112 protein-coding genes (2 of these 112 running past the window's edge) are annotated in these 111,557 nt (G+C 66.7%); 46 read left to right on the top strand and 66 right to left on the bottom strand.

What is annotated here, in order from left to right; translation table 11 throughout:
• Positions 1–177, bottom strand: partial view of a TetR/AcrR family transcriptional regulator gene (locus tag AC5P53_RS14790; protein ID WP_126412208.1) — the 5' portion only. The gene continues 393 nt to the left of window position 1, outside the view; 177 of the gene's 570 nt are visible here — the first part of the coding sequence; the start codon lies at positions 175–177; the stop codon falls past the left edge of the window.
• 168 nt (positions 178–345) lie between these two features.
• Here AC5P53_RS14790 and AC5P53_RS14785 point away from each other — a divergent pair, with 168 nt between their 5' ends.
• Positions 346–1,299, top strand: a complete 954-nt coding sequence (locus tag AC5P53_RS14785) for an alpha/beta fold hydrolase (RefSeq protein WP_495227432.1) — start codon at positions 346–348, stop codon at positions 1,297–1,299.
• 54 nt (positions 1,300–1,353) lie between these two features.
• Here the strand turns inward: AC5P53_RS14785 and AC5P53_RS14780 are convergent, their stop codons facing one another.
• Both AC5P53_RS14780 and AC5P53_RS14775 read right to left on the bottom strand, forming a co-directional pair.
• Complete coding sequence (locus tag AC5P53_RS14780; protein WP_134808863.1) at positions 1,354–2,550, bottom strand: GAF domain-containing sensor histidine kinase; 1,197 nt, start codon at positions 2,548–2,550, stop codon at positions 1,354–1,356.
• A 54-nt stretch (positions 2,551–2,604) separates the two neighbouring features.
• Positions 2,605–3,504 carry a GlxA family transcriptional regulator gene (locus AC5P53_RS14775; protein WP_229653766.1) on the bottom strand — a complete coding sequence of 300 codons (900 nt, stop codon included), beginning with the start codon at positions 3,502–3,504 and terminating at the stop codon, positions 2,605–2,607.
• Positions 3,505–3,659: 155 nt separating this feature from the next.
• Between AC5P53_RS14775 and AC5P53_RS14770 the strand changes: the two genes are divergently transcribed.
• Positions 3,660–4,463, top strand: coding sequence for an SDR family NAD(P)-dependent oxidoreductase (locus AC5P53_RS14770; protein ID WP_197604594.1), 804 nt, complete (start codon positions 3,660–3,662; stop codon positions 4,461–4,463).
• Positions 4,464–4,522: 59 nt separating this feature from the next.
• On the opposite strand, the gene AC5P53_RS14765 is transcribed toward AC5P53_RS14770, so the two are convergent.
• Entirely contained in the window at positions 4,523–7,168 is a 2,646-nt protein-coding gene (locus tag AC5P53_RS14765) for an excinuclease ABC subunit UvrA (protein ID WP_495227431.1), read from the bottom strand.
• Positions 7,169–7,443: 275 nt separating this feature from the next.
• Here AC5P53_RS14765 and AC5P53_RS14760 point away from each other — a divergent pair, with 275 nt between their 5' ends.
• Entirely contained in the window at positions 7,444–7,698 is a 255-nt protein-coding gene (locus tag AC5P53_RS14760) for a hypothetical protein (RefSeq protein WP_495227430.1), read from the top strand.
• On the top strand, positions 7,695–8,117 hold the full coding sequence (locus tag AC5P53_RS14755; RefSeq protein WP_014647164.1) for a low affinity iron permease family protein: 423 nt from the start codon (positions 7,695–7,697) through the stop codon (positions 8,115–8,117). The genes AC5P53_RS14760 and AC5P53_RS14755 overlap by 4 nt, the downstream gene beginning before the upstream one ends.
• A 21-nt stretch (positions 8,118–8,138) precedes the next feature.
• Here AC5P53_RS14755 and AC5P53_RS14750 read toward each other — a convergent pair whose 3' ends face one another.
• Positions 8,139–9,632: an FAD-dependent oxidoreductase gene (locus AC5P53_RS14750; RefSeq protein ID WP_495227429.1), complete on the bottom strand. Its 1,494-nt coding sequence runs from the start codon at positions 9,630–9,632 to the stop codon at positions 8,139–8,141.
• A gap of 225 nt (positions 9,633–9,857) precedes the next feature.
• Here AC5P53_RS14750 and AC5P53_RS14745 point away from each other — a divergent pair, with 225 nt between their 5' ends.
• Positions 9,858–10,088, top strand: a complete 231-nt coding sequence (locus AC5P53_RS14745; protein WP_241886836.1) for a hypothetical protein — start codon at positions 9,858–9,860, stop codon at positions 10,086–10,088.
• A 9-nt stretch (positions 10,089–10,097) separates the two neighbouring features.
• Here the strand turns inward: AC5P53_RS14745 and AC5P53_RS14740 are convergent, their stop codons facing one another.
• The 3 genes from AC5P53_RS14740 to AC5P53_RS14730 all read right to left on the bottom strand — a co-directional run bounded on the left by AC5P53_RS14740 (position 10,098) and on the right by AC5P53_RS14730 (position 13,425).
• Positions 10,098–10,547: a BLUF domain-containing protein gene (locus AC5P53_RS14740; RefSeq protein WP_126412216.1), complete on the bottom strand. Its 450-nt coding sequence runs from the start codon at positions 10,545–10,547 to the stop codon at positions 10,098–10,100.
• Between the two features lie 138 nt (positions 10,548–10,685).
• Positions 10,686–13,235, bottom strand: a complete 2,550-nt coding sequence (gene ligD / locus AC5P53_RS14735) for a DNA ligase D (RefSeq protein ID WP_241886837.1) — start codon at positions 13,233–13,235, stop codon at positions 10,686–10,688.
• Positions 13,236–13,248: 13 nt separating this feature from the next.
• Positions 13,249–13,425, bottom strand: coding sequence for a DUF3606 domain-containing protein (locus tag AC5P53_RS14730; protein ID WP_014647169.1), 177 nt, complete (start codon positions 13,423–13,425; stop codon positions 13,249–13,251).
• A 247-nt stretch (positions 13,426–13,672) separates the two neighbouring features.
• Between AC5P53_RS14730 and AC5P53_RS14725 the strand changes: the two genes are divergently transcribed.
• Positions 13,673–14,170 (top strand): DUF892 family protein, encoded by a 498-nt coding sequence (locus tag AC5P53_RS14725; protein ID WP_241886838.1) that lies wholly within the window; start codon positions 13,673–13,675, stop codon positions 14,168–14,170.
• Positions 14,171–14,209: 39 nt separating this feature from the next.
• Here the strand turns inward: AC5P53_RS14725 and AC5P53_RS14720 are convergent, their stop codons facing one another.
• From AC5P53_RS14720 to AC5P53_RS14710, 3 genes are read right to left on the bottom strand one after another with little or no spacing between them, the layout of a single operon-like run.
• Positions 14,210–14,944: a DNA-formamidopyrimidine glycosylase family protein gene (locus tag AC5P53_RS14720; RefSeq protein WP_142234732.1), complete on the bottom strand. Its 735-nt coding sequence runs from the start codon at positions 14,942–14,944 to the stop codon at positions 14,210–14,212.
• Complete coding sequence (locus tag AC5P53_RS14715) at positions 14,937–15,704, bottom strand: DUF72 domain-containing protein (RefSeq protein ID WP_241886839.1); 768 nt, start codon at positions 15,702–15,704, stop codon at positions 14,937–14,939. The genes AC5P53_RS14720 and AC5P53_RS14715 overlap by 8 nt, the downstream gene beginning before the upstream one ends.
• Complete coding sequence (locus tag AC5P53_RS14710; protein WP_049439727.1) at positions 15,701–16,168, bottom strand: BLUF domain-containing protein; 468 nt, start codon at positions 16,166–16,168, stop codon at positions 15,701–15,703. Before AC5P53_RS14710 ends, AC5P53_RS14715 begins: the two co-directional genes overlap by 4 nt.
• 303 nt (positions 16,169–16,471) lie before the next feature.
• On the opposite strand from AC5P53_RS14710, the gene AC5P53_RS14705 reads away from it, so the two are divergent.
• A complete protein-coding gene (locus AC5P53_RS14705) occupies positions 16,472–16,795 on the top strand; it encodes a KGG domain-containing protein (RefSeq protein ID WP_241886840.1) in 324 nt (107 codons plus the stop codon).
• Positions 16,796–16,895: 100 nt separating this feature from the next.
• On the opposite strand, the gene AC5P53_RS14700 is transcribed toward AC5P53_RS14705, so the two are convergent.
• From AC5P53_RS14700 to AC5P53_RS14690, 3 genes are all read right to left on the bottom strand, one after another.
• Positions 16,896–17,804, bottom strand: a complete 909-nt coding sequence (locus AC5P53_RS14700; RefSeq protein ID WP_241886841.1) for a manganese catalase family protein — start codon at positions 17,802–17,804, stop codon at positions 16,896–16,898.
• A gap of 36 nt (positions 17,805–17,840) precedes the next feature.
• Complete coding sequence (locus tag AC5P53_RS14695; RefSeq protein ID WP_046430683.1) at positions 17,841–18,362, bottom strand: ferritin-like domain-containing protein; 522 nt, start codon at positions 18,360–18,362, stop codon at positions 17,841–17,843.
• A 159-nt stretch (positions 18,363–18,521) separates the two neighbouring features.
• On the bottom strand, positions 18,522–18,866 hold the full coding sequence (locus AC5P53_RS14690) for a hypothetical protein (RefSeq protein ID WP_100450505.1): 345 nt from the start codon (positions 18,864–18,866) through the stop codon (positions 18,522–18,524).
• 207 nt (positions 18,867–19,073) lie between these two features.
• On the opposite strand from AC5P53_RS14690, the gene AC5P53_RS14685 reads away from it, so the two are divergent.
• Positions 19,074–19,466, top strand: coding sequence for a response regulator (locus AC5P53_RS14685; protein ID WP_241886843.1), 393 nt, complete (start codon positions 19,074–19,076; stop codon positions 19,464–19,466).
• A 16-nt stretch (positions 19,467–19,482) separates the two neighbouring features.
• On the opposite strand, the gene AC5P53_RS14680 is transcribed toward AC5P53_RS14685, so the two are convergent.
• The 8 genes from AC5P53_RS14680 to AC5P53_RS14645 form a co-directional block, all read right to left on the bottom strand.
• The gene (locus AC5P53_RS14680) at positions 19,483–19,881 is read right to left on the bottom strand and encodes a BLUF domain-containing protein (protein ID WP_032955963.1); all 399 of its coding nucleotides are present in this window, start codon (positions 19,879–19,881) and stop codon (positions 19,483–19,485) included.
• A 135-nt stretch (positions 19,882–20,016) separates the two neighbouring features.
• Entirely contained in the window at positions 20,017–20,445 is a 429-nt protein-coding gene (locus AC5P53_RS14675) for a BLUF domain-containing protein (protein WP_126412222.1), read from the bottom strand.
• A gap of 83 nt (positions 20,446–20,528) precedes the next feature.
• On the bottom strand, positions 20,529–21,254 hold the full coding sequence (locus AC5P53_RS14670) for a glycosyltransferase family 2 protein (RefSeq protein ID WP_046430710.1): 726 nt from the start codon (positions 21,252–21,254) through the stop codon (positions 20,529–20,531).
• On the bottom strand, positions 21,251–21,838 hold the full coding sequence (locus AC5P53_RS14665; protein WP_032955967.1) for a class I SAM-dependent DNA methyltransferase: 588 nt from the start codon (positions 21,836–21,838) through the stop codon (positions 21,251–21,253). Before AC5P53_RS14665 ends, AC5P53_RS14670 begins: the two co-directional genes overlap by 4 nt.
• On the bottom strand, positions 21,835–22,593 hold the full coding sequence (locus AC5P53_RS14660; RefSeq protein WP_241886844.1) for a PIG-L family deacetylase: 759 nt from the start codon (positions 22,591–22,593) through the stop codon (positions 21,835–21,837). Before AC5P53_RS14660 ends, AC5P53_RS14665 begins: the two co-directional genes overlap by 4 nt.
• Positions 22,581–23,522, bottom strand: a complete 942-nt coding sequence (locus AC5P53_RS14655; protein WP_241886845.1) for an acyl-CoA dehydrogenase — start codon at positions 23,520–23,522, stop codon at positions 22,581–22,583. The genes AC5P53_RS14660 and AC5P53_RS14655 overlap by 13 nt, the downstream gene beginning before the upstream one ends.
• Positions 23,523–23,624: 102 nt before the next feature.
• Entirely contained in the window at positions 23,625–24,128 is a 504-nt protein-coding gene (locus AC5P53_RS14650) for a hypothetical protein (RefSeq protein WP_014647185.1), read from the bottom strand.
• Positions 24,129–24,138: 10 nt separating this feature from the next.
• Positions 24,139–25,302, bottom strand: coding sequence for a zinc-dependent alcohol dehydrogenase (locus AC5P53_RS14645; RefSeq protein WP_075076914.1), 1,164 nt, complete (start codon positions 25,300–25,302; stop codon positions 24,139–24,141).
• A 148-nt stretch (positions 25,303–25,450) separates the two neighbouring features.
• Between AC5P53_RS14645 and AC5P53_RS14640 the strand changes: the two genes are divergently transcribed.
• From AC5P53_RS14640 to AC5P53_RS14630, 3 genes are all read left to right on the top strand, one after another.
• Positions 25,451–25,639 carry a hypothetical protein gene (locus AC5P53_RS14640; RefSeq protein WP_014647187.1) on the top strand — a complete coding sequence of 63 codons (189 nt, stop codon included), beginning with the start codon at positions 25,451–25,453 and terminating at the stop codon, positions 25,637–25,639.
• A 100-nt stretch (positions 25,640–25,739) separates the two neighbouring features.
• Entirely contained in the window at positions 25,740–26,378 is a 639-nt protein-coding gene (locus AC5P53_RS14635; RefSeq protein ID WP_014647188.1) for a DUF6766 family protein, read from the top strand.
• A 3-nt stretch (positions 26,379–26,381) separates the two neighbouring features.
• Positions 26,382–26,951 (top strand): cysteine hydrolase family protein, encoded by a 570-nt coding sequence (locus AC5P53_RS14630; protein ID WP_241886846.1) that lies wholly within the window; start codon positions 26,382–26,384, stop codon positions 26,949–26,951.
• Between the two features lie 7 nt (positions 26,952–26,958).
• Here AC5P53_RS14630 and AC5P53_RS14625 read toward each other — a convergent pair whose 3' ends face one another.
• The 4 genes from AC5P53_RS14625 to AC5P53_RS14610 all read right to left on the bottom strand — a co-directional run bounded on the left by AC5P53_RS14625 (position 26,959) and on the right by AC5P53_RS14610 (position 29,503).
• The gene (locus AC5P53_RS14625; protein ID WP_142234742.1) at positions 26,959–27,192 is read right to left on the bottom strand and encodes a metallothionein; all 234 of its coding nucleotides are present in this window, start codon (positions 27,190–27,192) and stop codon (positions 26,959–26,961) included.
• A 122-nt stretch (positions 27,193–27,314) separates the two neighbouring features.
• A complete protein-coding gene (locus AC5P53_RS14620; RefSeq protein WP_049439705.1) occupies positions 27,315–27,725 on the bottom strand; it encodes a Rap1a/Tai family immunity protein in 411 nt (136 codons plus the stop codon).
• 81 nt (positions 27,726–27,806) lie between these two features.
• Complete coding sequence (locus AC5P53_RS14615; protein ID WP_227863764.1) at positions 27,807–28,427, bottom strand: hypothetical protein; 621 nt, start codon at positions 28,425–28,427, stop codon at positions 27,807–27,809.
• Between the two features lie 92 nt (positions 28,428–28,519).
• The gene (locus AC5P53_RS14610) at positions 28,520–29,503 is read right to left on the bottom strand and encodes a LacI family DNA-binding transcriptional regulator (RefSeq protein ID WP_014647193.1); all 984 of its coding nucleotides are present in this window, start codon (positions 29,501–29,503) and stop codon (positions 28,520–28,522) included.
• 157 nt (positions 29,504–29,660) lie between these two features.
• Between AC5P53_RS14610 and ptsP the strand changes: the two genes are divergently transcribed.
• The 4 genes from ptsP (at position 29,661) to AC5P53_RS14590 (ending at position 36,184) form a co-directional block, all read left to right on the top strand.
• Entirely contained in the window at positions 29,661–32,171 is a 2,511-nt protein-coding gene (gene ptsP / locus AC5P53_RS14605; RefSeq protein WP_241886847.1) for a phosphoenolpyruvate--protein phosphotransferase, read from the top strand.
• Complete coding sequence (locus tag AC5P53_RS14600; RefSeq protein WP_241886848.1) at positions 32,168–33,124, top strand: 1-phosphofructokinase; 957 nt, start codon at positions 32,168–32,170, stop codon at positions 33,122–33,124. The genes ptsP and AC5P53_RS14600 overlap by 4 nt, the downstream gene beginning before the upstream one ends.
• 86 nt (positions 33,125–33,210) lie before the next feature.
• Positions 33,211–34,917, top strand: coding sequence for a PTS fructose transporter subunit IIC (locus AC5P53_RS14595; RefSeq protein ID WP_241886849.1), 1,707 nt, complete (start codon positions 33,211–33,213; stop codon positions 34,915–34,917).
• A 13-nt stretch (positions 34,918–34,930) separates the two neighbouring features.
• Positions 34,931–36,184: a carbohydrate porin gene (locus tag AC5P53_RS14590; RefSeq protein WP_142234746.1), complete on the top strand. Its 1,254-nt coding sequence runs from the start codon at positions 34,931–34,933 to the stop codon at positions 36,182–36,184.
• Between the two features lie 113 nt (positions 36,185–36,297).
• Here the strand turns inward: AC5P53_RS14590 and AC5P53_RS14585 are convergent, their stop codons facing one another.
• The 7 genes from AC5P53_RS14585 to AC5P53_RS14555 are packed head-to-tail and all read right to left on the bottom strand — an operon-like array spanning position 36,298 to position 48,328.
• Positions 36,298–37,143, bottom strand: coding sequence for an aldose epimerase family protein (locus AC5P53_RS14585; protein WP_041863456.1), 846 nt, complete (start codon positions 37,141–37,143; stop codon positions 36,298–36,300).
• Positions 37,133–38,170 carry a glycoside hydrolase family 43 protein gene (locus tag AC5P53_RS14580; protein WP_241886850.1) on the bottom strand — a complete coding sequence of 346 codons (1,038 nt, stop codon included), beginning with the start codon at positions 38,168–38,170 and terminating at the stop codon, positions 37,133–37,135. The genes AC5P53_RS14585 and AC5P53_RS14580 overlap by 11 nt, the downstream gene beginning before the upstream one ends.
• A 16-nt stretch (positions 38,171–38,186) precedes the next feature.
• Positions 38,187–39,671, bottom strand: coding sequence for an MFS transporter (locus tag AC5P53_RS14575; protein ID WP_049439691.1), 1,485 nt, complete (start codon positions 39,669–39,671; stop codon positions 38,187–38,189).
• Between the two features lie 59 nt (positions 39,672–39,730).
• Positions 39,731–42,424 carry a glycoside hydrolase family 3 protein gene (locus AC5P53_RS14570; RefSeq protein WP_241886851.1) on the bottom strand — a complete coding sequence of 898 codons (2,694 nt, stop codon included), beginning with the start codon at positions 42,422–42,424 and terminating at the stop codon, positions 39,731–39,733.
• Positions 42,421–44,115 carry a glycoside hydrolase family 43 protein gene (locus AC5P53_RS14565; RefSeq protein ID WP_134808878.1) on the bottom strand — a complete coding sequence of 565 codons (1,695 nt, stop codon included), beginning with the start codon at positions 44,113–44,115 and terminating at the stop codon, positions 42,421–42,423. Before AC5P53_RS14565 ends, AC5P53_RS14570 begins: the two co-directional genes overlap by 4 nt.
• Positions 44,116–44,168: 53 nt before the next feature.
• Entirely contained in the window at positions 44,169–46,157 is a 1,989-nt protein-coding gene (locus AC5P53_RS14560) for a sialate O-acetylesterase (RefSeq protein WP_241886852.1), read from the bottom strand.
• The gene (locus AC5P53_RS14555; RefSeq protein WP_111205718.1) at positions 46,154–48,328 is read right to left on the bottom strand and encodes an alpha-glucuronidase family glycosyl hydrolase; all 2,175 of its coding nucleotides are present in this window, start codon (positions 48,326–48,328) and stop codon (positions 46,154–46,156) included. Before AC5P53_RS14555 ends, AC5P53_RS14560 begins: the two co-directional genes overlap by 4 nt.
• A 92-nt stretch (positions 48,329–48,420) precedes the next feature.
• Between AC5P53_RS14555 and AC5P53_RS14550 the strand changes: the two genes are divergently transcribed.
• On the top strand, positions 48,421–49,479 hold the full coding sequence (locus AC5P53_RS14550) for a LacI family DNA-binding transcriptional regulator (RefSeq protein WP_014647205.1): 1,059 nt from the start codon (positions 48,421–48,423) through the stop codon (positions 49,477–49,479).
• 67 nt (positions 49,480–49,546) lie between these two features.
• Here AC5P53_RS14550 and AC5P53_RS14545 read toward each other — a convergent pair whose 3' ends face one another.
• The 10 genes from AC5P53_RS14545 to AC5P53_RS14500 form a co-directional block, all read right to left on the bottom strand.
• On the bottom strand, positions 49,547–52,105 hold the full coding sequence (locus AC5P53_RS14545; RefSeq protein WP_241886853.1) for a glycoside hydrolase family 3 protein: 2,559 nt from the start codon (positions 52,103–52,105) through the stop codon (positions 49,547–49,549).
• A complete protein-coding gene (locus AC5P53_RS14540; protein WP_142234752.1) occupies positions 52,102–53,511 on the bottom strand; it encodes a sugar porter family MFS transporter in 1,410 nt (469 codons plus the stop codon). Before AC5P53_RS14540 ends, AC5P53_RS14545 begins: the two co-directional genes overlap by 4 nt.
• Before the next feature lie 31 nt (positions 53,512–53,542).
• Positions 53,543–54,877, bottom strand: coding sequence for a xylose isomerase (gene xylA / locus AC5P53_RS14535; protein ID WP_241886854.1), 1,335 nt, complete (start codon positions 54,875–54,877; stop codon positions 53,543–53,545).
• Between the two features lie 43 nt (positions 54,878–54,920).
• A complete protein-coding gene (gene xylB / locus AC5P53_RS14530) occupies positions 54,921–56,414 on the bottom strand; it encodes a xylulokinase (protein ID WP_495227428.1) in 1,494 nt (497 codons plus the stop codon).
• A 162-nt stretch (positions 56,415–56,576) separates the two neighbouring features.
• Positions 56,577–58,109, bottom strand: coding sequence for a tryptophan halogenase family protein (locus tag AC5P53_RS14525; protein WP_241886856.1), 1,533 nt, complete (start codon positions 58,107–58,109; stop codon positions 56,577–56,579).
• Positions 58,110–58,120: 11 nt separating this feature from the next.
• Positions 58,121–59,143 carry a cupin-like domain-containing protein gene (locus tag AC5P53_RS14520; protein ID WP_241886857.1) on the bottom strand — a complete coding sequence of 341 codons (1,023 nt, stop codon included), beginning with the start codon at positions 59,141–59,143 and terminating at the stop codon, positions 58,121–58,123.
• A gap of 3 nt (positions 59,144–59,146) precedes the next feature.
• On the bottom strand, positions 59,147–59,905 hold the full coding sequence (locus AC5P53_RS14515) for a SapC family protein (RefSeq protein WP_075076931.1): 759 nt from the start codon (positions 59,903–59,905) through the stop codon (positions 59,147–59,149).
• A gap of 130 nt (positions 59,906–60,035) precedes the next feature.
• Positions 60,036–63,164: a TonB-dependent receptor gene (locus AC5P53_RS14510; protein ID WP_014647213.1), complete on the bottom strand. Its 3,129-nt coding sequence runs from the start codon at positions 63,162–63,164 to the stop codon at positions 60,036–60,038.
• Between the two features lie 574 nt (positions 63,165–63,738).
• Positions 63,739–63,951, bottom strand: a complete 213-nt coding sequence (locus tag AC5P53_RS14505; protein WP_032957243.1) for a hypothetical protein — start codon at positions 63,949–63,951, stop codon at positions 63,739–63,741.
• A 106-nt stretch (positions 63,952–64,057) separates the two neighbouring features.
• The gene (locus AC5P53_RS14500) at positions 64,058–65,239 is read right to left on the bottom strand and encodes a serine hydrolase domain-containing protein (protein WP_241887023.1); all 1,182 of its coding nucleotides are present in this window, start codon (positions 65,237–65,239) and stop codon (positions 64,058–64,060) included.
• A 293-nt stretch (positions 65,240–65,532) separates the two neighbouring features.
• Here AC5P53_RS14500 and AC5P53_RS14495 point away from each other — a divergent pair, with 293 nt between their 5' ends.
• Positions 65,533–66,780, top strand: coding sequence for an arsenic transporter (locus tag AC5P53_RS14495; RefSeq protein WP_164165598.1), 1,248 nt, complete (start codon positions 65,533–65,535; stop codon positions 66,778–66,780).
• Positions 66,781–66,805: 25 nt separating this feature from the next.
• Here the strand turns inward: AC5P53_RS14495 and AC5P53_RS14490 are convergent, their stop codons facing one another.
• The 5 genes from AC5P53_RS14490 to AC5P53_RS14470 all read right to left on the bottom strand — a co-directional run bounded on the left by AC5P53_RS14490 (position 66,806) and on the right by AC5P53_RS14470 (position 72,234).
• Positions 66,806–68,239 (bottom strand): OprO/OprP family phosphate-selective porin, encoded by a 1,434-nt coding sequence (locus tag AC5P53_RS14490; RefSeq protein ID WP_169412699.1) that lies wholly within the window; start codon positions 68,237–68,239, stop codon positions 66,806–66,808.
• Between the two features lie 132 nt (positions 68,240–68,371).
• Positions 68,372–69,148, bottom strand: a complete 777-nt coding sequence (locus AC5P53_RS14485; RefSeq protein WP_005409726.1) for an ABC transporter permease — start codon at positions 69,146–69,148, stop codon at positions 68,372–68,374.
• On the bottom strand, positions 69,132–69,965 hold the full coding sequence (locus tag AC5P53_RS14480; protein WP_014647218.1) for an ABC transporter ATP-binding protein: 834 nt from the start codon (positions 69,963–69,965) through the stop codon (positions 69,132–69,134). The genes AC5P53_RS14485 and AC5P53_RS14480 overlap by 17 nt, the downstream gene beginning before the upstream one ends.
• A gap of 13 nt (positions 69,966–69,978) precedes the next feature.
• Positions 69,979–71,037 carry an ABC transporter substrate-binding protein gene (locus tag AC5P53_RS14475; protein WP_495227427.1) on the bottom strand — a complete coding sequence of 353 codons (1,059 nt, stop codon included), beginning with the start codon at positions 71,035–71,037 and terminating at the stop codon, positions 69,979–69,981.
• Positions 71,038–71,112: 75 nt separating this feature from the next.
• Positions 71,113–72,234: a 4-oxalomesaconate tautomerase gene (locus AC5P53_RS14470; protein WP_111205710.1), complete on the bottom strand. Its 1,122-nt coding sequence runs from the start codon at positions 72,232–72,234 to the stop codon at positions 71,113–71,115.
• Between the two features lie 109 nt (positions 72,235–72,343).
• Here AC5P53_RS14470 and AC5P53_RS14465 point away from each other — a divergent pair, with 109 nt between their 5' ends.
• Positions 72,344–73,246, top strand: coding sequence for a LysR family transcriptional regulator (locus AC5P53_RS14465; RefSeq protein ID WP_010485668.1), 903 nt, complete (start codon positions 72,344–72,346; stop codon positions 73,244–73,246).
• Between the two features lie 13 nt (positions 73,247–73,259).
• Here AC5P53_RS14465 and AC5P53_RS14460 read toward each other — a convergent pair whose 3' ends face one another.
• The 3 genes from AC5P53_RS14460 to AC5P53_RS14450 form a co-directional block, all read right to left on the bottom strand.
• On the bottom strand, positions 73,260–73,826 hold the full coding sequence (locus AC5P53_RS14460) for a hypothetical protein (protein WP_032958916.1): 567 nt from the start codon (positions 73,824–73,826) through the stop codon (positions 73,260–73,262).
• Positions 73,827–73,836: 10 nt separating this feature from the next.
• On the bottom strand, positions 73,837–74,364 hold the full coding sequence (locus tag AC5P53_RS14455) for a hypothetical protein (RefSeq protein ID WP_181160698.1): 528 nt from the start codon (positions 74,362–74,364) through the stop codon (positions 73,837–73,839).
• Positions 74,365–74,493: 129 nt separating this feature from the next.
• Positions 74,494–75,021, bottom strand: a complete 528-nt coding sequence (locus AC5P53_RS14450) for a DUF6622 family protein (protein ID WP_495227426.1) — start codon at positions 75,019–75,021, stop codon at positions 74,494–74,496.
• A gap of 232 nt (positions 75,022–75,253) precedes the next feature.
• Here AC5P53_RS14450 and AC5P53_RS14445 point away from each other — a divergent pair, with 232 nt between their 5' ends.
• Complete coding sequence (locus AC5P53_RS14445; RefSeq protein WP_241886860.1) at positions 75,254–75,532, top strand: hypothetical protein; 279 nt, start codon at positions 75,254–75,256, stop codon at positions 75,530–75,532.
• Between the two features lie 6 nt (positions 75,533–75,538).
• Here the strand turns inward: AC5P53_RS14445 and AC5P53_RS14440 are convergent, their stop codons facing one another.
• Together AC5P53_RS14440 and AC5P53_RS14435 are read right to left on the bottom strand one after the other, a co-directional pair.
• Positions 75,539–76,408 carry a methylenetetrahydrofolate reductase gene (locus tag AC5P53_RS14440; protein WP_241886861.1) on the bottom strand — a complete coding sequence of 290 codons (870 nt, stop codon included), beginning with the start codon at positions 76,406–76,408 and terminating at the stop codon, positions 75,539–75,541.
• Positions 76,408–77,322 carry a LysR family transcriptional regulator gene (locus AC5P53_RS14435; RefSeq protein WP_014647226.1) on the bottom strand — a complete coding sequence of 305 codons (915 nt, stop codon included), beginning with the start codon at positions 77,320–77,322 and terminating at the stop codon, positions 76,408–76,410. Before AC5P53_RS14435 ends, AC5P53_RS14440 begins: the two co-directional genes overlap by 1 nt.
• A 176-nt stretch (positions 77,323–77,498) precedes the next feature.
• Here AC5P53_RS14435 and msuE point away from each other — a divergent pair, with 176 nt between their 5' ends.
• The 3 genes from msuE to AC5P53_RS14420 are packed head-to-tail and all read left to right on the top strand — an operon-like array spanning position 77,499 to position 80,191.
• Positions 77,499–78,083 (top strand): FMN reductase, encoded by a 585-nt coding sequence (gene msuE / locus AC5P53_RS14430; RefSeq protein ID WP_041863466.1) that lies wholly within the window; start codon positions 77,499–77,501, stop codon positions 78,081–78,083.
• 56 nt (positions 78,084–78,139) lie between these two features.
• The gene (locus AC5P53_RS14425) at positions 78,140–79,117 is read left to right on the top strand and encodes a DUF1852 domain-containing protein (protein ID WP_241886862.1); all 978 of its coding nucleotides are present in this window, start codon (positions 78,140–78,142) and stop codon (positions 79,115–79,117) included.
• Between the two features lie 39 nt (positions 79,118–79,156).
• Positions 79,157–80,191, top strand: a complete 1,035-nt coding sequence (locus AC5P53_RS14420; RefSeq protein ID WP_014647229.1) for a methionine synthase — start codon at positions 79,157–79,159, stop codon at positions 80,189–80,191.
• Here the strand turns inward: AC5P53_RS14420 and AC5P53_RS14415 are convergent.
• From AC5P53_RS14415 to AC5P53_RS14405, 3 genes are all read right to left on the bottom strand, one after another.
• Positions 80,148–80,783 carry a hypothetical protein gene (locus tag AC5P53_RS14415; RefSeq protein WP_241886863.1) on the bottom strand — a complete coding sequence of 212 codons (636 nt, stop codon included), beginning with the start codon at positions 80,781–80,783 and terminating at the stop codon, positions 80,148–80,150. The genes AC5P53_RS14420 and AC5P53_RS14415 overlap by 44 nt on opposite strands.
• 65 nt (positions 80,784–80,848) lie before the next feature.
• Positions 80,849–81,664 (bottom strand): S1 family peptidase, encoded by an 816-nt coding sequence (locus AC5P53_RS14410; protein WP_495227425.1) that lies wholly within the window; start codon positions 81,662–81,664, stop codon positions 80,849–80,851.
• Between the two features lie 135 nt (positions 81,665–81,799).
• Complete coding sequence (locus tag AC5P53_RS14405; RefSeq protein ID WP_495227459.1) at positions 81,800–82,111, bottom strand: excalibur calcium-binding domain-containing protein; 312 nt, start codon at positions 82,109–82,111, stop codon at positions 81,800–81,802.
• Between the two features lie 525 nt (positions 82,112–82,636).
• Here AC5P53_RS14405 and AC5P53_RS14400 point away from each other — a divergent pair.
• Both AC5P53_RS14400 and AC5P53_RS14395 read left to right on the top strand, forming a co-directional pair.
• Positions 82,637–83,638 (top strand): NUDIX hydrolase, encoded by a 1,002-nt coding sequence (locus AC5P53_RS14400; protein WP_142234769.1) that lies wholly within the window; start codon positions 82,637–82,639, stop codon positions 83,636–83,638.
• Between the two features lie 50 nt (positions 83,639–83,688).
• The gene (locus tag AC5P53_RS14395; protein WP_241886865.1) at positions 83,689–85,536 is read left to right on the top strand and encodes a hypothetical protein; all 1,848 of its coding nucleotides are present in this window, start codon (positions 83,689–83,691) and stop codon (positions 85,534–85,536) included.
• Between the two features lie 84 nt (positions 85,537–85,620).
• On the opposite strand, the gene AC5P53_RS14390 is transcribed toward AC5P53_RS14395, so the two are convergent.
• The 3 genes from AC5P53_RS14390 to AC5P53_RS14380 all read right to left on the bottom strand — a co-directional run bounded on the left by AC5P53_RS14390 (position 85,621) and on the right by AC5P53_RS14380 (position 90,483).
• The gene (locus AC5P53_RS14390) at positions 85,621–86,535 is read right to left on the bottom strand and encodes an HNH endonuclease family protein (RefSeq protein ID WP_241886866.1); all 915 of its coding nucleotides are present in this window, start codon (positions 86,533–86,535) and stop codon (positions 85,621–85,623) included.
• A complete protein-coding gene (locus AC5P53_RS14385; RefSeq protein WP_241886867.1) occupies positions 86,522–88,618 on the bottom strand; it encodes an AAA family ATPase in 2,097 nt (698 codons plus the stop codon). The genes AC5P53_RS14390 and AC5P53_RS14385 overlap by 14 nt, the downstream gene beginning before the upstream one ends.
• Before the next feature lie 290 nt (positions 88,619–88,908).
• The gene (locus tag AC5P53_RS14380; protein WP_241886868.1) at positions 88,909–90,483 is read right to left on the bottom strand and encodes a CocE/NonD family hydrolase; all 1,575 of its coding nucleotides are present in this window, start codon (positions 90,481–90,483) and stop codon (positions 88,909–88,911) included.
• A 159-nt stretch (positions 90,484–90,642) separates the two neighbouring features.
• On the opposite strand from AC5P53_RS14380, the gene AC5P53_RS14375 reads away from it, so the two are divergent.
• Positions 90,643–91,656 (top strand): DUF4034 domain-containing protein, encoded by a 1,014-nt coding sequence (locus tag AC5P53_RS14375; protein ID WP_134808895.1) that lies wholly within the window; start codon positions 90,643–90,645, stop codon positions 91,654–91,656.
• 335 nt (positions 91,657–91,991) lie between these two features.
• On the top strand, positions 91,992–92,732 hold the full coding sequence (locus AC5P53_RS14370) for a DNA/RNA non-specific endonuclease (RefSeq protein ID WP_032957559.1): 741 nt from the start codon (positions 91,992–91,994) through the stop codon (positions 92,730–92,732).
• Between the two features lie 18 nt (positions 92,733–92,750).
• Here AC5P53_RS14370 and AC5P53_RS14365 read toward each other — a convergent pair whose 3' ends face one another.
• Positions 92,751–93,608, bottom strand: coding sequence for a hypothetical protein (locus tag AC5P53_RS14365; protein ID WP_241886869.1), 858 nt, complete (start codon positions 93,606–93,608; stop codon positions 92,751–92,753).
• Positions 93,609–93,787: 179 nt separating this feature from the next.
• Between AC5P53_RS14365 and AC5P53_RS14360 the strand changes: the two genes are divergently transcribed.
• Positions 93,788–94,483, top strand: a complete 696-nt coding sequence (locus AC5P53_RS14360; protein WP_241886870.1) for an HAD family hydrolase — start codon at positions 93,788–93,790, stop codon at positions 94,481–94,483.
• A gap of 7 nt (positions 94,484–94,490) precedes the next feature.
• Here AC5P53_RS14360 and AC5P53_RS14355 read toward each other — a convergent pair whose 3' ends face one another.
• From AC5P53_RS14355 to AC5P53_RS14340, 4 genes are read right to left on the bottom strand one after another with little or no spacing between them, the layout of a single operon-like run.
• Positions 94,491–94,721, bottom strand: a complete 231-nt coding sequence (locus AC5P53_RS14355; RefSeq protein WP_032957563.1) for a hypothetical protein — start codon at positions 94,719–94,721, stop codon at positions 94,491–94,493.
• On the bottom strand, positions 94,718–95,143 hold the full coding sequence (locus tag AC5P53_RS14350; RefSeq protein WP_134808897.1) for a VOC family protein: 426 nt from the start codon (positions 95,141–95,143) through the stop codon (positions 94,718–94,720). Before AC5P53_RS14350 ends, AC5P53_RS14355 begins: the two co-directional genes overlap by 4 nt.
• A gap of 10 nt (positions 95,144–95,153) precedes the next feature.
• Positions 95,154–95,615 (bottom strand): helix-turn-helix domain-containing protein, encoded by a 462-nt coding sequence (locus AC5P53_RS14345; protein WP_014647242.1) that lies wholly within the window; start codon positions 95,613–95,615, stop codon positions 95,154–95,156.
• Positions 95,612–96,538, bottom strand: a complete 927-nt coding sequence (locus AC5P53_RS14340; RefSeq protein WP_014647243.1) for a LysR substrate-binding domain-containing protein — start codon at positions 96,536–96,538, stop codon at positions 95,612–95,614. Before AC5P53_RS14340 ends, AC5P53_RS14345 begins: the two co-directional genes overlap by 4 nt.
• Before the next feature lie 91 nt (positions 96,539–96,629).
• Between AC5P53_RS14340 and AC5P53_RS14335 the strand changes: the two genes are divergently transcribed.
• From AC5P53_RS14335 to AC5P53_RS14320, 4 genes are all read left to right on the top strand, one after another.
• On the top strand, positions 96,630–97,670 hold the full coding sequence (locus AC5P53_RS14335) for a hypothetical protein (protein WP_164165631.1): 1,041 nt from the start codon (positions 96,630–96,632) through the stop codon (positions 97,668–97,670).
• On the top strand, positions 97,667–98,548 hold the full coding sequence (locus AC5P53_RS14330; RefSeq protein WP_046430791.1) for a TolB family protein: 882 nt from the start codon (positions 97,667–97,669) through the stop codon (positions 98,546–98,548). The genes AC5P53_RS14335 and AC5P53_RS14330 overlap by 4 nt, the downstream gene beginning before the upstream one ends.
• A 62-nt stretch (positions 98,549–98,610) precedes the next feature.
• On the top strand, positions 98,611–99,153 hold the full coding sequence (locus AC5P53_RS14325) for a GFA family protein (protein WP_041863476.1): 543 nt from the start codon (positions 98,611–98,613) through the stop codon (positions 99,151–99,153).
• The gene (locus AC5P53_RS14320; RefSeq protein WP_014647247.1) at positions 99,146–99,454 is read left to right on the top strand and encodes a DUF6958 family protein; all 309 of its coding nucleotides are present in this window, start codon (positions 99,146–99,148) and stop codon (positions 99,452–99,454) included. The genes AC5P53_RS14325 and AC5P53_RS14320 overlap by 8 nt, the downstream gene beginning before the upstream one ends.
• Here the strand turns inward: AC5P53_RS14320 and AC5P53_RS14315 are convergent, their stop codons facing one another.
• Complete coding sequence (locus tag AC5P53_RS14315) at positions 99,455–100,810, bottom strand: sigma-54 interaction domain-containing protein (RefSeq protein ID WP_049439629.1); 1,356 nt, start codon at positions 100,808–100,810, stop codon at positions 99,455–99,457.
• Between the two features lie 397 nt (positions 100,811–101,207).
• Between AC5P53_RS14315 and AC5P53_RS14310 the strand changes: the two genes are divergently transcribed.
• The 15 genes from AC5P53_RS14310 to AC5P53_RS14240 all read left to right on the top strand — a co-directional run bounded on the left by AC5P53_RS14310 (position 101,208) and on the right by AC5P53_RS14240 (position 110,984).
• The gene (locus AC5P53_RS14310) at positions 101,208–101,738 is read left to right on the top strand and encodes a FapA family amyloid fibril periplasmic chaperone (protein ID WP_032957577.1); all 531 of its coding nucleotides are present in this window, start codon (positions 101,208–101,210) and stop codon (positions 101,736–101,738) included.
• A gap of 44 nt (positions 101,739–101,782) precedes the next feature.
• Positions 101,783–102,352 carry a FapB/FapC family functional amyloid domain-containing protein gene (locus AC5P53_RS14305; RefSeq protein ID WP_049439918.1) on the top strand — a complete coding sequence of 190 codons (570 nt, stop codon included), beginning with the start codon at positions 101,783–101,785 and terminating at the stop codon, positions 102,350–102,352.
• 43 nt (positions 102,353–102,395) lie between these two features.
• On the top strand, positions 102,396–103,712 hold the full coding sequence (locus AC5P53_RS14300; protein WP_046430796.1) for a FapB/FapC family functional amyloid domain-containing protein: 1,317 nt from the start codon (positions 102,396–102,398) through the stop codon (positions 103,710–103,712).
• Positions 103,713–103,811: 99 nt separating this feature from the next.
• Entirely contained in the window at positions 103,812–104,516 is a 705-nt protein-coding gene (locus AC5P53_RS14295) for a C39 family peptidase (protein ID WP_046430798.1), read from the top strand.
• A gap of 13 nt (positions 104,517–104,529) precedes the next feature.
• Positions 104,530–105,279: a hypothetical protein gene (locus AC5P53_RS14290; RefSeq protein ID WP_049439623.1), complete on the top strand. Its 750-nt coding sequence runs from the start codon at positions 104,530–104,532 to the stop codon at positions 105,277–105,279.
• Between the two features lie 49 nt (positions 105,280–105,328).
• Positions 105,329–106,621 (top strand): transporter, encoded by a 1,293-nt coding sequence (locus AC5P53_RS14285; RefSeq protein WP_049439621.1) that lies wholly within the window; start codon positions 105,329–105,331, stop codon positions 106,619–106,621.
• A gap of 301 nt (positions 106,622–106,922) precedes the next feature.
• Positions 106,923–107,213, top strand: coding sequence for a RebB family R body protein (locus AC5P53_RS14280; RefSeq protein ID WP_005416648.1), 291 nt, complete (start codon positions 106,923–106,925; stop codon positions 107,211–107,213).
• A 43-nt stretch (positions 107,214–107,256) separates the two neighbouring features.
• Positions 107,257–107,526: a RebB family R body protein gene (locus tag AC5P53_RS14275; RefSeq protein ID WP_005416649.1), complete on the top strand. Its 270-nt coding sequence runs from the start codon at positions 107,257–107,259 to the stop codon at positions 107,524–107,526.
• Between the two features lie 26 nt (positions 107,527–107,552).
• Positions 107,553–107,819 carry a RebB family R body protein gene (locus AC5P53_RS14270; protein ID WP_006446865.1) on the top strand — a complete coding sequence of 89 codons (267 nt, stop codon included), beginning with the start codon at positions 107,553–107,555 and terminating at the stop codon, positions 107,817–107,819.
• 60 nt (positions 107,820–107,879) lie between these two features.
• Positions 107,880–108,152 (top strand): RebB family R body protein, encoded by a 273-nt coding sequence (locus tag AC5P53_RS14265; protein WP_005416651.1) that lies wholly within the window; start codon positions 107,880–107,882, stop codon positions 108,150–108,152.
• A gap of 70 nt (positions 108,153–108,222) precedes the next feature.
• Positions 108,223–108,459 (top strand): RebB family R body protein, encoded by a 237-nt coding sequence (locus tag AC5P53_RS14260; RefSeq protein ID WP_032957589.1) that lies wholly within the window; start codon positions 108,223–108,225, stop codon positions 108,457–108,459.
• Positions 108,456–109,046 (top strand): RebB family R body protein, encoded by a 591-nt coding sequence (locus AC5P53_RS14255; protein WP_049420461.1) that lies wholly within the window; start codon positions 108,456–108,458, stop codon positions 109,044–109,046. The genes AC5P53_RS14260 and AC5P53_RS14255 overlap by 4 nt, the downstream gene beginning before the upstream one ends.
• A 47-nt stretch (positions 109,047–109,093) precedes the next feature.
• Positions 109,094–109,441 (top strand): hypothetical protein, encoded by a 348-nt coding sequence (locus tag AC5P53_RS14250; protein ID WP_046430815.1) that lies wholly within the window; start codon positions 109,094–109,096, stop codon positions 109,439–109,441.
• Between the two features lie 20 nt (positions 109,442–109,461).
• Positions 109,462–110,541, top strand: coding sequence for a hypothetical protein (locus AC5P53_RS14245; protein ID WP_241886872.1), 1,080 nt, complete (start codon positions 109,462–109,464; stop codon positions 110,539–110,541).
• Between the two features lie 206 nt (positions 110,542–110,747).
• The gene (locus AC5P53_RS14240) at positions 110,748–110,984 is read left to right on the top strand and encodes a hypothetical protein (RefSeq protein WP_126412296.1); all 237 of its coding nucleotides are present in this window, start codon (positions 110,748–110,750) and stop codon (positions 110,982–110,984) included.
• 59 nt (positions 110,985–111,043) lie between these two features.
• Here the strand turns inward: AC5P53_RS14240 and AC5P53_RS14235 are convergent, their stop codons facing one another.
• A protein-coding gene (locus AC5P53_RS14235; protein WP_423179250.1) for a helix-turn-helix domain-containing protein crosses the window boundary here: on the bottom strand, positions 111,044–111,557 show its 3' end. The gene runs 974 nt beyond the window's last position; the window shows 514 of its 1,488 coding nt (coding positions 975–1,488); its start codon lies beyond the right edge, outside the window — the gene reads right to left on this strand; its stop codon occupies positions 111,044–111,046.

Genomic DNA, 111,557 nt, shown 5'->3' with positions numbered 1-111,557 from the left:
CAATGCAGCGGCGGCCACGTCGTCCTTGTTCTCGAAGTGGCGGTAGATGCTCTTCCGCGCCACGCCCGAGGTCTTCACCAGAAGGTCCATGCCGGTGGCGTGGATCCCGTTCTGGTAGATCAGCGCCTCGGCCGTGGCCAGGATCTTCTGTTGGGTGTCGGTGGTGAGCTTGCTCATGGCTGCAAGGTAGAACGTTCGTTCTACCTTGTCAACAGGCGATCGCGAGCGATTGGTGTGCGCACATCCATGCAAGACGATCTATCAAGAAATCCGGACACTTCATCACCCGGACGCCTGATTGCAGGCGCAAAGTACGTCTCACCACCCACCCATGAGAGTTTCCGCATGAACACCTTCGCCCGTACCCTGGCCGTTGCCGCCCTTGCCCTCTCGGTCCAGGCCGGCCTGTCCGCGCAGGCCGCCGAACCAGCCAAGCCGGCTCCGGTCACCGCCATCGCGCGCACTGCCAGCTACATCACCACCGCCGACGGCGTGCAGCTGTACTACAAGGACTGGGGCCCGAAGGACGGCCCGGTCGTGACCTTCAGCCATGGCTGGCCGTTGAATTCGGACAGCTGGGAGTCGCAGATGATCTTCCTGGCCAACCATGGCTACCGCGTCATCGCGCATGACCGTCGCGGCCACGGGCGCTCCAGCCAGCCGTGGGACGGCAACGACATGGATCACTACGCCGATGACCTGGCCACGGTGATCAACACACTGGACCAGCACGATGTGACCCTGGTGGGCTTCTCCACCGGTGGTGGCGAAGTGGCGCGCTACATCGGCCGGCATGGCACCGGCCGGGTCAAGAAGGCCGTGCTGATCAGCTCGGTGCCGCCGTTCATGCTGAAAACCGCCGACAACCCCAACGGCCTGCCGATCGAAGTGTTCGATGGCATCCGCAAGGCACAGATGGATAACCGCGCGCAGCTGTACCGGGACATTCCGTCGGGCCCGTTCTATGGCTTCAACCGCCCCGGTGCGAAGGTGTCGCAGGGGCTGATCGATGCGTGGTGGGCGCAGGGCATGCAGGGCGGCCACAAGAACACCTACGATTCGATCGCCGCGTTCTCGGCCACCGATTTCCGCGCCGACCTGAAGAAGTTCGATGTCCCCACCCTGGTGATCCACGGTGACGACGACCAGATCGTGCCGATCGATATCTCTGGCCGCCAGTCAGCGAAACTGATCAAGGGTGCCAGGCTGATTGTCTACCCGGGTGCGCCGCATGGCCTGACCGACACCCACAAGGACAAGGTCAATCAGGATCTGCTGACGTTCCTGCAGGAAAAGTGAGTGGCCAGGGCTCCGGCGCGGTGCCGGAGCCCTTCTGTTGCCTGGCGCCCACCTTCATGGACGCGCCGCGGTCGGCATCTGGAATGTGAACACGGTGCCGTCGCTCTCACTCGACTGCACGTCCAGTGTGCCGCCGTGGGACTTGGCAATTTCCGATGCAATGTAGATGCCCAGGCCAAGCCCTGGCCTGGGCAGCTCGCCCTGCTCACGCGAAAACGGGCTGAAAATCGTCCCTAGCCGCTCAGGCGCAATGCAGCCGGCGTTATGCACATCCAGCGTGAGGCGATGGGATGCGGCCTGAACCCTCAGCGTGACTGGGGCGGAACGCTCGCCGTGCTGGGCTGCGTTGGTCAGCAGGTTGGCCAGCAGCTGCGACAGCCGGCCGGTGTCGCAGACCACGCCACCTTCGATCCGCATCTGGACGTTGATGTCCTGCCGACCGGTAGCGATCGCCACTTCTTCTGCAACCTGTTCAAGCGCCGCCTGCAAGGTGTGGCTTTCCTGGAGCGAGACCGGAATGCCTCCTCCCAGCCGCCCCCTGGCGAAATCAAGCACATCACCGATGAGGCCATCCATCCGGGTGACGCCGGCGGCGATGTGCGCGAGCATCCGCTGCTGGCGCTCGGATGTTGCCTCACGTTCCAGTGAATCGGCGGCCACGCTGATGGCCTGCAGCGGGCTGCGGAGGTCATGGCCCAGCACCGCGATGAACTGATCGCGCAGATCGGAAACACGCTGTGCCGTTGAAAGGGCTGTCTCTGCCTCCAGCAGCTGATCCTCTTTGTCGAGGTAGTTGCCAACGAGGTCGGCAAGCAGCTCCATGGATCGTTGGACATGCGCCTCATCAAAGTTGCCCGGTGACGAATCAATGGCACACAGGGTGCCGAAGAAACTTCCATCCGGCCGATGGATCGGCACGGAGGCGTAACTCTCCAGCCCATAGATCCTGGGCGTATGGTGTTTGGAATACAGCGGATGTGCACTGGCGTGCGCGAACACCACGGAGGTCGATGACTGCCTGATCTCGTCACAGAGGGTGGTTTCGAGGACCAGCTGCCCGCCCGGAACGAGCCCGAACCCCAAGGTGTCCAGGGTGGCGCAGGCGGTCCACGTGGTTTCTGTCACCCGGGCAATCGCGGTGAATCTTGAGCCTGTGATATGGGCGACGGTTTCAAGGATGCGCGGCACTGCTTCAATACGACCGATCTCAGCGATGTCATTCAGCAGGTGGGGATCGGTCAGTGTGTGCATGTAGTGGCAGTCGGGCGCAGTGGTGCATCATCCCATGAATCCAGCCACGAACACTCAGTCCGCCCCGCCCCGTGCGTTGCGCCGCAGCGATTGCGGGGGCTGGCCGAAGGCGCGCAGGAAGGCACGTCGCATGCGTTCGGTATCACCGAAGCCCGTTTCAGTCGCCACTTCATCCATCGTGTAGCGGCTCTGCTCGATCAACACGCGAGCGGCCTCCACCCGCAGGCCCTCCACTGCCTTGGCGGGGGATTGTCCGGTTTCCTCGCGGAACGCGCGACTGAACTGGCGGGTGCTCAGATGCGCGGCCTGCGCCAGTTCTTCAACCGACAAGGTGGCGCGCAGATTGCGGCGTGCAAAGGTCAGCGCGTTCTGGATGCGATCAGACCGGGCATCCAGCTCGAGCAGCACCGAATGCTGGGACTGCCCGCCTCCGCGCCGATGGTAGATCACCAGCTTCCGGGCCACCGCCCTGCACAGATCCGCACCGAAGTCCTGCTCGATCATGCCAAGCGCCAGGTCCAGCCCCGCGCTCATGCCGGCGGAGGTCCAGATCGGGCCATCGGTGATGAAGATGCGGTCTTCCTCCACCTGCGCGGCGGGAAAGCGCTGCCTGAGCGCACGTGCGTGGAACCAGTGCGTAGTGGCGCGGCGCCCGTCCAGCAACCCCGCTTCGCCGAGAAGGAACGCGCCGGTGCACACCGACGCGGTCCTGCGCGTGCGTGCGGCCGCATGACGGATCGGATCGATCAGCGCGCCGCTGGACGGGGCTGGCTCCAGCAGGCCGGCCACGATCATGGTATCCAGCGGCTGCTGCGCAAGCGGCGCTGTCTGCATGGCCATGCCAAGCGAGCTGGGCACCAGCCCGCCCTGTTCGGACAGCATGTGCAGATCGTAAAGGCGCGCGCCTTCGGTGGCATTGGCCAGTTCGAAGGCGGACGCCGCGGCGATCGCCATGGTCTGGAATCCGGCGGGCAGGACAAATCCAACACTGGGCATGACGGTTTTTCAGGGGTGGCCGTAAACGAGGTATATACGACATTTACGCCACGTACAAGCTGGCCTAGATTTCCCCTGACCCCGGCGACGTTCGCCGGTTCGGACTGACCTCTGTGAACGACCCTACCCATCACGGCACCGCACTCATCACTGGCGCATCGTCCGGCATCGGGGCGATCTATGCCGATCGCCTGGCCCACGCCGGCCATGACCTGATCCTGGTCGCGCGACGCGCCGACCGCCTGCGCCAACTGGCCGAGGCGCTGGCCCGCAGCACCGGCCGCACGGTGGACATCATCGCCGCGGACCTGACCATCCCCGACGGGCGTGCCGAAGTTGAAAAGGTCATTCAAGGCCGAGCGGATATCCAGGTGCTGGTCAACAATGCCGGCATCGGCGCTACGGCGCCCCTGCTGCAGTCGGACATCGGCGAGATGGAGCGCATGATCACGCTCAACGTGAACGCCGCGATGCGCCTGGCCTATGCTGCAGCGCCGGTGTTTGTGGCACGTGGCCGGGGCACGATCATCAACATCGCCTCCATCGTCGCGCTGGCACCGGAGCTGCTCAACGGGGTCTACGCGGGAAGCAAGGCGTTCGTGCTGGCGTTCTCGCAGTCGCTCCACCATGAGCTGGCCGACAAGGGCGTGCGCGTCCAGGTCGTCCTGCCGGGTGCCACCGCGACGGACTTCTGGCACCTTTCCGGCCTGCCGGTGGAGCACCTGCCACAGGGCATCGTGATGAGCGCCGAAGACATGGTGGATGCGTCCCTGGCCGGGCTGGCGCAGGGTGAGCTTGTGACCATTCCCGCGCTTCCGGACATCGCTGAGTGGGACGCCTTCGAGCACGCACGCAAGGCGATGGCACCGGGCCTTTCGCTCGCGCAGCCGGCGCCGCGCTATGTGAGCGGCGCCTGATCGGCGAACGGCTTGCAGCTGCCCGGCGTGGTGGAGTGCGATAGCCGGGGATGACGTCGCTACAGCGCCAGTTCCCTGGCAAGGAACGGCGCCGTCCTGCTGTCCTTGGCGCGGGCCACCTGGCGTGGCGTACCCTTCGCCACGATGGTTCCACCTGCGCCGCCTGCGCCCGGGCCGACGTCAATCACCCAGTCGGCCTGTGCGACAGAACGCATGTCGTGCTCGATCATCACCACGGTGTTTCCCGCGTCCACCAGCCGCTGCAACTGCACCAGCAGCCTGTCTGCGTCCAACGCATGCAGGCCGGTGGTGGGTTCGTCCAGCACATAGAGCGTGCGGCCGCGTTGGCTGCGCTGCAGCTCGGTCGCCAGCTTGATGCGCTGCGCCTCGCCCCCTGAAAGCTCCGTGGCCGGCTGACCGAGCCTGAGATAGCCCAGGCCGATCTCCTGCAGCAGCTGCAGCGGCCGCGCGATGGCTTCCTCACCGGCGAAGAATGCCTGTGCCTGGTCGACCGTCATCTGCAGGACCTCGGCAATGTTGCGGCCGTTCCACAACACCTTCAGCGTGGCCTCGTTGTAGCGGGCGCCATGGCAGGCGGGGCATGGCGCATAGACACTGGGCATGAACAGCAGTTCGACGCTGACGAAACCCTCGCCTTCGCAGGTCTCGCACCGGCCCTTGGCCACGTTGAACGAGAAGCGACCTGCATCGAAGCGGCGGCGTCGCGCGTCGGGGGTCGCGGCGAACAGCTTGCGCACGTGATCGAACAGGCCGGTATAGGTGGCCAGGTTGGAGCGTGGCGTGCGGCCGATCGGTTTCTGGTCCACCTGCACCACGCGCTGGATGGCGTCCACGGCTCCGGCAAGCTGGCCCCGCGTCGCTTCGATCACGGTTGGCCCGTCCTCGGGCGTGCTGTCGGCGCTGTCGTCCACGGGCTCGTGCCCCAGGTGCAGCAGCATCAGCTCGGGCAGCGCCTGCGCCATCAGGCTGGACTTGCCCGATCCGGAAATGCCGGTCACTGCGGTCAGCACTCCCAGCGGCAGCTGCGCGTCCACGCCCTGCAGGTTGTGGCGGTGGATGCCCTTCAGCTCCAGCCAGCGGTCGGCGCTGCGTTCCCGGCTGGCAGGCGCAGGCACCTGGTCGAACAGGTACCGCGCGGTGCGCGAGTCCTCGATGCGGCGCAGGCCGTCGGGCTCGCCACTGTAGAGAACGCGCCCGCCGTGCTCGCCCGCTTGCGGTCCCACGTCCACCAGCCACTGTGCACGTCGCATCAGCTCCAGATCGTGTTCAACGACGAACACCGAGTTGCCGCCATCGCGCAGCCGGTCCAGCGCGTCGTACAGCGCCTGGCTGTCGGCCGGATGCAGGCCGGCCGAGGGCTCATCGAGCACGTACAGCACACCAAACAGCAACGAGCTGAGCTGTGTGGCCAGCCGCAGGCGCTGCAGTTCGCCGGCCGACAGCGTGGGCGTGGCGCGATCCAGCGAGAGATACCCCAGGCCCAGCTCGCGCAGCTGCCGTACCCGCGCCATGACCCCACCCGCCAGTCGCTGCGCGGCCAGGCGTTTTTCCTCCGACAGGGCCGAGGTCAGCCGCACATCGGGCGCGCCTTCGTGGGTCGCACGGCCAGTGGCTGCCCGCTTGGCGCGATCGCGGGGCGTCGCACTCCTGCGGGTGCGTGCGCCGTGGCTGTGTGCACTGAAGTCACCCTGCGCGATGGGCTCGAGCAGCCCGGCCAGTTGATCCAGCGGCAGCCGCATGAACTCGCCGATGTCCACACCGGCGAAGGTGACCGAAAGCGCTTCGGGCTTCAGTCGCTTGCCCTTGCAGGCGGGGCACAGCTTGCCTTCCATGTAGCGCGAGACACGCTTGCGCATCAGCGCGCTCTGGGTGTTGGCGAAGGTGTGCAGCACGTAGCGGCGGGCGCCGGTGTAGGTGCCCATGTAACTGGGCTCCAGCTTGCGCTTGAGTGCGGCACGCGTCTCGGCAGGCGTGAAGCCGGCATAGACGGGCACGGTCGGCGTGTCCTCGGTGAACAGGATCCACTCCCGGTCCTTCTTCGGCAGCTTTTTCCACGGCACGTCGATGTCGTAGCCCAGCGTGACCAGGATGTCGCGCAGGTTCTGGCCATGCCAGGCCGGCGGCCAGGAGGCGATGGCGCGCTCGCGGATGCTCAGCGACGGGTCCGGCACCATCAGCGCTTCGGTCACTTCGTAGACGTGGCCCAACCCATGGCAGGTGCTGCAGGCCCCCTGCGGCGTATTGGGCGAGAAGTCCTCGGCGTACAGCATGGGCTGGTGGGCCGGATACGCGCCTGCACGCGAATACATCATGCGTACCAGGCTGGACAGCGTGGTCACGCTGCCCACCGATGAACGTGCGTTGCTGGCACCGCGCTGCTGCTGCAGGGCCACCGCCGGCGGCAGGCCGTCGATGGCATCCACGTCGGGCACGCCCGCCTGGTCGATCAGGCGGCGCGCATACGGTGCGACGGATTCAAAGTAGCGCCGCTGGGCCTCGGCGAAGACCGTGCCGAACGCCAGCGAGGATTTGCCCGAACCCGATACCCCGGAGAACACCACCAGCGCATTGCGTGGAATGGAGACGTCGACGTTCTTCAGGTTGTGCTCGCGTGCGCCGCGGACCTCGATGCAGCCGCTGGCCGCGGCTGCGCATGACGACTCGCCAAAGGGGGTGTTGGACATCTTCGCGATCCTGCTGCCAATCAGTGGAATACGTGCATGCGCACACGGGCGGTTATTGTCGCTGTTGCAGGGTGAATGGAGTGAGGGGATGTGTGATTGCGTGCAGCGTCGGAACACCAGGTGACCGACGCCAACCGCGCTACGCGGCTGATTGTTAACCTGCATTGGCTGAAGGCTTGACGCCACGTTGCCGCACCCTTGATGCAGCCGCTCACAGTGCGGCTCCTATGCTGGGCCCGCCACTACGGCAGTGGGACCCAACCTGGAGATTCACCATGCAACGCGATCAGAAAGACCTGCCCCACCCGGACCCGGAAGCACAGCGCACCGATCCGGTCAGCCCGCTTCAGGCCAAGCTGCATAACCATCGCAATCATGAAGAGGCGTTGCAGGAGACGTTCCCGGCCAGTGACCCGATCTCGCCCTTCGTCGCAGCCCCGACGCCCGACGAGCAGGCCGCGCGTCTGGGTGAGCGGGTCACACTGCCAGACCGCCGGACGGATGAGGAGGCCGGCGGAGGTGAGCAGTGATCCGGCGCGGCTTTGCGCGCGTCGCGGCGGCCACGGCGCGGTTGTCCGGCAGTCTTGGGGCGTTCGTCGCGGCACTGGGGGTGATCATCGCCTGGGCCGCCAGCGGGCCGGCCTTCCACTTCAATGACACCTGGCAGCTGGTGGTCAACACGGGCACCACCATCGTGACGTTCCTGATGGTATTCCTGATCCAGCATACCCAGAACGCTGACACCGCTGCGCTGCACATCAAGCTGGATGAGCTGATCCGGGTCAGCAAGGACGCCAACCAGGAGCTGCTGAACCTGGAATCGATGGAGCCGGCCCATCTTGAAGAGATACGCCAGCGCTACGAGGCACTGGCGAAGACCGCGGCGGACATCAAGTCCAAGAAGGAGCGCTGCATGCCCTGCGAAGCGGATGCAACCGCCGAAGCCTGAGGTCACCGCTGCGGCGGCGGCCTACAGCGCCGCCGGTGTGAGGCCCTGCCTGGCGGGGCCCTCCAGCAGGGCCCCGGTGGCGGAAAAGCGGCTGCCGTGGCACGGGCAGTCCCATGTGCGTTCATGGCCATTCCATTGGACGACGCACTTGAGGTGCGGGCACAGCGCCGACATTGCGTGCAGCTGGCCATCATCATCGCGGTAGATCGCGGTGCGCTCTCCGCCCACGTCCAGCAGCGCACCGCACCCGCGGCCCAGCTCGCTGGGAGCGCGCGACGACGCGGTTCCAAGGCGATCGCCCACCATGTGCCGCGCAACCGTGGCGTTGGTGCGGGCCCAGCCTGCAGCCGAGCGCAGCGGAGTAAAGCGCATGGGGCTGAGCAGCTGCTCGATCTCGCTGGTCGTTCCCGTGATTCCCTCCGTGATCGCGCGCGCGGCCACGCCCGCCCAGGTCAATCCGTCCGGCCCATAGCCGGTAGCGACCCATACATTGTCGTGCGCGCTGCTGCCGATGTAGGGCAGCTGATCCGCGGCCCGGAACTGCTGCGCGGACCAGCACAGCGGCTCGCCCTGCACGCTGAAGTTGCGACGCGCGTCGGCGACCAGATGCTGGGCCGGATCCATCGCCGGGGTTTCGCCAGTGCGATGTGTCTCCCCGACCAGCACCAGCCAGTCGCGGCCATCAGCGCCATGCACCCCGCGCAGCGAGCGGTGCCGGTCGGCGATCCAGTGAATGCCTGCCGCTGGCGGATTGGCCACCGGTACCGCTACGCCGTATTCGCGGTACACCTCCATCTCGGCCTGCACCAGGTTGAATCCTGCTGGCGAGTGGGTGGCCAGCACAAAGTGCCTGGCATGGATGCGGGCACCAGGGGCCGTCGCCACTCCGGCTGAAGCCTCGATGCGGGTGATCCGGGTCCAGTCGTGGATGCGCACGCGGCCCACCAGATGACGGGCCAGTTCCCTGCAGAACGCCGCCGGATGCAACTGCGCCTGGCCGGGAACGCGGAAAGCGTGGGCCAAGGTGAACGGCAGCCCGGATTGGCGGTGCTCGCAATGCAGGCCAACGCGTTGGTAGGCCTGCAGCTCGCGTTCGAACTGCGCCGTGGCCTCGCGCGAACGCTCCTGCACGCCGTACTGCATGGCCACGCGCTCGAAGCCACAGTGCAGATCGTAGCGGTGGACCAGTGTTTCGATGGAACGCAGCGCGTGTTGCCGCCACTGCACGACACGACGTGCCGTGTCACCGCCCCAACGCGCGATCAGGTCTGCCATCCGGGACACGGGAGCGTAAAGATTGCCGGTTGACATCACCGTGTTGCGCCCGCCGATGGGGCCGGCATCCACCACCACCACATCCAGGCCGCTGTCGGCCAAGCGGGCGGCGGTCAACAGGCCGGTCATGCCTGCACCGACCACCAGCACGTCCGCGCGCGTGGTCCCGGCGAGCGGGCGGAAGCCGTGCGGATCGGAATCAGCTGACCATAAGCTGGCGCGCGGGGACGGGTCGGCCATGAAAAGGATCCTTGCAGGTTCACCGGAGAGCCTTCCCTGATACGCCCTGCCGGGTGAAACGACGGTGGCGTGCCCGTGCAGGAAATGCTCACGTGCGTGGCACTGCCGCGGTGAGGATCAAGACGGGGTGAGTGCCGCATCGACACGATGCCAGCGTCGCCTGTGCGAACCGCGACCCTCTGCTTGCAGCGTGATTGCTAACGTGGCTGCATGGAGGGCCAGGCAGTGAGCACGCACCTGGAAATCGACCTGATGATCGCGCAACTGGAGGAAATGCTGCCCACCTGGGCGGCGTTCTATCCCGAGCCGCAGTTCATCCGCATGCTCGCCGAGGCGCTGGACTACATCGCTGCCAGTGCTGACCCGGATGCCCGCCTGTACTGCGTGATGCGCACCGGGCACCTCGATTTGTGCAGCGGCGAGATCCCCTGGGCGGCGCGGTATGGAGACCGCTAGGCCGATCGATCACGCCGCGACGGCATAGGGTTCCACCAACCTGGCCAGGACATCCATCGCCGTCTCGGTTGGCGCATCGTCACCGGTCCGCTGGGCGAACCCTGACCAGTCTGCGCGGGCAAGACTCTTCAACTGCTCGGGTTGCGTCGGCAGCCAGCGCATCGGCCAGAACGGGAGACGCCGGTTGCCTACCCTGCCGCGCTGCAGTTCGATCAGTCCCGTGTGGCTTGTAGCACCGAGTACCCGCGAGTACGCCACATTCAAGCCATCTTCGGGTCCTTCCATGTACTGCAGGAAACGGGCGCCATCGAACAGCAGTACGCCGGTAACGCCGGCATTCCGGTTGAAGCGGGAGGCATCATCGACCAGGTCGTCCAGCTTCCCGCTGCGCAGGCCCAAAGGATCACCCGCAACGGCCGGGCCCGCTTCACTTATGTATGCGACTGCCCTGATCGGCATTGGCTGCTCCTGTAGCGAATCCCCCCAGATTCCGTATCGCAAGCATAGGCCAACCGCGCCGACGATATGTTCCGGCCCTGTGTATTCTGCGAATCAGTTGGGTTCGGGCTGACAGACGGTACGCAGCACGGGCCTGGCCTACGGGTCTGCCCGGGCCCATCGGGCGAGATTCTGCTTCACTTCCGCGATGCCGGCCCAAGGGTCCTTGCGGCGACGTCTGAGCTTTGCGGGCACGTCCTTGATCGTGAAGGCGTCGGCGCGCTTGAGTTTCGCCAGATCACCCCAGGCGATCGGCAGTGCCACCGGTGCGCCCGGCCGGGCGCGCAACGAATAGGACGCGACCGCCGTTGCACCGCGCCCATTGCGCAGATAGTCGACGAAGATCCGCTTGTTGCGCAGGCTCTTGGTGGCGGTTGCCAGGAACCGCTGCGGTTCGGACTGTGCCAATGCATCGGCGAAACCCTTCGCAAAACGCTTGGTCAGGTCCCAATCGCACCCTGGGTTGAGCGGCACGACCACGTGCAGGCCCTTGCCGCCGGAGACTCGCAGGAACGATTCCAGCTCCAGCTGCGCCAGCAGTTTCCGGATGTCGGTTGCCGCTTTCTTGACTTCGGCAAAGGGCACATCCGGTCCGGGATCCAGATCGAACACCACCCGGTCGGCCCTGTCGGGCGCCTCGGCGTGGCTGCCCCAAGGGTGGAACTCCAACGCGTTGAACTGCACCAGTTCCAGCAGGCTGGCTGCGTCCCGCACCACCAGGTAATGGGCGTTGATGCCGCTTTCCTCCTTCAGCCTTACCGAATCGACCAGCGCCAGCCCGGCCGTATGGTGTTTCTGGAAGAAGCAGGGCTTTGCGGTGCCACTGGGGCAGCGGATGATCGACAGCGGACGATCCACCACCTCGGGCAGGAGGTGCTCCATCACTGCTGCGTAGTAATCCCACACGTCCTGCTTGGTGTAGCCGTCGCCGGGAAACAGGATCTTGCCTGGGGACGACAGCACGGGGGGCGCGCGATCCGTTGCCGGCGCCCTTTCCACCCGGCGCCCACGCCGCGCGGGCGCTTGCGACCGCGCAGCGGCCGGGGCCGCTCCGGCGCGATCGGAATCGGCGAGGTCGGCGATATCCTTGTCCGCCCGCACCGCCTTCAGCGACGCCTGGCGCAACAGTTGCTGCCCACCGATTCCGCGGTAGAAGACCTCCACCACGAAACGCGGTTCGAACCAGGTCGCAGCGCGCAGATCGGTGTCTTGCGTGGGCACGTACGCGGTTGGCTTGCGGCTGCCGCCGCCCTTGATGCGCTTGCTGATGTCGCCAATCAGTTCATCCGAGAACCCGGACCCGACGCGCCCTGCGTAGAGCCAGCCATGCGTTGCGTCTGGCCGGGCCAGCAGCAGCGAACCAAAGCCGGTGCGGCTGCCTTTGGGTGCGGTGTAGCCCACCACCGCGAACTCGTCGCTGGCCAGCTGCTTCGTCTTGCGCCAGTCCTCGCTGCGGCCGCTGTGGTAGCTGCGATCGGCGCGCTTGGAGATGATGCCCTCGAAGTGCTGCTCACCGGCCAAGCGGTAGGCCTCCTCACCATCTCCCTGCACATGCGAACTGAAGGCCAATGGGCTGCCCTGCCCCTCCAGCACCGATTGCAGCAAGGCCTTGCGCTCAAGCAGGGGCGCATCGGCCACATCCACGCCATCAAGATGCAGCAGATCGAACAGCGCATACGTCAGGACGCCTTGCTTCTCGCCGGAAAGCGTGGCCTGCAGCAGGTTGAAGTCTTCCTTGGTGCCGGCGCCGGCGATCAGCTCGCCGTCCAGTGCCGCCGAAGTCAGGCCCAGGGCCGCGATCGCATCACGTATTTCGGGAAGTTTGGCGGTCCATTCCAGCGCGTTCCGTGACCACAGCTGCACGCTGCCCTCAGCCACCGTAGCAAGGATGCGGTACCCGTCCCATTTGATCTCATGCACCCACTGCCCGCCCTGGGGCGGCGCTTCGCCCAGCTTGGCCAACTGCGGCTCAAACGGCCCGGACGGCGCTGCCGCCCTTTTCGCCTTGCTGAGCGCCAGGGCCTTCTTCGCCCAGTTCTTTCGCCGGGCGCGTCTGGCAGGTACCGCCGTCAGCCGCTTCTTCGCGGCCTTGCCAGCGCCGGCACGCTTCAGATCCTCCGGTGGCGCTTCAGCGACGTCCCCCAGCAGATCGTCTGCCTCGATATCGCTGGCAAATCCGTCGTCGTCCTTGAACAGCAGCCACTGTGGCTGGCGCGCGGGCTTTCCCGACCGGACCAGATGCCAGCCGCCTTTCAACTTGGTACCGAACAGCTCGAAGCGCAGATGGCCCTTGGCGAGCTGGGCTTCCGGATCGCCCTGCGTGGCCCATACACCGTGGTCAAACTGGGCGACATGGCCGCCGCCGTACTGGCCCTTGGGAATATCACCCTCGAACGCCGCGTAGTCCACCGGGTGGTCTTCCACTTCCACCGCCATGCGCTTGACCTTCGGGTCGTAACTGGGGCCTTTGGGCACCGCCCAGCTCTTCAGCGCATCGCCAACCTGCAGGCGGAAGTCATAGTGCCTGCGGCTGGCATGATGCAGCTGCACCACGAAAATGGCGCGCTGGCCTTTCGGCAGCGCCTTGCCCGGCTCGGGCTCCTTGGTCTGGTCAAAACGACGCTTGCGGCGATACTCGACCAGGGACATGGCCAGCTCCGCGCTATTTGCCCAGGTGCTTCCGGACAGCAACCGCCGTGGGCCCGACTGCCGCGACGGCCGCGCGAAGTTCGTCGGCGGACACGCCCAGCGTCGTGGTCCAGTACCGCAGTTCGTAATCCTCATTGACGTTGATGCGGTCCCGGTCCGGGCTGCCGGCGTTGTTCTTGTCATCGCTCATGGGAGTCTCCAGCGTGATCGGGGGTGAACTGACCGTACCGGCCATTCCATGGGCACGGAGCGATGCCACTGTGAAGCCATGGCGAAGGCCGCCGGCACGGCGTCCTGCCGATGCGCGAAAGACGCTGCTTCGTGAAGGCAGCGCGCAGGGTCCGCGTGGGAATTCACATGCCGCCTTCACTCCTTCCCCGCCTGATCGCAACCGGACGGGACCTACTCTCAGCACTCCATTCACAGCGGAGCCCAGCATGGCTATCAAGACGGCGGAAGATCTGTTCATCCACGAGCTCTCGGACATCTACAGCGCCGAGAAGCAGCTGACCAAGGCGCTTCCGCGCCTGGCCCGTGCGGCCGATAATCCGGATCTGGCCGCAGCGTTCGAAACGCACCTGGAAGAAACCCAGGGGCAGATCGAGCGCATCGACCAGGTGGTCGAGGTGCTCGGCATCCGCCTGAAGCGCATCAAGTGCGCGGCGATGGAAGGCCTGGTCGAGGAAGGCAAGGAGGTGATCGACAGCATCGACAAGGGGCCGGTGCGCGACGCTGCCCTGATCGGTGGCGCGCAGAAGGTCGAGCATTACGAAATTGCCTCCTACGGCACCATCGCCGCGCTGGCCAAGCAGCTGGGCTACAAGGACGCCCTGCCGTTGCTGCTGGAGACGCTGGAGGAAGAAAAGGCGACCGATGAGAAGCTGACCCTGCTGGCCAAGGGCGGCGGCAACGCCAAGGCCACGCAGGCCGCCTGAGTCGAATCGCATGCCCCTCGGCCGCCATGGAAGGCGGCCTCAGGGTGGGTAGAGCACCTGATCGTTTGGGCAGAAGAACGTGCGTCGCCGCGTCGTACCCATGTACAGCTTGCTGATCGGGCCACCGCAGAGCGGGCACACCTTTCGCGTATGCACCTGCCAGTGCTTCTTCAATTCGAAGCGCCGTTTCCATTCCATGAAGTCGAAGCTGTAGGCACGGGCCTGGTTGATCAGGGCGGTGAGCTTGCGCGGTGGCAGGTCGCCCAGTCGCGTGGCCGGATGCACGCGGATGCGGAACAGCACCTCGTTCTTGATGATATTGCCGACGCCCGCGAAGATCGTCTGGTCCAGAAGCGCATCACAGACCAGGGTGTCCGGCAGTGCCTTCACCTTGCGCCGGGCCAGCTTTGGATCCCAGGCGTCGTTCATCACGTCCGCCCGCCAGTCGTAGACGTCGTCCAACGGCTGGTCGATCAGCCGGACGGAACACGCGTAGAAATTCAGTTCCCCGTTGTCGAATGCCAGCGACACCCGTGCAGGAGCTGGCTTCCGTTCGTCGATGCGCCAGCTGCCGAACATCATCAGATGGATGCGCAGCGTGTGGTGGCTGAACTCCAGCAGGAAGTGCTTGCCCCAGCTGCGAACCGCCTTGACCCTGCGTCCCTGCAGCGGTGACAGATCGATGCGGCTGTTGCCGGAGACGCCGCGCACGACGTGACCTTTGAAGCGGCTGGCGGCTTCGCGCAGCAGGACAATGGACGGGCCCTCAGGCATGCGCGTTCTCCTGCAGCAGTGCCTGCAGGTGCAGGGCGTTGCCGGTCGCGTGGCCCAGCGCGGTGTTGTCCAGTACGCACCAGGCGCGGCGCTGCGCAGCGGCTTCACGCTGCAGGTGCTGGGCCAGCGCCGCCAGCGCCTGTTCGCTGTAGGGGCTGCGATAGATCTGCGGCTGCCCGTGCCAGCGCCAGTAGCTCCACGTGCGGTCACCGCCCGGGACAGCTGCTGCCGGTACCCGGGCCGGGTCAGCCGCGACCCGTGCGATGCCATGGTCGCTCAGCAGCGTATCGACGTCTGCAGTGAACCAACTGGGGTGGCGCGGTTCGCAGGCGACATCAACCGAGGTGCGTGCGCGCAGTCCGTGCAGGAATGCCTTTACGGTTGCCGGCTCATACGCCAGGCTGGGCGGCAGCTGGAGCAGCAGCGGCCCCAGCCTGTCCCCCAGCGCGATCACGCCATCAAGGAACAGCGCCAGCGGCTGCATCGCGTCGCGCAGCCGGCGTTCATGGCTGATCACGCGCGGCAGTTTCACCGCGAAGCGGAAACCCGCGGGCACGCTCGCCGCCCACCGGGCGTAGGTCGCCGCCTGGTGGGGGCGGTAGAACGAGGAATTGATCTCGACCATCGGCAGGCGGGTGGCATAGCGCTGCAGTACGCTGTCGCCTGCGCCGAACGCCGTCTGCGCCGCGCGGGACAGCGACCAGCCTGCGCAGCCGATGCGTACCTGTCCTGGCGTGCCCGGGGCGTTGGCTGCGCTCATCGTGCCACCGGTCCGTCCGGCTCCAGCAACCGGCCATCGCCGGCGCCTGGCGGCGCCTGCGCCACCGATTGCAGTCGATCAAGCGCACTGGTGCCAGGAGCGAGCGCGGAGGCGCTGCGCACGAAGCCGGTCCAGTCGGAGATCGCGATCTTTCCCAGCGCCAGCTCATCCACGCGCACGCTGTGCATGCGCCAGTGCGGGAACTGACGCCGCCCCACCCTGCCCCGGTTGAGTTCGACCAGACCGTTGTGGCTGCCGGCCGCCAGGATGCGGGTGTACGCCGCACTGACGCCGGCCTCCGGACCTTCGAGGTATTGCAGGAAGCGCGTGCCGTCGAACAGGAGGACGCCGGTCACATCAACCGACTCGTTGAACAGCATCGCGTCCGCGACAAGCTGCTGCAGCCGTTCTGCAGTCAGGTTTCGGGTGGCTTCACTTACATATGCAATGGCACGAAGAGGCATGACAGCACCGGGTTGTTGCAGATGGCTCTACCTTAGCGGTGCGGATCAAACGCGCGGTGACACCTGCGTGGAGGCGGCGTTGAACCTGTACGTGCCAACGCCGCGCTGCGTTGACACCCGGCTCGAGCACCACGACCGGCATGCCGTGTCTTCCGCCGATGGATTTGCTTTCGTGGAGAATGCATGAGGAAGCGCGTGCCTGCGCATGACATCACGTTGGCGGTGGTGCCACCGCCGTCTAGCGGCGGATCTGGAAGATGGTCGCTGCCGCCAATCGGGCGGCTCACTCCAAGGAGACTTTCCATGGCCAACCAGAACCAGAACCAGGGCAGCAGCAACCGCGGCTTCGCTTCGATGGACGAAGACAAGCAGCGCGAGATCGCCGCCAAGGGCGGCCGCGCCGCGCATGAGTCGGGCAACGCCCATGAATTCAGCTCTGAAGAAGCGCGCGAAGCCGGTCGCAAGGGCGGCGAAGCGGTGAGCCAGGATCGCCAGCACATGGCCGACATCGGCCGCGAAGGCGGCCAGAACAGCCATGGCGGCGGCAACCAGGGTGGCAACCAGGGCGCTCGTCAGCAACAGCAGGAACGTGGCGGCAACAACAACCGCAGTGGCCAGCAGCGTTGATCGAGACTGACCGGTTGCACCCCATGTGGGCGGACAGCGTGTCCGCCCACTTTTTTTCACGCGAAACGTGGGGCGGAGGCCCGCCCCGGCCTGTCCCGCGTCAAGGCTCCCGTGGCGGCAGGTCGAGCGCACCGGCGCCCGGCCCGGCGCCCAGTTCGGCACCGGTTGTCGGCCGTGCTTCGGGATCGGAAAGCGTTCGCAGGGTCATGGCCTGCACCGCCGCCTGCTCGCGTGGGTCCAGGCCCACCGTGGCGCTGCCGTCACCGCCGTCCACAGCGGCCTGGGCCTCGCGGTCGCTGACCCGCTCCCACAGCTCGCCGCTGTTCCAGCTGCCCAGCAGGTCATCGGCGCCGTCGCCCTGCGACATGTCCATGTACAGGTCGGTAAAGGCGGGGTCACCCGGCTGCTTGCCCGGCGGGAAGTTGGGCTGGATGCTGCGCAATGCCTTTTCGAAGGACTTCTGGTGGGCGATTTCGCGCGTCATCAGGAAGCGCAGTGCGTCCTTGATGCCTGGATCATCGGTCACCGTGATCAGTCGTTCGTAGACCAGCTTGGCGCGGGCTTCGGCGGCGATGTTCGAGCGCAGGTCGGCGGTGGGCTCCCCGATCGAATCGACGTAGGCCGCCGTCCACGGCACCCCGCTGGAATTGACCAGCGCCGGGCCGCCCCCATACAGGATCTGTTCGGTATGGCTGGTGCTGTTCTGGCCCAGCAGCCGCATGTCCTCGGCTTCGGCAAGACCCTCGGACTGGATGGCCTTCGGGCCGCGGTTGAGCATGGCGATGATGGTGCCGATGATCTCCAGGTGGCTGATCTCTTCGGTGGCAATGTCCATCAGCAGGTCCTTGCGGCCCGGATCGCATTCACCGAGTCCCTGGGTGAAGTAACGCATTGCAGCCGCCAGTTCGCCTTGGGGGCCGCCAAACTGTTCCAGCATGAGGCTGGCAAGCTGCGGGTTGGATTCGCGCACGCGCACGGTGTACATCAGCTTCCTGTGGTGGAAGAACATGGGACTGTCTCCTGTGTATGGCAGGCGGGACCGGGATCAACGCTTGGCTTGGGCGCCAGGCGTTTCGTCACGGTTGAGGAAGGCGCCGACCAGGCTGTCCTGGTGCTCTTCCAGCCAGCGCGCCATGGCGATCTCTTCCTGCAGGATCTGGCCGCACACGGCCGCGATATCCGGCGCAGCGGCCCGCTCGGCCGCGATCACCAGCGCCCGGTAGGTGGCGATCTCGGTGTTCTCGAAGCCAAAGGAGATGCCGATGCTCTTGACGACCTCGTCCTCCATCAGGGTGTTGCCGGCAGCGTGGATCGCTGCGGTCATGCTCGCGAACAGCCCCTTGGCGGTGGGCACGCTTCCGCCGAGCGCTTCAATGCACTCGCGCAGGGAGGCGGCCTGCTGCTGCGTCTCCAGCACGTGCTGGCCGATGCGTGCGGCAAGATGGGGATAGTTCTGGATGCGCGAAGCCATGGCCTTCATCATGGTCTCCGCCTCCTGCTCCATGGCGTAGGCATCCTGCAGCCATTTCAGCAGGCGCTCGCTGCGGACGGTGTTCTGGTCTGCCATCATGGTCTCCGGTAGTGGGGCGACATGCCTCCGGAGACCATGGTGGCGAGGCAGCAATCACTGCCCCGTCGGCCGGCGTGAGCCGGCGGGCGTGCGCGCTGCACCTGGCGCTGATGCGGTCATAACATCCGCTGTTGCGTGGCAACGCCTGCCGCGAACTCAGGCGGGCATCGCGCCGGACACTACAGCGCTGCCGGCGTCGCGACGGGGGCTTGCTGCGGGTGCGCGCGCGCCTGCGGACGCCTTCAACGCCTGGATCACCCGGTGCTGCGCACGGTGCGCGCCACCTTCCACGCCCACGACGTAGACAAAGCGGCCATCGAACTTGGCCTGGGCACCCTCCAGCACGTCATCCTCCTGCAGGGCGCGCTTGAGCGACTTCATCCATGCTCGTTCGGGGGTGCGATCCAGCTCCACGACGATCGCAGCGCCGCCGCAATCCAGGGACATGCACTCCACGCGCAATGCGCAGGGGGCGGTGGGGTCGGTGGCGGATCGAGGCATGGTCATGGCTCCAGTGCTGGGGGACGGCGGCAGTATCCATGGCCGCCGCCAACGCGCCGTCAAAAAAGGCGCACCGCCTTCCACGCCGCATCTACGGCATGGACCACCTGCGCGGGGCGGCTTCGCGCTGGGCTGACACGGCCCACGCGCGCCGTTGATGCAATACAGCACACACTGCAGTTCCCAAGGCAACACAGGCATGCGCGCATGCAATCGGAAATGGACCAGCGCAGGTGCAACCTGCTGCTGGTTGAAGACCAGCTCGACCTGGCTGCACTGATGGAACAGGCGCTGGAAGACGGCGGCGGCCGGGTGACCCACGCCTACAGCGTGTTCGATGCGCTGGGGCTGCTGGATACGCAACGTTTCGATGGCGCGGTTCTGGATGTGGAGCTCCGCGATGGCGTGGTGTTCCCGGTGGCCGATCGACTGGCGGAACTCGGCATTCCCTACCTGTTCGTCTCTGCGGTCTATGACCAGCTGGTGCCGCTGCGCCACCGCCGCGCAACCTTCGTGGCCAAGCCGTTCCACATCGGCCAGTTGCAGGAAGCCGTCCAGCAGGTCGTGGGAGACGCCTGCGCGCCCCCTGCCACGCATTGAGCGGCAGACGCCGGGATTACGCCAGGTGTGGGGCTACCACCTGCCCCAGCTGGCGCAGCGCACCACCGCGGGAGAGCCCGCTCCAGTTGCCACGAGCGACGCTGCGGATGTCGGCAGGGTCGGTCCAGAGCAGCCGCATCGACCAATAGGGAAAGAACCGGCCGGACACCCTGCCCCGGCCCAGCTCAAGCAGTTCGCAATGGCTGCGGGCACCGAGGATACGGCTGTACACCACGTTGATGCTGTCTTCCGGCCCCTCGATGTACTGGAGGAAGCGGTGCCCATCGTAAAGAAGCACACCCGTCACGCCTGCTTCGAAGTTGAAGCGGGCAGCGGCCCTGGCGAGGTCGTCCACAGGGTCCATGGAAAGCCCCGGTATCGCCTCACTTGCGTAAGCGATTGCGCGGAGGGGCACGTTGATTCCTTCTGACGCAGGAAGTGTCCTGCCCTTCCATGATGCTGCCCTTGCCGTAGAGCCAAATGAGGCGGTTCACAACCTGCCTCGCTCCATCCTCTCCCCTGCGGCACACTGCAGTAACAGGTTTCCGGCTCAGGCGGCCTTTGCGTAGGGCTCGACAATCAGCAGCAGCTTGTCCATCGCCGTGGCATCGGCCTGTCCGGTCGCTGCCCGCTGGATGAAGCTGGTCCAGTCGGCACAGGCGATCTCGCGCAGCTCATCTGCAGTGACGGACAGGCAACGCATGGGCCAGAACGGCAGCCGCCGCTGGCCGACACGCCCCCGCGCAAGTTCGATCAGGTGGATGTGACTGCTGGCGCCGGCGACACGGGAGAAGGCCACATCCAGTCCATCGGCAGGGCCCTCCATGTACTGCAGGAAGCGTTCGCCGTCGAACAGCAGCACCCCGGTCACCCCTGCGCCCCGATTGAAGCGCGCGGCATCGTCCATCAGCGCTTTCAGACGTTCCGGCGAGAATCCACTGACGGCCTCGCTGACGTAGGCGATGGCTCGATTCGGCATGGTGCCACTCCTGCTCTTCCAGCGCTTCACTCTAGGACGGGCATCGTGGCGAAACCGTAAACGCCAGCCGGGAAAACATCACATCATGCCCAATTCAGCGTGGTTTCCGAGGCGCTTCCAGGTACCGCCATCCGCCGATCTGCCGCCGTGGCGGGGCGCGCACCCTCCATTCCGGCCAGGTAGGCCGAGAACCCTCCGGTCGCGCGTCCCACCAGGCGGGCACTGGTCATGACGATGGGAGCGCCGGCCCACCTTACGTCAGCGCCGAGGCGTTGCAGCCTCCTCACCAGTGCAACATCCTCTCCACAGCGCAGGGGAGCAAATCCCCCTGCCGCCAGATAGGCCTGGGCGGAGACGCCGAAATTGGCACCGTGGATGCGCCCATGATCGTCGCCCCACTGCTGCCGTTTCTGGAACGCGCGTCGCAGGCGCTTCTCCGTCCTGGAGGTGGTTGCTATGTCCACCAGTCCGCAGAAGGCGTCGCACCGGCCCTCAAGCTGGGCAACCAGCCATTCGGGAGGTACCTCGCTGTCGGCATCGGTGCTCGCCAGCCATCTCGCACCGCGTCCGAGCAGCTCAGCGGCGGCCGCTGCCCTGGCAACGCCGACGCAGCGTGCTTCCAGGCGCACCGTATCGACCCGCTGCTGCTGGCAGATGGACGCGGTGGCATCCGAGCAGCTGTCCAGTGCAACCACCACCTGCACTGCTTCGCCGTGCAGCCCGGGATGCAGGGCTGCCCTTCGGATCGATTGCAGGCAGCGCTCCACGCTGGCTGCCTCGTCATGGGCCGGAACCAGGATGCCGATCATCGCAGGCCCTCGTTGCGGGCCAGCGATAGTGCGCTGCGCGTCCAGCCCTGCAGCACGAAGTCCGCATCACGATAGTGGAAGGCTTCGTGCAGGCCTTGGCCAAGGCACCGATGCACGACGTCGGTGCGACTTGCGCGCCCATGGAACGAAGGCAACCAATGGCAGGCGACCAGCAGTCCGTCGTCGCGAAGGGCCGAATCGATGCCGGCGCGCAGCTCGTGCAGCGCTGCTGCACCCAGGTAGTAGCCCATTTCCCCGCAGACGATCAGGTCGAAGCGGCCCGGCGGCCATTGCTCGGGATGGCTGGCGCAATGGACCTGCACATGCGGCAGGTGGGCCAGGTTGCGGCGGGCCCGGAACGCTGCGCGTGGGCTGATGTCGGTGGCCAGCAGGCGCTCGCAGCGGGCGGCCAAGGCCTCGGTCAGCACGCCGTTGGAGCATCCCAGCTCCCAGCCCCGAATGAACTGGCGCTGGCTCAGGCTGGCCAGCAGCAGCGCACGCTTGCGTTCTTCATACCACCGGCTGCGATAGCCGAAGGGATCCTCCTGCTCATGCAGTTCATCGAAGTACGGTTGCGCGCTCATGCCAGGAATACCTCGTAGTTCCGGAAGAATCGGGTCAGTACATGTGCGGGCAGCACCGGCGGGCTGTTCAGTTCCGGCACCTCGCCGGTCTGGGTCCGGAAGTGCGCGATGGCGTTTCGTTTTGCGGCAGCCACTGCTGAAATGTCGATCAGCCTGGGAACCTCCCACGCCATGTGTGCGCAGGCGGGGTCAAGCCAGTGCCAGCCCCACACCGGGTACTCCAGGCGTCGGCAGCCCACTGCCCGCACCGCCCTGCAGGCAGCACGCCCTGCGGCTTCATGATCGGGATGCCCATCAAAGCGCAAGGGTGCCAGGACCAGGTCGCTCGGCTGGAGGTGCTGCTGCAGCCAGTCTTCCAGGCCCTGTTCGTGCGCACTGACCGCGCCGTCGGCGATGCCGAGATGAAACGCGGATCCAGGCCGGATACCGAGTTCGCCCAGCGCTGCGGCAAGCTCGGCGCGTCGCGCCGAGCGCAGGCGTTCTGGCGTCCACCAGTGCTCGTCCGGATAGCACGCTTCGCCATCAGTCACGGCGACGACGCGTACCTCCATGCCCTGCTCCGCAGCGTGACGGAGCAGTCCACCACAGCCGAGGATCTCGTCGTCTGGATGGGGTGCGACCACCACGACGCGATCATGGCCGGCGCACAGGGCATTGGCCGATGTTGCCGGCCGCTGCCACAGCCAATCGCAGCGCAGCCATGCCTGCTCCTGCGTTCCTTCCCCCTGCAGGGGTGTCCTGGCTACAGCGCCCATGTCGCCTCCTGGCTCGCCCGCTGGCCGCCCAGCCATTCCCAATCGCGATCTGCGTGGTTCTGCCGAAGGAACACGGTCAGGTCCGCGCAGCGACGGGCGTGGGCATCCTCCAGGCACATCGGCGCCGGGCCCAGTGCGCGCCCCGCCAGATCCAGGACACGCGTCGCCGCGCGCTCGACCACGCAGCGCAGGCGCACGACCTCTTCGCGGTGCGCCGATTCCGGCGCGGCGTCGATGCGTGCCGCCACTTCGCGAAGCAGCGCCGCCGCCGGGCCCAAGGCGAGGTCCACTTCACCCAGTAATCGCGCGCGATTTCCCTCGGTGCAGGCTGGCCGCATGCGCTCGGCCAAGGCGGCCGCCGCGCCGAACCAGACTGCCGCGATGCCCGCACCGCCGTGCCAGAAACCCGGTCGCTGCAGGTACTCATCGCGCGTTCCCAGAAGCGCCATCGGTGCGCCGTCGAACCGCACCGTGGTGGACGGAACGCCGGCCATGCCAACGGCCGGCCAGGGCTCATCTGCAAGCGTGCGCCAGTGTTTCGCCGCGACCTGGCACAGCCACACGCCCTGCGCGTTGCGGACGGTTACCAATGCCGCATCCACCCACGCGCTGCCGGAACACCAGGGCTTGTCACCATGGAGCTGGCCGTGGGCATCGAAGCGGAGTGTGTTGGCTGGACCTTCCGCGGCCCAGACCGCCAGTAGCTGGCCTTCAGCCAGGGCGGGCGCGTTCAGTTCGGCAATGATCGCCTGGGCGTCGTAGTGCGCCTCAAGGACTTTGGCCAGGCACAGGTCTTCCGCCCCCCATGCCGCCAGCGCCTGCCAGCGCTGCAGCGTGAGGCCGCTTCCGGGCAATGGCAGGTCGGGCCGCTGGACCACTACCTCGCGAGCGCGGCCCTCCAGCGGGGATGGCGACGTCACATGCTGCATGAAGGGGTCTGAAATGAAGAGACATGTCGAACGTAGGCCGCAAGCGGTCGCATCACTGTCTGGGAGGCGTAGCCGGCGCATGAATTCTCTGCGCGATCATCCTCACGCGCTCGCTTGCCCGCGCTGCCGTCGTGCGCGCAGGCACTGCAGCAGCTCCCACAACCATGGCAGCACGACCACGCCCAGCGCCGGCAGCAGGACCAGCCACCAGACGCCCGGTGCTGCAGGCTTCACTTCGAGCGACCACCGGGGGTGGACCTGCCAGCCCACCCAGCCCAGCAGGACCCACGGCGCGGCATCGAGCACGCTGTGCACATGCTGCTCTGCCGGGCTGATGCGTCGTCTGCCGTCCGCGCTGACGGTGTCGAAGTAGCCGGCGATTGCATGCGCGAGGACCAGAAGTGCCAGAAACGTGACGAGCGACAGCGTGTTCTCCAGCAGGAGCCATGCGAGCACCCCGCTGCCGATCAGCAGCAACTGCACCCCATGCAACAGGCTTTCGCGCATCGCGGAGGTGTGTGGAAGGTCGGTCCGCCGGTGAAAATGGAAGTCCAGCCAGCCGGCAGCCAGCCACAGTGCGTAGACACCGGCGGCAATCGCGCTCATGGCAGCATGCTCAGGGTGTCAGCACGATCTTGCGGCAGTCGTCATCCTTGGCATCGAATATCGCGTAGCCCTGCGCAGCGTCGGCCAGGCGCATCCGGTGCGAGATGATGTCACCCGGATCCAGCTTTCCTTCCATGATTGCGTCGAGCAGTTCCGGCATCAGCCCCTGCACATGGGTCTGGCCCATCTTGAATGTCAGTCCTTTGTCGAACGCATCACCCAGCAGAAAACCATGGATGAAGCCGGCATAGACGCCTGGAATGCTGACCACGCCGCCACGGCGCGTTGCCGCGATGCATTGCCGTATCGCCACGCCACTGCTGCCTTCCAGCTTTACAGCGGTCAACGCTGACTCCAACGCACTGCCCTCGGCCTCGAAGCCTACGGCCTCGATGCAGGCGTCTACGCCCCGCCCACTGGTCTGGGCAAGGATGTAATCGGCCGGGTCTTCTATCTCCTTGAAGTCGATGGGGGTCACGCCGTAAGCACGGCGTGCATAGTCCAGGCGGTAACGGAGGTGGTCGACCATGAAGATGGTCTCTGCTCCCAGCAGTCGGCAACAGGCCGCGCTCATCAGCCCAACCGGACCGGCGCCGAAGATGGCCACCGTCGAGCCGGGCTTCACACCCGCGTTCAGCGCGGCCTGATAGCCGGTCGGGAGAATGTCAGACAGGAACAGCACCTGCTCATCGGCCACGCCTTCCGGAATGCGCAACGGGCCCACGTTGGCCTTCGGCACGCGTACGAATTCGGCTTGGCCACCGGCTACGCCGCCATACAGATGGCTGTATCCGAACAAAGCAGCTGGAGGCAGCAGCCCTTTCTGGTTGAGCGCCGCGCCCTTGCCAGGATTTGTGGTCTCGCATGCGGCATATTCGGCCAGCCTGCAGTGGAAACACTCGCCACAGGCGATCACGAAGGGAATCACCACGCGATCGCCCGGCTTCACCTGGGTCACGCCGCTGCCGACCTCTTCCACCACGCCCATGAATTCGTGGCCCAGTACATCGCCATCGTGCAGATCAGGAATCTTGCCGCGGTAGAGGTGCAGGTCTGAACCGCAGATGGCGGTGGCGGTCACCCGCAGTATCAGATCGTCATCCGCCGCCAGTACCGGGTCGGGCACAGTCTCGACGCGCACATCCCTGCGGCCGTGATAGGTCAATGCCTGCATCGTGCTGCTCCAGGAGCTCGGGCCTTCAGCATCGCAAGGCCGCCATCCGGCTGCAGTGACATCCCGGTGTGCGCGGCGTTCATTCTGCAGCGTCGTGGCGTTAACCCGGCGCGCCGCAGGCTTCACTCTCTCGCCGCAGGAGCTGCCCATGAACGACAAACTGCCCTTCAATCCAACGACGGATGTGGACGATCAGTCAAAGGCGCACACGCCGGACAAACGGCGCAATGATCGAGCCAGATGGAAGGAGCACGACATGCCCGACGACGGCGATGGCCCCAAGGCGGTACCGGAGGACTACGAGCGCCCTGATCCCGATCCGACGGGGAAGCGTTGAGTCCGCCTCACATTCCGGATGCGCAGCAATCACGAGGCATGGCTCTTTGTCGGCGCAAGCTTCATGGACGGTCTTTGGAGCAGCCTCAACGAGGTCTTGCATGTGGAAACGCAACGGTCTCTCGCTGGTGCTGCTTGCGCTCACGTTGGTGTTCATTGTGGGGCAGGCAGTTGCGGGGCATCACGTGCACAACCAGGAACTGGTCGAGCACGGACGCATGCCGATCGATTTCTCGCACTACCTGGCTACCGGGCACTTCGTCAGCGCTACGTTCGAGAACTGGGAGAGCGAATTCCTGCAGATGGGGATGTACGTTCTGCTGACGGTCAGCCTGCGCCAGCGCGGTTCGGCCGAATCGCGGCCGCTGGACCCCGCGCAGGAACAGAATCGCATCGAACCCGGCCGCACGCCCTGGCCGGTCAGGCGCGGTGGCCTGTGGAAGGTTCTTTACGGTCATTCGCTGGCGATTGCGTTCGGGCTGTTGTTCCTGTTCAGCTTTACGTTGCATGCATTGGGAAGCTGGCGCGCCGAGGAGGCCGAACAGCAGTTGAAGGGATTGCCGCCACCAGGCTTTGTGGAGCACCTCGCCAGCAGCACATTCTGGTTCGAATCCATGCAGAACTGGCAAAGCGAGTTCCTGGCCGTGCTGTCTCTGGTGGTGCTGACGATCTTCCTGCGCCAGAAAGATTCGCCGCAGTCCAAGCCGGTCGAGGCGCCGCATACCCAGACAGGAGATTGAACCATGGCAGATGATCCGTCGACGGCCTTGCTGATCATCGACATGTTCAGCCGTTTCGATTTCCCGGGCGCGCAGGAGCTGGCGCCCGCGGCAGAGCGGGCGGCCCGGCAGATCCGGCGCCTGAGGGATCGCTTCGACGAACGCGGGTGGCCGGTCATCTACGCCAATGACAATTTCTCGGATTGGAAGCGCGATTTCCGCCAGCAGGTGGAACAGTGCCGGCGCGACGGCGGTCCGGCGGGACGAATTGCCAGCCTTCTCTCGCCCTTGCCCGGTCATTACTTCGTGCTCAAGCCCAAGCACTCGGCGTTCCTGGCCAGTCCCTTGCCGATTCTGCTGGCCAAACTGGGCGTGCGCCGCCTGTGCCTGAGTGGCATGACGGCCGATTCGTGCGTTCTGGCCACCGCGCTGGATGCCAACGCCAGAGAGTTCGACGTCGTGCTGGCATCGGAGGTCGTGGCGGGGCTGCCATCCCGGAAGCGGCGCGCACTGGCGCTGCTGGCTGATTCGGGTGCAGCCCGGATCGCGCGGCTTTCTTCGCTTGTCTCTGGGCAGGAAGCAGGAGGGCGCTGAAGGCAGCTCAGGCCCGGTCGGATATACCCTGTACGCCGGCATGACCGGCGCAATGTGCACAGCAGAAGATCTGGCCATTTCCTTCAACGCCATGCCCAATGACGGCGCATTTGCAGTGTGCGCAGCGGGGTGCGAATGCGTGGATCGCGCACTCGAACGAATCGAACGTGCCGCTGCGCCCGCCCTGCTGCAGGGTAAAGCTCTTGTCGTAGTTGTTGCCGCAGACATCACAGGTAGCCATGGGGCACCTCGTGCTGTGGAAGGAACATGCAGTGTGGCGAGCGCGAATGTCGGTGGCCGTGAATGCACCGTGTCGCGAGGGTGTAGGACGTCCGCATCGTCGCCAAGCGGGCGCGGCGTGCTTCATTGGTCATTGCCGGGCTCGGCACTGTTGCCACGTGGTGTGCCGCGACCACAGGGAAACGCCGTGCGCAGCCCTTCGACAACCAGTGGCGACGCATCCTGCTGCAATCGCTCGCGGGGCAGTTGCCGGAGATGGGAAGACACATGGTCGACCAGTTCATGCGGAAGGATCTGGCGCTGCCCGCACCACTGTCCGCGGCTGGCATCGGCGACGCCCAGGATATAGCCGCTGGCGCGAGCGCTGGACAGGCTCCGGCACTGTTCGCCGTCGCAGAACCCGTCATCGCCTTTCCCCTGCAGGAGGGTAATAAGTTCCGTGCCGCTGACAAGCCAGGTCCGTACCGGCTGCATTGTTCCTGCCAAAGCGGACCCAGCCAGCGCGCAGAGGCCAAGTGCGAGGAGCCGACGCATGACGCGGCGCGCCTGGGGTTGGTGATGTCTCTTCATGTTGAGGCCCTGGCTGTTGCTTTCATGGACGCCACGCGGCAGAGGTCAAAGCCGATCAAGCTGGTTGCGCGGACGAAACTCAGGGTCGTCCTCGGCTTCCAGCATGGCCTCCACCAATGTTTCGAAGGGCTCGGTGGCGGCATCCAGGTCTGCGGATGACAGGAATCCGGATTCCCCGGGGCCGGCCAGCCCAATCGCAGCAACCGTCTCCTGCTCACCTTCCTCGGCCCAGAGATAGTCGTGGATCAGTGCCACGCCTTCGTCGCCCCCCTTCAGGAAGTCGGCGGCGCCTCGTGCCACGGCAAGAAACGCGATGAGATCGTAAAGGCTCTCCGAATACGTCAGCGATCCCGCGACAAAGTGCGTAGCAGTGCGGTCATAGGCGGCAATCTGGATATTCCCGGCCTGTGCAGAGGCAAGGAAAGCCTTCAATGCGGCGCGATTGTCGGGGTAGCGGGCCAACAGCGCCTGGCAATCCGCGAGCAGGTGGTCCAACGCCTCGTCGCTGCACGAGGCAAGGTATTGACCGTTTTCCATGCGCCACTGCCCGGAGATGCCTCGCCAGTCGGACCAACGGGATGATGAAGGCACGGGCGCTGCCAGCCATCTGGAAAGATCGTGGTGGGAAATCTTCAGGCGGAGCAGTGCTGAATAGGGCTCTGACAAGGCGATCCTCCACTGTGTCTGCGTACAGTTGGCTTGTAGCAGACAACGCATGACCCGCCAACATCTGGCGGCTGCCGCAGGCCGGTGCCGGACTATCGCCCAGCCGTCGACCCTCTCACCACGCACCTTCCCGTCATCACCAGCCTGCGCACGGGCAGCTCCGGCATGCGCAGGCGTTCCAGCAACAGCGACATCGCAGCGCGCCCCATGTCTTCAACCGGCTGCTCGACCACGGTAATGCCAGGTTCGACCAGCTCGGTCCAGCGCTCGTTGTCGAACCCTGCCAGCGCCAGCTCTCCTGGAATGGCGAGACCGGCGCTGCGTGCCGCCTTCAATGCACCCATGAGCAGCAGGCTGTTGCTGGTGACCAGCGCGTCGGGACGCGAAGGGCCGGCCAGCCATTGGTCGACCGTTGCGATGGCGGCCTCGGCCGTTGGCTCGACTTCACGGTAATCCGGCTCCAATCCGTGCGTGCGCATCGCAGCAAGATAGCCGTCGCGGCGCTCGGCCGCCGTGGTGCTGGTGCTGCCGAACAGGCCGCCGATGCGGCGATAGCCACGCTCGACGAGATGCTCGACCAGGGCGCCCATCGCCGCGGGATTGTCCAGCACCACGCTGTCGATCGACCCGCTGGCCGCGGCGCGGTCCACCAGTACCGTCGGGAAGTCCAGCGTGAGCCGTTCCAGCCGCCCCACCGTGGTCCGTGTGGGCGCAAAGATCAGTCCACTGATGCGCTCCTCGTGCATCAACTGCAGGTACAGCGCCTCGCGCTCGGGGTCTTCGTCGGTGTTGCAGAGCGTGACGCGCAGGCCTTCGCGATAGGCGACCTCCTCCACCGCACGGATAAGCGCAGTGAAGAACGGGTTGCGGATATCCGCAACGATCAACCCGATGATGCCGGTGTGCCGGGAGCGCAGCCGCCTTGCCTGCAGGTTCGGCCGATAGCCGGTCTGGCGGATCGCCACCTCGACCCGGCCGCGAACCTCTTCGCTGACCGGGCCGCCCCCGAGCACCCGCGACACGGTGGACTTGGATACCCCCGCTACACGCGCGACGTCATTGATGCTGATACTCATTGGAAACGTTCCCGGAAAAGTGCGCCTGCCATGGCCCGGCGGCTGTTCAGGACAATGCTAACGCCAAAGAGCTATTGGCATTTTGTGCAGTGCACATTGAAATAGGCGGTGGGAACGTTCCCAATATGCCCAGCCATCCTTTTGCCGGAGCCGCCCTTTGTCGCCCCAGACCTTCCCCTCCCCCGTCAGCCGGGAACTGATCCGCCTGGACGCGCGGGCGCAGGACAAGACCGATGCGATCGCCCAGGTCGCGCAGATGCTGGTCGCGGCCGGCTGCGTGGCGCCGGGGTACGAGGCCAGCATGGGACGGCGCGAAGCGCTGGCCAACACCTTCCTCGGCCATGGCGTGGCAATCCCGCACGGGCTTGGCGAGGACCGCCATCTGGTGCGCCGCGATGGCATTGCCGTGCTGCAGTTGCCGGAAGGCGTGGAATGGAATCCGGGGCAGGTCACCCGTCTGGTGGTTGGCATCGCTGCCCAGTCCGATACCCACATTACCCTGCTGCGCCGCCTGACCCGGCTGATCCAGGATGAGGCAACGCTGCAGCGCCTGTTTGCGACCACCGATGCGGGTGAGATCGTCAACGCGCTGACCGGCGACATTGCGATCACGACCGCCCAGGTACCGGCCACCGATCTGGCCGAGCGCTTTGACTGGACCATTGCCTACCCCAGCGGCTTGCACGCGCGCCCGGCCACGCGCTGGGCAGAGACGGCGCGCCGCTTTGCGGCCCGCGCCCAGGTGCGTGCCGGCGACCAGGCAGCGGACGCCAAGAGTCTGGTCGCGCTGCTGCAACTTGGCCTGCGTCATGGCGATGCCGTCAGCGTGTCTGCCGAGGGGGCGGATGCCCCTGCCCTGCTGACCGCGCTGCGCAGGGTCATGGAGGACCTGGTGGCACAGGAAAAGGCCGACGCCGAACGCGCAGCACAACGCAAGGCCACGCCGGTGGCAGGCTGGAATCCGCCCGAGGCACAGGCTGCCATCGTCGGCATCGGTGCCAGCCCTGGGCTGGCAATCGGCCCGGTGCATGTATTGGCCAACACGCAGGCCGAGGTCGCCGACCGCCCGGCCCCGCTCGGCGAAGGCGGGGCGCGTCTGCAGGACGCGCTCGCACGTACCCGCCAGCAGTTGGCCGCGCTGCAGGATGACACCCAGCGCCGGCTTGGCGCCTCGGACGCAGCCATCTTCAAGGCCCATGCCGCGCTGTTGGACGACACCGACCTGATTACCCGTACCTGCCAGCTGATGGTCGAAGGCCATGGCGTCGCATGGTCCTGGCACCAGGCCATCGAACACATCGCCTCGGGCCTGGCCGCGCTGGGCAACCCGGTGCTGGCCGGGCGCGCCGCCGACCTGCGTGACGTTGGCCGCCGAGTGCTGGCACAGCTTGATCCGTCGGCCGCCGGTGGCGGCCTGGCCGACCTGCCCGCGCACCCGTGCATCCTGATCGCGGCGGACCTGTCGCCGTCCGACACGGCCAACCTCGACACTACCCGCGTGATTGGCCTGGCCACCGCGCAGGGCGGGCCGACCTCGCACACCGCCATCCTCTCGCGCACCCTCGGCCTACCGGCGCTGGTCGCCGGGGGGGCCGAACTGCTTGCGATCAGCGCCGGTCGCGAGGCGATCATCGACGGCAGCAGCGGGCGGCTCTACCTGTCTCCGTCCGAGGCCGATCTCGCCTCGGCACGGGCGTGGATCGCCGAACAGCAGCAGATCCGCGAGCGTGAAGCGGCGCAACGTGCGCAGCCGGCACAGACGCCGGACGGCCACCGCATCGACATCGGCGCCAACGTCAACCTGCCCGAGCAGGTGCCGCTGGCACTGGAGCAAGGCGCGGAAGGCGTCGGCCTGATGCGCACCGAATTCCTGTTCCTTGAACGTGGCAGTACGCCCAGCGAGGATGAGCAGTACACCACGTATGTGGCGATGGCCAAGGCACTCGGCGGCCGCCCGCTGATCGTGCGTGCGCTCGATATCGGTGGCGACAAGCAGGTGGCGCACCTGGAGCTGCCGCATGAAGAAAACCCGTTCCTGGGCGTGCGCGGCGCGCGCCTGCTGCTGCGCCGGCCGGACCTGCTGGAACCGCAGCTGCGTGCGCTGTACCGCGCGGCGAAAGACGGCGCGCGCCTGTCCATCATGTTCCCGATGATCACCTCGGTGAGCGAGCTGGTCGCACTGCGCGCCATCTGCGAGCGCCAGCGCGCAGCACTGCAGGCGCCCGCGGTACCGATCGGCATCATGATCGAAGTGCCGGCCGCTGCGGCGCAGAGCGATGTGCTGGCCCGCCACGCCGACTTCTTCTCGATCGGTACCAACGACCTGACCCAGTACGTGCTGGCGATCGACCGCCAGAATCCGGAGCTGGCCGCCGAGGCCGACAGCCTGCATCCGGCCGTGCTGCGCGCGATCCGCGCCACGGTGGAAGGCGCACGACTGCATGGGCGCTGGGTGGGCGTCTGTGGCGGGCTGGCCGGCGATCCGTTCGGCGCACTGCTGTTGGCCGGCCTGGGCGTGGACGAACTGTCGATGACCCCGAACGACATCCCGGCCGTGAAAGCACGCCTGCGTGGCAGCGCGCTGGCCGATCTGCGAACGCTGGCTGCGACGGCGCTGGACTGCGAAACCGCCGAGCAGGTGCGTGCCCTCGATGGAGTGCGCGCATGAGCGCCCGCGCCGTCACCATTACCCTGAACCCGGCAATCGACCAGACCGTGCGGCTGGCGCACCTGCAACCGGGTCACGTGCATCGCGCCCGCAGTTCCCGCGACGACGCCGGCGGCAAAGGCATCAACGTGGCCGCTTGCCTGGCAGACTGGGGCGTGCCGACCACTGCGCTGGGCGTGCTCGGCGATGGCAACGACGGCGTGTTCAGCGCACTGTTTTCCGATCGGGGCATCGCAGACGCGTGTCTGCGCATTCCGGGCCGTACCCGCACCAACATCAAGCTGGTGGAAGATGCCAACGGCGAGACCACCGACATCAACCTGCCCGGCCTGTCACTGTGCGACGCCGATCTGGACGCGGTATCGCGCCGACTCGACGCACTGCTCCAGCCGCAGCTGCCGGTGGTGCTGTCCGGCAGCCTTCCGTCCGGGCTGCAAGCCGATGCATGGGCCCGACTGCAGGCGCAGGTGCGCGCCGCCGGCGCGCGCGTACTGCTGGATACCAGTGGCGACGCGCTTGCCGCCGCGTTGAGTGGTGCACAGGGTGCACTGCCCTACGCGGTCAAGCCCAACCGCCTTGAACTGGAGGCCTGGGCCGGCACGCCGCTGCTGGATCGCAGCGCCCTGCGCGCCGCGGGCCGGGCCCTGGTCGAACGCGGAGTTGCACTCGTAGCGATCTCGATGGGCGCCGACGGCGCGCTGTTCATTGATCGCAGCGGCGCCCTGGTCGCACGACCGGCGCGACTGGCGCAGGGCAGTACGGTCGGTGCCGGCGACGCCATGGTCGCCGGCATCGCCGCCGCCTTGTTGGAGCCCTCCCCCGACCTGGCCGGTTGTGCGCGACTGGCCACGGCGTTCTCGATGAGCCGGCTGGAGAGTGGCGACGCGCGACGGCTGGACCCGGCGCAGGTGCGCGCGTGGACCGGCGATGTACTGATCGAGCGGTTGGATTGAAACCCCTGCAGAGGGGGCTGCGGCTGGCCTTGGGCCACCGATGGCCCCTGCTGCAAGGACGAACCCGAAGAATTCCAGGAGTTGCCATGCAAGCTTCCACCGTAGTCATCGCCGCTGGCGAACGCAGCATCGAGGCCGTTCTTGCCGCCGAAGCGCTGCGCCGCGCCGCACGCCAGCAAAGGGTCGAATTGGCGATCGAAATCCGCAGCAATCAGGGCGTGACCGGGGCACTGTCCGACGCGCAGGCTGCCGCCGCAACGCAGCTGCTGCTGGTGGGTGACGGCGAGGCGGACAGCGCCCGCTTCGGCAATGCCCAGATCGTGCGCGCCGGCCTCGGTGAAGTGCTGGACGACCCGCTCGCCGTGCTGGCGCAGCTCGCCGCAGCATCGGCACCCCCTTCCAGGGATGACGCGGGCAAGCGCATCGTCGCCGTCACCTCCTGCCCGACCGGCATCGCCCACACGTTCATGGCGGCCGAAGGCCTGCAGCAGGCGGCCAAGGCACTGGGCCACGCGATCCGGGTGGAAACCCAGGGCTCGGTCGGCGCCCAGGACGCGTTGAGCGACGACGAAATCGCCGCCGCCGACCTGGTGCTGATCGCCGCCGACCGCGAAGTCGATCTGTCGCGCTTTGCTGGCAAACGCCTGTTCAAGAGCGGCACCAAGCCGGCGATCAATGACGGCCAGAACCTGATCCGCAAGGCGCTGGCCGAGGCTGGCGTGCAGACCGGCAGGGTGGCTTCAGGTCGCACCACCGAGAAGGCCAGGGTCACCGGCCCCTACAAGCACCTGATGACCGGCGTGTCGTTCATGCTGCCGTTCGTCACTGCCGGCGGCCTGCTGATCGCACTGGCGTTCGCGCTCGGCGGCATCTATGCCTTCGACGATGCACACAAGGGCACGCTGGCCTGGTCGCTGTTCCAGATCGGCGCCAAGTCCGGCTTCATGCTGATGGTGCCGGCACTGGCCGGCTACATCGCCTACTCCATCGCCGATCGCCCGGGCATCGCCCCGGGCATGATCGGGGGATTGGTGGCAGTCAACATGGATGCGGGCTTCATCGGCGGCATCCTGGCCGGTTTCATCGCCGGCTACGGCGTGCATTGGATCAACCGTGCGCTGCGCCTGCCGCGCAGCCTGGAAGGCCTCAAGCCGGTGCTGATCCTGCCGGTGCTGGGCACGCTGCTGGTCGGCCTGTTGATGATGTATGTGATCGGTACGCCGGTGGCTGGGCTGCTGGCCTGGCTGACCGACTGGCTGCGCGGCATGCAAGGCAGCAGCGCGATCCTGCTTGGCCTGCTGCTGGGCGGCATGATGGCGGTGGACATGGGCGGACCCGTCAACAAGGCGTCCTACGCCTTCTCTACCGCATTGATTTCCAGCCAGGTCTACACGCCGATGGCGGCGACGATGATCGGCGGCATGACGCCGCCGCTGGGTATCGCACTGGCGACATGGCTGTTCAGTAGCCGCTTCACTGCCGAGGAGCGTGGCACGGCCGGTGCCGCTGGCGTGCTTGGCCTCAGTTTCGTGACCGAAGGCGCGATCCCCTATGCCGCGCGTGATCCGCTGCGCACCATTCCGGCGCTGATCCTTGGTTCTGCCGTGGCCGGTGCGATCTCGATGGCCGCAGGCGTCGAACTGAAGGTGCCGCATGGCGGCGTGTTCGTGCTGCCGATCCCGAACGCAGTCACCCACCTTGGCATCTACCTGCTGGCACTCGTGGCCGGCGTGGCCGTCACCGCGGTCGCGCTGCGCGTGCTCAAGAAGCCGGTCACGGCTCCCACCCTGTAAAAGGAACCCGCCCATGACCTCCCCTTCCCGCCGCCTGCTGCCGACAGTGATCCTGCTGGCCCTGCCATCACTGGCCGCAGCCGCCGACGCGAGCGACGTCTTCGCTCCGAAGCTCGCCTACACCGGCGAAGCGGCCGCCACGCTCGACGGTGGCAAGCGCAGCGGCACGGCCTATGCCGGCCAGCTGATGTTCGGTGCCGACGTGGACCTGGACGCGGCGTTTGGCTGGCGAGGTGCGACGGTCAAGGCCTACGGCATCAACCGCCATGGCACCAATCTCGCCAACAGCAGTACAGGCAACAGCACCTCGGTGCAGGAAATCTACGGCGGCCAGGGCACGCGCCTGGCCAACCTGACCCTCGAACAGAAGTTGTTCAACGACCGGTTGGTGCTGGAAGCAGGGCGCAGCGTCGCCAACATCCACCACCTGGGTTCGGACCTGTGCCAGTACTTCCAGGGCAACTCGGCCTGTGGCAACCCGACCTACGTATTCCGCACCAGCAGTTTCACCTGGTGGCCGGTATCGAGCTGGATGGCCGATGCCACGGCCTGGGTGACGCCCGATGTCTATGTCCGCGTCGGCGCCTACCAGGTTGATCCCAGCCAGGCCGAGGATGGCCAGCATGGCCTGAAGTGGAATACGAACCAGGCCACCGGCTGGATCGTGCCCTACACGATCGGCTGGCGCAGCCCTGCTTCGGCACGACTGAAAGCCCGCTACGAACTCGGTGGTTGGCAGGACAACTCGACCTATCGCGATCCGCTGCGCGATGCCAACGGCATTCCCGCGCTGCTCAGTGGCCAGGAGTACGCGACGCGTCACGGTCGCTCCGGTGCGTTCGCCCGCTTCGAGCAGCAACTCACCAGTGATGGTGCCGGCCGCGGCCTGACCCTTTTCGGTGCGGCGCTCAAGGGCACCTCCGGCCAGTTGATCGAGGATCATTTCCTGCAGGCCGGGCTGGTGCAGAAAGGCACGTTCGCCCGGCGGCCGCAGGACAGCATCGCTTTCGTCGTGACCCAGCAGAAGTACAGCAGCATCGCGCTGGAAGACCTGCGCCTCGCCCGCGCCGCAGCCGGTGGCAGCGGCACCCCGCACGGGAGCCAGGTGATGATGGAGCTGAGCTATGGCATCCAGCTCACCCCGCAGCTTCGTGTTGCACCGAACCTGCACTACATCGTGCACCCCGACCAGTTCAATGAGCCCGCACGCCAGCACGACCTGCCGGATGCGCTGATCGCGGGCATGCGGATCGACTGGAACCTGTAGGAAATGTCAGGTGGTCCTGGGGCGCGGCCCGTGTCAGGCACCGGGTCCACGGCCGGTCCAGGCGGCGTACCGACCGCCCGGCACCCGGGTGATCGCCTGCCCTGGCCGGGGTTTCAGGTGCTGTCCGCCGCCCACGCCAGTTCGAATGTCAACGCGAGGCGCTGGCCGGGCTCCAGCCGGTGCGGTGCCAGGGTGTAGCCATCTGGCGGGCCGCTCTGCGGTTCGACACAGGTGGCGTGCGGCGTACCATCGTAGACCACCCAGTGGTCGTGGTCCGACCTCAGCCGCAGGTGCTGGCCTTCGCGTATCAGCGTGACGTCACCGTCGGCGATGAAGCAGTCATCCCAGGGGCCGGTGGTGGGCTCCACGCGGGGCAGCGTGGCAATACCTTCCCTGTCCCGCGGATACATCGAGCGAGGACTGAACAGCAGTCGTTCCGGCTTCCGGAACCAGGGGTGCCAGCCCAGCACCGCCGGCATCGCCTGGCCGCCGGCCTGGACCGAGAGGTCCATCTGCAGGCTGTGAGCCTGCAACTGCAGGTCCAGCACGGCAGCGCCACCGAAAGGCCAGTAGCCGTCGCTCGGCAGCTCCAGCGACAACCGGGCTGCCGCCGCGTCCAAGCGGTCGATCCGCCAGGGTCGCGAGAAACCCACCCCATGGATGGCATGCCCGTCGAAGTTGAGCGGCAGCCGATGCGGCCTGCCGTCAAAATGGAACTGTCCACGGCGGATGCGCCCGGCCCACGGCACCATCGGGTAGCAGCCCCACGCGATCGCCGCCGGGCCTGCCTGCTGCGCATCCACCAGCCATTCCACGCCCTGGTAGCGCAGGTGCGCCACGCGCCCGCCCGCCCCTGCGGCGAACGCAACCTCCAGTTCGCCGCACCTCAGCCAGTGCAGCTCGCCGGCTGGCAGCGGAGCCAGCGCATCATCCACCGGCAGCATCCGCTCAGGCCCCATACGGGTTGATCGTGCGGATGCTTCCGTCCGGCTCCATGTGCAGCGGCGTGCACTTGGCCGAGCGAAGGTGGGTGATGCCGCCGGACATCAGTGCATCGTGATAGAACAGGTACCACTGTCCTTCGAACTGGCAGATGGAGTGGTGGGTGGTCCAACCGACCACGGGGGTGAGGATCACGCCAGCGTAGGTGAACGGTCCATACGGGCTGTCGCCGATGGCGTAGCACAGCTGGTGGGTGTTGCCAGTGGAGTACGACAGGTAGTAGCGACCCTGGTACCTGTGCAGCCACGGACCTTCGAAGAAGCGGCGCGCATGGTCGTCCGCGCGCAGCGGCTGGCCATGCTCATCCAGGATATGCACTTCGCGGGTGGGTTCGGCCAGCTCGGTCATGCCGGCATCCAGGCGGCCCACGCGCGGGCCCAGCGCCGGTGCGCTGCCCTCGGGCTCCTCGTGGGCCTCGCTGTACTGGTTGTCACGATACTTCTGCAGCTGCCCGCCCCATATGCCGCCGAAGTACAGGTAGTGGCTGCCATCCTCGTCTTCGAACACGGCCGGGTCGATCGAGTACGCACCCTTGATCGGCTCCGGCTGGGGCACGAACGGGCCCTCCGGCCGCGCACCGATCGCCACGCCGATGCGGAACCGGCCCTCGGCATCCTTGGCCGGGAAGTAGAGGTAGTAGCGGCCATCACGGCAGGCGGCATCGGGGGCCCACATCTGTTTCCGGGCCCAGGGCACATCGCGCACATGCAACGCCATGCCGCAATCGACGGCCGTGCCGTCGGGCGTATCCATCTTCAGCACATGATAATCCTGCATGCCGAAGTGGCCACCTTCGTCGTCGAATGGCTGGCCGCCGTCGATGTCGTGCGACGGATAGATGTACAGGCGCCCCTCGAACACATGCGCCGAAGGGTCGGCGGTATAGATGTGGGTCACCAGCGGTTGCGAAATGGCGTGCGCGGTGAGCTGCGCAAGACGGGCTTCGCTGGCCTGGCCGTCTTCGCCGGCAGAGAGGTCGATCATGGTCGTCATCTTGGGGTTACACGGAGGCGTCGGCGGAACGGCGACGCAGGTGGAGGTCCTGCTCGATGCGGGTTTCGGTGCGCTTGTCGATCCTGTAGAAGACCAGCAGCGCCACGGCGAGCAGGAAAGGAAGGGAGCAGTAGACGCTTACGGTCAGGCGGATGCCCTGCACCACGGCCTCAGGCTGCTGCGCCAGGCCGGCCTGGTAGCCGTAGTGGGCGAGGATCGCGGCGACCAGCGCGCCGCCCACGCTGAGGCCGATCTTCAGCCCGCACAGCATCGCCGAGAAGATGATCGCGGTTGCCCGCCGATGGTTCTTCCACTCCGAGTAGTCCGCGACGTCGGCGATCATCGCCCACAGCAACGGGATGGTGATGCCGTAGCAGAAGCCATGCAGCATGAAGGCGCCGAACGCCACCGCCACCGCCGTGGGTGGAAACAGGTAGAAGGCAAGCAGGAACAGGGTCGAGACAAACAGGGCGCCACCGAAGACGTCGCGCTTGCCGAAGCGGTCCGCCAACCGTCGCGATGCGCCGATACCCAGGATCATGCAGAGGATGCCGCACGCGTTGAACAGGCTGAACGCCGAGGTGGCCGCGTCCTTCGGCCAGGTGAACGCCGCGAAGCCGGCGCTGGCCAGCGCAGCATTCAACGCGCTGACCAGGCCGTTGAACCCCGAGTTTTCAAGGAAACCGGCCAGCGCCGCTTCACTCATGTAGTACTGGAAGTAATAGATGTAGGTACCGCCCTTCAATGCCAGGTTGATGAACACCAGCACGGTCAGGGCCAGCATCACCTGCCACGGACGGTTGTGCAGCAGGTCCGACAGGTCCTGCACTATGCCGCCGGTCTGTTCGCGCGTCGGCACGATGCGTTCGCGGGTGGTGGCGAACGTGATCAGGAAGAACGCCGTGCCGATGATGGCGAATGCGGTCATGACCTGCTCGAAGCCGCGCACCCGGTCGCCGTCACCCAGGATCAGCACCAGCGGCATCAGCAGCACCTGGATGATGAACTGCGCGATCATCACGGCCACGAAGCGGTAGGCCGAAAGGCTGTTGCGCTGGGCCATGCTGCCGGTCAGCACGCCGCTCAGCGCCGAGTACGGCAGGTTGTTCGCTGCGTACACGCACACCAGCAGCGCGTAGGTGGCCAGTGCATAGATCACCTTTCCGCGCTCGCCCAGGTCCGGCGTGCTGAACGCCAGCAGGGACAGTACGCCAAAAGGAATGGCCGTCCACAGGATCCACGGCCGGAAGCGGCCCCAACGGGTGGTCGTCCGGTCAGCCGCGATGCCGATCAACGGCGTGAACACGAACGCACCCAGCAGGCCCACCACGAAGATGATCGTGGCCGCGGTCGCAGCTGGCAGGCGGTAGACGTCGGTGTAGAAGAACGCCAGGTAGGTGATCAGGGTCTGGAAGATCAGGTTGGCGGCGAGATCGCCCAGGCTGTAGCCGAGCTTCTCGCGTACCGATAGCGCGTGTTCAGTGCTTGCCATGCAGCGGACGTCCTGGAAAAGGGATCTGGGCGGAGGGAAATCGATGCCGGCGAGAGCGATCAGTCATGCGCGGACACCACCGTGAACCTGCCCTGCGCGCGTGCATCGGCACTGGACGCCCCCACCCTGACCTCGTAGGCACCGGGCCGCACCTCATACGCGGCGCGCGCTTCGTCATAGTGGCGCAGGGCCTGCGCTGCCTCCAGGGTGAACGTCACCGTGCGGTGTTCGCCCGGGGCCAGATGGATCCGCTGGAAGCCACGCAGCTCCTGCACGGCATCGCCGCTGCCAGCCTGCTCGCGCCGCACGTACAGCTGCACCACCTCGTCACCGCTGCGCGTGCCTGCGTTGGTCACATCGACCGCAACGCCCAGGCGGCCATCGGCGCGGAGGCTGCCTGCATCGAGGCGGAGCGTTCCATAGTCGAACCGCGTGTACGACAGACCGTGACCGAACGGATAAAGCGGCGTGCCGCGGAAGTAGCGATAGGTGCGGCCCTCCATGGCGTAGTCGTCGAATGCCGGCAACGCTTCGCTGGCCTTGTAGAACGTCACTGGCAACCGGCCGGCGGGATTGACGTCGCCGAACAGCGCCTGGCCGACGGCGGTGCCGCCGCGCTGCCCGGGGTACCAGCTCATCAGGATCGCCGGCAGATGCGACTGCGCCCAGTCCACGGCGATCGCCGAGCCGCCGGTGAGCACCATCACCACCGGCTTGCCGGTAGCGTGCAGGGCCTCCAGCAGGGTGCGCTGCGGCGCGGGCAACCGCAGGTCGGTACGGTCGCCACCGGCAAAGCCTGGATAGTTGACCGTCATTTCCTCGCCTTCGACATCGCCGGTAAGGCCACCGACGAACACCACCACATCGGCTTCGCGTGCGGCATCGAGCGCTTCATCGAACGGCGCCTTGGCGCCGGGCATGCGCCAGCCCAGGCGCACGCCGGCATCGCGCTCGTCGTCGTAGTACTCCAGCGTCAGCGCGTAGGCACGCCCGGCCTGCAGCTCCAGTTCGATGCCCTCGGCATGCAGGCGATCTGTGTTCACCCAGTGATCGATCACGCGCTTCCCGTCCAGATACAGGCGGTAGCCATCATCGCCGGCCACCTCCAGCCGGTAGCGGCCGGACACGGGTGGCAGCAGTTGGCCGCTCCAGCGGATGCTGAAGCGGTCGTTCGGGATCCCCTGCCCCGGTGCCGCTTCGCCGCGTGCCAGCAGGTTGTCGGTCGGCGAGCCGCGGTCCCAGCGGAAGCCGATCTGCGCGTCGGTACGCACCAGGGCCGGCGTACCGGACAGGTCGGGCGTGCGGAAGTACTCGCCACGCAGGCCACGCTCGGGCGAGTCCGCCGAAGGCCGCAGGAAGGTCGGCTCGATCAACGGCGTGGCACCGGGATCGTCGCGGCCCTCCACCAGGTCCACGCCGCGGGCATAGCGAACCTCGACGCCCTTGGCCGCCTCGCGTATGCCCTGCAGGATCGTGACCGGCGCGGCCGGTGTGCCGAAGTAGTTGCCGAGCAGCGCCATGGTGTCGTCGGCAGTGGGTCCGACCACGGCAATGCGCTTGATGTCGCGTGACAGCGGCAGGATGCCGTCGTTCTTCAGCAGCACCAGCGACGCCTGCGCGGCCTTGAGCGCCAGCGCATCATGGGCCGGGGCCTGGTTCACCGAGGCCGGAATGCGCGCCCAGCGCACCCGCTCCGGCGGGTCGAACATGCCCAGGCGCATCCGTGCGGTGAACAGACGGGTCACCGCATCGTCGATCTCCGCTTCGCTGATCAAACCCTGACGCACGGCTGACGGAAGCGTGGCGTACTCCTGGCCGCATTCCAGCTCGGTGCCATTCCTGACCGCCAGCGCCGCAGCGGCTTCGCGCGTGGTCACGATATGGTGGTGCTTCCAGATGTCGACGATGGCCCAGCAGTCCGAGACCACGTAGCCCTTGAAGCCCCAGTCGCGTCGCAGCACATCGCGCAGCAGGAAACGGCTGGCACTGGCGGACTCGCCGTACACGCGGTTGTAGGCGCCCATCACAGCATCGACGTCGCCCTCCTTGACCAGCGCCTCGAATGCCGGCAGGTAGGTGTCATACAGGTCGCGCCGGCTGGGCCGTGCATCGAAGTGATGGCGGTCGGCCTCCGGCCCGCTGTGCACGGCCAGATGCTTGGCGGTGGCGTCCAGCTTGCGGTAGACGGGGTCGTCGCCCTGCAGGCCACGTACGAAGGCCACGCCCATGCGCGCGGTGAGGTACGGGTCCTCGCCATAGGTTTCCTGTCCGCGGCCCCAGCGCGGGTCGCGGAAGATGTTGACGTTCGGCGACCAGAAGGTCAGCCCCTGGTAACGGCCGTGCGCGCCTTCGCGGAGGAACTGGTGGTGCTTTGCGCGGGCCTCATCGCTGATCGTCGTGGCCACCTGCCCCATCAACGGCACATCGAAGGTCGCGGCCAGGCCGATCGCCTGCGGAAAGACCGTGGCCTGCCCTGCCCGTGCCACGCCATGCAGTCCCTCATTCCACCAGTCGTAGGCGGGCACACCCAGGCGTTCGATTGCCGGCGCGGCGTTCTGCATCTGCGCGGCTTTCTCATCCAGCGTCATCTGCGCGACGAGTGAGGCAGCCCGTTGCTCGAAGCTGGCCGAAACGTCCAGCCAGGGCCGCGGCGCGGCTGCGGATGCGGCCGCCGCGATGCAGGTCAGAACGAACACAGTGAGCCCGCGGCGCAACGTGCGGCGACGGGCGTTGGACGACAGCGACAGCCTCATTTGCTTCTCCCGGTGCGCTCATCGCGCGCGAAGGGACCCAGCAGTGCGCCTACGAAGCCGCCCGCCCGGTCCGTGCTCAGAACGGTGCCATCCACCTTGCCTGCAAGCAGTTGCCAGCCCTGCCCGTCGCCGGTATCGAACGAGAACGCGTAGTCGCCCTCGTTGCCGTCGATCTTCAGGCGCAACGCGTCCGGTGCCCGCACCTCGCGGGTCGCCACGATGCGCGTACTGCCACCGCCATCACGAACTTCCAGGAAGAGCGAAAGTCGCTCGTCCGGAAGGCTGCGAACGCCAAGGAAGTACCAGTACGCCTCGCTCTGGAACGCCGCCAGGCCGGCCGCCACGCCAGGCCCCGGCCGGCTCATCGCGGCGCTCGCCTCGAAGCGCAGGTGCTGCTGGCGTCGGCCAAGGAACGCGGGATTGCGCAGCGTGTCCAGATCCTCGGCAAGCGGGTGCACGGCCAGCATTCCCGGGCGCGTGGCCAGGTCGGCCCAGGCGTGCTTGGGCACCCGCACGCGCAGCCACTGGCGATCGAGCCTCGGGCCATCGAAGTTGTCGCGCTCGACGAAGTTGCCGGTCGAGGGGGCCTGGGATGCCTCGCCCTGCATCCACGACGGCGCCTTGACCACATAGGGGATGGGCTGGTCGGCCGGCAGGATCCGTGGCCAGCCGTCCTGCCAGCGCACCGGCAGCAGATAGGTCTCGCGCCCGGTGTTGTAGTGCCGCGTCTGATAGTTGCGGCTGGCCAGGAACACCGCCCACCACGAACCGTCCGGGCCTTCGACCAGGTCGGCATGGCCGGCATTGGTGATCGGCAACGGTCGGTCGTCGGGCAGCTCGCGCTGGGTCAGGATCGGATTGCCCGCGTAGGGGTCATACGGGCCCCACACGGTGCGGCTGCGCAGCACCACCTGGGAGTGCTGCGGCCCGGTGCCGCCTTCGGCATCGGACAGGTAATACCAGCCCTGGCGCTTGTAGATGTGGGGTCCTTCGATCCAGATCGGGTTCTTCGCCGGCTCCACGCCCGCGTCGACCAGCACCCGGCGCGGCCCGACCGGCTTGAAGGCAGCCAGATCGATCTGCTGCATCCAGATGGCGCGGTGCCCGTCGTAGCGCGGCGGGCCGGGCGGTGCATCGTTGTTGACCAGGTACACCTTGCCGTCGTCATCGAAGAACAGTGATGGATCGATGCCATCGATGCCGGGCAGCCAGTGCGGATCGGACCACGGACCGGCCGGGTCGCGCGCGGTGGCAATGAAGTTGCCGCCACTGTCGGTGGCCGTGGTCACCACGTAGAAGACCCCATCGTGGTATTCGATGGTGGGCGCGAAGATGCCGCGCGAGACGCTCAGTCCGTCGAAATCCAGCTGCGTGGCGCGGTCGATCACGTTGCCGATCTGCTTCCAGTGAACCAGGTCGGCACTCTCGAACACCGGAATGCCCGGGAAATAGGTGAAGCTGGAATTGACCAGGTAGAACCGGCCGTTCGCGCTCACGATGCTGGGATCGGCATGGAAGCCGGCCAGCACCGGATTGCGGTAGTGGCCGGCCGGCAGCGGCGTGTCGAAGGCCGCGTCGTGGCCGCGGTATTCGAACCAGTCGAAGTACACCGGCGGTGCGTCCGGCGGCGCGCTGGCCGGGCTGGTTGCGGCCGACAGCAGGAGTGCCGCCGCCAGCAGGTGGCGCGCCATCGACCTCAGGCCGGCCCTGTCGCGGACCGGAGGGGACTGCTTGGACAACGTCATCATCGTCGCGTCTCGGCTTCGGCAATGGGAAGTTCGAACGGGCCTGCCGGTGCCCCGCTGCGGTCGCGTAGCGTGCACACCGGGCCATCGGCCCAGCAATAGCGGACATGCGTTGCGTGCGTCGACAGCGGGCCGCGCAGCAGGATCCGGCGCCCATCCAGTTCGGCGTCGCCGTAGTCGCAGTGGCGGGCATCACCCCTGGTCCCGCACAGTTCAAAACCAATCGGACGCAGCGCGCCGGTCGCGGTGAGCACGCCTTCGACATCCTCGAACGCAATGGCCACGCCAGCGGGCGTCCGCACGGCCGTTACCGCTCGCGGACCCGACGGCGCCACGTCCTGCTTGCCGTACACCACGTGGCGCGCCACGCGCGCCAGGCGGCGCCCGAGCTCCTGCTTGTTCGGCGGATGGATGTCGTAGGCGTCGCCGATGTCGATGGCAATGGCGAGCCCGCTCCGCGCATCCTCGGCGGCGACGCGCCGCTGCGCCTCACGCACCTGCGCCCAACCGCTGGCGGCGGGCACAACCGGCGGCTGGCCGTAGCCGGCCAGCTGCACCAGCAGCAGTGGCGTGCGCGCACCGAACTGCCGCCGCCAGTCCTCGCGCAGCGCACGCAACCGCATCGCATACGCCGCACCATCGCTGGTGTTCGATTCACCTTGATACCAGAGCATGCCGCGCAGCCCGAAGCCCCCGAGCGGTGCGATCATCCCGTTGTACAGCGTCGACAGCCCGGTGGCGGCCTGCCATGGCGCGAAAGGCGGCGCCTGCTGGCCCGCCGCCGCCCGGTATTTCCAGAGGCCCTGCAGTGCCACGCGCTCGCCGTTGTCGAACTGCAGGCCGTATGCCGTTGAGGGGCCGGCCAGGCCGCCTTCGCCGTAGGTGTCCAGCACGTTGACCGCAATGCTGTTGGATCCCGCCTTCAACAGGCCACTCGGCAACGGATAGCGCCTCTGGCCGGCGCCGTACTGGCTGCCGACGGCGACCCCGTTCACCCAGGTCACGTCCACCTCGTCGGCCGATGCCAGCTCCAGGGTCGCGCCGCGTGCAGCCTGTTCAGCGCTCAGCACCACCTGCGTGCGATACCAGACCATGCCGTTGTAATCGGCAAGCGCGGGCTCGTTCCACCGCTCCCATGCGCCCAGTGTGGCCGGTGCGTGCGACCATGCGCGGTCATCGGTATCCGCGCGCCAAGGTGCGTCGCCCGGCAGCGCCCCTTCGCGCGTCTCCCACCAGTGCTGCCAGTGGCGGCCCCAGGCTGCGCGTGCCTCCAGCGGATCACGGGCAGAGCGCGCGAGAATATCGAGGGCCTCGTCCATGCCACCTTGCCCGCGCAGGGCATCGGTACTGGTCCAGGCCTCGATCCGCGAGCCGCCCCACGCTGCCTGGATCAGCCCCATCGGTACGGCAACCGTGCGCTGCAGTTCGCGGGCGAAATAGAAGCAGGCTGCAGAGAAACCGCGCACCGAATCGGGCGTTGCCCGCGTCCATCCAGGGTCACCCTTGAAGCTCTCCTGCGCCTGCACGGCCGCGTCCTTCGGCACGCTGAACAGCCGGATCCGTGGCAGCGTGGCCAAGGCGATCTCGCTGGCTGCGTTGAGCGAGCGCCAGACCGGCAGCTCCATGTTCGACTGCCCCGCGCACAACCAGACGTCGCCGACCAGAAGATCCCGCGCCGTCTCACGCCGGGTCCCGGCGGTTGCCTCGAGGGTGTACGGGCCGCCTGCGGCGATGGCGGGGAACATGGCCTGCCAGCGGCCTGCCCTATCGGCCTGTGTGGCCACCGCCTGGCCCGCGAAGGTGGCCGATACCGCCTGCCCAGGGCTTGCCTGGCCCCAGACGGTGATCGGCCGGTCGCGCTGCAGGACCGCATGGTCCTGGAACAGCGGGTGCAGCAAACCCGTCGTATCGCCGGCCGCCACCGGTGCGGCAAGCCACGCCAGCACCATCAACGCCGCCGCGCGCGCGGACCATCCGAACCGGTTCATCGCCCATCTCCGGGTGCGAAAGGAAACTGCAACGCCTGGTAGTACGACAACGGCTGTGGCGGTGGCCGTTCTCCCGCCGGCAGCGGTCGGCCGCTGACTGACTGGAAGTACGCCACACTGGCATCGCGCCACCACTGCGCTTCCTCGCGCTGGATCTGCAGGAACGCCGCCACCTGCTGGTGCCGCTGCGGATCGATCCGATCGCGCAGGCCCGCCCAGGTCGCCTGCATCGACTGCACCTGGCGCACACCCCGCGAATAGCGCCCGACCAGTTCGTCCCACAGCGTCCTGCCCGAGCGCATGCGGCGGTCCCACGGCACGTGATGGAACCACAGCAGCAGCGACTCGGGCACCCGCGCCGGATCACCATAAACCCCGGCAACCGGCGGGAAGTACTGCCCCACGGCGTTGCTTCCGCTTGCGCTGCGGTCAAAACCGATGCCGTTGCGGTCTGCACGGTGGTAGTAGACCGACGTCCAGTCCGCACGCGGGCCGCCGTCCACCCAGGGGCCGGGACCGTAGTGATGGCCGCGTGCCATGAGGTGATGCAACCCGAGCGGCGTCATGTAGTCCACTGCCGCCTCGCGCGAGTCCATCATCATCCGCACGATCGGGCCGGTCACCTGCGGGTCGGGCGAGAAGGTCAGCGCGGCCCAGTCCTCGGCAATGCCGCGCGCGGACTGCTGCGGATTCCATGCCAGTCGCCCGAACGCGTACCAGTTGGCCTGGTCGAAATGCGAGCCGCTCCAGGTGCGGTCTACGCCAATGTTCGCAACGCCGGCGATGCCGGTCAGTGCATGACCTTCCAACGAGCCGTCGACCACGCGGGCGACCGTGGAGCCCTCGCCACGTGCATGGGTGTCGGCCTGCAGCACTTCTTCGTAAAGCGTTCCCAGGTACACCAGGTGCGTCGCAAAACCCAGGTACTCCTTGGTGATCTGCAGTTCCATCATCAGCGGCGTGCGTGGCATGGCGCCGAACAGCGGATGGAACGGCTCGCGCGGCTGGAAGTCGATGGGACCGTTCTTCACCTGCACGATCACGTTGGGGCGGAAGGCACCGTCCAGCCCGACAAACTCGCTGTACGCCTGCTTGGCGCGATCTTCGGGAACCTGGTGCGAGTACACGAAGGCGCGCCACATCACTACGCCGTTGTAGGGCGCCAGTGCCTCGGCCAGCAGGTTGGCGCCGTCGGCATGGGAACGACCGTAATCCTGCGGGCCGGGTTGCCCCTCCGAGTTCGCCTTGACCAGGAAACCGCCGAAATCCGGAATGCGCGCATGGATCTCATCGACCTTGTCGCGCCACCAGCGCCGCACAGCCGGATCCAGCGGATCAGCCGTTGCCAGGCCGCCAAGCTCGATGGGCGCACTGAAGCGCGCGCTCAGGTAGACCCGGATGCCATAGGGCCGGAACAGGTCGGCCAGCGCGGCGGCCTTGGCCAGATAGGCCGGCGACAGGCTCAGCGCACTGGCATTGACGTTGTTGAGGACGGTGCCGTTGATGCCGAGCGAGGCGTTGGCACGGGCGTAGTCGGTGTAGCGCGGGTCACGCCACTGCGGCAACGTCTGCCAGTCCCACAGCGAGCTGCCCGCATAGCCACGCTCGACGTAACGATCCAGGTTGTCCCAATGGTTGAGCACACGCAGTGCGACCTGCGGCGACTCACGCACATCCAGCGCCTGCAGCGGGGTGCCACGCTGCAGCAGGCGCAGCAGATGGAACATGCCATACAGCACGCCGACATCCTGGCGTGCCGCCACAAGCAGCACATCGCGCCCCTCGATCCGGACCCGCCGGATCAGGAACCCCTCGTTGCCCAACGTGGCGATCTCGTTGCCGTACGCGGCGACGAGTGTCGAAGATTGCGGCGTGCCCAGCACCAGGGCACGCTCGGTACTGATTGCCGTTCGCATTGGCGGCGCCGCTCCCAGCAATCCAGGGAGGCTGCGCGCAAGCTCGTCGCGGGTGGCGCGCTGCATCGGCGTGCGATCCGGGGCCACAACTTCGGCCAGTTGCCGGCGGTAATCGGCAGCGACCGTTGCGGCAACCGGCTGGTAGCGCATCCACAGCGCATAGCCATCCTCCGCCCGTGCCCCGCCAACACAGGCCAGCAGCACGAGCAGGGCCCACAGCTGCGTGCCGACAGCGCGCAACAACGGCGTTAACATGCGCCTTTGTAGACTACGTCCGGGCCCGGGGCAGCGCATCATCGTCCTTCGCACCCGCGCGGCAGCGCCACCAAGAACAAAGGGATCGTGCATTGGACAAGCCGAAGAAATCGGTTCGCCGCAGAACCGCAGGCGTGACGATCGACGAGGTTGCGGCCCTTGCCGGCGTTTCGCCGATGACCGTGTCGCGGGTAATCAACCAGGGCAAGGTGCGCGACGTCACCCGCGAGCGCGTGCTGCGCGCCGTGCGTGAGCTGGGCTATACGCCCAATCTTGCCGCCAGTTCGCTGGCCGCTGCACAGCACACGCGCATTGCGCTGATCTACACCAACCCCAGCGGCGCCTACCTGCGCGAACTGCTGGTGGGCCTGCTGCGCGTCGCCTCCAGTTCCGCCATCCAGCTGGTCATCGACTACTGGGACAACCTGGATGCCGAATCCGAACGCAGGGCGGCGCGTGCGCTCGCCGGACGCGTCGACGGCGTGATCCTGCCGCCGCCGCTGTGCGAATCGCAGGCCGCCGTAAGCGAACTGGTCAAGGCTGGCATTCCGGTGGTGGCCATCGCATCGGGTCGCCTGAGCGAGGCCCTGTCCTGCGTCCGCATCGACGATTTCAGTGCGGGCAGGGAAATGACCGATCACCTGCTCCGGCAGGGACACACCCGCATCGGTTTCATCCGTGGGCGCGATGACCTGAGCGCAAGTGCGCTCCGCTACGACGGCTTCGTCACCGCCCTGCGCGAGGCCGGGCTGGCGGTGGAGCCCGGCCTGGTCCAGCACGGTGACTACACCTACCGGTCCGGCCTGGCAGCGGCCGAGAAGCTGCTGTCCCAGCGCCGGCCACCGACCGCGATTTTCGCCAGCAACGACGACATGGGCGCCGCCGCCATCTCCGTGGCGCATCGGCGCGGGCTGGAAGTGCCACGCGACCTGTCGGTGGTGGGTTTCGATGACACCTCGGCCGCCACCACCGTGTGGCCGGAACTGACCACGATCCACCAGCCCATCGCCTCGATGGCCAACGCGGCCATCGACATCCTGCTGCGCACCATCCGCCGGCCTGCGGGGGACGCAACGGTGCTGCGCGAACATGTGATGCCGCATCGGCTGATCGCACGCGGTTCGGTAGCCGCACCGCCCACGCGCCGGTAGCGAAGGCCCCGCCCTCATGCCTGCGCCTGCGCAGTAGGCGGCAGGGTGCCGGTCAGGCCGGCAGCAATCATGCGCCGCATCCAAGGGCGACCTCGGCTTCGTTCAGTGCGCCCAGCGCGACGCGTGACACGGAGATCGTCATCGCATCGGCCGTCACCACCGACCACGGTCGGTCGATCGCGTCCAGCTTTGCACCCGCCTTGGCCAGGCACTTCAGCGGCACGCCAACGCGCTTCCACTGGCCTTGTGGAAGGGCCGCCAGCGACGGCCCGATGGCGATGCGTGCCGAGCAGCCCACGCCGCAACCGACCGACAGCCACGCCTCACCCTCCGGCGCAGCGTCCACGCGCAGCGTGGTCAGCAGCATCAGGTCACCGTTGGATTCGCGCTGCAGGTCCAGCGCCGTGTGCGACTGCAGTGCAGCAACGGCCTCGCCCTTGCCCGACCAGGCCAGGCGTCGCCCATCCTCCTGCGCCAGATGATCCACGCCGGTGATCTTCAGCCGATCATCGGGCAACGCGTCCGGCACGCGGGTCACGGTCAGGCCCTGGCCTGCGGCCTGCTCAAGGCGCAGCGCCATGCCGGGGCCTGCATCACCGCGCGCGAAGAACACGCCGGTCGCGCCCTCGTTGCCGGTCACGCCCGATGCCTCCGGCAGCGCGGCCAGGTCGCCGTTGTCGGCGTAGGTCAGGCCGAAGCCGAACGCAAACAACGGATCGTAGTCCTTCTGGCCGACGTTGTTGGCGTACTGGGTGGCGGTGCGCGGCCAGCTGAAACTGAGCTTGCCCTTGAAATCGTGCTGCACCCCGCCATCGCTTCCGCGCAGCAGTACATCGGCAATGCCGGCGCCTTCCGAGCCCGGCAGCCACGCGGCCACGAAGGCATCGGCGGCATTGATTTCCCGGTTCACCCAGAGCGGCCGCCCGCTCAGGAAGACCGCGACGACCGGTATGCCATCGGCCTTGAGCCGCTTGAGCAGCGCCAGATCCGTTTCGTTGCCGGGCTTGTAGGCCAGCGTCGGCCGGTCTCCCTGGAACTCGGCATAGGGGTCTTCGCCAAACACCACCACCGCCACGTCGGGTTTCACTGCATAGCGACCGTCAACGGCAAGCATGGCTTCACCACCGGCCGCCCTGGCCTGGTGCGCGATGCCCTCATAGATGGAGTCCGCATTGGGGAAGTCCTTGCGGGTGGTGCCGGTGCCCTGCCAGTTGAGCGTCCAGCCCCCGGCCTGCTTGCCGACATCGTTGGCACCGTCGCCGGCCACGAGGATCCGCTGCTTCGGCGACAGCGGCAGGACGCCGTTCTGGTTCTTCAGCAGGACCAGCGATTCGCGCACGGCCTGCCGGGCCACCGCGCGATGTGCCGGCGCGCCGATCAGTGCGAACTGCCCGCCAACGGCCCGCGTGGACGGCCTGCCGGCCTCGAACAGCCCCAGGCGGAACTTGACCCGCAGTATCCGGCGCACCGCATCGTCCAGGCGCTGCGGCGTTATCCGGCCGTCCTTCACCGCAGCCAGCGTCGTCTCGTAGAAGCCTTTCCAGCTGTCCGAGGCCATCGCCATGTCCAGGCCCGCGTTGATCGTGGCCGGGCAGTCCGTGGTGGTGCAGCCCTTGACCTGGCCATGACCATTCCAGTCGCCCACCACGAAGCCACCGAAGTTCATGCGTCCCTTGAGCACATCGGTGAGGTAGTGCCGGTGCCCGTGCATCTTTTCACCGTTGACGCTGTTGAACGATGCCATCGCGGTCTGCGCGCCGGCGGCGATGGCCGGCGGGTATCCGGCGGCGTGGATGCGTACCAGGTCCGGCTCACTGATGCGGGTGTCGCCCTGGTCCTTGCCGTCGGTGGTGCCGCCATCACCGAGAAAGTGCTTCACCGAGGCGATCACATGGCGGCCATCGAGGAACTCCGGTGTTCCCACCCTGCCCTGCAATCCCTCCACCATGGCGCCGGCATAGCTGGCCACCACCTCGGGCGATTCCGAGTAGCCCTCGTAGCTGCGGCCCCAGCGATCATCCTGGGGTACCGCAACGGTCGGCGCGAACGTCCACTCCATGCCGGTGACGCGGGTTTCCAGCGCGGTGATGCCACCGATCTTCCGCAGCAGCTCCGGATTGCGTGTGGCGCCCAGCCCGATGTTGTGCGGGAACAACGTGGCGCCAATGATGTTGCTCTGCCCGTGCACGGCATCGATGCCGAACAGCAGCGGGATGGCCTTGCCGCCTTTCGACGTGTCCATGGACGCGTCGTAAAAGGCGTCTGCCAGCGCCAGCCACTCGGCTGGCGACGCATCGTAGCGGCCACCGGGGTCGGAATTGCCACCGGCCAGGATCGAACCAAGGCGGTAGCGCCGCACGTCATCGGGGGTCAGGCTGGCAATGTCGCCCTGCACGAGCTGGCCGACCTTTTCCTCCACCGTCATGCCGGCCATCAGGTCGGTGATCCGCTTCTTCAGAGCAGGATCCGCGGCCAGTGGCCAGGTGACCTGCGGCCACGGGTCGCTGGCGGTTCCCGCAGTGGCGGCGGGCCGGTCCTGACCGTGGCAACCGAGCAATCCCAGCATCACTACTGCCAGCAGCATGCCGCTGCGGGATACGGAGGTCTGCGATGTCATGGCGCTCATCCTTCCATCTGCTCCAGTTCCTTGCCCTTGGTCTCGTGCACATGCCGGACCACGAAAATCACCGAGATGATCGCCGCCACCAGGTAGATGCCGTAGGTGGCCGCCAGCCCGGCCGCGGCCAGCAGCATCGGGAACGTCACCGTCACCACGAAGTTGGAGGTCCATTGCGCTGCGCCGGCGACCGCCAGTGCCGAACCGCGGATCTGGTTCGGGAACATCTCGCCCAGCATCACCCACATCACCGGCCCCCACGACAGGTTGAAGAACACGACATAGGCATTGGCCGCCACCAGCGCCAGCGTGCCCATGCGCCCGGGTAGCTGCAGATGCCCGTCGGCCAGTGAACCACTTGCAAACGCGACCACCACCAGTGCAAGCGACAGCGACATCCCGGCCGAGCCGAACCAAAGCAGGGGCTTGCGGCCGATCCGGTCAATCAGCAGCACCGTGACCACGCAGGCGCCGATGCTCAGCGCGCCGGACAGCACGTTGATCAGCAGCGCGTCGTTTTCGGAAAAGCCGACCGCCTGCCACAGCACGGCGCCGTAATAGAACACCACGTTGATGCCGACCAGCTGCTGGAAGCAGGCCAGTCCGACGCCGACCCACACAATCGGGCGGATCCGCCCGGTTGCCCGGCTCTTCAGATCGGACAGGCGCGGGCGATGGTGGTCGTTGGACAGCGAGGCATCGATCTCTTCGAGCGTGGCGCGGGCCTTGTCGTTGCCGAGCAGCCGGGTCAGCACGCGCAGCGCGTCGTCCTTGCGCCGCTTCACCACCAGGTAGCGCGGGCTCTCAGGAATGGTCAGCAACAGCAGCAGGAACACCAGCGATGGCGCGGCCTGCATCCAGAACATCCAGCGCCAGGCAGCCTGCCCGGCCCACAGCGGCTCGGTCGACGCGCCCGCTGCGGCCGCCAGCAGGTAGTTGGACAGGAAGGCAGCGGTGAGCCCGGTGATGATCGCGATCTGCTGCACCGTGGCCAGGCGGCCGCGATAGCGGGCCGGAGCGACCTCGGCAATGTAGGCCGGCGAGATCACGCTCGCCGCGCCTACCGCGAACCCACCCACCACCCGCGCCGCAATGAACCAGCCCGACGAGGCCGCCGCCCCGGCACCGAGTGCCGACAGCAGGAACATCACCGCCGACAGGATCAGCACGTTGCGACGGCCGAGGCGGTCGGCCAGGCGGCCGGCACTGAACGCGCCCACCGCACAGCCCAGCAGCATCGACGCGATCTCGAACCCCTGCATCCATTCACCGGACCGGAACGCCAGGTGCAGGCCGTCCTGGGTGCCGTTGATCACGCCGCTGTCGAAGCCGAACAGAAAACCGCCAATCGTCGCTACCACGCTGATCAGTACGATCAGCCGGGTGTTCTCACCGCTGCCTGCTGCCTGGTTCATTCCCGTCCCCTTGAGTGCACCGTTGCCGCGCTCAGCGCAGCAGGTACTGGTTGAGCAGGTTTTCGTAACGCTCCTGCTTGCCGCTGGCCTGGTGCGGTTCGCCGAGGCGGGCGGCCAGGCCCGCCAGGTCCGGCAGGCTGAGCGTGCCACGCTCGAACTCCTGGCCGGCGCCGCTGTCGAAACTCGCGTAGCGCTCCTTGCGCCATTGCTCCCAGGGCGACTCGGTCAGCAGTGCATGGGCAACCTCCAGCCCGCGTGCGAACGCATCCATGCCGCCGATATGGGCAATGAACAGATCCTCAAGGTCGGTCGACTCACGGCGCACTTTGGCATCGAAGTTCAACCCGCCCTCCAGCCCGCCCTGGCGCAGCACGACCAGCATCGCACCCACCGTGTCGTACAGATCGCTGGGGAACTGGTCGGTGTCCCAGCCGTTCTGCGCGTTGCCGCGGTTGGCATCGATGCTGCCGAGCAGGCCATGGTCGGACGCAACCTGCAGGTCGTGCTCGAAGGTGTGCCCGGACAACGTGGCGTGGTTGGCTTCGATGTTGAGCTTGAAGTCCTTGTCCAGCCCATGCTCCTTCAGGAAGCCCACCACCGTGGCACTGTCGAAGTCATACTGGTGCTTCATCGGCTCCATCGGCTTGGGCTCGATCAGGAAGTTGCCCTTCAGGCCGATGCTGCGGCCGTAGTCGCGGGCCATGGTGAGGAAGCGCGCGAAATGTTCGATCTCGCGCTTCATCTGGGTATTGGCCAGCGACGCATAACCTTCGCGTCCGCCCCAGAAAACGTAGTGCTCGCCGCCGAGTTCGACCGTGGCCTCCAGCGCGGCCTTGACCTGCACCGCTGCGCGCGCGACCACCGCGAAGTCGGGGTTGGTCGATGCGCCGTTCATGTAGCGCGGGTGCGAGAACAGGTTGGCCGTGCCCCACAGCAGCCTGACGCCGGTGGCCTCCTGGCGCGCCTTGGCCAGGGCCACCATGTGCGAGAGGTTCTTCTGGTACTGGCCGATGTCGTCGGCATCCGGCGCCAGGTCGATATCGTGGAAGCACCAGTACGGCACGCCCAGCTTGGTGAAGAACTCGAACGCCGCGTCCACCTTCGCTTCGGCCGTGGCCAGTGGCGAGGCTGCCTCCCACGGGAACTGCCGGGTACCCGGGCCGAACGGATCGTGCCCGGCATTGCAGAAGGTGTGCCAGTAGCACACGGCGAAGCGCAGATGCTCCTGCATGGTCTTGCCACCGATGACCCGGTTTGCATCGTAGACCTTGAAGGCAAGCGGATTGTCCGAGCCCTTGCCCTCGAACGGAATGCGGCCGACGCCGGGGAAGTATTCCTTGGCGCCGATGAAGGGCTGCGTGCTCATGGTGCGTGCTCCTGTCGTTGTACGGGGTGTCGTGGAGGAGCCATCAGCCGCGCTGCAGCGGCGTGATGGCATCAAGATGGCTGAGGAAGCGTGCGTAGGCCCGTGCATAGGCAGCGCTGCGATCCGGATCCGGCCGTGCGGACTGCGCGGGATCGACGGTGACGTGGCGCGCGGTGATGTCGCTGATCGAGGCGGCGTCTCCCTGCGCCCGGGCGAGCGCCCACAGCGCCTGCAGTGCCGCACCAAACGCCGCGCCTTCGGCCTGCACCGGGACGTCCACCGGCAGGCCGAACACATCAGCCACCAGCTGACGCCAGGCCGCGCTGTTGCTGCCGCCGCCGGTGAGCACGATGCGATCGAACTGCATGCCCGCGCGGACGAAGGCGTCGTAGCCGTACTTCAGGCTGTAGGTCGCGCCCTCCACGGCGGCGCGGTACACGTGCGCCGGGGTGAAATTGGCAATGTCCAGGCCAGCCAGCACGCCCTTGCCCAGCGGCAGGTCGGGGGTGCGTTCGCCATTGAGGAACGGCAGCATCACCAGCCCCCCTGCGCCCGGCGGCGTCGCGTGGAGGTGCGCATCGCCGTCGCGGGTGCGGAAACCGAAGGCGCTGGCCACGCGTTCGGTGGCTACGGTGCAGTTCATGGTGCAGATCAGCGGCAGCCAGCCACCGGTGGACGAGCAGAACGCCGCCCACGCGCCGTCCGGATCGATCATTGGCGAGCCGGAATAGGCGAACAGCGTTCCGGAGGTTCCCAGGCTCATCGCCAGTCGACCTTCCGTGACGCAGCCGGTGCCGATCGCCGCCATCATGTTGTCGCCGCCGCCAACGGCCACCTTCACCGCCGCTGCAAGCCCGAGCGCGGCCGCGGCCTTCGGCGCGATATCGAACAGGGCGTCGGGTGCGGCGATCGGCGGTAGGCAGGCGGCAAGATCACGATCAGGATCGGTGGCGCGCAGCAGTTCCTGCGACCAGGTGCGTGTGCGCACGTCCAGCCAGCCGGTTCCGGACGCATCGCCAAGCTCGCAGAACCGCTGCCCGGTCAACACGAAATTCAGGTAGTCGTGTGGCAGCAGGATGGTCGCCAGCCGCGCATAGGCGTCGGCACGGTGGATCCGGGTCCAGGGCAGCTTGGACGCTGTGTAGCCGGCCAGGATCGGGTTGCCCGCCAGCGCGATGGTCCGTTGGAACCCGCCCACGGCGTCCATGATCTGGATGCATTCGGCCGAGGTGCTGGTGTCGCACCACAGCTTGGCCGGCGCCAGTACCTCGCCAGCATCATCAACCGGCACGAACCCATGCTGCTGCCCCGATACCGCCAGTGCGACGATGCGAGCGCGCAGCGAGGGGTCGATCCTGGCAAAGCAGTCGCGCAGGGCCGACACCCAGCCGGCAGGCGCCTGTTCACGGCTGCCGTCGGCACCGCTGTCCAGCGCGAGCGGCACGCTGGCCGAGGCCACCACCACCTGCGTCCGCGGGTCATAGACCAGCACCTTCAGGCTCTGCGTCCCTGCATCGATCCCTGCAACCAGACCCATCGAAACCGCCTCCGATCAAAAAGGTAGCGCTAACATTCCGTGGACTCAAAAAGGGGGCGTGGTGTCCGGCCCCCTCGTTGCCACCGCGCGCATCATCGCCAGCGGTGTTGCCGCACTGTAACCAGCTGCAGCGGAAAAAGCGTGCTGCAACGCAAAACCCTGCTACGCGCTTGCTGCCGTCGAACGCCACACGTCCACGCCGGACCTGCAGTACTGCGCGATGAACTCCGCCTGCGCCGGCATCTGCGCGGCAGCCTGCTGCACGGGCTGTTGGATGCCCTTCAACAGGGTGCGCAGATCGGCGTCGCTCACGGCCCGCGCCAGCGGGTGGGCGGGACCGGGCGCGATGCCCTGCCCGAGCAGCACGCTGGTCCAGGATTCCACGCGGAAAACCTCGCCAGGGTCCTGCCACGCATGTGCACGCTCGCGCCACGCGCTCAGCCGCTGCTGCAGCGATTCGGGCACGCGCATTTCGCGACACGCCTTCCACATCGGTTCGGTGCGCTGCGTTGCGTGGTAGTGCAGGATGATGAAGTCGCGCACGTGCTCCATTTCCTGGCGGCTGACATCGTTGTACAGCTTCACCAGCGACGCACTGATGCCGTCGAACGGGAACAGCTGGATCAGGCGCACTACCGCGCTGATCGTCAGATGGATGCTGGTCGACTCCAGCGGTTCGATGAAGCCGCTGGCCAGCCCGAGCGACACCACGTTCCTGTTCCAGGCCTTCAGCCGGCGCCCGCTGCGGAACGGCACCTTCCATGGATCGCGCAAGGGTGGAGCCCCGGCATCGCGCAGCAGCTTCGCTGCGGCCTCGTCATCGGACAGGTGGCGGCTGTCATACACCAGCCCGCAGCCAACGCGGTGCTGCAGCGCGATGTGCCAGCGCCACCCCGCTTCGTGGGCGATCGCCCGGGTATAGGGCACCGGCGGCGCCACCGCTTCGGTCTGCACCGCCACGGCGCGGTCGCACGGCAGCCATTCGTGCCAGTCCTCGTAGCCGGTGCCCAGCGTCTGCTCGATCAGCAGGCCACGGAAGCCGGTGCAGTCGATGAACAGATCGCCCTCGATCACCTGGCCGTCGTCCAGTACCAGCGCCTGCACCGAACCGTCGTGCACGTGCTGCCTGACCTGGGCGATCCTGCCTTCGATCCGGCGCAGGCCGTGGGCCTCAGCCCTGCGGCGCAGGAACCGCGCATACAGGCTGGCATCGAAATGATACGCATAGCTGGCCTGCGGCTGGGTGTGCAGCGAGAAGCGGTCGCCATGCGATGCGATGCTCTCCAGGCTGAAGTCGCCCAGCTCCGAGGGCATGCCGCGGCGCAGGCTGTCCAGCCAGAAGTGATGGAAGGGTGCCGCCCAGGTGCCGTGGCCGATGGTGCCGAACGGATGGAAGAAGCGATCCCCCGGCAGGCGCCAGTTCTCGAACGAGATCGACAGCTTGAAGGTGCCGGCCACCGCGCGCAGGAACTCCTGCTCGTCGATCTGCAGGAAGCGATGGAAGGTGCGGATCGGCGGCACGGTGGACTCACCGACGCCGACCGTGCCGATCCGCTCGGACTCGACCAGCGTGATCTGCAGCTGGTCACGGAACTGATGCGCCAGCGCGCAGCCGGCCAGCCATCCCGCCGTACCGCCACCGGCAATGACCACCTTGCGGATGCGCCCTGCAGGCGTGCTCTGGGTATCCAACACGGTGCCCTCTCTCAACGGTTGAGCCTGCCCAGCAGCATCGCGCGCATGCGGCGGGCGCGCTGCTCGTCGAACGGTGCCAGATCCCCGCGCGCCGTCTCAGGCAGGTGCTGACCGGCGCGCTCGCCGGGGCCGAATACGTAGTAACGGAAGAGCCCTTCCCAGGCCTGCTTCTCACGCGCTGGCAGGTCGCGCACGGACCACATCGCGTGCTGCAGCGCCGCCAGCGGCGACCCCAGCCAGGCCGGTGAGCTTCGCCACCAGTAGTTCACCAGCACGTTGAACGGTTCCAGGCTGCGTACATGGTGCCACCACATGCTGGGAATGAAGATCGCATCGCCGGGCCCAAGTACCGCGCTGCGTGCATGCGCCAGCGCCTCGCGGAAACGTGGATGCCGATCGAAGTCGGGGCGCTCGAAGTCCACCACGCTGACCACCTGTCCGCCCGGCGTGGGATCGAGCGGGCCCGGATACAGGTTGTCGACCTGGGCGGGCGGGAACAGCGTGAACTCGCGCTGCCCCACCGCACAGCAGGCGAGGTTGTCGGGTGTGTCGAAATGGCACGAGGCCGTCACCCGGTTGCCGATCCAGATGCTGGCTGTGGCGTCGATGCCCTGCTTCGCCAGCCCGGCATCGTTGGCCTGCGCGAATGCCGGCAGCAGTGCCCGCGTGATCGGCAGCGAGGCCACGTAATAGGTTGGCGGCCGCGGCGCATGCAGCGTCGCGGCGATCTCTTCCAGCACCTGGGCGAGTACACCACGCCGCACTTCGAAGTTCAGCCGGGTGAAGTCCGCGCTGTAGAACGGGCGGCCCGCGATCTCGGCGCCGCCGAACGAGTACTGGATGGGCGCACCCGCATCGACGCTGCACAGGTACGCCATCGCGTCACGCACGCCACCCAGTCCGGCCTGGACCAGTGGCCAACCGCTGGCGATGCCGCGCAGTACGACCGGCTCACCGGCCTCCACCAGGGCGGCCAATGGCAAGGCAGCAGGATCGATGCCTTCCAGGCTCCGTATCGGCAGGCAGGCTTGCACCGGTCAGTTCCTGACCGCCTGCGCGTTGCCGTCCTGGACGCGGAGACGGCGCTGCTTCTCGGCGATCAGGCGGCGCATGTTATGCAGCGAGGCAAGCATCAGGTACGCACCTTCCAGGTAACCGGCGCGGTTCAACGCCGCCAGGCGTGAACTGTCCAGCGCCGCCAGGCGCTCGCGGTCGATGCCGTGCAATCCGCTCACGCCCACGCGGTGATGCGGCGCGAGCTGCACATCAAGCGTGACCGGCTGGATGAGGCCACAGTCGTCGAGCATCGTGAACATACTGGCCGCGAAGGCACTACCCTCGTGGATGCCGCGCAGCACGCCGGCGATGTGGTCCAGGTAAGGCGTGTTTCCACCCTGCGGCAGGAACACCGGCTCACCGGCGCCGGAGGTGACACGCGGATGGTCCAGGTCGACGTGCATCACCGCGTCCTGGGTGAGCAGGCCGTCCACGTAGTGCTCCTGGAAGCCGATCAGGAACGGCCCTTTTGCGGCCGCGCCGGGCAGGTAGGAGGCATTCCAGCGTCCGTCCTGCAGGTACAGGTTCTCGTGCTGCTCGAAACCCAGCAGGGCCACGGACTGCCACGCCCCGGTCCCGGCCTCCCGGCGCAGGAAGATCGGATACTCGCGCTGCAGTTCGGCGAACTCGCTGGGATAGGCCGGCACCATGCCCACCGCATCGCCGAACTGCGGCCCGAATCCGGTGGCGACCCTCAGGTCCCGATGCGCGATGTTGTTGAGCATTTCATAGCGGGCCATCGAGGTATCCAGTCCAGTGCGGGGTGGCTGGCCAGCAGGGTAGCGCAGGCGCGCGACAGGTGCGGCGACTCGGCCCCGGGCGGCACCGCCGCGGACAGCGGTGCCGTGCCGGGCGCATCGGCAACCAGGCTCAGAACTTGTAGCGGACGCCCAGCATGTAGCGCGGGCTCTGGTCGGCCAGCTTGACGATCATCTGCGAGGTGCGCGAGCGCCACCGCACATCCTCGCCGGTCAGGTTGATCGCCTCCAGGCTGAAGGACCAGTGGTCATCCAGCGCGTAGTTGACGCTGAGATCCCACTGCTCGTACGGCTCCACGTAGTACGGATTGCGGCTGGAACCCTGGTTGGCAAGGATCAGGTACTGGTCGCGCCAGTTCCATGCCAGGCGCACCGACCACCCGTACTTCTCGTACATCAGCATGGCGTTGGCAGTGTCGCTCAGGCCGGTGAGCGAGAACTGGTCGATACCCGGATCGCCGCCATTGTTGTAGCCGACATCACCTTTGACCACGGTGTAGTTGGCCAGCACGCCGAAGCCGGTGTCACCGAAGAAGTACTGGCCGCCCAGTTCCCAGCCATGCAGCTTGGACTTGTTCTGGTTGATCGGGCGATTGACGTTGAACTGGTAAAGCGGGTCGTTGGCCTGCCCATACAGATCGTAGGCCGCTTCGGTGGCCAGTACCTGCGCATCGGTGCCGTTGTAGGCGCCCAGGCCAGCTGGATTGTTGCGCAGCAGCGCCAGTGCGGTGAACAGCGAGGTGTCGTTGGCTGAGCAGGCGGCCGCATTGGCCGGCCCGACCTGGGCCACGCAGGCGCCGCTGGTCAGGAAGTCCAACGCCGCCCGCGCATCCGGCCCGGAGGTCGGGTCGGTGAGGCCGTACAGGCTCTCCTGGACGACCGTGTTGCCGATGAAGTTGCTGACCGACTTGTTCCAGTAGGTCAATGACACATAGCTGGCATCGGCGAAGTACCACTCCAGCCCCAGGTCGAGGTTGTCCGATTCCAGCGGCTTCAGGCTCGGGTTCTGCGAATTGCCGCTGGCGCGCGACGACGGATCGATCAGCACCGAGCCGAACGGCTGCTGGGCACCGGGCCCTGCATACAGGTTGCCGTACGGCGCGCGGGCGATGCTCTTGCCGAACGAAACGCGGCCCTTCAGTTCCTCGGTGAGGTCGATGCTGAAATCAAGGTTGGGCAGGATGTAGCTGTACCGCGCCTTCTCGGTGAAGGGCTGCTGCTCATCGGACAGCACGATGCGGAAATCGTTGTTGGCCTGCCACTCGATGGACTCGGGAACGGCAATGACCGAGGTCGACACCACGTCGGTGGTTTCATAGCGCACGCCCAGGCGGGTATTGGTGCGCATGCCGCCCAGCTCCCCGTCCAGCTCCACCTGGAAGTACGCCGCCTTGGTCTTCTCTTCCACGAAGTTGTCCGCCGCGCGTTGCGGATCCACGCCCAGGCCGACGCCGTACTCGCGCGACGCCCATTGCGCGAGCTGCCCGGCATTGCCGCGCCAGGCCGGCCAGCTGTTGGCACTGTAGTCATCGAACAGGCCGACGATGCTGACCGGCTGCAGCAGGTCCATCAGGCCGGCGGCGGTATCCCGGTCCACGTTGGCCACGCCCCAGTCGCCCAGTGTCGAATAGGCCTCGGCGGCCTGGATGCGGTGGGTGGTGGACTTGTTCGTATCCACGCCGAACTGGAAGCGGCCGTGGTCGAAGTTCCATTCGCCGTCGACACGCGCCTGCTTGATCTTGCTGATCTGGGTCTGCGCGTTGACGCGCAGCACCTGGGTGCCGATCTCGCCTTCCTGGAAGCCCGGGTTGACCACGCCATTGGTCCCGGCGATCGCATCGGCAGTACTGGGATACCAGACCTGGGTGCCGACCGGCAGGCCATTGTTGAAGTTCAACTCCTGTACCCAGGAGCCACCGCAATGCGGGCCACGGGTGCAGTTGTTGGTGCCGGCAATGCTCATGAAGATGGAGCCGCCGCCGGTCAGTGGGTCATTGGGGCGGCTTTCATTCTTCGAATTGTGCGCATCGAAGCTGAGCTTGAAACGGTCGCTGACATTCCAGACCGCGTTGAAGCCCAGCGAGCCCAGCTTGTACTCCTGCATGCTGCGCTGCTGTTCCAGCCCGAAGTCCTTGGTGCCGGCGATCTCGCGGATGTAGACCGGGGTGGCGACCGCACCGGAGGTGTCGAACTGGACATTGGTGTAGTTGCTGTTCTGCAGCCACATGCCCTGCTCGCCACGATTCTCGGTGATCTCGTTGGTCGAGTAGGTGTAATCCATGGTCAGGGTCAGGCTGTCCGTCGGTGCGAACTGCAGCACTGCCTGGCCATTGACTCGCTCGCGCTCGAATTCGGAGAACGCGTAGCGCAGGTCGTTGGGCCGCGCATAGAGCTGGCCGACGGCCGGGGCGTTCACCACGGTCGGGTTGCCCGGCATCGACCCCGTCCAGGGCTGCACGTTCCAGTAGTTCTCCGTGGCCTGCACCGAGCCGCCCTTGCGCTTCTGCTGGCTCGCGCTGAGGCTGACGCCAAAGGTCTTTTCCGGATTGCTGTAACTGAAGATGCCCGACAGCTCCGGCGTCAGGTCGTTGTCGAACGGCTGGCTCTGGTCGGAGACCAGCTTTGCCCCGGCATTGGCCACGATGCCGGCGTGGTCGAGCGGGCGCGAGGTCAGGATGTTGATCGTCGCGCCGATGCCACCGCTGGGCACCTGTGCCTGGCTGGTCTTGTAGACCTCGATGCCATTGATGGCCTCGGCGGCCAGCTGCGCGAAATTGAAGGCGCGAGTGCCGCCGTCGACACCGCCGATGGCCACCTGCCCGGAGGCACCGAATGCATCGGCGCCGGGCATCTGGCGACCATTGAGCGTGACCATGTTGAACTGCGGACCAAAGCCACGCGCGGTCACCTGCGCGCCCTCGCCGTCACGGCGCTCGATGGAGATGCCGGTGATGCGCTGCAACGACTCGGCAAGATTGGTATCGGGGAACTTGCCGATGTCCTCGGCGCTGATCGCATCGACCACGCCCGCCGAGTCGCGCTTGATGTCCATGGCCTGGCTCAGGCTGTTGCGTATGCCCGTGACCTGCACTGCATCGAGCTGGGTGGGCTGCGACTGGCTCTGCGGCTGCTGCCCGGTTGCCGTTGCTGCGTCCTGCGCAAACGCAGGATTGATGACCAGGGCGCCACCCACGAAGGTGAACATGGCCCGGGACCGGAACTTCGCCAACGCGCGGCTCATGAACCGGACCTCGGGCCCGGGGTGCCACGGAAACTGCAAGTGCTCATGAAAGTCCCCTCTGACATACGATCGAATGGATGTACCGCCCCCTCCCAGGGGCACGCACGGGCGTGGCCCGCATTCCAAACCGAACAGCACGGCTGCTGGAGCACGCCGCGACTTACACTTGCTTTTCAAGCCTGCCAGGACAAACACGCGGCAAAGAAGGCAGCCCCTGGACCCTGGATCCCCGTCCGACTGGTAGCGCTACCATCGCGTTGCAGCGGAGAGTAATCACCCGGGTTCGCGCTTGTCACCATGCAGCGCAGCAAATCGGCAGCGCGCGTAGCGGCGCTGGAATCACCCCGCTACTGATGACCGGGCTGCTGCTGCATCCGGTCACCGCTCACCCGCCGCAGGAAAGATGCCCGCGCCTGCGGGTCATCCAGAAAGGAACGCACCGTGAACGCTCTCCAGCGCATCGCCGCCGCAGTCGGCTCGCCGTACTCGTTACGTCCGGCTCCGCCGTTTTCGCGGCCAACGCCGTGATCGTGGACGGAGCAGATGAGCCGCTCACCGTGGTGCTACGCAGGGGCTACCACTCCGGTCCCAGCAGCTTCATCACTTCGACCTCCAGTTTCTGCGCGGCCTCGTCCTGGGAGGCGACCTTGATGCACAGCCCCGACTGCGCCGGCCCGGGCATCAGCTGGTATCGGTTGATGGTGCCGCCCCCGTCGCCGTCCAGCGCCACGCGCGCCACCACCGTGCGCCCATTGGCGTGGAAGGTCCAGTCCTGGTAATCAAACATGCTTCAGTATCCCGGCGGCCAAGGGGTCATCCCACCTTAGGCGGCACGACAGTGAAGAAGGCTCCAGGAAGTTGTTCAGAGCGCGTGGACATGATGACGGCAGCACCTACTGCAGTGCCCGCGCCAATTGCAGGACATCGGCGAAGAAGGACGCGTAGTCGTCCTGTGGGGCGCGGTGGCTCTCGCGCCGATGGATCAGGCGCACTGCGACGACGCGTTGTTCCGGAACGATCATCAGGTATTGGCCCAGGTAGCCGTTGGCGGCAAAGCCGACGACCGGTCCCCGTGTGATGTCGTAGAGATCGGCGAGCTTCAGGCCGCGCGCGGCGATCTGGCTGGCGTAACGCTGCGGCCCGTCCGCACCCAACCGTTCGGTGAGGAATGCGATCAACTGCCCCCGGCTGTCGAACGTGCGCCCCGCGCTGGCCTGCACGACGCGGCGCACGTCATCGTCAACGCCGTGCCCGGCCAGCAGGTCATCCAGCCGGGGTTTGAGCTGATAGCGTTCCCACGCTGGTATCCGCCACCACAACAGGCCCACGTCAGGCGAACGGGCACTTTCAGCAGTGATCAATGCCACTGACCGTTCACTCAACAGTCGTTTGCCATCCGGCGCCACGCCTCCATCCAGCAACAGTTGCCCGATGGCGGCAAGATCGGCGGCACGCAGGGACAGGCCCGCCATTCCCAGCGGAGTGCCTGCCTCATCCTTCATCCAGGCGTGGTGGGCAATGCCCAGCGGCTTGAACAGGCGCGCATCCAGGTAGGCATCCAGCGGCTCGCCCGCCAGGCGCTCGACAATGCCGGGCAGCAGGTTGGTGGCCTTGTTGTTGTAGGAAAACACGGCGCCCGGGTCGTCACTCAGCTCGGCTGCCAGTGCCAGTTTGACCAGGTCCGGGGCCCCTTCCAGTTCGGCGCCCGCGTTGGCCACGTTCTGCAGGCCCGAGGTGTGGTCCAGCAGCATGCGCACGGTGATGCGGCTCTTCCTGCCCTGTTTCCATTCCGGATAGATCTGGCTGACCGGTACGTCGATCGAAGCCAGCTTTCCTTCGTCCAGCAGCAACGCAATGCCCAGCGCGACGACGGACTTGGTTGCCGACATCAGGTGCACGGATTCCTGCGCTGGGGCGGGCTTCAGCTCAAGCAGCGTGTCCCGGTCGTGCATCACGAGCACCGCATCGGTATGCGAAGCACGCGCGTTGCGCTCGATCGTGGCGAGGGCGTCGGCACGCGGCGTCGCATGGGTGGGCCCCGCGATGCCGATCACGAGGGCCAGGGCGCAGGACAACCAGCAGGACGTTGGCATTGCGTTCTCTTCCAGTGAGTGTGCCCGCAGTTTGACTACACATGTAGTCAAACTGCAGTGCCTGAAGTCATACCGCGCTTGATTGCCCATCCGCACTGGACGCCGGGTTCGTCACTAACCCGCCCGGCCCCCCAGCAGTCGCCATGCCAGTGCGCACGGTATGATGCGGCGATCCCGGAACCTGCGATGATTGCAGCGGCCGCCCATCCGCTGATCGCGTGCGCCAGGAGCACCTGCGCCGGGGTCGCTGCCGGTGCCGCTGAAGCCCCCACTCCATGCTTGCCCCCCATTCCCCCCTCGTGATCTGGGCAGCGGTCGCCGTTGCCACCATCGGCCTGCTGTTCCGTCCCTTCCGCATCCCCGAGTATGTGTGGGCGCTGGGCGCTGCCGCCCTGTTGCCGCTGCTGGGCGCGGTATCGCTGCAGACCGCATGGGGCGCGGTAGCCGAAGGCCGCGACGTCTACCTGTTCCTGGTCGGCATGATGGTGCTGGCCGAACTGGCGCGGCGCGAAGGCCTGTTCGATTGGCTGGCGTTGTACGCGGTGCGGCATGCGGGCGGATCGGGGCGACGCCTGTTCGACCTGGTGTTCCTGGTCGGCACGCTGGTGACGGTGTTCCTGTCCAACGATGCAACGGCCGTGGTGCTGACACCGGCGGTCTACGCGGCCTGCAAGGCGGCGCGCGCCAATCCCCTGCCCTACCTGTTCGTCTGCGCCTTCATTGCCAATGCGGCCAGCTTCGTGCTGCCCATCTCCAACCCGGCCAACCTGGTGGTGTACGGCCAGCACATGCCGCCACTGCTGCAGTGGCTGGCGCAGTTCGCGCTGCCGTCGGCGGCGGCGATCGGTGCCACCTACCTGGTGCTGCGCTGGGTACACCGGCGCGAAATCGCGCAGCCGCTGGTCGCCGCACCGGAACATCGCCCGCTGACCGAGGGTGGCCGACTGAGTGCATTGGGCGTGCTGTTCACCGGCAGCGTACTGCTGGTGACGTCCGCGCTGAACGGACCGCTGGGCCTGGCCACGTTCTGCGCCGGCGCGCTGAGCGTGGCGGTCGTGGTGATACGCCAGCGCCATAGCCCGCTGCCGCTGCTGCGGCATGTCGCCTGGGGCGTGCTGCCGCTGGTGGCCGGTCTGTTCGTGCTGGTGGAGGCGGTGGCGCAGACCGGCGTCATCCAGACTGCGGCAAGCGCGCTGCAGGCCATGGCGCAGGCTTCTCCCCACCAGGCCAGCTGGCTGGCCGGTGGCGCCGCTGCACTGCTGAGCAACGTAGCCAACAATCTGCCGGTCGGCCTGGCCGCCGGTTCGCTGGGCCAGATGGCTGAACTGCCCGCACAGACCCGTGCCGCACTGCTGGTCGGCGTGGACCTGGGCCCGAACCTGTCAGTGACCGGCTCGCTGGCCACGATGCTGTGGCTGGTGGCGCTGCGCCGCGAGGGCGAGCATGTCAGCGCGCTCGACTTCCTGCGCGTCGGCGCGCTGGTAATGCCGCCTGCACTCATCGCTGCGTTGTTGCTGCTGTGACCAGAATGCAGGCGGCGGCCCGGCCCTAGAAGACCAGCTGCAGACGGGTATTGAAGGTGGTGCCTTCATCCCTGCCCGCAGCACTGCCGCTGCGGTGGCGGGTCTGCCAACGCACGGCTTCGAACATCACCCGGCTGAAATCGTTGAGGTACCAGTTCGCGCCCAGTGTCCACGCGTGACCGGTACCACCACTGGGCAGTTCGGCATAGTCCACGTCCTCATAGCGGCCCTTCAGCTCCCACGCACCGCTGCCGCCGCGCGTCACCGGATCGGCCACCTTCACCTTGCCCCACGTGCCGGCCTTGCCCGAGTAGGACGGCAGCGCGCCCGCCAGGAACCAGCCGGCCGAGATCGCCCACGCTTCGTGGTCGCGATCATAGCGCCCGCTGGCATCGGCCCCGCGCAGGCTTCGCGTACCCCACTCGCCGGTTGCCCACGCCGGGCCGAAGAAGCCGGCCAGTTCCGCGCCGTAGGCGGTGCTGCGCTCGGCGCCCACCAGCGTGCCCGGTGTGATCCTGACCAGATCGTTGAAATGCCCCGCGATGGCCGAACTGCGCACCACGCCGCTGGCCCCGGCGGGAATCTTCTCGTGGAAGGCCCATGCGCCCAGATGCACCGTGGCGTCGGCGGTGTCCAGCGGATTCCAGTGGACGCGGGTGGCCCAGGTCTGGCTGTCGTTGTCGGTGCCGGCGTTGTTGAGGTCGTTGCCGGCCACCGACAGGCTGGCATGCCAGCCCCTTCCATACACCCGCTCGGTGAGCCCGACACCAAACAGGCCGCGCTGCGGCAGCAGCAGCGTGCCGACCACGTTGCGTTCCTGGAACGGCGTGTTGGAGGTGCTGCTTGAGCCATCGATACCGCGATCGTTCAAGCGGTTGCCGATCGTGAGATCGGCCGGCAGGCCGAACAGCGTGTGGTCCAGCGTGGCGTAGACCGACTTCCACGCCACCGCGTTGTCGGCGAAGTCGCCCTCGACGACCCAGCCCAGGGTGCCGTAGCGCCCCTCGGCCCCCAGGCGCACCGAACGGATCTCGGTACCCGAAACGTTGCGGTCGGCGACCGCCGAACCGTCGGTGCTCGAGGCATCGACGAACAGGCGGCCACGGGGGCGGAACACCGTCGTGCCGTCGGCACTGCTGAACTCCGGTGCACCCTTGGCCCAGGAGACCTTCGGCAGCCTGGACTGGCTGGTTTCCAGTGCGGCCACCCGCGTTTCCAGCGCAGGCGCGGGCGGCGTTGACGGTGCCCTCGCGCTGCCCTGCCCGCCCTCGACGGCGCGGAGGCGTGCTTCCAGTTGCTGGATCTGCAGTGCCTGCTGCTGCACCAGGCGTGACAGCTCGGCCTGGCTCAGCGGCGCGGGCAGCGAGGACGTGGACTGTGCGTCGGCATGGCCACTGGCCAACAGCAGGCCGAGCGCGACCGACAGCGCTGCCAGCGGCAGCACGTTGGAATGGTTCATGGGCTCTCTCCGGCCAGCCGGCCCCCTGGCCTGGCGCTGGCCCGTTGCGGTGGTGCGGGGGAAGATCGGGGAAGGAAGCGCGCGCCGCCGGATCGGCCCGGCGGCGCGGCAGGCGGGCTCAGCCCGTCCGGGTCAGCTGGTGGCCTGTGCCTGGGCGTTGGGACGCCAGGTGATCAGCTTGTTCTCGACCACGTCCAGCAGCGCGTCGATGACCAGCACGAAGGCGGCCAGGATGATGATGCCGGCGAACACGCCCACAGCGTTGAAGTTGCCTTCTGCCTGCGCGATCAGGTAGCCCAGGCCCGCCGAGGCGCCGAGGTATTCGCCGATGATCGCACCGACCACGGCAAAGCCGACCGAAGTACGCAGCGAAGACAGGATCCAGCTCGCCGCTGCGGGGAAGTAGACATGGCGCAGCAGGTCACTGCGGCTCGCCCCCAGGATGCGGGCATTGGCCAGCACCACCGGATTCACCTCGCGCACGCCCTGCATGGCATTGAAGAACGTGGTGAAGAACACCAGCGTGACCGCCAGCGCCACCTTCGACCACAGCCCCAGGCCCAGCCACAGCACGAAAATCGGCGCCAGCACCACGCGCGGAATCGCGTTGAAGCCCTTGATGAAGGGATCGAGGATGCGTGCCGAGCGGCGGCTCAGGCCGAGCCAGACGCCGCCGGCCACACCCAGGCCGGTGCCGATGATGTAGCCCAGCGCGGTTTCGGTCAGCGTGATGTAGACATGCTGATAGAACGACGTATCGGACAGCCAGGTCCAGGCCTGCTGCACGATGGCGGTTGGCGATGGGAAGAAGAACGGATCGATCACGCCCAGCGCGATGCCGCCTTCCCAGCCACCGAACACGGCGACCACCAGCGCGAGCTGGATGAACTTGTCAGTCTTGGCGTGCATAGCTCTTCTCCACTTCGCCGCGCAGGCAGGCCCAGATGTCGCGGTACAGGTCGGTGAAACGGTCATCCAGCTTGATTTCGGCCACGTTCCTCGGCCGTTCCAGATCCACATCGAAACTGCGCACCACGCGGCTGGCCGGGCCGGAGGACAGCACCACCACGCGGTCGCCCAGGGCGATCGCTTCTTCCAGATCGTGGGTGATCAGGATCACCGAGCGCCGGTCTTCCTGCCACAACCGCAGCAGCTCGTTCTGCATGAGGTGGCGGGTATGGATGTCCAGCGCCGAGAACGGCTCATCCATCAGGATCACCTTCGGCTCGACGATCAACGCCTGGGCCATCTGCACGCGCTTGCGCTGGCCACCGGACAGCTGGTGCGGGTAGCGATGCTCGAAGCCGGCCAGGCCGACCTTGGCCAGCCACGCGTTGGCCTTGGCCTTGCGTTCGGCCTCGGGCACACCACGGAAGCGCAGGCCGAGTTCAACATTCTGGTACGCGGTCTTCCACGGCAGCAGCGCGTCCTGCTGGAACAGGTAGCCGACCGACTCCTGCACGCCGCTGACGGCACGGCCATCGATGCTGACCTGGCCCGACGACGGCTTCAGCAGGCCCGCCACGGAATTGAGGATGGTGCTCTTGCCGCAGCCGGTGGGTCCGACGATGGCAAGGAACTCGCCGTCACCCACCTGGATGTCGACATCGCGTACGGCGGTGAATTCGCCGAAGGACATGGTCACCTTGTTGATGGCGACCATGGTCTGTGCAGGCTCCAGCTGCGGCGCGCCATTGAACTGGCGCACGGTGGCATTGAGGGCCATGGTTTACCTCCGCTTACGGTTGGGCAGCCGGCGCCGCAGCGTTGGCACGCTCGACGAAGGCATTGGTATAGGTCCGGGACAGATCGATATCGGCCTTGGCGACATCCGTGTTGAACTCACGCAGCACCTTCAGCGGTGTTTCCAGATCGGCAGGCGTGAAGTGACCGTCCCGGGTGAAGATCGCGCGCGCGTTCTCCACCGCGCGGGCATAGGTGGCGCGGTCACCGGAGACGTAGCTGTCCGGCAGCGCGGCCACGATGTCTTCAGCACTGTTGTCGGCGATGAACTTCAAGGCCATCTGCTCGGCGCGGGCGATCTTCTCGGCCGCTTCGGGTCGCGTGTCCAGGAAGCTCTGGTTGGCGTACATCACCGAGGTCGGGTACAGGCCGCCATAGACCTGGCGGGCGCCGTCGTCGCTGCGCGCGTCGAGGATGATCCTGCCGACCTTGCGCTCGGTGATCAGGGTGGCGGCAGGATCATAGTTGACGAGCAGGTCGATCTTGCCCTGCTCGAGCGCGGCCACCGCTGCGGCGCCCGAGCCGACGCCGATCAACGAGATGCTGTCGGCCGGAATATCGTGCTGGGCGAGGAAGTGACGGACGAAGAAGTCGGACGAGGAGCCCGGCGCGGTGATCCCGACCTTCTGGCCCTTGATGGTCTCCGGGCGCGCCGGATCGAAGGTGGCATCCTCGCGGCCGGCCATCACCAGGCCGGAGTTGCGCGAGAGCAGTACGAAGGCCACCACGTCCTTGCCCTTGGCCTGCATCTGGATGGTGTGGTCGTAGAAGCCGACGGCCACGTCGGTGGAATTGGCCACCAGCGCCTGCAATACCTTGGAGCCGCCCTGGGCGAAGTTCTCGGTCTTCACCTGCAGGCCGACGTCCTTGAAGTACCCCTTGGCGTCGGCGATGAAGAACGGCAGGTTGTTGAGGTTGTAGGAGCCGACGCTGATGCGTACCGGGGCATTGTCGCCACCGCCGACGGATGCGCCTTCGCTGCGCCCGCTGTTGCTGCATCCGGCCGCGGCCAGACCGGCCGCGCACAGCGCGGCCAAGAAGAACTGCTTGTACATCATCCCTCCCAGGAGTGAAGCATCTACGTTGTAATGGCGGGCATGCGCGTCTACGCAGGCCCGTCCGGGTTCAGATCATGCCGCTGACGTCCATTGGCGGGCTTGGGTGGCACTGGCCGTGGCGGGCGCGGGCGAAGTCGCGTACACGCGCCCCTCGAACAAGCGGCGTGCGGTGCGGACCACGCTGGCAATCACCGGCGAATCGCCCGAGCTGCGACTGAGGCCCACCTCCAGGGCCCCACTCGGATGTTCGAGGGTAATGCTGCCGGGAACGGACCGGCATCCGACCAAAGTGTGGGCCAGCGTGCCCGGCGTGACGGCGGCGGTGGCCAGGCCGACCGCACCGGTGATGGCCAGTGCGGTGTGGCATTGGTGCGGCATGAAATAGCGCACCTGTAGATCGCCGCCCTGTTGCGGCGCCGACAGCAGCACCGGCTTGGGAATGACCTTGTTGCCGGCGTCGGCGATGCCCATGCGGGCGCCCGCCTCGATGCGCAGCGCTTCCAGCCGGCGCATGAACGCCGCGTCCGCGTTCAGTTCGGCGGGCGAGGCATCACCGCGCACGCCCAGGTCTTCGGCACGCACCAGCATCATCGGCATGGCGCAGTCCACCAGGCTGGCCGGCACGCCATTGATGGTTTCCTGCGCATGCCCGCTGGGCAGCAGCTTGCCGGTGCGGGCGCCTGCCGCATCAAGGAAAGAGAGCCTGACCGGCGCGGCTGAGCCCGGCGCGCCGGCAATGCGCGTATCACCGCGGTAGGCCACATTGCCGCCCGGCGTTTCCACCGTGGCGATGATCAGCTTGCCGGTGTTGACGTTGTGGATGCGCACCTCGGTCTGCGGATCCTGCGCCTGCACCAGCCCACGCTCGATGGCATACGGGCCCACGGCCGCCAGCATGTTGCCGCAGTTGGGCGAGGTATCCACCACCTGCTGCTCCACCCGGACCTGGGCGAACAGGTAGTCCACGTCGGCGTCCGCCCGGCTCGAGCGGTCGATGATCGCCACCTTGCTGGTCAGTGCGTTGCCACCGCCGATGCCGTCGATCTGCAACGGATGGCCCGAGCCCATCACTTCCAGCAGCAGGCGATCCCGTTCGGCGGTGTCCGCCGGCAGGTCGCTGGCCAGGAAGAACGGGCCCTTGGAGGTGCCGCCGCGCATGAGCACGCAGGGAATGCTGAGCAGATCGTTGGACATACGTGTGCTAGATTGATGCGTATAGGGGATGAATGACCCCTCTGTGATTCGATACTGGCATGACCCTAATTGATCTGTGAATTGCTGATTTTTGGATGATTGATACCCAATGAGCATCAATTGCGAAATCCTGGATCTACGCGCGTTCCTGCTGGTATCGGAGACACGCAGCTTCCATCGCGCCGCTGAAATCCTGCACGTCTCCCAGCCGGCGCTCAGCCGACGGATACAGAAGCTGGAGCAGGCCGTGGGTTCGCCGCTGCTGGAGCGCACCACGCGCAGCGTCAGTACCACCGCTGTCGGCGAGAACCTGCTGCCACTGGTGCGCCGCATGCTGGAGGAATTCGATGGCTCGCTGTTCTCGCTGCGCGGCCGCGAAGACACCCGCGGCGCCACCGTGACCATCGCGTGCCTGCCGACGGCGGCGTTCTACTTCCTGCCCAGCGTGATGGCGCGTTTCCACGAAGCACACCCGAACGTGCGCTTCCGCATTCTGGATATCCCGGCCACGGAGGGTCTGCAGGCAGTGGAACGTGGTGAAGTCGAGTTCGGCATCAACTTCATGGGCGCCAACGATCCGAATCTCGACTTCGACGTGCTGGCCGAGGACCCCTTCGTCCTCGCCTGCCGGCGCGATCATCCACTGGCCCGCAAGCGCAAAGTGGAATGGGCTGATCTGGCCGAGCACCAGCTGATCACCGTGCATCGCACCAGCGGTAACCGCACGCTGCTGGACGGCGCGCTGGCGCGCGAGAACCTCAAGTTGAGCTGGCACTACGAGGTGACGCACCTGTCGACGTCACTGGGCATGGTCGAGGCCGGCATCGGCGTGTCGGTGCTACCGAAGATGGCCACGCCGGACGGGGATCACCCCACCCTGGTGACGCGCGCGATCGGCAACCCGGTGGTGTCGCGCACGATCGGCATCGTCCGCCGACGGGGTGCCCTGCTCTCGCCCACCGCAGAGCGATTCCTTCAGATGCTGATGAGCCAGTGGCGTGGGGAGGCGTGAGCAACCGCGCGGTTCACGCGCTTGTGCTGTCCTGACTCCAGGCGAATGTGCTGCTGCCACCCATCAATCGGGCCGTCTGCATCGACCATTCCTGCAGAAGCTGCCGCGCGCCTGATTCGCCACCTCGCCCGATTGCCTCCAGCATCCTGTCCAGTCTTCCGCGGATCGCGCTGGACACCGGCAGTGCGAGCAGATTCTTCAGTGCAGCGTCTGCGGCCGGGAAATCGCCCAGGCGAATGGTGGACAGGTACTTCACCCATTGGCAGTAATCGCCCTCGAAACCGGCCTCTTCAACATACATCAGAAGGTCCGCAGCTGTTCTCACCCCTTCGAGCATTGCGAGGTGAGCCTCGTGCGTGCCGCGGAAAAAGTCCTTTGGATCTTCCGGGCAAGCGACCCTCTGGCCGAGAGACATATGCAGGTGTGGCAGGCCGTCATAGACCGGAAGTGCGAAGGTCCATACATAGATGGAGGACGGCGCTGGGTCCATGGCAAACCCGGAGATCACATCGCGTGTGTACGAAACAATCAGAAAGTTGCCAACCACCCGCAACCCAGCCTTCCTGGCGTTCCGTTTCATTGTCCACAGATCAATGGATCTCATGCGTGCGCCCGACGGTTGGCGAGGACGCAGGACGTTCGATGTTCAACTGGATGCCCTGCACCATTCGCCTTCCGTCGCGCAGGACAACAAGGGCTCGATCCAGATCGCGCCTTGCAATGGAAATCGATCTCAGACCAAGCGATTGAGCGACCTCGCACTGCGAAAAGAAGATGTCATAGGTCTCCATCAACTCGGCATGAAACAGCTGATTGGGGGCGTTGTCGATCACCCTGGAGAGGTCCGTCATGAAATTCCATGCATCCACGACCTCCCCGGGGTCGACCTCCCGCCCTGAATCTACAGACGAGATCAGCGAGTCGAGGTCAATGACGGACTCTCCTTCCCAGTCCAGGACTCGGCCGCGCGCGGCAACCTGACCCTCCAGCCCTTCCTTGCTGCTATCGCAGACAGGCCTTCCATTGCTGGACATCACCCGATCATGGTCACCTGATACCCAGGCAAACCAGATGATCCGCATTCCCCCTGCAACGCCGACCGGATATATCGCTTCCACTATCGATTCCTGCTCAGATGGTTCCATCCATCCCGGGCTCTCACGGGAGGTGCAGCCGCTCCGATGGTAACGCCAAACTCGATTGCCGATGACCTGCGGAGCCTCCAGCGACCGGCACTACCAGGTCAATCAACCTGCGGTTTCCAGTCCCTTCCCCGCCGCATCCATCCGCAGCGAGGCCAGGTAGCGACAGTACTTGCCCACGAAGACGCCAGTGAACCCGCCGGTCAGCAGCGGGTAGGCGGCGCTGAAGCCGGCACTGGCGGTCAGCGTCGGCGACACCGCAAATGCGACCTCGAAGCCGTACTTCACCAGGAAGGTGACCAGCAGCAGCGGCAGCAGGCTGAAGTCCGCGCTGCGCCAGAGCTTGCCGGTGCTGCGGTCCAGCGTCAGCTTCAATCGACTCAACAGCAGCCAGGCAAGCGCGGCCCCCGTGGCGATGCCGGCCAGCCACTCGCTCCAGGCGATCAGCGACGCGCCGAAACGATGGCTGATCGACCACGCACCCCAGACGGCAAACAGGCCGGGCACGATCGCCAGCTTCTGCAGCGAGGTCTGGGCCGGCTTCATGGCGGCAATGCCACGGGTGACCAGGAAGGCCAGGAGCAGCCAGACCCAGATCGGCGTCTGCGAGGCGAGTTGCTGGAGCATGTTCATGAGCGGTCCCCCTGGTGAGTGGTGGCTGAGTGGTGGCGAGGTGTCCTCGCCTTGGCGCTCACTATTCGCTTCCGCCCGGGTTGCAGCCAGTGACAGCTGTCAGCCATCGCCGGTTACGCCGTGGCGAGCACGCCCTGGCCTGACCCGGCTGGGGCGGGCCAGGCCGGGCACATGCTGTTGACGGCCCTGCCCTATGCTGGGGGCCTCATTGGAGACCTGCCAGGTACGAACCATGACGAAGCTGCACACCCTGATACTGACCGGCGCCCTGCTTGTGCTGAGCCCGCTGGCCTCGGCAGAGACCGTGAATCTGACCAACAGTGCCGAGGGTGCCAACCGCGATACCGGCATCACTGCGGTCAAGAAGAAGCTGCAGGACGCGTGTACCGAGCGCAAGGGCTCGCCCGACACCGCCTCGTTCGAGGTGGTCTTCGAGAAGACCAACCCGAACCCGAGCGTGCCCAAGCCCTACTACGTGGACGGAAAGATGAAGTGCGACCTGCCGGGCTGAGGCGATTCAACGATCGGTGCCGGAAATGCGCCGCCGGTACTGCGCCACCCACTCCAGCGACGGCGCAATACCGCCGAACGGGAAGAAATGCGGGCTGACCTGGCCATGGGCGCGGGTCAGCCCCTTCACCAGGCAATCGACGAACACCTCCGGCCCTGCCGCGCCGAGCAGCCGGCCGATCGAGATGCCATACCGGGCCAGCATCGATGCACTGGCGCCCACGCCGCACATCGCGGCGTAGCGCAGCAGGCGAGAGACGCTGGCCGGGCCCGGCACGCCGACCAGCACCGGGACGCTGATGCCACGCGCGCGCAGTGCCTCCAGCCAAGCCAGCACGGCATCGGCATCGAAGGCGAACTGGGTGACGACCAAGGGGGCCATGCCGCGCGCTTCGATGCTCTGGCATTTACGCTCAAGCGCCTGCCAGCGTTCGTCACTGCTCATTACCGGATGCCCTTCCGGGTGTCCGCCGATACCAACGACCTTGATCCCGGAGTGCTCCAGAAGACCGGTCTGGATGATCGAAGCACTGTCGGCAAACGGCCCAGCGGGCGTGGCCAGGTCGCCCGCGATCAGCAGGCAACGCGCGACCCCGGCGTCGCCGGCCGCACGCTCCAGGAAGCGCGCAAGCGATGCGGCTGACCGGATGCGGCGGGCAGAGAGATGCGGCATCGGCTCGAATCCGAGCGAGCGCACGGTGCGCACGGCGGCCAGGCGGGCGTCGTCATCCTCGCTGGCCAGCCAGGGAATGGAGATGACCGTACCGCGCGGGATCCGATCCGCCTCGGCGCGCAGCGCAGGCATGGCCTTCGCGCTGACTTCCAGTGAAAAGGCGTTGATGAAGGATTCCGCGTGCGCTGAGGTACCGGCCGGCATCAGCGCGCCTCGCGTGCATTGCCGGCAAGCGGCGAGCTGTTGCGGGCCAGTTCGATGAAGGCCTGCAGGTAGTCGATACCGGTATCGGCCTCGCGCGCACCCAGGTAGATCTGCTTGGGGATGCCCTTGGCGCCCAGCCGTACGGGCACCACGTCCATGCGCGTGGCGTACTCCTCCACCAGCCAGCGCGGCATGGCAGCCACGCCGCGGCCGCTGGCCACCATCTGCATCATGATGTCGGTGGTTTCGATGGCCTTGTGGCGCCGCGGGGTGATGCCGGCCGGCAGCAGGAACTGGTTGTAGATGTCCAGGCGCTCGAACGGCACCGGGTAGCTGATCAGCACTTCCTGGCCGAGCTGGCGCGGCTTTACGTGGTCCACCTTGGCCAGGGCGTGGTTGCTGGCCACCACCAGCACCTGCTCGTAATCGAACACGGGGATGAACTTCAGGCCCGGCTTCAGCAGTGGATCGGGCGTGACCAGCAGGTCGATCTCGTAACCGAACAATGCGCCGATGCCACCGAACTGGAACTTCTGCTTGACGTCCACATCCACGTCCGGCCACGCCGCCAGGTAGGGAGAGACGATCTTCAGCAGCCACTGGTAGCACGGATGGCATTCCATGCCGATGCGCAGCGCGCCGCGCTCGCCCTGCGCGAACTGGCCCAACCGCTCCTCGGCCAGGTCCAGCTGCGGCAGTACCCGGTTGGCGACCGCCAGCAGGTACTGCCCGGCCTGGGTCAGGCGCAGGCTGCGGCCTTCGCGCAGCCAGACATCGGTGCCCAGCTGCTGCTCCAGCTTTTTCATGCTGTGGCTGAGCGCCGACTGGGTCAGGTTGAGCACGCCGGCGGCCGCGGTGAGCGAGCCCTGCTGTTCGACCTGCTGCACGATGCTGAGGTGGATCCGTTCCAACATGACGATGAATCTCATTCATGGATTGGTGAAGTAATACCATTTTACGTCATGGAAGGGCATGGCTAGGATCGGGTCATGCCTTCGGTTGCCTGCCAGCCTGCTGACCCAGCCGGCCTGCAGGGCTGCGCACCTGCAGATGCCCGAAGGCGCTCCCCTCCCCCGCTGATAGCGAACAGATGACCCGCCCCCTCCGTATCGTCGCCGTTTCCGGCGGACTGCAACGCCCCTCCCGGGCCGCCGCCCTGGCCGAGCATCTGCTGGACCTGATCGGCGAAGACATCCACAGCGAACAGCAGCTGATCGAACTCGGTGAGCTGGCACCGCAGCTGGCCGGTGCGCTGTGGCGCTCGCAGCTGCCCGAGGCCGTGGAGCGGCAGCTGGTTGCGGTTGAACAGGCCGACGTCCTGGTGGTGGCCACGCCGGTCTACCGCGGCTCCTACACCGGCCTGTTCAAGCACTTCTTCGACTTCATCGACCAGGATGCGCTGGTCGACACCCCGATCCTGCTGGCCGCCACCGGCGGCAGCGAGCGCCACGCCCTTGTGATCGACCACCAGCTGCGCCCGCTCTTCAGCTTCTTCCAGGCCCGCACCCTGCCCCTGGGCGTCTACGCCACCGACCGCGATTTCGCCGAGGGCCGCGTGCACAACGACGCACTGATCCAGCGTGCGCGACTGGCCGTGCAGCGGGCGATGCCCCTGCTGGCGCTGTCCCATCGCGCCGCGCCTCCCGCTACCGCAGAGGCCACCGCAACGCTTTGAATGCCAGACGCCGCCGACCTGCATCTGGATGTCACCCCGCAACCCGGAACGCCGCCATGACGACCGATACCTTCACCTTCAGCATCACGCGCATCCCCTTCAACGAGGATTACCAGCCGGCCGAGGGCACGCGCATCACCACCAACTTCGCCAACCTGGCCCGTGGCGCGTCGCGGCGGGAGAACCTGCGCAACACGATCAGCATGATCAACAACCGCTTCAACGACCTGGCACATTGGGACAACCCGAATGCGGACCGCTATGCGGTCGAGCTGGACATCATCACCGTGGAGATGCACATCGACGGCGCCGACGGCAGCGATCCGTTCCCGTTGATCGAAGTGCTGCGGCCGACCATCGTCGATACGCAGACCGGCGTGCGTAGCGAGGGCATCGTTGGCAACAACTTCTCGTCCTACGTGCGCGACTACGACTTCAGCGTCGTGCTGCCGGCCAGCAACGAGGGCAAGGACACCTTCGGCATTCCGGAGGGCTTTGGCGACCTGCACGGCAAGCTGTTCCAGCACTTCCTGCGCTCGGACGCCTACCGCGCCAACTTCAGCAAGGGGCCGGTGATCTGCATCAGTGTTTCCAGCAGCAGGACCTACCACCGCACCGAGAACCATCACCCGATCCTGGGCGTGGAATACCGCCAGGGTGAGCGCTCCCCCACCGACCAGTACTTCGACAAGATGGGCCTGCAGGTGCGCTATTTCATGCCACCGGGCAGCGTCGCGCCGCTGGCGTTCTACTTCCAGGGCGACCTGCTGGGCGATTACTCGAACCTGGAACTGATCGGCACCATCAGCACCATGGAAGCCTTCCAGAAGATCTACCGCCCGGAGATCTACAACGCCAATTCCGTGGCCGGCAAGGTCTACCAGCCCAGCCTGAAGCACCAGGACTACTCCTCCACCCGCATCGTCTACGACCGCGAAGAGCGCAGCCAGCTGGCGGTCAAGCAGGGCAGGTTCACCGAAGAGCACTTCATCAAGCCGTACCGCGCCGTGCTTGAGCAGTGGGCCGCCCGCTGATCCATCGATTTCCCAACCGCCCCCAGGACACACGACACAATGCCGACGAAGACGCTGCTCCCCACCTCCACCGCAGGCAGCCTGCCCAAACCCTCCTGGCTGGCAGAGCCCGAAACACTCTGGTCACCCTGGAAGCTGCAGGACGAAGCCCTGCTTGAAGGCAAGCAGGACGCCCTACGCCTGTCCCTGCAGGAACAGCAGCACGCCGGCATTGATATCGTCAGCGACGGCGAGCAGACCCGGCAGCATTTCGTCACCACCTTCATCGAGCATCTCAGCGGCGTCGACTTCGAGAAGCGCGAAACCGTGCGCATCCGCAACCGCTACGACGCCAGTGTGCCGACCGTGGTTGGCGCGGTGAGCCGCCCGAAGCCGGTGTTCGTGGAGGATGCAAAGTTCCTGCGCCGCCAGACCACGCAGCCGATCAAGTGGGCGCTGCCGGGCCCGATGACGATGATCGACACGCTGTACGACGCGCACTACAGGAGCCGCGAAAAGCTGGCCTGGGAGTTCGCGAAGATCCTCAATGAGGAAGCGAAGGAACTGGAGGCCGCCGGCGTTGACATCATCCAGTTCGATGAGCCGGCCTTCAATGTGTTCTTCGACGAGGTGAACGACTGGGGCGTGGCCGCCCTGGAGCGTGCGATCGAAGGGCTGAAGTGCGAGACGGCGGTGCACATCTGCTACGGCTACGGCATCAAGGCCAACACCGACTGGAAGCAGACGCTGGGTTCGGAATGGCGCCAGTACGAGGAGTCGTTCCCGAAGCTGCAGACCTCCAGCCTCGACATCATCTCGCTGGAATGCCACAACTCCCATGTGCCGATCGACCTGATCGAGCTGGTGCGCGGCAAGAAGGTGATGGTCGGTGCCATCGACGTGGCCTCCACCACGGTGGAAACCCCGGAGGACGTGGCCAACACCCTGCGCAGGGCGCTGCAGTTCGTGGACGCCGACAAGCTCTACCCGAGCACCAACTGTGGCATGGCGCCACTGGCGCGCGACGTGGCCAGGGGCAAGCTGCGCGCACTCAGCGCGGGAGCGAGGATCGTTCGCGAAGAACTCTCGGCATAACCCTGGCTGGGGAGGAATTGTCGTTCGAATGTCGGTTTGACGGAGCCTGGCCGGGTATCGACCAGGCTCCACCCCGCCCCTGCACTTCCGGTCGGGTCTTCATCGCGGGCTGTCGCGGCGCCAGTGCCTGCTTGATCCGTACCACCTCCCCCGCCCCGGCCTCGGCCAGGCGGCGGGCCTGCTGCCGTTGTTCCCGCGAAAGCGCGGGCGACGGCGCAGCGCCTGCTTCCGGCGCTACGTCCACCAGGCGCGCCACTGCCTCGCGCAGCCGCAGCTGTGGGAAGAGCCGCGCAGCACACCAGCGCTCGGCGTAGCGCCTGGCCTGCCGCACATTCGTGGCGGCCACCACCTTGGTCTGGGACATCCTGCGTGCATCCAGGTAGACCCGGAAGCCAAGTTCGGCATGCGGCACGATGTTGGCCACCGAGCGCCCGTTCCACCACAGGTCCCAGCGCTCGCCGCTCCGTACCCAGCCGGAGGGCCGGGTGACCGTCATGAACTCTGGAAGATCGAAGGGAGGACTCATGTCGGAAAGGATACGAGCGCGCGTCGCACCGGCTGAGATCCGCACCGTGCGCTTGTTCGAGACCATGAATCGTTAAGGCGCGCTTGCTTCCGCTACGCCTGCTCCGCACCGCCGGGCTACGGGAACAAGAATTAAAGTGACGCGTCACGCTCGATGATGCTTTCGATCCAGTCGATGTAGCGGGACACACGCACGTTGTAGACCACCTGCCCATAGAAACCCGCTTCCAGCGCATGCTCGGGTACGGCGGTGATCCAGGAACCGAGGCCCACCAGCTGCCAGGCCCCATCTTTCTCGATCACCAGCGGGCCGCCGCTGTCGCCGTTGCCGAGCACGCCTTCAAGGGGAAGGCCCTGCGGAGGCGGATCAAACCGGTACCAGAGATAGCGCGTGTTGCCGCCTGTGATCGCGTTGCAGGCCCGCCGCAGCGTTGTACGATGCGGCCCGCCGGGCATCAGGCCAGTCGCACCATTGCCGGTGGCGCCTCTCCCTATCAGGGCGGCGACCTGCGTGACCTCGTCGGCGCCCCGGTAGAGTGCGACCGGCGGCACATCGCTCACCGGTGCGGCGAGTTTGATCAGTGCAATGTCATCCGATGCTGCCAGGAACGCGTGGATTTTCGACGCGCTCCCGGTTGCCATCGCTTCCTTGCCCAGCGCCTCGGGCATCTTCCGGTAGCCGGGGTGCAGGAAGACACGCTCGACGCCGTAGCCGTTCCCATTGATGGTGATGGTGGCGCCCCTCCCTTCCATCGGCGCGGCATGCGCGGCGGTCAGCACCCAGCGCGGCGCGATCAGGACGCCGTGCCCCTCGCCCGGCATGTCGGCCAGCGCGGGGAAGGCCGATGCATCGATCTGATACCGGGCGTCGTCCACATCATCGCGGATGACCACGGCGCCGGCGGCGAACGGGAGCGTGGCCAACGCCAGGAAAATCCAGCGGTTCATGGTTGCTTGCATCCCAGCAGTTCAATTCCAACAGCCTAGGGCATGGCCCTGCCATACGGGGAGATCGTGCGACCGATCCCCGGCGATTGCCGACGAATGCGGGGAAACGGGAGTTGAAGCCAGGCGGGCCATGCCCTACCTGCGGCCCCGATAGGGTTCGCAGCCCACGCCATCATTGTCGCGATCGAGGTGCGGGCCATAGCCCGGATCACCACGCCGTACCGGCGCAGCCCCGGCGGCGCGGGCCTCCGCGCAGTTGGCAAACACCCGGGAACTGCGCGCGGGCGCGGGGGCGAAACTGCTGCGCGGAGTGTCGACGTATCGAGGTGCCGCTGGAGCGCCTCGATGACAGTGATACTCACCCGTTTTCCGGTTGGTGTGGCACCCCTGCTTGTCGAGCCCGCCCGGACGCGCGAGCGCATTGGCGGACAGTGCCAGTGCGAGCATGCCGGATGCAGTCAATACGCTGGAAACGCGGCGTCGTGTGTCCATGCCTTCCCCCTGTCAGGCACTCCTGCCAAGGGGAAGGCTAGCATGGTGTCTCGACCGCCAGGCTTGACGCTGCAGCGGCTGCCACTCAACGCAGGTAGTCCTTCAGGAACAGCCAGGTGATCAGCGTCGGCAAGATCAACAAGAAGAAGCTGCGCGTGCTGCACGCCCCGGAGGCAGGCGCCGGCAGTCGCTGATCCCTGGGCGGCCACGGGCTCTGCGCCAACGCGGGGAAATCAATGCACCCGCGCTCCTGTTCCGTCGGTTCTGCCGCATACATCGTGGCTGGCGCCGATCCTCCCTCGCCCCTCGCTCCTACAGTGGATTCGCGGCGACGCACGGCCTGCACCCCCGATGGCAACGTCGCCGCCCCCACCTTTCGAGCCCACAGGAGCGAGACATGGCATGCCTTTCCCGGACTATCGCTGGCACAGCGGCAATGCGCCCAGCCCCCTCCACGCAGGTTGAACGGAGGGGTACACCATGAACCAGGTCTACGTCGCAGTCTGGGATGGAGCCCACTATCTGGTCGTCCGCAAACGGGTGCTCAACAGCTGGTGGGGCAGCAATTCCGTGGTCGTACTTTCTGCCGAGGCGATGGCCGCTGTGCTGGCCATCCGCAACGCGTCCGGCGGTGGCACAGAGCAGGACTGGGATCTGGTGAAGAAGCTGCTTTCCGGCGCCTGGCGCGCCGCAGGGTCAGTCGCCTACCGCGGCGAACGCACGCTGCCCCGCACCATGGACGCACTGGACCGGGCGCTTGAAAGCGCCGAACGCACGCATCCGCAAACCGATGACATCGCCATGGAGACGCTGGCCGCTCTGCAGAGCCTGTTCCGCGAGGACGCAAGAACCCCTCCCACGTTCAGCGCTGCGCGTGCAACCTTGCGGGAGCTCTCCATCGCGTTGCCGCCACCCACCCGGGGTGCGCCGAACTGGGCCGCTGCGTTGATACTGGCACAACGCCTGGTGGCGGAAGTCGGGGCGTGGTCGGATGGCCTGCCCCCGGCGCTGGTGAACCAGGCGGGGCAATGGGCCCTGCCCGGCGGCGGCCGCCTGAACAACGAACGCAAGGAGCGCGCCGCGCGCCGCGAGTTCGAGGAGGAGCTTGGCATCTGGCTTGGGCAGGGACGCGCCGCATGCGATCTGCGTGCCCGGCTGTTTCCGGATGGGGGAGGCAGCTTCTCCCTGGTTCGCTTCCGCACCACGGCCGAGGAGCTCCTGCGGATGGCGCAGGAGGCCGAGAACAACGTCCAGGCCAGTGCCAGCAGCCCTGCGCGCCCCCAGTCCTGCCTGGTGACCGACTGGGAGGTGGCGAGCATCGGACGGGTACCGGTGACCGAACTGCGCAACATCCTGGGAGCAAGGGTGGAGGTTCCGGGCGCAGGAACACCGGAGGTTGACGAGGCCCTGGCCGGCGCCAGGCCCGGTAGCCAGGAGATCGGCTGGTACCGGGAGATCGCCGCCCTGCTGTCACCCGCCTGAGCGTCCAGCGCGAACCCATGTGATCCCCTGCAAGCCCAGCGAGGCCCACCATGAAAGAGAGCACGCCCGAGCGCGAGGCCCGGCGCCACATCAGCAAGCAGCTCACCGCGCAGATCAACAACGCGCAGGCGTATCCCGACGTCCGCTCGGTCGTGGTGAAGGCCCTGTCGGACATCAAGGACCAGCTGCGCAGCCTGTCCAGCAAGGTACGGCGCGACTACAGCCTGAAGCCCGACGAGCCGCTGATGTTCTTCTACGTCAAGGGCGGCAACGCACTGGACGCACTGCTTGAACGCCCGGCCCAGCCGCCACCGACGCTGTTCGATTTCGGCCGGTCCGACTGGGATACGCAGGTGGTGATCAATCCCTGGATTCCGATCCCGGCCCAGGACGCCCTGCACGGCGGCGTGGAGGACATCGTGATCGAGGTGATGCTCGGCGCCGGCCTCAACATCGCATTGGAGATCAGTGTCTTCCCACCCAACCAGAATCCGCTGGCCGGCCAAGTGGTGGATCTTGCACCGGTGGACATCCATGTGCCGCCCGGCCAGCAGTGCCTGGTGACCTGTGACACTCCGCAGGCGTTCCGGAAGGTCTACCAGCGTGACCGCGCGGGCCTGCATCTGTTCACCAGCGAACCGCTGAAGGGCATCGGCACCTCCACGGCCTTGGCCAGCCCGTCCGTGTTGCCACCGCCGCAGCCGCCACTGCCCGTGCAGCCGCCACCTACCCCTCCGCCGCCACCCGGCATCATCCTCAACGACGGCATCAAGCCGTTCGTGCTGTACCGCATGGGCTACACCTGGCACGCGCGATGGGTGAAGGATCCGAAGGCGCCTGCCGGCGACGACCCGGTGACGCCGCGGCCGATCCTGATGGAACTGATCGATGTGACCACGCCGCGCCGCGATACCGTGGAGGCCGTGACAGTGTGGTCGGACATCATCCGCAACCATCTGGTGATTGCCGAGGATGCCGGCGCGGAAGAGCGCTGGCGGCTGCCCCTGCCCAGCATGGAGTACCACCTGTGGGAAGGCCTGACCATGCTGTGCGAGATCGCCGCCTATCCCGGCTGGCCGGGTGCGGACAAGCTGGAGAAGCGTCGCCGCAATGTGCAGCGCATCCACGACTGGTACCGCGACCAGCAGGGCGACCTGGCGACGTTCGGCAGGGTGATCGATGGCATCTCGGCGGCGCCGGTGTTCGCCGATGACATGGACTGCATGCAGCAGGTCGATGCCTGCATGCGTGAGGTCAAAATGCGCATGCAGGCGTCATCTTCGGGATTCGATCACGGCGCCCTGTCGGCCACCCAAACGCATCGCCTGCGGCAGGGGCGGCAGTGGGTCGCGCAGCGGGTCGCAACGCTGCTGCAACGCCTGCAGACATCTGCCGCATCCTGTGGCTACAGCGACGATCTGGCGTTGATCGGGACGCTGGCACAGAACCCCTACCTGGATGTCACCCAGGTGCCGATCTCCGGCGTCGACTGCGCGATGATCATCTGCACCGATCCTGCAACGCTGCGCAGGGCGACGGCGGCCAACTGCTTGAATGCGCTTGCCCAGGATCTCGGCGCGCACATGACCATCGAGGATTCCCTGCACTCGACCGTACGTGCGACGGGTATCAGTTACGAGCGAACGCTGGTGATCTTCGATGCGCCGCGTTCGCCGTCGGCGCGCGTGGCCAAGGCGATCCTGACATTCACCACGGCTGGCCCGGTCGGTTGCCCGTTCCGGGACAGCCCCGACGGTTCCGGGCAGGCCATCGCACCGTTGCTGGACATGGACAACCAGCGCAAGGTGGCAGCCTCGATCGTCCAGGGTTTCGTGCAACGGGCGAATCTGTCCAGGCAGCACGAGATGATCCGGGTGCTGTTGCCACAGGGGGAATGAGGAATGACAGCGCTGCGCGGGCACGCGCGGACGCCCCGCCACCTGAACTCATGCCTGCCCAAGCAGCGACCTGGCCGCGTGCTCCTACGTTGTGGGCGCCGGCAAGCAGGGACGCAGCGGGGCTGCAGGCCGAGCATTCCCGGCCAGGCGCCTGCGTGACGAGTTACGTGCGCTTGCGCTGGCAATCCATGAATTCAGCTTCTCCCAGGGCACCTTCGTACGATGGCGGAAGATCGATTGAACCATTCCGCAGTGGGCACGTTCTTCGCTGCCGGCCTCATGTATGTGGCGAAGCAACCGAATCGCTTCACCATCGGGGATGCTGGTCAGGAATTCATCGATATGCTCATGTACGCAGCGGGCGATGGGCAGCCGGGAAAGGCGCAGTGATGCGCGGTCCAGGCCGCACGTACGGATCGTGGCCCTCCCCTGTTCAGTGATTCCCCATATTTCGCCGCAACGCCCGAAAACAAAATGCGCGCCGGGATCGAAATTGTCATAGGGCGAAAGCAACAGCGGCACTTCTATCCTGACCTTGCCCGGACCAGTCGCTCTTCGCCCGGCGACGGGGAACAGGTTGCCCTTCCATTGACGATTGCAGATCTCGCAGCTCAGGAGATAGTTGTTCCAGTCATAGGCTGACCACCAGTAACCAGGCTTCTTGCGTTCAGGCTTCAGGATCCGCCCCGTCACGTGATACGTCCACGGCTCCTCATGTCCGCAGCTGCCGGGAATGCTGTCATCAAGCTCGCTGATCTCGGCCTTGGGCCTGAAGTGCTCGACATCGCCATAGTGCAACCCGAGTACCTGACCTTCGCAATAGCCGCACCTGCCCCGCTGCGCCTTGGCGAAATCCGCCTTGAATGCCCCCCAGAGATCATCCTTGAAATCAGGCGCTTGCTGGCTCCCGATCGCGGCCCTCACTGCGCATCGTGCAGCTTTCGCCCGTGCATCAAACGAACCGTTGACCTCAGGTCGCTGGATCCTACGCATGATCATCCCCTCCATCCTGGACGGGGTCGGCAAAAATTCCCATCAGGCGCTGATGAATGAAGTCACGTGCTTCCTCACTTGTGATATCGGGCTTGCCACCCTGGGGGGCTGCATCGAATGCCATTCCTGCATCAGCCGGCAACCGGGTGGCGCCGAACGCTGTCAATCGCGTATCCAGTCGGTCCTGCAGCCGATTCAGTCTGATTCTCTGCGACTCATCGGGCGTAACGACTTGCAGCAGCGCACTATGCTGCTCCATCAAGCGGAGAGTGTCCTGATCCAGTGTGGACGTCATTCCGAACCAGGGCCCCATCAACACCTTGTCCGCCCCAGACCCCAGGGGAACGTCGATCCCCTGATGGACAAGCGTTCCGCTGCGTGGATCAGCAGCTAGCACGACAAGTTCACCCTTCTGGAGCCCCTGCACGCATAGCGGGTCATGGGTACTGACGATGAAGCGCACGTTGGGAAAGAGCGCTCGAAGCTGACTGACGACACGGATCTTCCAGCGCGGATGCAGGTGCAGCTCGATTTCGTCAAGCAGGATCATGCCTCGCGCAGACTCCATGTCGAACGAGTTGCCGGAAAGATGGAACATGATGTCCATCGCAAGGGCGATCATCGACTTGTAGCCACCACTCAATGCATCGAGCGGATGCTGGTTGCGCCACATGCGATTTCCATTGCGGCTCAGTTTTGAATCGTCCTGGCCCGGCAGCAGCATCTCGACACTGCTGGCGATCAGCTCGAAGTTCTCGCTGCGCGTGCTGGCCTCCGTGCAGAAGTAGGCCTCAGCGTTGGCCAGCGGGTGTCGCTGATCAAACAAATTGCGGACGCTGCAGAGCGCAGGTGCAGCAGGCGGGGGGGAACTCCGCTCCGGCAGAAGGCGCGTGGCACCATAGCCCAGCAGCCGGACCGGGGACGCCACCCCGTCCGACGAGAACCGGGCACGGTCCTTTGTGAACGAGAGCCGGCGTTGCGTGCCATCGGTGAACGTAAGGCGGATGAAGCCGTCATGCACGTCAGCATTCCGATTCAGCCACTGATGCGCCGGCCCCAGTTCGTTGAGTTGGTCATCCGGCATGCACGCCAATGCCACGGCCTGCAGCAGATTGGTCTTTCCCACCCCGTTCTCACCCAGCAGCATGATCCAGGGTTGCCCGGTGCCTGCAGGGTCATCCTCTTCATCTTCGCGGTCTTCCACGATGCGTTGGAACGCCAGATCGAGCTTGCCGATACTTCGGAAGTTGCTGATTTCGACCCTGTCTATCCAGGCCATCTCGGTCAGGCCGGACTCCGCTTCGGTGCCGGCGCCGGCTGCTACGGGGGGTGGCGGACTGGCCTGCTGGCCAGAGATCTCTTCCACCAGTGCCTGGATGGCAACCGCAACTTCAGGGCGATTGCGCAGGGCCGTTTCCGCATCCAGGCGCGCTGCCAGGTATCGAAGCGGATCCATGGAGTCACCCCCCTGCGCCTGCAACACGCGGAGTTCTTCCTTGATTAGGAAACCGATCTCGAGACGCGACGCCAGCCGATCGCGCGCATTGAGCTGCAGTATCTCAATGGTGGCAGTTCCTCGCGTGGTCAAACCAGCCACCGTACCGTCCGCGAGAAATTTCAGGTGTTCCTCGGGCCGGTCATGACAGGGGTCGAGCAGGACCGGGCGCTCATCCAGCAGCGCATTGCCGAAGGTCTCCGGCTCTGCAACAGGGCCGTCGATGGGGAAGAAATTGGCTTTTGCAACGTTGCAGGCAGCGCAACACAGGTACAGGTTGTTCCACTCCGCCGACAACCACCAGTAGCAATCGGTGTCCACCTTACGGCCGGCGCGCACCGCATTCCGCCTGGGGCGGAAGTGGTCAATCATGTTTGCCGGTGCTCCGCAGTAACCGCAGCTGCCGTTGAATACGTTGTACAGCTGGTGCCTCACTGCTCTCGCCACACGCGGCGGGAAGTCAAATGACGGCCAGCGCTGCCTACGATCATCGATGCCCGTCGCGAAGAACTCGCGGAGCGTGGCCAGGCTCTTCTGCTGGAAATCGAGCAGCTCCGCTGGGGCGGGATACCGACTGCGGTCAACGTAGATCATTGGATGGACAGCTTCTGGCAGCCGTGGGAACGGCGGATTGACGGAGCGCGCACTCGGCGTACGCCGCGCTGTTTATCACGCCCCCGGCTTCCATCCCGGGCTCGGCAATTCGCGCCTGGATTCGTTGCAATCTTCACAGAAACACGTCCTTGTCTTTGCTGGCCTACGCCGGTCTAGCCGGGCGCGCAGCGCCCCGCTGAGATCGGTATCGGCTGAAACAGCGCATTATTGAATCGTGTCGAGCCAGCTACCCCTGCAGCCGCGCCCGCCGCAACGGGCGTGGCGTCACATCAATGCAGCGGCACCTTCAGCACCGAAGGCGCGTTGGCCGGTGAGCTGAAGGTCACCGCACCGCCCAGCTGGCTGATGCCTGCATAGCGCAGGTCCACGGTATCGACCACCAGGGTCAGGCGGCTGCCGGCCGGGAGGTTCCAGCTGCTGGCTTCCAGGCGGAGATCGATTGTTTTCGGCTGGCCGGGCGCGGCCCCGCGCAGGGTGTAGGGCTTGTGGCTGACCAGCTGGCCGTTGCCCAGCGCGTCTTCGGCATACAGGTAGGCATACAGCGTGGTATTGGCGCGGCTGGGCGTCACCGTCACCCGCACTTCCGGTGCGCCATCCAGGCGACGTGCGCTCCAGTAGATCGGGCCCTGCCAGACGCCGGCGGCGTTGCGGCCGACGAACGGTACATAGGCGCCGGGCGGCAGGTTGATCATCTGCAGTGCACCGGAGGCCATCACCACGCCGGAACTGGCAGCCGTCAGCAGCCCGCTGCCGATGCGGTAGCTCCAGCCGGTAGCGCCACCGTTCTCTGCCAGGCCGCCGGTGGGCAGCAACAAACCGGAGGGTGCGGTCAGGCCGTAGCTGACGGCGCCCGCATTGGTGGCCTGCCAGTCCGGATAGCGGCTCCAGCTGCCCTTCTGCGACTTCAGCTGCACCGCTGCCTGGCGATCGATGCCATTGTCCACGCCCTTCAGGTAGTGGTCGAACCAGTCGCCCACGGCGGCATAGACCTCATTGGGAATGCCGAACGCACCGAAGGCCTCGTTGAGGGCATGGTCGCCGTGGCGCAACTGCAGCTGCTTGGGCCCCTTCAGGCGGTTGAAGAAATCGACCAGCTGGCCCGGCGGGAACAGGCTGTCATTGAAGGCATTGGCGAGGAATACTGCCGGCTGGTTGACGTTGATCTCTTCAAGGCTGCTGGCCGGGCTGCGCTGTGCGGCCACCGGCAGCAGCGAGTCCACCGCCCCCTGGTAATTGCCGACCAGCACATTGCGGTTGATGGTGGCCAGCTCCGCGCCGGGGCGGCCGGTGGCCAGGCCCGCCGCCACCAGCAGGGCGATGCCCTGGGCGCTGGGTGTGTCATGGCTGTACAGCGACGCCTGCAGGTCGGCCCAGCCACTGAGTGCGGCAACGGCCTTGATGCGGGGGTCGCGCGCCGCCGCCAGCAGGCTGGTGCCGGCGCCATAGGAGATGCCCGAGACCCCGATCCTGGCCGGATCGGCACGGGTGTTGTCCAGCGCCCAGTCGATCAGCGCGCTGACATCCTCGACCGTGGCGGGCCCGGCGATGTCGATGCTGCCACCCGACTCCCAGAAGCCGCGCGAGCTGTAGCTGATGACCACATAGCCGCGCTGCGCCAGCGACTGTGCCACGCCCACGTACTCCACGCTGGGCACCGCCCAGCTGCTGGGCATGACCAGCAGCGGATAGCGCCCGCTGCCGGCATCCTGCGGCTCGATGACGAAGGCCCCGAGAGGCGTGCCATCCCAAGTGGGAATGGTGCGATGGGTGGTCTTGACCGTGGCGGCCCAGGCGGTAGGCGCCAGGCCGGTCAGCAGGATCAACAGCAGCAAAAGCTTGCGCATCGTCGTCTCTCCCCGTCGGTGGTGGTGCAACGGGTCGGACCGTACCAGTGCGAATGGTGGCTGGCACCTTGCGACGCAGCATGGCGCAAAGCGCACCTTGGTATGCTTCGCGGCACTGCGGTCCTCCGCAGGCTCCCATCAATGCAAGGATGCCCCCCGATGCGCAGGACGCTCTTCGTCGGCACGCTCTTGAGCGTGGCCAGTCTGTTCGCCCCTTCAGCCGTGGCGGCCCGGGACCCCGACGTCACGGATGACTGCAGCGAAATCGCGCAGTTGATGTCCAACGACGACTTTCCGGCACTGGACGCGATGGCCGCGCGCCTCCGCACGGGCGAGCTCAACGCCGCCGGCGAATCCCGGCTGGGCCGTTTCTACCTCTGCATGTCGCGTGCAATCGGCACGGCGCGGCAGGAGGTGGAGGCCTGGAACCGCTGGTCGGCCTGGGCGGCGCGCTGGGTTCAGCATGCGCCGAAGTCGCCGGCAGCCCACCTGATGACTGCACGGATTCCGCTCAACCTGGCCTGGAGCTACCGCGGAAATGGTTACGCCAACACCGTCAATGCCGAAGACTGGGCTCAGTTCCATGAGTACAACGCGGCTTCGCAGGCCTACCTGCAATCGCATGAGGGCGTTGCCGGCGGCGACCCGTTCTGGCACGAGATGAGCGTGCTGATCGCGCTGCGCGAGGGCGCGGATGACGAAGAACTACTGACGCTCGTCGACCGTGCAGCGAAGGCCTTCCCCGACTACGAGCCGCTGCACTTCATTGCCCTGCAGCACTTCACGCCGGCCTGGGGCGGCAGCGCACGGAAGATGGAAGCCTTCGCACGGCGCTCGATGGCCAGTATCCCGAAGAAAAAGCGGGCCATGCGCTACGCACGGCTGTACTGGTCAGCCACCGCGTATTCGGCCGATCACTTCCGCGCGGCGACACCCGATTGGCCGCTGATGCGCCAGGGGCTGGACGAAATCGCACAGCGCTACCCGACCATCGACAATCTGGAGACCATTACACGCTACGCCTGTTGGGCGCGTGACGGCGATGCCCTGGATCGGTGGAATCGCCTGTACTTGAGCCGAAGTGGTTTCAGCGAGGCGGTCATTGCGGACTCGAGCGAGCAAAGCAGGGCCGCCTGCCTGGCGCCGGATGCTGGGCAAGAGGCTTCCTTGTAGAGCCAATCGGTGCGGAACCGGGCCGCGGAGGATGCGCGGTCCAGCATGCACTTCACACCTGCAGGGTGCTTAGCACGTACGCATGTCAGCCACGGACCGCGTGATCTGACACATCACCAGTGCTTGCACCCGGTCACAGCTTCGCGTTCTCGTCGTTGACCAAAAGACGACAGCTTGTGACGCTTGCGACACCGCGCGGCCCTCCGGGCCCTCCTCATCGCGGCCTCGCTCTACTGCACTCCGCATCACCCGTATCCGCAACGCCTTCACATGACACAGGCCCGGCCTGGTCGTGGCGGGCAGCTGCGTCCTGAACTCTTTGCTGGAGAATCGCAATGCGCCTTGCAAGCTTCGTCTTTGCCTTCGTCCTCAGCGCCTTTGCCGGCGCAGCCCAGGCCCAGGTAGTCACCCTCAACAAGGGCGGCTTCGTGCTCACCTACGACTGCGGCATCCACAGCGCCACCCGTTACGAGTACACGCTCACCGCCGATACCGGTTCGGCCGCACGGCCGTCCAGCTTCTACAAGGACCCGGACCTGCCGGCCGGTTGCCTGGGCCAGACCAGCACCGCGTCCTACGCCAGCATCAAATCCGGCTATGACCGTGGCCATCTGGTCACGTCCAACCACATGGATTACGACGCGACCTACATCCGTCGCGCCAACTACATGACCAACATCGTGCCGCAGGTGTCCAGCTTCAACCAGGGCATCTGGGTGAAGGCCGAGAACGTGGCCGAGTGCTACCGCGACATCGCGCCGGTGGACGTCTACGGTGGCGTGGTCTACGGCGATGCCGCCAACGATTATTTCCTGGCCAGCCATGGCATTCCGACGCCGGAGTTCTTCTGGAAGACGATCATCACCCGCGACCCGAACACCGGAACCGCCAAGGCGATCAGCTGGATCATCCCCAACGAGGCCAACCTGGGCAGCCTGGACAACTACCTGGTGACGATTGCGGATCTGGAGGAACTGCTGGGCGCCAGCTACGTGGCGATCAACGCGCCGGCCTCGCTGAAAAACATGCTGCCGGCGACCACCTGGCCGCAGCCGGCCGGGTGTGACCTGGGCTGATCGGGGGGCAGAGGAACGTCACGATGCCTGTGCGCGCAGCCATCGTGACGCCAGCACTCTGGCCAGCAGGAACTGCACTGCGGCGCCGACGACGGTGGCAACGACAAGCCCGCGACCTGTCGTCGGCGCCCCAGCGGACAGCGCTCGCAGAAGATAAGCCATGCTGGCCAGGATGATCAGCAGCGCCGTGGCAAGCAGGATCAGCGACACCACCATCGTGCGCGCCGTCGATGCGGGTTCCGGCGACGGCGCGCCGGCCCATAGGCCGGCAAACGTGGCCAGCGCGCAGGCCACCAGCAGGATCAGGCTCGCAATCTGCAGCTGCGCGGCGCCGTCGGCAACGGGCATGATGAACTCGCCGGGCGAGAATCCCACCGGCAGCTGCGCCACCAGGATGGGGAGCAGGCAGCTGCCGGCCACCAGCGCCACTGCGCCGGCGATGCCGGCACTGATGAGATGATGGTGCCTGCCCTCGGCACGTACGCGCCGCTGCATCAGCAGCGCCGGCACCAAGGCCAGCAGCGTGAGGACCAGTGCATGCGCAAGCGGCATCAGACTGATGGCTGCGACGCTGTAGACTGGAAACGGCAACTGCGCCATCGGAATGCGCATGGCGCGATCCAGCACGACGAGCAACCCGAAAAAGGCGATCGAAGCGATCACCGGGTGGCGGATCCGCAGCGCGCCGCGACGCCCGAACAGCAGCATCGACACCAGTACCGCCGCTCCGGCGAAGAGACTCAGCCTGAAACCGAGCTCCGCCAGCGCGTAGCCGATTTCACGTGAGGCCTCGGGCGGGCCCAGACGGCGCCCGAATTCGACCAGGCGGAGGGCTACGGGCAGATACAGGCAGAGCACGTAAAGCTTGGCGGCCATCGCGAAATGGATGGGGTACGCACTGAAGAATGATCGCAATCGGTTCAAGGCGTATTCCCGTGCAGGCGCTGGGCGGGCTGACCTGGCAGTCTAGCGTTCCTGTGGCCCGCGTGCCCCGCCCGACCCGCTATGGGAAAATGGCGGGCACGTCGCCCCTTTGGCTGTTCCCGGAGTAGTAGATGTCCCGTTTCCCCTTCGATGCCGTGCTGTTCGACTGCGACGGCGTACTGGTCGATTCCGAGCCGCTGGTGGCCCGTGTGCTCTCGGAAATGCTGACCGCACGCGGCTGGCCGCTGACCCCGGCGCAGGCGGGCGAGGTCTTCCTCGGCCAGTCCGTGGCTCATCTGGCCGGGCTGATCGCAGAGCGCACCGGCAAGCCGTTCACCGAGCAATGGCTGGAGGAATTCCGCCAGCAGCGCAACCGTGCGCTGGAGCAGGACCTAGAGGCGATCCAGGGGGCGCCCGGGGCCGTGCGTGCGATTGCCGCGGCCACCGGCGGGCGGATTGCCTGCGCCTCCGGTGCCGACCTGTTCAAGGTGAAGCTGCAGCTGGGCAAGGTCGGCATCCTTGATGCCTTCGGTGCCCATGTGTTCAGTGGCCAGGACATGCCGAACACCAAGCCTCACCCGGATGTCTATCTGGCCGCCGCCGCAGCGCTGGGCGTGGACCCGAAGCGCTGCGCGGTGATCGAAGACACCGTGACCGGCGCCACCGCCGGCGTCGCGGCAGGTGCGACCGTGTTTGGTTTCAGCGAGGGCGGCCCGCACCACAGCACGCCGGAGGCCCTGCGCGCTGCGGGCGCGAAGGTGATCTTCCAGCGCATGGAGCAGCTGCCGGCAGTGCTGGCGGCCTACGCCGCCGACGCAGCCGCCTGAGGCGGCCTCAGCCCGCAGCGCCCAGCGCGGCGCCGCGGCGTTTCCCGGCGTAATGCAGCACGAACAGGTACAGGCCGGTGAACAGCTGCAGGAACAGTGGCGGCAGCGGCGAATAGGTGATCCACGCTGCAGGCTCGCCCTGCCCCAGCCCGCGGACGACGAAGTTGGCGATCACCGCCAGGGTGAAGACGATCGAGGTCCAGCGATGTACGGGCCGCGCCCAGCCACCGCGGCTCATTGACGGCGCCTCGCTTCGGAGCGCGCTTCGATCATCTTCCAGCCATTGCCGGACGGGTCGCGGAACCCCGCATCGATGGCGCCGTAGCGTTCGACCGGCGCCTGGGTGAACTCCACGCCGTGCGCCAGCCATTGCGTGTAGCGCGCCTGGCAGTCATCCACGGCCAGCACCAGCGGCGGCATTGCGCCCTTGGCCACCAGCTGCTGCAGCGCCTGCGCGGTGGCCGCATCGTGGGTGGGCGGACCGGGCACGAACAGGCCCAGCTGGAATCCGTCCTGGCCGGGGCTGCGCACCGTCAGCCAGCGGTAGCTGCCATTGCGCACGTCGGTATGCACTTCGAAGCCGAGCGTGCCGACGTAGAACGCGAGCGCCTCATCCTGGTCGCGCACATACAGGCCGACCGTGTTCACAGTGTTTGTCATGGGACCTCCCTCAGGTGGGATCCACGTTAGCAACCGCCTCGCGGCGGCGCTTCTCCAAAACTGCGATGTTCAGGTCCGGTCGCTGCGCGGCACGTGCGTGGCATTCCGGCACGCTGGCCGGCGTCGCCTCGCCGGCGCGCTCGCGCTGGCGCACATTGCCCGGGCTGTCGCCGGTGATGTCACGGAAGATGCGCCCGAACGTGCCCAGGCTGCTCCAGCCGGTCTGCGCGGCGATCTCGGTGACCGGCAGCTCGGTGTCACGCAGCATCGCCACGGCCCGTTCGATGCGGCGGCTGAGCAGGTAGCGGTGCGGCGGCAGGCCGAATGCCTGCTTGAACGAACGCGCGAAATGCGCAGGCGATACCGCACTGACCTCGGCCAGGCGGGCCACCGGCCAGTCCTCGTGACTGGCGTGGTCCATCCGGTCCTTGGCACGCAGCAGGCGCCGCAACAGTTCCGGGCTCTGGTTCATGGCGTCACCGCGTGTGCCAGATGATGTCGCGACGCACGCCTGGCCTGCGCGGCCTGCTCGCCCAGCCAGTCACCGAATGCGATGACCTTGGTGCTGCGGCTGCGCGCCGTCGGTGCCACGAACCAGAAACCACGCCCGTCGCTGGCCACACCGGGATGTGCCTGCACCAGGCGCCCACTGTCCAGTTCGGCCTGGAACAGGATCGGCGAGCCGATGGCGATGCCCTGCCCGGCAATGGCAGCACCGACATCCAGATGCTCCATCGCAAAGGGGGTGACGAAGCTCTCCGGGTCCGGTGGCGGAACAGCACCATGTGCGGAAAACCACAGCGCCCACCAGTCAGGCCTGCCGAGCAGTGGAACCTCCAACGCCCGCCGACCGAGCCCGTCTGCCGCCGGCAGCAGCGCTGGCGCGCACAGCGGAGTGAAAATGCTGGGGAACAGGGGCGTGGCCTGCAGCCCGGGCCACGCACCATGCCCGTTGCGGATGGCGGCATCGAAACGCCCGGCGGCCAGGTCCTGCGGCTCTGCCGACAGGTCCAGTTCCAGCACGATGCTTGGATGGCGCGCGCGGAAACTGCCCAGGCGCGGCGTCAACCAGCTGGTGCCCAGCGTCGGCAGAACGGACAGGCGCAGTCGTGCCGCATCCATGTCAGCGGCGCGCATGAAACTGGCGCGCAGCGCGTCGAAGGCCCGGGTGGCCTCCACTGCGACGCTCGCACCGGCGGCGGTCAATTCCACATGCTGGGCGTGGCGCAGGAACAGGCAGGTACCGGTCTGGGCCTCCAGCCGGCGCACGTGGTAACTCACCGATGCCGCACTGGTGTCGAGCTCCTCGGCGGCGCGGGCGAAGCTGCCCAGCCGTGCCGCCGCCTCGAAGGCGCGGATGGCGACAAGCGATGGCAGCTGGCGTTGGGTCACCATAAGTGTGGCTTAGCCTGAGCCCCGATTTCCGCGTGGTCAATCCCCCTCGCACGCGCAACGATGGAGGCACCTCCGGCGCGGGATAACGCACATGGATCGACGGCAGTTCCTGGCCACCCTGGCCGCCACGGCAGCGTCCACCGCCCTGCCCTCCGGGTGGGCCCTGGCCAGCCCCAGCGCAGACTGGAAATGGTTGCAGGGCAACTGGCAGGTCCGGCACCAACGCCTGAAGGAGCGCCTGGTGGGCGATACCCGCTGGGACGCCTTCACCGGCGCCAGCGCGGTCTGGCTCACCCTGGGCGGGCTCGGCACCATCGATGACAACGTCATGGCACTGCCTTCGGGCCCCTACAGGGGCCTGGGCGTGCGTGCCTTCGATCCGGTGTCTTCCACCTGGTCGATCTGGTGGATCGATGGGCGCACCCCTGCCCATATCGAAGCACCCGTGCGCGGCGCCTTCGCAGGCGATGGCGGCAGCTTCCGTGGCCGCGATGACTTCAAGGGACGCCCCATCGAGGTCTGGTTCCGCTGGCATGACATCCACGGCGATGAGCCGTGGTGGGAGCAGGCGTTCTCCGACGATGCCGGTGCCCATTGGGAAGTGAACTGGCGCAACTGGTTCCGGCGCACTGCTGCGATCCCCACTCCGCTTCCGAAGCTGCCGGATGCACCGGGCGATTTTGATTTCCTGGTGGGCCATTGGAACGTGCGCCATCGCCGCCTGCGCGCTCGGCTGGCAGGCAGCGATGCGTGGGACGCGTTCAACGGCACCCTGCACAACTGGCCGGTACTGGGCGGATTCGGCAACGTGGGCGACAACCTGATGGACGTGCCTGGAGCACCGCTGCGCGGCATGGGCATCCGCGCCTGGAATGCGGCCGAGCGGCACTGGCTCAGCTGGTGGCTGGATGGCCGCGCGCCGACCCGGATCGGCGAGCCACTGCGTGGGGGATTCGAGGCCGGTGTCGGCCGCTTCTTCGGCGAGGACCAGCACGAGGGACGGGCGATCCAGACGCGGGTGATCTGGTCACGCATCACCCCGCGTTCGGCGCGCTGGGAACAGGCGGCCTCCGCCGATGGTGGACGCAGTTGGGAAACCAACTGGGTCAGCGACTTCGAGCGACAGGCATGAAGGCGCTGCTGGCCGTGATGCTGCTGGCATCGGCATTGCCCGTGCCCTCCCCGCCCGTGGTGCTGCGGATCATCGGTCCCGCCGAGCGCTTCGCCCCCGGCATTGCCTCCACACAGCATGACGAGATCCGGCTGACCCTGAGTCCGGACGGCAATACCGCCCTGTGGTTCAGCCGCAACCGGCCGGGGGGGCCTGGGGGCTACGACATCTGGATCTCGCACCGCGAAGGTGACCGCTGGCGGCCGGCCACGCCAGTGCCGTTCAACACGCCGGGGCGCGACTTCGATCCCGCATTTTCCGCAGATGGGCGCGTCGTGTATTTCTGCTCGGACCGCGCAGGCGGCCAGGGCGGTGACGATCTGTATCGGGTCAGCATGGGGAGCGACGGTCGATTCGGGGAGCCAGTCAATCTTGGCCCCGCAGTGAACAGCGCGGCCGATGAGTTCGCGCCGATGCTCTCGCCCGACGGTCGTACGCTGTTGTTCTCCAGCGATCGTGCGGGCGGTGCTGGCGGCCATGACCTCTACAGCGCGGCGATGATCGGCGGCGTCGCGCAGCCGGCACGGCCGCTGGCGGGAGACCTCAATACCGCAGCGCAGGAGTTCGATGCCACCTTCCTGGGCGACGGCCGAACGGTGGTATTTGCCCGCGCCCAGGACTTCGGCAGCGCACCGGTGCGCCAGTTCATTGCCTACGAACGTGGAGGCCGCTATGACGCAGGCCATGCCTTGCCATCGCCCGTGAACGCGCCCAGCGGCGACAGCTACGGCGCGATGCTGGATGGCTCGCGCCGCGACACGCTGACCTACTCGGCGCGACGCGCCGGTGGTGAGGGACTGGACCTGTACCGCGTCCGCTACCGGATGATGCCGCCCTGAAGGCAGTGGGTGTCGATTTCCCACGCGCCCGTTCGTCGAGTGGTTGAGTACCCCAGGAGAAAATGCAGATGCCTTCCCAACAGTCCCTTGCCTGCGCCTGCGGCCAGGTCCGCCTGACCACCACCGGCAGCCCCATCGCCAGCGTCGAATGCTGCTGCGACAGCTGCCGCAGGGCCGGCGTCCGGATGCAGGCGATGCCCGGCGTACCGCAGGTGCTGGGGCCTCAGGGCCAGACGCATTTCGTAATGCAGCGCAAGGATCGCGTCCGCATCGATGCCGGGCATTCCCGGCTGCACGCGTGGCGGTTGTCCAGCACGGCCGGCAGCCGCCGCGTCGTGGCGGGCTGCTGCAATACGCCGCTCTTCCTGGAGTTCAGCGGTGGCCATTGGCTGAGCCTGTATGGGCTGTTGTGGCCGGACGCGATACGCCCCGCCGTGGAGATGCGGACGATGGTCAACGATCTTCCCGACGCGTCTGTCCTTCCCGGCGACGTGCCCAACCTGAAGACCCACTCGCTGCGGTTCCATGCCCGGCTGTTGAAGGCGTGGATCTCCATGGGCTTCCGCAGCCCACGCATCGAGATCACGGGAGACAGCCATGCCTGAGCCCGAGCGGATCGAGATCGAGAGCATCACCACGCCCGGGCACATCCAGCGCGTGGATCGCGCCAAGTACATGGCCATGCGCGCGGCCCTGCTGCGTGCCTTGCCCAGGCAACCTCCCGGGATGACGGTGGCGCAGGCGAAGCAGGCGCTGTTGCCGCACCTGCCCGCATCGCTGTTTCCGCAAGGCGCCACGGCCGGTTGGTGGCTGAAAGCCGTGCAGCTGGACCTGGAGGCCAAGGGCGTGATCGAGCGTCTTCCAGGCACGCCACTGCGCCTGTTCAAGCACGTGCCGGCCGGCTGATCAGCGCTGCGCCGGCAGCTCCAGCCGATGCTTGCGGCACAGCCGATACACGGTCACCCGCGAGATCTGCATCTGCCGCGCGCACTCGGAGACGTTGTAGCCGGTCTGCCGCAGCGTCTGCAGCAGCACATCACGTTCGGCCTGGCCGCGGGCATCGTGCAGCATCGCCCCCGGCGGCGCATGCACGGGCCCTCCCAGTTCGAGGTCACGCTCGCTGATCAGCTCGCCTTCGGCCATGATCGCCGCCCGCTGCACCCGGTTCAGCAGTTCGCGCACGTTGCCGGGCCATTCGAAACGCCGCATCGCCTGCAGCGCAGCGGGTGCAAAGCCACGTGCACGCACGCTGTGGCGCAGGCGGAAGCAGCGCAGGAAATGCTCGGCCAGCAGCTGCACATCAGCGCCGCGCTCGCGCAGCGGTGGCATCACCAGGCGCAGCACGTTGAGGCGATAGTAGAGATCGCTGCGGAACCGCCCCTGCGCCACCGCGTGCTCCAGTTCCACATGGGTGGCAGCCAGTACACGCACGTCCGCCCGCAGCGGCTGGCTGCTGCCGACCCGCTCGAACGTACCTTCCTGCAGCACGCGCAACAGGCTGGTCTGCGCTTCGGCCGGCAGGTCGCCCACCTCGTCGAGGAACACGGTGCCGCCGGATGCCGCTTCGAATACGCCGATCTGGCGCTTGTCGGCACCGGTGAACGAGCCACGCTCGTGGCCGAACAGCTCCGACTGCACCAGGTTGGCCGGGATGGCACCGCAGTTGACCGCGATGAACGGCTTGCCTGCACGGCCGGACAACGCGTGCAGTGCATGTGCAGCCAACTCCTTGCCGGTGCCGGTCTCGCCGGTGACCAGCACCGGCAGATCGACCGGCGCGAACTTGTGCAGTACGGTGCGCACCGCATGCAGCGCAGGACTCTCGCCGATCAATGCGCGCGGCCCCTGCCCGCTGCACACTTCGTCGGCAGACGTATCCTCCGCGTCGAACTGCTGGCGCATCGCCGCCACCAGGTCCTGCAGGCCGAAAGGCAGCGTGAACCGCGAGATGCAACGCTGCAACAAGGGCAGCCACGCGGCAGGCGTGGGCCCTGCGCCAGGCGGCAGCACCGCCAGCCACGTCAGATGCGCGTGCTGTTCGATCCACGGCGCCAGCAATTGCAGGGCCGGCGCATCCAGATGGCGAAGATCCAGCACGGCGAGCAGCCGGTCGCGCCCGCGCAGGCCGATGGCCATCGCCGGGTCGGGATGGATGCGACGCACGTACCAGCCTGCGGCTGCCAGCGCGCTGCGCTCGTTCGCCAGCGGCTCGCCGAACCAGAGCACGCATCGTGACGCAGAAGCCTCCGGGACCGCTGCCATGCTTCCCCCAGCATCCGGACACCGTTGGCGGACTGTCAGGCAATCACCGGCGTGCCGCCCCTCCGCCGGGACCTCTACGGCCACCGCGGCGGCCTTTGTTGCGCGGATCCTAGCGCTGCGCTAAATGGCGGCGCAATGAGCGGCGCGTCAAGAAAGCACTGGCTGAAGCGGCATCGTTACAGTCCGCGGCGGCACCTGTAACACCCGTGCGACAGTCGGGCGCCCGCCTTGCCCTGCGGCGCTTGGCGCTGCGCAATCCCAACATTTTTCCCACGCTGCTGTAACGATATGGCAGCAACGCCCCACGCCTGCCAGTGCCCGCCCCCCTGGCTGCCAAGACTTTCAGGGTTGGCACGGTTGATGCGTGGTTCCGCCGCACCCATCACGGGAGATCGGCATGGACGGCATCACCCCCATTCGCGGCCTGCTGGCAATGCTGGCCGTGGCCCTGCTGTCGGGCGCCGCGGGCGCCTCTGCCTCCGGTGCCCGCCAGGGCGTGAAGGCACAACCGGGCGAAATCGTCCTGTTGCGGGATGTGGCCGCGCGGCCGGCCTATCGCATGGCGCCCCCGGGCATGGCGCTGATCGCCGACCCGAAACCGCAGCGCGAGATTGCGACGGCGCTCGGTGCGGGTACCCCGGCAAACGCGATGGACGAGCTGAGCGATGAGGACTATGCCGGCATGGGGGCGGGGCACACGGCTGCGACCGCGACCCCCACGGGCACCACCGTCGAACGGGTCGCCCAGCAGGCCCTGGGCGGCACGCTGGGACGCAGCAGTGACGGCATGCTCGGCAGCAGCCTCGGTGGCGCACTGGGTGGCCCACTGGGCGCGGTCGGGAACAGCACCCGCGGCATCGGCGATACCGTGCGCGGCGCGCTCGCCCAGTTCCCGTTGCAGGGCCCGGCCCCGGCAGGTGGCAAGTGAAGCGGGCACGTTGGCTGCTGCTGGTCCTGTTTGCCACGCCGTTGATGGCGCAGGCCGACGACTACAGCGGCATGCTCGCCTACCTCGACGTGGCCCGCATCGACGGTCACGCCCTGGCGGGTGCAAACGGCGCCATCGCGTTGAACCAGGCGGCCGGTGACCTCAACCTGCAGGCCAACCTGCATGGCATCGCCACCGGCGAACGCGCCGACGTGTTGATCGGCAACCGGCAACTGCGGGCCGGCAACCGCGTGCTGAGCGCACCGGCGCACGCCACCGCCGTCATCGACGGCAACGCGCTGGCCGGTGCCAGCGGCATCGCATCCATCAACCAGGCCAGCGGCATCGCCAACACGACGCTCAACGTCGTCAGCGCGACGCTGGCTCGACAGGGCATACGCGAATCCGACGATACGGCCTTGGCCGCCGAAGGTTCCGCGTTGGCAGGGGGGCGGGACGACGCCGGTCGCGGCGTCGCGACCGGCACCCGCAGCGCCGGTGTCACCAGCACCGCGCTGCGGGGATTCGACGGGGTCCTGCAACTCAATCAGATCGCGGGCAGCGGCAACGACACGGCCAATGTGCTGGGCCTGGTCGTGCAGGACCGCCCGTGACAACCACCCAACCGATGCACCACCCGATGAGAGAGAGGGCACCATGAAAGCGACCGTCAAACGGACCATGCTCGCCATGGCGATTGCCACTGCCTCGACCGCCGCTGCGGCCAATGGCTGGGACAACCAGAACGCCAACGCGAACATCAACCACAACCACACCGTCAGCGAAACCCGCAACGACACCCACAACCACACCGACAACGACGTACGCAACCGCACCGTCAACGTCAATGTTCAGAAGCACAGCACCATCCAGGCCGACGAGCGCAAGGAAAAGAACAACCACGGCGTCGACGTGAACCTGGAGAAGGACCTGCGCCTCAGCACCGACGTCAATTTCTCCGGCGACCCCACCATCACCGGTGACATCGACCTCGACTCGGCGGCCATTGCGGTGATCGACAACCGCCAGTCGATCAGCAACAACGCCACCAGCAACAGCCTGGTCACCAACAGTGCGTCCATCGGTGACAGCGTGGGTGCCGGCGCCTCCGGCAACCTCGGCTTCAACGTGGTATCGGGGGACAACAACGCCCAGGACAATGCCGCGTCATTGTCCGCTGCCGATGCGTCCTTCAGCTTCGGCATGGCCGACGCCGAGGTGTTCGTCAACCAGGCCGGCTTCGGCAACGCGACCATGAACTCCGGCGTCACCAATGCCGCAGGTCTCGGTGGCAATGCCTTCGGCGGTGCGTCGGGCAACATCGGCGTCAACATCGCCTCGGGCAACAACAACGAGCAGAAGAACGCGCTCGCGGCCTCGGTCGCAACCACGGCGGTGGCGCAGTCGAGCATCAGCTCCAACCAGGTCTCCACCGGCAACACGGTCAGCAATGCCGGCTTCGTGCAGTCCTACACCGATACCGTGCAGGTCGGCCTGCATGGCGGCGTCAGCGGCCTGACGTGGGGCTATGGCGCCGGCACCTACCGCGGCACCGGCAATGCCTACCAGATGGCCAACTATTACCTGGATACGTGGAACGGCGCACTGCCGCACCCGGGTGGCAACAGTACCGGCCACATCGACCTGGACAACGAGATCCAGAACGCCACGATGAACCCCAACCGGCCGGGGGTGGGCGGCCTGGGCTTCGATACGCGTGAAAGCGGCACCAGCCAGTTCGTCGAACTGGGCGTGGCCGATCTGTACGCCAGCCTGAGCGGCACGGTCAGCACCACGCGCTGGGTGAACGTCAACGCCACCAACACGTCGGCCTTGTCCGGCAGTGCCTTCTCCGGCGCCTCCGGCAACATCGGCGTGAACGTGGCGGCGGGCACCGGCAACCTGCAGGCCAACAGCCTGGCCCTGGCCGTAGCCCAGCCCAGCACCGGCGGTGGTGGCGGCAACGGCGAGTAAGTGCACCACCCCGGCCGTCCGCCAATGGCCGGGTTCCCGGGAGCCCCTGTTCCTCCTCCCCCTTGGGGCAGGGGCTCCCTCCTGCTGCTGGAGAACGTGATGATCGGCCACCGTCTCTCGATATGCCTGCTGGCCTGCCTGCTGTTGCTGGGCGGTGCATCGGCGCGGGCGGGCGACGTCGGCTTCGCCAGCGTGCTACCCAATGGCGCACTGCTGCAGCAGAAGGTGGAAAGCATGCAGGAACGGCGCTACCGCAACGTGGTGCGCCAGCACACCGATTACAGCTGCGGGGCGGCCGCACTGGCAACCATCCTGCGCCATGCCTATCACCTGCAGACCGACGAAGCGACGGTGATCGAAGGAATGATGGGGGTGTCCGATCCAGCACTGGTGGCCGAGCGTGGTTTCTCGCTGCTCGACATCAAGCGCTACGTGGAATCGCTGGGCATGCGCGGGCGCGGCTATCGTATCGATGAAACACGCCTGCGCACGCTTCGCGTTCCCGGTCTTGTGCTGATGGACGTGCGCGGCTTCCGCCACTTCGTGGTGCTCAAGCAGGTGCGCGACGGTGTGGTCGAGGTGGCAGATCCCATCCTCGGCAACCGCAGCCTGGCGCTGCCTGAATTCCTCGCTGCGTGGCCATCGCGTGCCGTCTTCGTGGTGATCGGCAGCGATTTCGATCGCAACACGGTTCTGCTGCAACCCAGCGAACGGCCCAGTGCCCGCGCGCTCTACGCGCGACAGGGGCCGATCACCGATGCCGAACTGGTCGACTTCGGCTTCAGCCACGCCGACCTGTTCTGAAGGAGGTTCCGCCATGTTCCGTCACCGCCTGTTGATGGTCCTGCTGCTGGCCTGCCCCGCCCTGCCCCTGCAGGCGGCGGACGCGGCGCCCGGGCGCGGCCTGAAGGAAATCCCGGATCCCGAACTGAACCTGATGCGGGGCCGTTACACCGTGGGCGGCAATACTGTCGCCTGGTTCGGGGTGACGATGGTCTCGCAGTGGCAGGCCAGCAACGGAAGCGTGTTGCAGGGTGCGTTGACCCTGGGCATGGACTTCCGCGGCGGGGGCAGCCCGAAACTGAGCTTCCAGCCCAGCGTGCACGTCACCGCCGCAGATGCGCCGCTGCCGGACACGCAGGGTCGCCACATCGACAGCAGCGGCCTGGCCAACGCCAGCGGCGTGGTGCAGAGCGTGCAGGTGGCCGGCGATGGCAACGTCGCCCGCAATGCGACCACGCTGGTGGTACGCAATGGCGCGGTGCCGGCCCTGCCGGATGACGGTGCCCATTCGATCAGTGCACACGCCGCAGGCGTCTCGGCCTCTGCGGTGCTCGACGGCAACCAGGCACGCCTGCTGTTGCAGGTAGATGGCCAGGGCCTGGTCCAGCAATGGATACGCAACGGCAGCGTCGGCCAGGGCATCGCCCTGGCCGGTGACGGCCAGATCGCCAGCAACCAGCTGCGGCTGGAGCTGGTGCGGGATACCGCGGGCGGCAACCTGCCGTTGAGCCAGAACGTGGCCCAGGCGATTGCGATGAACCGCGGCATGGGGCCGGGCCGGTAGTACCACGGCACGGCGTTGGGGGAAGCGCTCCACAACGCAGGACACGAACATGCACACCCTGATGAGGATCACCCCGTTGGCGCTGGCGGCGCTGGCGGGCACCGCCTTCGCCGCGCCACCCGCGGCGGATGATGGCGCCGACGTGCAGGCGCTGGCCAGCCAGCTGGAGCAGCTCAAATCCAACTACGCGCAGGAAGTGCGGCGGCTGCGCGAACTGGACATGCAGGTGCAGGCGATGCAGGCGCGCCTGAGTGGGAAGGTTGGCCCGATGGCCCCGTCTACGGCTGCGCCCGTCGAGCATGGCTCGCCCCTGCAGACGTCACCGGGCAGCGAAGGCTATGCCAGCAGTGCCGCCGAGGCGCAGCAGGCAAAGCAGGAATCGCGGCGCAGCGTGGATGATGTGAAACAGCAGCAGTCGGCGCTGTTCTCGCGCCGCTTCACCGTCGAGAACAGCCTCACCTACGCCCGCTACGACCGCAAGCAGCTCACCCTCAATGGCTTCCTGGCGCTGGATGCGATCTTCCTCGGCAACATCGCCATCGAGAACGTCGAGTCCGATTCGCTCACCTACAATCTGGCCGCGCGCTGGGGCGTCAGCCCGAACCTGACGCTCAACCTGGACGTGCCATACCTGGCGCGGCGCACCGTCTACCAGAAGGGCGGTGCCGGCGGTGCGGCGGCCGCGATCGCGCAGGAAGAGACCAATGGCAACGGCCTGGGCGATATCGGCCTGAGTGCGAATTACCGCTTGTTCGGCGAGCGCGGCTGGCGCCCGGAAGCCGTACTCACCGCCGGAGTGACCGCGCCCACCGGGCGTGCGCCCTACGGCCTGGACTGGAAAGTGATCGAGCGCGATGACGATGACTACATCCGCTTCGCCGTGCCCAAGGAACAACCGACCGGCAATGGCGTGTGGCAGGCCAACGTCGGGCTGTCGATGGTCAAGACAGCCGATCCGGCGATCCTGTTCGCCAACCTCGGCTACGTGCATTCGTTCCCGCGTGGTTTCAGTGACATCGACAGCAACCCCGACACGGTCAACCCAGGTGACGTGAAGCTCGGCGGCTCGGTCTACTTCGGCGCCGGCGTGGCCTTTGCGTTCAACGAGCGCACCAGTCTCAGCCTGTCCTTCAGCGACCGCATCAGCGCCCGCGCTTCCACCCGTTTCCAGGGCGGGAAGTGGATGAAAGTGATTGGCAGCGACGCCAACGCGGCGTCACTGAATCTGGGTGTGACGTATGCGCTCAACCAGCACACCACGCTGGTGACCCTGCTGGGCATCGGGCTGACCCCGGATGCACCGGACTTCACGCTGGCGTTCAAGATCCCTTACATGCTCTGACCCGCCCGATCCGGCGACGCTGTGGCCGACAGCCCCTCGCCGCCGGATCGCGCTGCCCACGCGCAGGCCCTGTGTGTGCTCCAGGGCAACGCGCCAGCGCTGGCGACGACGGCGATGATCATCAGTTCCGCCGTATTCACGCCGCACCTTCACGGTGATCCCACCGCATTCTCCGTCGATTCCGCCAATCCGGCGGCGGCGCCATTTCCTACTCTGGCCCCACGGTGAAGCCCAGGCCGCTGCAGGCAACGCACCGTGACACTGGATACCACGCACTTCCACCCTTTCGCAGGAGCAGGACATGGCATTTCCAACCGCGGTAAACGACCAGATCACCGACTCGGTCACCCAGGCCAACACCAAGGTGCTGGGCGACGCGCCCGCCGTGGCAGTGGGCAATCTGTACCAGGCCACCGCACAGGCGCTGGCCAATGCCGCCCACAACGCCACCAACGCGCAGCAGCAGTCCTACGTCACCGCGCAGTCGGCCACCACCATGGGCGTGGCCACTCTGTACTCGATCGATACCGCCACCACGGCGGTAGCGAGCAAGGAAATCCTCAGCACCCGCGTCCGCGGCCTGGGCTCCTGATCTGTCGTTCCATCGCTGACCCGCCAACCTCAAGGAGATCGACATGGCATTCCCGACCGCTGTAAACGACCAGATCACCGATTCGGTCACCCAGGCCAACACCAAGGTGCTGGGCGACGCGCCCGCCGTGGCCATGGGCAATCTGTACCAGGCCACTGCGCAGGCGCTGGCCAACGCCGCCCACAACGCCACCAATGCGCAGCAGCAGTCCTATGTGACGGCGCAGGCGGCCACCACCATGGGCGTGGCCACGCTGTACTCGATCGACACCGCCACCACCGGCGTGGCCACCAAGCAGATCCTCGGCGCGTGATGCGCCGGCAGGCAAGGAGCTGAGCCATGGCATTTCCCACGGCCGTCAACGACCAGATCACCGACTCGGTCAGCCAGGCCAACCTGCAGGTGCTGGGCGTGGCGCCTGCCACGGCAATGGGCACGCTGTACCAGGCCACCGCGCAGGCGCTGGCCAATGCCGCCCACAACGCGACGCTCGCCCAGCAGCAGATGTATGTCACGGCGCAGGCCGCGACCACGATGGGCGTCGCGCTGCTCTACGCCGTCGATACCGGCGCCACCGGCGCCGCCACCCGGAAGATTCTCGGCTGATTCCATTGAGTGCCGGCAATCTCCGTTCCTGTAGTGCTGTCCACCCTAGGAGCTTCCACCATGGCATTTCCCACCGCCGTCAACAGCCAGATCACCGATTCGGTCTCGCAGGTCAACACCAAGGTGCTTGGCGATGCGCCAGCCATCGCAATGGGCAACCTGTTCGTGGCCACCAGCCAGGCGCTGTCCAACGCCGCGCACAACGCCACCAACAACCAGCAGCAGTCCTACGTGACCATGCAGGCGTCGACCACCCAGGGGGTGTCCACGCTGTATGCGATCGACACCGCCTCCAACGGCGTGGCCACCCGCGAAATCCTGGGCCTGCGCTGACGTGTCGGCCCGGCGTGACGCCAACCACCGCGCCCCCGCCCAGGGCGGCGTCACGTCGGGCCCCTGATCGATGGCCGCATCGCCCGCCACCGGCTACCTGCTGGCAACCACCAGCGCCGGATCCGGTGTGGCGATCGCCCTTGCCCCCTCGTTCGCGATGTCCGCCACCTACCTGGCGATGGCCGACAGCCTCGGCCTGGCAATGCAGAACGCGGTGGCCAACCAGCAACGCGGCCAGGTGACCGCCGGCGCAAGCCTGGCCCAGGTCCTGGCCCTGATCATCCAGAAGGGAGCCGTTCCGTCATGAGCAGTGAGAACACCGTCAACAGCCAGATCGTCGACAGCGTCAGCGCCGCCTCGACGTTGCTAGTGGCCCAGGGTCCGGCGCAGTCCTTCAGCATGCTGGACATGGTGATGCTGGAGACGCTGGGCACCGCCATGCACAACGCCGTCGCGCGCCAGCAGGGTGCAGGCATGGTCAGCAACGCAGCGGTCACCGCCACCTGCGCGAAGATGATCAACGCTCCCTGGCCGGTGCCGCCACCCGCTCCGGAACCCCCTCCGCCGCCACCACCGCAGGTCATCCCCCTGCCCGGCCCGGTGCCGGCGCCCCCTTCGCCTGCGGCGGTGATCGCCGCGGCCACCGCAGAAGGAAAGACCGCCATCAGCGTCCTGCAGGCACAGACCCACGGTGCCACTGCCGACGCTGCGGCCGCTACCAGCAGCCTGCATGCACTCCAAACGCTTGCAGGCAATGCGGCAGCGCCCGCGCCCGGTCCTGCGCCCGACCCCGCGTCCGGTCCGGATCCGGACGCAGGTCCCGCCCAGGATCCCGCGCCAGACTCCTCTTCCCCTTCCCCTTCCCCGGCAGACGACGCTGACGCCGGGGCCTGACAGACTGCAGGCCGCCTGCGGCCCCACCCGCCCATCAAGGAGCCCGTATGGACCCGAGCAACGTCAACGCCCAGATCATCGATGTGATCAACCAGGTGCAGACGGCCACCATGTCAGCGACCGTCGTGACGACCAGTGGTGCCGGCAAGGCCTACCAGTCGGTGGCCCAGTCTGCGGCGATCGCCGTACAGGATGCCGCCGACGCCCTGCGCAATGTCTCAACCATCGCGACCACCGCGGCCGGCGTGGCCATGGCCCAGTACCTGGCGACGGGGGACGAAAAGTATGCAAGGGTGCTCACGCAGGCGCAGAACATGATGCAGGGGGCCACCGCCGACTTCAACCGCGTCGGCAATGCCGCTGCGACCGTCCTCAAGGAATTTCCGGCCCAGTGAGGCCGCCAGGAGATCCACGCATGAGCATTTTCATTGCCGGTCGTTCCATCCCCCAGGCCGACCTGATCAGTCAATCCTGCAGGCATGTCCTTCAGTTCATCGACGGCGGCGAGCACTGGTTGAAGTGGGCCATGGAATCGCATGAGCACCGCTACGCCTTCTCCGACGAGGGCACGATGCTCGATGGGGTGCAACAGGGCCTGCACGGTTCGCGCATGACATGGTTGCCGCGCACCGGGTTGCAGATCGGCCCGGTCAAGCTGCTCAGCCTTGGTGCCAGCGACCTCGGTGCCCTGCGCAACATGGAGTTTGATGACGAGACACGCCTGTCGCACAACGAGGCACAGCGAGTGCTGGAAAAACACCGGCTGCTGACCAACGCCGAGCTCGGCGCCTCGCGCGCGTTCCTGGCTTCGATCGGCGCGGCCGACGCACCCCTGCTGCAGCAGCTGGACTTTCGCGAATCGGTGGCGCTCCACCAGCTGGCCGGTGAGGTGGGCATGTCCGCCGCAGGGCGCGACGACCTGGCCGACGCTGCCGGCTTCGCGCTGCTGCACGCGCGCAGGCCCATCGAGTTTGCCGACTACTTCCGCTTCTACCAGCGGGTGAGCACAGGAGGTGGCAGCCGCGAACATCGGCTGACGCGTGCCACCCGTGCGTTGCAGCAGGTGCTGCCGATCCTGTTCGGCTTCCTGGACGGGCCGCAGCTGCCACAGTTGCCGTCGCCAGAGCAGGTGCGCGAGGCGATCGACGCAAGCCTGGCCGCGCACCGGCAGATCGGCTATGCCCGCATCTCGCTGGCCGCCCAGCAGATGGCGGCCTGCTTCGACGACGAACCCGAACTGCTGCAGGATGACAGCCGGTTGCGCGAGGCCGCGCGGTGGCAGCTGCGCGATGCGCAGGAATTCCTCAACGAACATCCGGTTTCCCGTGGCCGGCTGGGCCAGGACGGTGCCAGCGTGCAGTTCGCGATCGATGGTTCCAGAGCGAAGGCGCTGATACAGGTGGAGGACAATGTGATCACCCTGCAGGATTACCGCCGAACCCGCCGCTACCTGGGCGATGAAGCGCGGGTGGATTATCAGAAGGATGCAGTGTGAACCCGGCTCCGGCGCCAGATGGCGATGGCGTGCAGGCAGCAACAGAGGCCTTTGCTTCGGCAGCCGGCGCGGCCGTTGCTGCCGGACGCCTGGCGGCCCGGCAACAGGCGCAGAAGATCCTGGCCGATGCCCAGGCGGCATTGCGCCACATCCTGGGGGAGCGCAGCGACGGTGTTCCCCCCTCATCCCCAGCAGGAGCACCGACGATGACCTTCCCAACCCCGCTTCCCGGCAAGCCCACTCCCGCCCATCCGGCGGGCAGACCCCCGATGGAGATCGCCCAGGAACTGGCGGACGCCGCAATGGCTGCCAGTGAAGAAGGCATCCGCACCGCGATGAAGGTTTCGCAACGCGCGGTCGAGGCCGCCGCCGAGGCCGCGCGATGCGCGGACGAAGCGGCCGAACAGGCCGTGCAGCGCGCTGCCGAAGCCAACGCGCGCTGACGCCGCATCTGCCATCCCAACGCCCCGGGCAGGCCCGCGCCTGCACCGGGGCGTTGCTTTTACTGGTGCGGGCTTCGCCGGTAGCTGCGCGGGCTGACCCCTACCGCGCGCCGGAAGCTCTTTTCGAAGTGGCTCAGGTCACCGAAGCCGACCTGCAGTGCGACATCGGTAATGCGCAGGCGCTGCCCATCCCGCAGCAGCTGCTTGGCGTGCTCGATGCGCAGTTGCTGCAGCAGCAGCTTGAACGTCGTGCCCAGCTCGCTGCGGAACAGGAATCCCAGGTGTGACTGGCTCACATGGGCCTGACGGGCAAGGTCGCCCAGCGTGAGCGGCTCTGCGGCATGGTCCTTCAGGTAGGCCAGAGCGCGTTTCAGACCGTCGTGCAGGCCTTCATGCGCTGCCCGCGGCGTATCCGGCTGCGCGGGCGCAGGACCGACGGTCTGCTCAACCGCGGGCAGCCGTTGCGGGGCGCGCCCGACATCGCTGGCAACGTGGCCTGCAGCCAGATCCGGCGCGTGGCGTGCAAGATCCTCACGACGGATGCATCGGCCACCGGTCATCACCGCCAGCCGG

The sequence above is a fragment of the Stenotrophomonas sp. YJH_SMC_82 genome (genome assembly GCF_059368875.1).
This window is presented reverse-complemented; position numbering and strand designations above follow the sequence as displayed.

Coding starts and splice junctions, on each gene's coding strand:
- AC5P53_RS14785 (WP_495227432.1), top strand. CDS start 346: ATGAACACCTTCGCCCGTACCCTGGCCGTTGCCGCCCTTGCCCTCTCG.
- AC5P53_RS14780 (WP_134808863.1), bottom strand. CDS start 2,550: ATGCACACACTGACCGATCCCCACCTGCTGAATGACATCGCTGAGATC.
- AC5P53_RS14775 (WP_229653766.1), bottom strand. CDS start 3,504: ATGGCGATCGCCGCGGCGTCCGCCTTCGAACTGGCCAATGCCACCGAA.
- AC5P53_RS14765 (WP_495227431.1), bottom strand. CDS start 7,168: ATGTCCAACACCCCCTTTGGCGAGTCGTCATGCGCAGCCGCGGCCAGC.
- AC5P53_RS14760 (WP_495227430.1), top strand. CDS start 7,444: ATGCAACGCGATCAGAAAGACCTGCCCCACCCGGACCCGGAAGCACAG.
- AC5P53_RS14750 (WP_495227429.1), bottom strand. CDS start 9,632: ATGGCCGACCCGTCCCCGCGCGCCAGCTTATGGTCAGCTGATTCCGAT.
- AC5P53_RS14740 (WP_126412216.1), bottom strand. CDS start 10,547: ATGCCGATCAGGGCAGTCGCATACATAAGTGAAGCGGGCCCGGCCGTT.
- ligD (WP_241886837.1), bottom strand. CDS start 13,235: ATGTCCCTGGTCGAGTATCGCCGCAAGCGTCGTTTTGACCAGACCAAG.
- AC5P53_RS14730 (WP_014647169.1), bottom strand. CDS start 13,425: ATGAGCGATGACAAGAACAACGCCGGCAGCCCGGACCGGGACCGCATC.
- AC5P53_RS14725 (WP_241886838.1), top strand. CDS start 13,673: ATGGCTATCAAGACGGCGGAAGATCTGTTCATCCACGAGCTCTCGGAC.
- AC5P53_RS14720 (WP_142234732.1), bottom strand. CDS start 14,944: ATGCCTGAGGGCCCGTCCATTGTCCTGCTGCGCGAAGCCGCCAGCCGC.
- AC5P53_RS14715 (WP_241886839.1), bottom strand. CDS start 15,704: ATGAGCGCAGCCAACGCCCCGGGCACGCCAGGACAGGTACGCATCGGC.
- AC5P53_RS14710 (WP_049439727.1), bottom strand. CDS start 16,168: ATGCCTCTTCGTGCCATTGCATATGTAAGTGAAGCCACCCGAAACCTG.
- AC5P53_RS14705 (WP_241886840.1), top strand. CDS start 16,472: ATGGCCAACCAGAACCAGAACCAGGGCAGCAGCAACCGCGGCTTCGCT.
- AC5P53_RS14700 (WP_241886841.1), bottom strand. CDS start 17,804: ATGTTCTTCCACCACAGGAAGCTGATGTACACCGTGCGCGTGCGCGAA.
- AC5P53_RS14695 (WP_046430683.1), bottom strand. CDS start 18,362: ATGGCAGACCAGAACACCGTCCGCAGCGAGCGCCTGCTGAAATGGCTG.
- AC5P53_RS14690 (WP_100450505.1), bottom strand. CDS start 18,866: ATGCCTCGATCCGCCACCGACCCCACCGCCCCCTGCGCATTGCGCGTG.
- AC5P53_RS14685 (WP_241886843.1), top strand. CDS start 19,074: ATGCAATCGGAAATGGACCAGCGCAGGTGCAACCTGCTGCTGGTTGAA.
- AC5P53_RS14675 (WP_126412222.1), bottom strand. CDS start 20,445: ATGCCGAATCGAGCCATCGCCTACGTCAGCGAGGCCGTCAGTGGATTC.
- AC5P53_RS14670 (WP_046430710.1), bottom strand. CDS start 21,254: ATGATCGGCATCCTGGTTCCGGCCCATGACGAGGCAGCCAGCGTGGAG.
- AC5P53_RS14665 (WP_032955967.1), bottom strand. CDS start 21,838: ATGAGCGCGCAACCGTACTTCGATGAACTGCATGAGCAGGAGGATCCC.
- AC5P53_RS14660 (WP_241886844.1), bottom strand. CDS start 22,593: ATGGGCGCTGTAGCCAGGACACCCCTGCAGGGGGAAGGAACGCAGGAG.
- AC5P53_RS14655 (WP_241886845.1), bottom strand. CDS start 23,522: ATGCAGCATGTGACGTCGCCATCCCCGCTGGAGGGCCGCGCTCGCGAG.
- AC5P53_RS14650 (WP_014647185.1), bottom strand. CDS start 24,128: ATGAGCGCGATTGCCGCCGGTGTCTACGCACTGTGGCTGGCTGCCGGC.
- AC5P53_RS14645 (WP_075076914.1), bottom strand. CDS start 25,302: ATGCAGGCATTGACCTATCACGGCCGCAGGGATGTGCGCGTCGAGACT.
- AC5P53_RS14640 (WP_014647187.1), top strand. CDS start 25,451: ATGAACGACAAACTGCCCTTCAATCCAACGACGGATGTGGACGATCAG.
- AC5P53_RS14635 (WP_014647188.1), top strand. CDS start 25,740: ATGTGGAAACGCAACGGTCTCTCGCTGGTGCTGCTTGCGCTCACGTTG.
- AC5P53_RS14630 (WP_241886846.1), top strand. CDS start 26,382: ATGGCAGATGATCCGTCGACGGCCTTGCTGATCATCGACATGTTCAGC.
- AC5P53_RS14625 (WP_142234742.1), bottom strand. CDS start 27,192: ATGGCTACCTGTGATGTCTGCGGCAACAACTACGACAAGAGCTTTACC.
- AC5P53_RS14620 (WP_049439705.1), bottom strand. CDS start 27,725: ATGCGTCGGCTCCTCGCACTTGGCCTCTGCGCGCTGGCTGGGTCCGCT.
- AC5P53_RS14610 (WP_014647193.1), bottom strand. CDS start 29,503: ATGAGTATCAGCATCAATGACGTCGCGCGTGTAGCGGGGGTATCCAAG.
- AC5P53_RS14600 (WP_241886848.1), top strand. CDS start 32,168: ATGAGCGCCCGCGCCGTCACCATTACCCTGAACCCGGCAATCGACCAG.
- AC5P53_RS14595 (WP_241886849.1), top strand. CDS start 33,211: ATGCAAGCTTCCACCGTAGTCATCGCCGCTGGCGAACGCAGCATCGAG.
- AC5P53_RS14590 (WP_142234746.1), top strand. CDS start 34,931: ATGACCTCCCCTTCCCGCCGCCTGCTGCCGACAGTGATCCTGCTGGCC.
- AC5P53_RS14585 (WP_041863456.1), bottom strand. CDS start 37,143: ATGGGGCCTGAGCGGATGCTGCCGGTGGATGATGCGCTGGCTCCGCTG.
- AC5P53_RS14580 (WP_241886850.1), bottom strand. CDS start 38,170: ATGATCGACCTCTCTGCCGGCGAAGACGGCCAGGCCAGCGAAGCCCGT.
- AC5P53_RS14575 (WP_049439691.1), bottom strand. CDS start 39,671: ATGGCAAGCACTGAACACGCGCTATCGGTACGCGAGAAGCTCGGCTAC.
- AC5P53_RS14570 (WP_241886851.1), bottom strand. CDS start 42,424: ATGAGGCTGTCGCTGTCGTCCAACGCCCGTCGCCGCACGTTGCGCCGC.
- AC5P53_RS14565 (WP_134808878.1), bottom strand. CDS start 44,115: ATGGCGCGCCACCTGCTGGCGGCGGCACTCCTGCTGTCGGCCGCAACC.
- AC5P53_RS14560 (WP_241886852.1), bottom strand. CDS start 46,157: ATGAACCGGTTCGGATGGTCCGCGCGCGCGGCGGCGTTGATGGTGCTG.
- AC5P53_RS14555 (WP_111205718.1), bottom strand. CDS start 48,328: ATGTTAACGCCGTTGTTGCGCGCTGTCGGCACGCAGCTGTGGGCCCTG.
- AC5P53_RS14545 (WP_241886853.1), bottom strand. CDS start 52,105: ATGAGCGCCATGACATCGCAGACCTCCGTATCCCGCAGCGGCATGCTG.
- AC5P53_RS14540 (WP_142234752.1), bottom strand. CDS start 53,511: ATGAACCAGGCAGCAGGCAGCGGTGAGAACACCCGGCTGATCGTACTG.
- xylA (WP_241886854.1), bottom strand. CDS start 54,877: ATGAGCACGCAGCCCTTCATCGGCGCCAAGGAATACTTCCCCGGCGTC.
- xylB (WP_495227428.1), bottom strand. CDS start 56,414: ATGGGTCTGGTTGCAGGGATCGATGCAGGGACGCAGAGCCTGAAGGTG.
- AC5P53_RS14515 (WP_075076931.1), bottom strand. CDS start 59,905: ATGGCCCGCTATGAAATGCTCAACAACATCGCGCATCGGGACCTGAGG.
- AC5P53_RS14510 (WP_014647213.1), bottom strand. CDS start 63,164: ATGAGCCGCGCGTTGGCGAAGTTCCGGTCCCGGGCCATGTTCACCTTC.
- AC5P53_RS14505 (WP_032957243.1), bottom strand. CDS start 63,951: ATGTTTGATTACCAGGACTGGACCTTCCACGCCAATGGGCGCACGGTG.
- AC5P53_RS14495 (WP_164165598.1), top strand. CDS start 65,533: ATGCTTGCCCCCCATTCCCCCCTCGTGATCTGGGCAGCGGTCGCCGTT.
- AC5P53_RS14490 (WP_169412699.1), bottom strand. CDS start 68,239: ATGAACCATTCCAACGTGCTGCCGCTGGCAGCGCTGTCGGTCGCGCTC.
- AC5P53_RS14485 (WP_005409726.1), bottom strand. CDS start 69,148: ATGCACGCCAAGACTGACAAGTTCATCCAGCTCGCGCTGGTGGTCGCC.
- AC5P53_RS14480 (WP_014647218.1), bottom strand. CDS start 69,965: ATGGCCCTCAATGCCACCGTGCGCCAGTTCAATGGCGCGCCGCAGCTG.
- AC5P53_RS14475 (WP_495227427.1), bottom strand. CDS start 71,037: ATGTACAAGCAGTTCTTCTTGGCCGCGCTGTGCGCGGCCGGTCTGGCC.
- AC5P53_RS14470 (WP_111205710.1), bottom strand. CDS start 72,234: ATGTCCAACGATCTGCTCAGCATTCCCTGCGTGCTCATGCGCGGCGGC.
- AC5P53_RS14465 (WP_010485668.1), top strand. CDS start 72,344: ATGAGCATCAATTGCGAAATCCTGGATCTACGCGCGTTCCTGCTGGTA.
- AC5P53_RS14460 (WP_032958916.1), bottom strand. CDS start 73,826: ATGAAACGGAACGCCAGGAAGGCTGGGTTGCGGGTGGTTGGCAACTTT.
- AC5P53_RS14450 (WP_495227426.1), bottom strand. CDS start 75,021: ATGAACATGCTCCAGCAACTCGCCTCGCAGACGCCGATCTGGGTCTGG.
- AC5P53_RS14445 (WP_241886860.1), top strand. CDS start 75,254: ATGACGAAGCTGCACACCCTGATACTGACCGGCGCCCTGCTTGTGCTG.
- AC5P53_RS14440 (WP_241886861.1), bottom strand. CDS start 76,408: ATGCCGGCCGGTACCTCAGCGCACGCGGAATCCTTCATCAACGCCTTT.
- AC5P53_RS14435 (WP_014647226.1), bottom strand. CDS start 77,322: ATGTTGGAACGGATCCACCTCAGCATCGTGCAGCAGGTCGAACAGCAG.
- msuE (WP_041863466.1), top strand. CDS start 77,499: ATGACCCGCCCCCTCCGTATCGTCGCCGTTTCCGGCGGACTGCAACGC.
- AC5P53_RS14425 (WP_241886862.1), top strand. CDS start 78,140: ATGACGACCGATACCTTCACCTTCAGCATCACGCGCATCCCCTTCAAC.
- AC5P53_RS14420 (WP_014647229.1), top strand. CDS start 79,157: ATGCCGACGAAGACGCTGCTCCCCACCTCCACCGCAGGCAGCCTGCCC.
- AC5P53_RS14415 (WP_241886863.1), bottom strand. CDS start 80,783: ATGGTCTCGAACAAGCGCACGGTGCGGATCTCAGCCGGTGCGACGCGC.
- AC5P53_RS14410 (WP_495227425.1), bottom strand. CDS start 81,664: ATGAACCGCTGGATTTTCCTGGCGTTGGCCACGCTCCCGTTCGCCGCC.
- AC5P53_RS14405 (WP_495227459.1), bottom strand. CDS start 82,111: ATGCTCGCACTGGCACTGTCCGCCAATGCGCTCGCGCGTCCGGGCGGG.
- AC5P53_RS14400 (WP_142234769.1), top strand. CDS start 82,637: ATGAACCAGGTCTACGTCGCAGTCTGGGATGGAGCCCACTATCTGGTC.
- AC5P53_RS14395 (WP_241886865.1), top strand. CDS start 83,689: ATGAAAGAGAGCACGCCCGAGCGCGAGGCCCGGCGCCACATCAGCAAG.
- AC5P53_RS14390 (WP_241886866.1), bottom strand. CDS start 86,535: ATGATCATGCGTAGGATCCAGCGACCTGAGGTCAACGGTTCGTTTGAT.
- AC5P53_RS14385 (WP_241886867.1), bottom strand. CDS start 88,618: ATGATCTACGTTGACCGCAGTCGGTATCCCGCCCCAGCGGAGCTGCTC.
- AC5P53_RS14380 (WP_241886868.1), bottom strand. CDS start 90,483: ATGCGCAAGCTTTTGCTGCTGTTGATCCTGCTGACCGGCCTGGCGCCT.
- AC5P53_RS14375 (WP_134808895.1), top strand. CDS start 90,643: ATGCGCAGGACGCTCTTCGTCGGCACGCTCTTGAGCGTGGCCAGTCTG.
- AC5P53_RS14370 (WP_032957559.1), top strand. CDS start 91,992: ATGCGCCTTGCAAGCTTCGTCTTTGCCTTCGTCCTCAGCGCCTTTGCC.
- AC5P53_RS14365 (WP_241886869.1), bottom strand. CDS start 93,608: ATGGCCGCCAAGCTTTACGTGCTCTGCCTGTATCTGCCCGTAGCCCTC.
- AC5P53_RS14360 (WP_241886870.1), top strand. CDS start 93,788: ATGTCCCGTTTCCCCTTCGATGCCGTGCTGTTCGACTGCGACGGCGTA.
- AC5P53_RS14355 (WP_032957563.1), bottom strand. CDS start 94,721: ATGAGCCGCGGTGGCTGGGCGCGGCCCGTACATCGCTGGACCTCGATC.
- AC5P53_RS14350 (WP_134808897.1), bottom strand. CDS start 95,143: ATGACAAACACTGTGAACACGGTCGGCCTGTATGTGCGCGACCAGGAT.
- AC5P53_RS14345 (WP_014647242.1), bottom strand. CDS start 95,615: ATGAACCAGAGCCCGGAACTGTTGCGGCGCCTGCTGCGTGCCAAGGAC.
- AC5P53_RS14340 (WP_014647243.1), bottom strand. CDS start 96,538: ATGGTGACCCAACGCCAGCTGCCATCGCTTGTCGCCATCCGCGCCTTC.
- AC5P53_RS14335 (WP_164165631.1), top strand. CDS start 96,630: ATGGATCGACGGCAGTTCCTGGCCACCCTGGCCGCCACGGCAGCGTCC.
- AC5P53_RS14330 (WP_046430791.1), top strand. CDS start 97,667: ATGAAGGCGCTGCTGGCCGTGATGCTGCTGGCATCGGCATTGCCCGTG.
- AC5P53_RS14325 (WP_041863476.1), top strand. CDS start 98,611: ATGCAGATGCCTTCCCAACAGTCCCTTGCCTGCGCCTGCGGCCAGGTC.
- AC5P53_RS14320 (WP_014647247.1), top strand. CDS start 99,146: ATGCCTGAGCCCGAGCGGATCGAGATCGAGAGCATCACCACGCCCGGG.
- AC5P53_RS14315 (WP_049439629.1), bottom strand. CDS start 100,810: ATGGCAGCGGTCCCGGAGGCTTCTGCGTCACGATGCGTGCTCTGGTTC.
- AC5P53_RS14310 (WP_032957577.1), top strand. CDS start 101,208: ATGGACGGCATCACCCCCATTCGCGGCCTGCTGGCAATGCTGGCCGTG.
- AC5P53_RS14305 (WP_049439918.1), top strand. CDS start 101,783: ATGGCGCAGGCCGACGACTACAGCGGCATGCTCGCCTACCTCGACGTG.
- AC5P53_RS14300 (WP_046430796.1), top strand. CDS start 102,396: ATGAAAGCGACCGTCAAACGGACCATGCTCGCCATGGCGATTGCCACT.
- AC5P53_RS14295 (WP_046430798.1), top strand. CDS start 103,812: ATGATCGGCCACCGTCTCTCGATATGCCTGCTGGCCTGCCTGCTGTTG.
- AC5P53_RS14290 (WP_049439623.1), top strand. CDS start 104,530: ATGTTCCGTCACCGCCTGTTGATGGTCCTGCTGCTGGCCTGCCCCGCC.
- AC5P53_RS14285 (WP_049439621.1), top strand. CDS start 105,329: ATGCACACCCTGATGAGGATCACCCCGTTGGCGCTGGCGGCGCTGGCG.
- AC5P53_RS14280 (WP_005416648.1), top strand. CDS start 106,923: ATGGCATTTCCAACCGCGGTAAACGACCAGATCACCGACTCGGTCACC.
- AC5P53_RS14275 (WP_005416649.1), top strand. CDS start 107,257: ATGGCATTCCCGACCGCTGTAAACGACCAGATCACCGATTCGGTCACC.
- AC5P53_RS14270 (WP_006446865.1), top strand. CDS start 107,553: ATGGCATTTCCCACGGCCGTCAACGACCAGATCACCGACTCGGTCAGC.
- AC5P53_RS14265 (WP_005416651.1), top strand. CDS start 107,880: ATGGCATTTCCCACCGCCGTCAACAGCCAGATCACCGATTCGGTCTCG.
- AC5P53_RS14260 (WP_032957589.1), top strand. CDS start 108,223: ATGGCCGCATCGCCCGCCACCGGCTACCTGCTGGCAACCACCAGCGCC.
- AC5P53_RS14255 (WP_049420461.1), top strand. CDS start 108,456: ATGAGCAGTGAGAACACCGTCAACAGCCAGATCGTCGACAGCGTCAGC.
- AC5P53_RS14250 (WP_046430815.1), top strand. CDS start 109,094: ATGGACCCGAGCAACGTCAACGCCCAGATCATCGATGTGATCAACCAG.
- AC5P53_RS14245 (WP_241886872.1), top strand. CDS start 109,462: ATGAGCATTTTCATTGCCGGTCGTTCCATCCCCCAGGCCGACCTGATC.
- AC5P53_RS14240 (WP_126412296.1), top strand. CDS start 110,748: ATGACCTTCCCAACCCCGCTTCCCGGCAAGCCCACTCCCGCCCATCCG.